A 115,109-nucleotide genomic window follows, 5' to 3' on the forward strand; every position below is an offset into this window, starting at 1 on the left:
AGGGCTCCGTCCGGCTCGAACTCGACCCGGGACGGGTCGGGGCGAACACCTTGCACCTCTGGGCCGACTCCGCTGACGGCGCCCCCTTCGACCTCCCCGAGGTCAAGATCGCCTTCACCCTTCCCGCCAAGGACATCGGCCCCCTGCCGCTCGTACCCGAGCAGGCGACCCCCGGACACTGGACCGCTTCCGGTGTCCAGCTGCCGCTCTCCGGTGAATGGCGCATCGACGTGACCGTCCGTACCTCCGACATCGACCAGACCACCGTCCAGAAGACCGTGAAGATCGGCTGACCAGCGTGACCGAGAGCAACCCCGACATCGAGATCTCCCGGCGCAGGCTGCTGGGTACCGTCGGCGCCGCAGGCGCCGTCGGGATCGCCCTCGGAGCCACCGGCGGCGCCCTGGCGCAGTCCGCTCTGGACGGCTCCGGGAGCGGCTCCGCTCCGGGAGCCGCTGGCAGTCTGGCCTCCCTGGGCGCCACCCAAGTGGCCTTCCACGGAGACCACCAGGCCGGCATCACCACCCCGCTGCAGGCCAAGGGGCACCTCATCGCCTTCGATCTCACCGCCGGGGCGGGCCGCGCGGAGGCCGCCGCGCTGCTGCGGCGCTGGTCCGACACCGCCCGGCGGCTGATGGCGGGCGAGCCGGCCTCGTCATCCGACAGCGGGATCGCCCTGGACGCCGGTCCGTCCTCCCTCACCGTCACCTTCGGCTTCGGTCACTCCTTCTTCGAGCGCACCGGCCTCACCGCCCGCCGCCCCGCTGCTCTCGACCCGCTGCCGGACTTCTCCTCGGACCGGCTGGACGCCCAGCTGAGCAACGGTGATCTGTGGATCCAGATCGGCGCCAACGACGGCCTCGTCGCCTTCCATGCCCTGCGTGCCCTGCACAAGGACGCCGGGGAGGCCGCCCGCGTCCGCTGGCAGATGAACGGCTTCAACCGGTCTCCAGGCGCCACCAGCAGCCCGATGACCGCCCGCAACCTGATGGGCCAGATCGACGGCACCGGCAACCCGAAGCCGGCGGAGCCCGACTTCGACAAGCGGATCTTCGTTCCCGGCTCGGGCCCCGGCCCCGCCGAGCACGCTTGGATGGCCGGGGGCTCGTACGCCGTCGTCCGGCGCATCCGCATGCTCCTCGACGACTGGGACAAGCAGTCCCTCGCCCAACAGGAGCAGGTCATCGGCCGCACGAAGGCCACCGGCGCCCCTCTTACCGGTGGCAGCGAGACCACCGAAATGGCGCTCGACAAGCTCGGCGCCGATGGGAAGCCCGTGATCCCGGCCAACGCCCACGCCCGGATCTCCGCCCCCGAACAGAACGGCGGGGCCGCCATGCTACGGCGTCCCTTCTCCTTCTACGACGGAATCGGCCCGGACGGCGCCCCCGACGCGGGGCTCCTCTTCGTCTGCTGGCAGGCTGATCCGCTGCGCGGATTCGTGCCCGTACAGCGCAAGCTCGACCGCGGCGACGCGCTGTCGACGTTCATCCGGCACGAGTCCAGCGGGCTGTACGCGGTTCCGCCCGGCCCCCGCAGCGGAGAGTACGTGGGGCAGCGGCTGCTCGAAGGATGAACAGCGACCCGGCGGTCGGCACCCCGGCATTAGGCTGATCGCATGTCAGCCACCCGCTTCACGTATCTCGGTCCCGAGGGCACCTTCACCGAGGCCGCCCTGCGCACCCTGCCGGAAGCCGCGACCCGGGAACTCGTCCCGATGGTGTCGGTCCCGGCCGCCCTGGACGCCGTGCGCAACGGTGAGGCGGCCGCTGCCCTCGTCCCGATCGAGAACTCGGTGGAGGGCGGGGTCACCGCCACCCTCGACGAGCTGGCCTCGGGCGAACCGCTGATGATCTACCGCGAGGTGCTGCTGCCCATCACCTTCGCGCTGCTCGTGCGGCCCGGGACGGCCCTGTCGGACGTCAAGACCGTCACCGGGCATCCGGTCGCCCAGCCGCAGGTACGCAACTGGCTGCGGGCGAACCTGCCCGACGCGGTGTGGGAGTCGGCCGCCTCGAACGCCGACGGCGCCCGGCTGGTCCAGGAGGGCCGCTTCGACGCCGCCTTCGCGGGCGAGTTCGCCGCCGCCACCTACGGGCTGGTCCCGCTGGTGACCGAGATCCACGATGCGGAGAACGCCGAGACCCGGTTCGTGCTGGTGGGACGCCCCGCCCGACCGGCCGCACCGACCGGCGCGGACAAGACCTCCGTCGTGCTGTGGCTCGGCGACGACCACCCCGGTGCGCTGCTGGAGCTCCTCCAGGAGTTCGCGGTCCGGGGGGTGAACCTGATGCTGATCCAGTCCCGTCCGACCGGACAGGGCATCGGCAACTACTGCTTCGCCGTCGACGCCGAGGGCCACATCTCCGACCGGCGGGTCAGCGAGGCGCTCATGGGCCTCAAGCGGACCTGCCCCCAGGTCCGCTTCCTCGGGTCTTACCCGCGGGCCGGTGTTGCTCAGAGTGATGTCCGGACTCCTCGGCCCGGGACTTCCGACGGTGACTTCACGGCTGCCTCCGACTGGCTGGGGCGTTGCCTCGACGGGCGGGCGTAGGACGTCGTCCACTATCCACAGAGTTATCCACAGGCGAAGATGGGGACCTGGGGACAAGTCGACAGAGTGGCATGACAAGGTCGACAAATCGCCCGGGAGACTCAGGTTTCGCTCTGGGGAGCGGGAGGTGAACGGTGTCACCCCCGCATCGCCGATCAACCCTTTGGGGCGAGTCATTCCCACCCGAATGAGTGTGTGAGGGTGGTTTGAACCCTGATTCACCCTGCCCATCCACCGATCAGGAATGATCTATTCCTGTGTCCACAGAGGCGGCACACAGCCTGTGGATAAGATGCAGGCGGCGGCAATTCCTGTGGACAAGAAGCCCCTCCAGTCCTGCTCAGAGCCAGCCCGACCGCCAACATTCCGCCCCATTTCGGGGAATGGGACCGCTTTTATTGACGCTCCGAGAAGCGCCACTTCCGGTCAGTCGCCAAGACTTATCCATTCGTTGCAATTGGGACATAGTGACACGCAGCGTGATATCGGTGTGATCCGAAGAAGCCCAGCCCGGTAGCCTGGAGGGGTGATTGACCTCCGGCTGCTCCGTGAAGACCCTGACCGTGTCCGCGCCTCGCAGCGCGCCCGTGGAGAGGACGTCGAACTCGTCGACGCGCTGCTCTCCGCCGACGAGCGCCGCAGGTCCTCCGGCATGCGCTTCGACGAACTGCGCAATGAGCAGAAGTCCCTCGGCAAGCTCGTCTCCAAAGCCTCTCCCGAAGAGCGGGCCGAGCTGCTGAAGAAGGCCGAGCAGCTCAAGCAGGACGTCAAGGCCGCCGAGGCCGAGCAGAACGAGGCCGACGAGGCCGCCAAGCAGCTCCTCCTCCAACTCGGCAACATCGTCCACGAGGACGTCCCGGTCGGCGGCGAAGAGGACTTCACCGTCCTGGAGACGCACGGCACCATCCGCGACTTCGCCACCGAGGGCTTCGAGCCCAAGGACCACCTGGAGCTCGGTGAACTGCTGGGCGCCATCGACGTCGAGCGCGGCGCCAAGGTCTCCGGCTCGCGCTTCTACTACCTGACCGGCGTGGGCGCCCTGCTGGAACTGGCGCTGGTCAACGCGGCCATCGCCCAGGCCACCGAGGCCGGCTTCATCCCGATGCTGACCCCGGCACTGGTCCGCCCGCGCGCCATGGAGGGCACCGGCTTCCTCGGCCAGGCCGCCGAGAACGTGTACCACCTGGAGAAGGACGACTTCTACCTGGTGGGTACCTCCGAGGTCCCCCTCGCCGCGTACCACATGGACGAAATCATCGACGCCGAGAAGCTGCCCCTGCGGTACGCCGGCTTCTCCCCGTGCTTCCGCCGCGAGGCCGGTACGTACGGCAAGGACACCCGCGGCATCTTCCGCGTCCACCAGTTCGACAAGGTCGAGATGTTCTCGTACGTCGCGCCGGAAGACGCCGAGGCCGAGCACCAGCGGCTCCTGGAGTGGGAGAAGCAGTGGCTGACCAGCCTGGAGCTGCCGTTCCAGGTGATCGATGTCGCCACCGGTGACCTGGGCGCCTCCGCCTCGCGCAAGTTCGACTGCGAGGCGTGGATCCCCACCCAGGGCAAGTACCGCGAGCTGACCTCCGCCTCGAACTGCGACAGCTTCCAGGCCCGCCGCCTGTCGATCCGCTACCGCGACGGCAAGAAGACCCAGCCGTTGTCGACGCTGAACGGCACGCTGTGCGCCGTACCGCGCACGATCGTCGCGATCCTCGAGAACCACCAGCAGGCCGACGGTTCGGTACGGGTGCCCCAGGCCCTCCGTCCCTACCTCGGCGGCCGCGAGGTCCTGGAGCCGATCGCCAAGTGAGCCCGGCCCCGTTCCCGTACAAGCTCGTCGCGACCGATCTCGACGGCACGCTGCTGCGTGGCGACGACTCGGTCTCGGAACGCACCCGTGAAGCGCTCGTCGCGGCCACCGCGGCGGGCGCGGCACACATCATCGTCACCGGTCGCGCCGTGCCCTGGACCCGGCACGTACTGGACGATCTCGGCTACAAGGGGATCGCGGTCTGCGGGCAGGGCGCACAGGTCTATGACGCGGGTGCGCACCGGCTGCTGACCTCGGTGACGCTGGACCGGCAGCTGGCCGGTCTGGCGCTCTCGAAGCTGGAGGCCGAGATCGGCCCGCTGGCGTTGGCGGCCAGCCGGGACGGGGTGGACGGCGAAGTACTGTTCGGGCCCGGGTACCAGGCACAGGAAGGGCTCCCGGCCCTCTACCTGGAGGACGCCAAGGCACTCTGGGCGGCTCCACTGAACAAGCTCTACATCCAGCATCCGGAGCTGGACGACGACGCGCTCGTCAAGGTGGCCCGGGAGACCGTGGGCAGCCTGGTCGACATCGTCATGGCGGGGCCCGGCATCGTCGAGATCCTGCCGCTGGGTCTGACCAAGGCCACGGGTCTGTCGCTGGCCGCGCGCCGGCTGAAAGTGAAGGCGGCGGACACGATCGCCTTTGGTGACATGCCCAACGACATCCCGATGTTCGGCTGGGCCGCGCACGGGGTGGCAATGGCCAATGCCCACGCCGAGCTCAAGGCCGTGGCCGACGAGGTGACGACCTCCAACGAGGAGGACGGCATCGCGGTGGTGCTGGAGCGTCTGCTGGGCGCCGCGTAGCGCGCATGACGTAGGAGAAGGTCCGGGACGGCCCGCGCCGCAAGGCGCGCTCGAAGTGGCTGCCCCGGACCTTTTGTTGCTCCCCGCACGACTCACTCTGCACCTGGCGCAGGTCCCTTACCAGCGAATTTTCGTGCATCAGCCGTGGATGCGGCGGCGGCGCCAGTAGGCGACGGTGAGGATGCCCAGCAGCGGGCCCCAGAGCAACAGCGGCGCGTAGGAGAGGTCGAAGATCCGGAGGGCGAGTCCGGTCGGCGCATCGGGATTCGCGGCGTTGGTCTCGCTCCAGGTCCAGGCACCAAGGACCGTGATGCCGGTGAGCGCGATCGCGCCCAGCGACGCGGGAACGACCGCCACCAGGGGGTGGATCCGGCCTCCGCCCAGCACGGGAATCCAGCCGGGCAGCTCCTCGCCCCAGCGCTGGACCATACCGAGGCTCAACAGGCCGAGGCACTCCTGCAGGACGCAGACGAAGACGAGGACCAGGGACGCGGTACCCGGGTAGTACGAGTGGTGCAGGTCGCTGCCCGGTCCCCAGCCCATGGGAATGCCGACCGCGATCGCCAGCCGCCACAGGCAGCTGGGAAGCACGGTCAGCGAGGTGAGCCGGGCGAGCAGGCGAAGCCGTGGGGAGACTCCGGGCACGGTGTGCGGGGCACGAACCACGGTGTGGGAAGTCATCTGACAAGTCCTTTTCAGGGGCTTCTGGTTGCTGACTCAAGCCTGGTCGGACGGGGCCTTCGGAACCATCCGCCGATCGGCAGGCCGGTGGGTCCTGTCATGTCCGTACTGCTCTGCCGATCGGCGGATGGCCGGTCCCGGGGCGCGATCGTAGGGTCGAGCCATGACCGCCAACCTCCGTACCGCGTACGCCCCGTTGCTGGCCCTTGCTGGCATCGGCGGCCTCCTCGCGGTGTTCCTGGGCGCGCCCCCGGCGTGGTTGCTCGTCTGGGTGGGGCTACTGCTGCCGCTGCTGGCCCTGGTGGCCCGCTGGTCCCCGGTGCGCTCGGGGGCCGTCGCGGCCTCGCTGGGCGTCACGGCCGTCGCGTTGTGGCCGGTACCGCTGATGTGGGGGACGGCGTCGTGGCTGGAGGCCTGTGGAGCTGCGGCGTTCTGGGCGGTGCCCGCTCTCGGGGCCCTGGCGGCCGGGGGATATCTGCGCCGTCAGGCGAGCCGGATGCGCCGGGCCGTCCGGGACGGCCGGCGTGACCAGCAACTGGAACTGGCGCGGGATCTGCACGACTTCGTGGCGCACGACGTAAGCGCCATCGTGGTGCAGGCCCAGGCGGCCAGGTTCGTGGCGGACAAGGACCCCGAGCAAGCGGTCCGCGCGCTGGAGCGGATCGAGGCGGCCGGGCTCGGCGCGCTCGCCTCTATGGACCGGACGGTGCACGCACTGCGGGAGGCGGCCGGTGCGCGTTCCGCCTCGGTCCCGGGGACCTCGGAACTACCTTCGCTGGTAGGACGGTTCGAGGGTGAGGTGCTGGAGGCCGATCCAGCAGCGGCCCGCGAGTTGTCACGAGAAGCGGACACCACCGCCTACCGGGTGGCCGTGGAGGCCTTGACGAACGTACGCCGGCACGCGCCCGGGGCGGCGGTCGTACGGGTGCGCCTGTACCGGGCCGCTGAGGGAATCGAGCTGAGCGTGGCCAACTCCGCGCCGGCCAGGGGCGCGGGCGGACTACGGGGACTGGGGCTGCGGCGGCGGGGTGGAACCGGGCTGGCCGGTCTGCGCGGCAGGGTGGAGGCGGCGGGCGGGACGCTGCGGGCCGGCCCGAGCGCCGACGGCGGGTGGCGGGTTTGCGCCGTCTTCCCGGCACAGGGACCCACCCTCGGGTGATCATGGCGGCGTGACCACACGCATCCTGATAGCCGACGACCAAGAGGACATCCGTAGCGGTTTCCGGCTGATCCTTGATTCACAGCCGGACATGACCGTGGTGGGGGAGGCCGCGGACGGGGAGAGCGCGGTGGCGCTGGCGAGGGAACTTCGGCCCGATGTGGTGCTGGCGGACATCCGAATGCCTCGGCTCGATGGGCTGGAGGTGACCCGGCTGCTGGCGCCGCAGACGCGCGTGGTGGTGGTGACCACCTTCGACTTGGACGAATACGTGCACACGGCGCTCCGCAACGGCGCCTGCGGCTTCTTGCTGAAGCGGTCCGGGCCGGCACTGCTGATCGAGGGGGTGCGGGCGGCGATGGCGGGGGACACGCTGATCAGTCCGCAGATCACGGTGCGGCTGCTGAGCCGGCTGACGCAGGAAGGTCCGGTCGCCCGGCCCTCGGCGCATCCGCTGACGGAGCGGGAGGTGGACATCGTGCGCCTGGTGGCGCGGGGGCTCACCAACGCCGAGATCGGCGCGGAACTGTTCATCAGCGCGGGGACGGCAAAGACCCACATCGCGAACGTCCAGGCCAAGCTGGGGGCCCGCAACCGGGTGGGAATCGCTGCCTGGGCCTGGGAGCACGGCATCGCCAAAGCGGAGCCGGAGGCTGAGGCCGACTAGATCCCCGTCATGTTTCACGTGAAACAACGTTGCGGGTGAGCGGCCAGGCGAGCAGGCCGACGGAGAGCGCGATGGCGTGGCCGAGGTCCGTGAAGGTGCCACCGGTGACCAACGGCATCCCGAAGAAAGCGAGCGCTCCGGCCAGGTAGAGCCATCTCCAGGGGCCGGGGAGCAGGTAGGTGAGGACGCCGATGGAGGCCGCGAGCCCATAGCTGACGCCGATGTCGACGACGTGGGTCATGCTGTGCGGGGCCCGGTGGTCCTGGATGGCCGTCAGGAGGATCTTCTGGCTGACCAGGGTGGCGACGACGTGGGCGGTCGCGACGATCAGGAGCCAGCGCAGGGTGCCGAGCCAGCGTTCGACGGGGGCGTGGAACAGCTCGAAGAGCACGGCGTAGAGGGCGAGGGAGGCCGGGTTCGCGATCCAGAAGGCACTGCTGACGAGTGCCCGGACCGGGTATTTGACGAGCTGGTTGATGTTGCTGCTGTTGCGGTGGAGGAGGACGCTGTCGACCTGGTCGGGTGCGATCGCGACGATGATGCTGGTGACGGCGATGATCAGCAGCCAAATGTGCGTTCCGGGCGAGGAGCGTATCCAGGACCGCAGTGGCCTGGACGGCTCCGGCTCGGTGTGCGCGACCATGCACCGATGATGCCGCGCGAACCTGTGCCCCGCCCGACCGGTGGGCCGGGCGGGGCACAGGTTCGCATGAGCTGTGACAGGACCTACTCCTCGCCCGCCAGGGTGAGGCGGCGGAGCTTCTGGCCCGCGTAGACGGTGGCGCCGATGGTGACCGCGCAGAGCAGGATCACGGCAGTGGGAAGGCCGACGGTGGCGTCGACGTACCCGTCCCCGGCGACCTTCTCGGCGACGGACAGGGCCCACTGCTGGACGCTGAGGGTCTTGGCTCCGGAGACCAGGCTGCCGAAGAGCGACTCCCAGATCAGGGCGTAGACCAGGCCGAAGACGACCGCGTGCCGGCTGACGGTGCCGAGCAGCAGGAACAGCGCGCTGTAGGCGATCGAGGCCACGAGGGCGGCGATCGTGTAGGCGACGGCGATCTGCTGTCCGTTGCCGTTGAGGATGAAGCCTGCGATCAGGGTGGGGATCGCGGAGAAGACCATCGTGACGGCGATCGCCACGATCAATTTGGTCATGATGATCTTCGGGCGCTTCACCGGCTTGGCGAGCAGGTAGACGATGGAGCCGTCGTCGATCTCCGGGCCGATGGCGCCGGTGCCGGCGATGACACCGATCAGCGGGACCATGGTGGCGAGGGCGAAGCCCCCGAGGAGGTCGGCCGCGACCTTGTCGTCCACGCCCACGAAGGCACGGACGACGAGGGCGATGACGATCAGCAGGGCGGGGAGCGCGAAGAGGATCAGCGCGCGGCGCCTGCCGAGCAGGGCCCGGTAGGTGAGCCGGGCAACGGTGGGGTCGTACACGTACATGGGTGCCAGCTCCTTTCAGGCCGTGACGAGGTAGGAGAAAACCGACTCGAGGGACTCGTCGGAGGGCGAGACCGTCAGCAGCCGGATGCCGTGCGCCCGGGCCACGCGGGGCAGCAGTTCGGTGAAGCGGCCGAAGTCGACGGCCTGGATGCGCAGCGCGCCTTCCTTGTGGTCGACCTCGATGCCGGCGGTGGAGGGATCGGCGATCAGGGCCGCGGCGAGCACCCGGTCGTCGGAGGAGCGGATGACGTAGCGGTGCGGGCGGTCCGTCATCAGGCGGCGGATCTTGCGGAAGTCGCCGGAAGCGGCGTGCCGACCGGCCACGACCACCTCGATGTGCGAGGCGAGCTGCTCGACCTCCTCCAGGATGTGGGAGGAGAACAGGACGGTGCGTCCCGCGTCACCCATCCGCCGCAGCAGGTCCATGAGCTGCATGCGCTGGCGCGGGTCCATGCCGTTGAACGGCTCGTCGAGGAGCAGGACGGCCGGGTCGTGGACGAGGGCCGAAGCCATCTTCACGCGCTGGCGCATGCCCTTGGAGTACGTGGAGATCTTGCGGTCCTGGGCGTACTCCATCTCGACGGTGGCGAGCGCCCGCTGGGCGGCCGCGTCGTCGAGGCCGTGGAGTTCAGCGTTGGCGACGACGAACTCCCGGCCGGTGAGGAAGTCGTACATGGCCTCGCGCTCCGGCACGACGCCGATCTGCTTGTAGACCTGCTCGTTCTGCCAGATCGGTGCGCCGTCGAGGGTGACGGTGCCCGTGGAGGGGGCGAGGAAGCCGCCCATCATGTTGATGAGGGTGGACTTTCCGGCGCCGTTGGGACCGAGGAGCCCGGTGACACCGGGTCCGATGTTCATGGTCACGTCGTTGACGGCGACGACGTTCCCGAACCAGCGGGAGGTGTGGTCGATGTGGATGGTGGTCACAGCCCGGCCTTCCGGTAGCGGGCCATCAGGGCGGCGTAGGAGCCGACGATGAGGCCGAGGGCGACGAGCAGGTAGACGACGCCGACACCGGCCGAGGGGCCCTCGCCGCCGGGGAAGGCGGAGGTGGCTCCCAGGAAGGCGGTCTGCACTCCGTCGATGAGGGTGATCGGGGAGAACAGGCCCATCCACTCGATGGCCTCGGTGTTGCCGGTGCTGTAGGAGATCCCCTGGACCGCGGTCACCGCGCCGAACGGGATCAGGAGCACCGCGATGATCGCGGCGACACCGAATCCGCGGCGCGGGGTGAGCGCGGCCATCACCAGGCCGAGGCCGGCGAAGAGCAGCGACAGCAGCAGAACCGACACGAGTCCCTGCCCGAATCCCTTGGTCTGGTGGGCGAAATCGAACTTCGCGAGGAGCGAGCCGATCCACATGATCAGCAGCGGGGTCGCGGTGAGGACGAAGAGGGCCGAAGCCATGGCCGCGTACTTGGCCACGACGTAGTCGACGCGCTCGATGGGCCGCGAGAAGTAGAGCGGCACCGTCTTGAATCGCAGGTCCCGCGAGACCGACTGCGGCGCCTGGGACGCGAGGAAGAGGCCGATGATCACCTGGGTGGTCAGGGCGTACGTCGTGTACTTGATCGGCAGGTCGGTGGAGCCGGGCACTGCGATGGCCACCGCGACGATGATCAGCGCGGGCACGCACATCACCGCGAACAGGAGCATCGGGAGGACCTTGGACTTGGCGGAGCGGCCGAGGCCGTAGGCGCCCCGCAGCGACTGCGAGAACAGCGACGTGCGGGCGTATGCGCGGCCGAGCCGGGGTCCGTCGTAGGACCGGTAGCCGATGTTGTGGATCTGGGTCGAGGTGTCAGGCGCCATCGGAACCGGCTCCCTTCTGCTGGACGGTGTACGAGGGCTGGTTGTTGTCGCGGAATACCTCCGCGATGTGGTGACGGCGCTGCTCCATGCGGACCAGGCCGATGCCCAGCTCTGCGACGGTGTCGCGGACGGTGTCGTACGTCTGCTCGCCGGTGGCCTCGACGAGGAGGATGTGGCCGGCTCCGGGCAGGCCCTGCTCCTCCCCGGCGTGCAGGGTGACACCGGCTTCTGTGAGCGCCTTGCGCAGGGCGGCGGTGCCGTCCGGGTGGGCGTCGGAGTCGGTGACCTCGACCGCGAGGGTCGTGGTGATCTGGGTGAAGTCGCTGGTGGAGCTGGAGCGCAGCAGCTTGCCACCGTCGACGACGACCACGTGGTCGCAGGTCCGCTCCAGCTCACCGAGGAGGTGGGAGGTGACCAGGACGGAGATGCCGAAGTCGGTGTAGATGCGGCGGATCAGGCCGAGCATCTCGTCGCGGCCGACCGGGTCCAGACCGTTGGTCGGCTCGTCGAGGAGGACCAGCTGGGGGTCGTGGACGAGGGCCTGGGCGAGCTTGACGCGCTGCTTCATGCCGGTGGAGTAGCCGCCGATGGGGCGGTAGCGCTCCTCGTACAGCCCGACGTGGCGCAGGGTGTCGGCGGTGCGCTCGCGGGCCGCGGTCGGCGGCAACCCGGACATGCGCGCCATGTGGACGACGAACTCGGTGGCCGAGACGTCGGGTGGCAGGCAGTCGTGCTCGGGCATGTAGCCGACGCGTTCACGGATGGCGCTGCCATGCGTGTGGACGTCGAGGCCGAGCACGGCGGCGCTGCCCTCGGTGGCGGGGGACAGTCCCAGCAAGATCTTGATCAGCGTGGACTTGCCGGCTCCATTGGCACCCACGAGGCCGGTCACACCAGGCCCGATGTCCAGGGAGAGCCGGTCGAGGGCGGTCACTCGGGGGTACCGCTTGCTCAGGCTTTCGGTCGCGATGACAGTCACGGGTTCGACGTTAGTGGGGCAGCTCTCGTGAAACGTCAGACCTGGAGCTGGATCCCGTCTCAGCCTTCAGGCGTACACGCCCGTACTGGAGGCTGATATGGACCCGACAACTTTGTCCACAGGTCCGTGCACGACCCTTGACGTGATCTCCGGTCATTGTCACATTCATCAGTGTCAACTTACGGGCGCGTACGGCTACACGGATGGACGGGCTGATATGGCTGGGGACACCAAGCAACGCACCGCGCGACTCTCCGGACGACGCTCCGCCGACCTGAGCGGCTTCAGAGAGGTGCAGCGCCTCTCGTACGAGTGCGCCGAGGCCGTCGCGGCCCAGCTGCGTCCCGGGGTGACCGAGCGCGAGGCCGCGCGGATGCAGCGCGAATGGCTAGGGGAGCGCGGGGTACGGGACTGGTTCCACCTGCCCTTCGCCTGGTTCGGGGACCGCACCGCCTTCGCGAACTTCCGGCTCCCGCTGCAGTTCTTCCCCACCAACCGGAAGCTGGAGCCGGGGATGGCGTTCATCCTCGACATGGCACCGGTCTACAAGGGGTACGCGGCGGACATCGGCTATTCGGGCAGCCTCGGGCTCAATCCCGTGCAAGACCGGCTCATGTCCGACCTCCAGGCGCACCGCGTACTGATCCTGGAGCAGGTGCGCGAGGGCCGCTCCCTGCGCGAGATCTACGAGGACGTCGAACGGCTGATGACCCGGCAGGGCTACGCCAACCGGCACCGGGCCTATCCCTTCGGCGTGATCGCGCACAAGATCGATCGCGTCAAGGAGCGGCGCTGGTCTCCGACCGCCTTCGGCTTCGGCACCCAGTCCCTCAAGGGACTGCTGAGTGACGCCCTGCACGGCCACCGTGAGGGCTGGTCCCCGCTGTGGAGCCCGTACCGCTTCTCCGACCATCCGCCGCAGCCCGGCCTGTGGGCGGTGGAACCCCACCTCGGATTCCGGGGTACCGGCGCGAAGTTCGAGGAGATCCTGGTCGTCACCGACTCCCGGGACCCCGAGGAGAGCGCGTTCTGGCTGGACGACGATCTGCCGCACGTGCGGCGCTGGGCCGAGGAGAAGGCAGCATGAGCGACATGGGCGGAGCGGGAGCGGTGGGCCTGGCGGGTGCGCGCGAGCGCCGGGTGAGCACCGGTGGGGTCGAGCTGTGCGTCGTCGAACTTGGTGAGACGGGCCGGCCGACGGTGCTGCTGGTGCACGGCTACCCGGACAGCAAGGAGGTCTGGTCGGAGGTCGCCGAGCGGCTCGCGACGCGCTTCCACGTGGTGCTCTACGACGTACGCGGCCACGGGCGCTCCACCGCACCGCAGCCGTTGCGCGGCGGCTTCACCCTGGAGAAGCTGACCGACGACTTCCTGGCGGTGGCGGACGCGGTCAGCCCGGACCGGCCCGTGCACCTGGTCGGCCATGACTGGGGCTCCGTACAGGGCTGGGAGTTCGCCACGATCGCCCGTACCGAGGGCAGGATCGCCTCCTTCACTTCGATGTCGGGTCCCTCCCTCGACCACTTCGGGCACTGGATCAAGAAGCGGATGGCGCGGCCCACCCCGCGGGCGGCGGCGCAGCTCCTCGGCCAGGGTGCCAAGTCCTGGTACGTCTACATGCTGCACACCCCCGTACTGCCGGAGCTCGCCTGGCGCGGGCCGCTCGGCAAGCGGTGGCCCGCCATGCTCCAGCGGCTCGAAGAGGTTCCGGCCGGCTCCTATCCGACGGCCTCACTGCCTTCGGACGCAGCACACGGAGCCTGGCTCTACCGCGACAACGTGCGGCCTCGAATGCGCCGGCCGCGCCCCGACGCGTACGCCCACGTACCGGTGCAGCTGATCACCCCGACCGGGGACGCCTTCCTGTCCGAGCGGCTCTACGACGGTCTGGAGCGGTGGGCTCCGGACCTGCTGCGGCGGACCCTGCCCGCCAGGCACTGGGTGCCTCGGACCCGGCCCGACCAGCTGGCCGCCTGGATCACCGAGTTCGTCACCGACCGGGAGGAGCCCGCGACGCGGGCACCGGAGCAGAAGGCCCCGGGCAAGTACGCCGACCGCTTCGCGGGCCAGCTGGTCCTGGTGACCGGCGCGGCCAGCGGCATCGGCCGGGCCACCGCCTTCGCCTTCGCCGAGGCCGGGGCCCGCGTGGTCGCCGTCGACCGCGACGCGGAAGGCGCGGCGCGCACGGCCGACATGGCCCGGCTCGTCGGCGCCGCCGAGGCGTGGGCCGAGTGCGTGGACGTCAGCGACGAACAGGCGATGGAGAAGCTCGCGGCGAAGGTCGCCGCCGAGTACGGAATCGTCGACGTCCTGGTCAACAACGCCGGGATCGGCCTGTCCGGCTCCTTCCTCGACACCACCGCCGAGGACTGGAAGAAGGTCCTGGACGTCAATCTGTGGGGGGTCATACACGGCTGCCGGATCTTCGGGAAGCAGATGGCCGAGCGCGGCCAGGGCGGGCACATCGTCAACACCGCCTCCGCCGCCGCCTACCTGCCGTCCAGGACCCTGCCCGCCTACAGCACTTCGAAGGCCGCGGTGCTGATGCTGTCGCAGTGCCTGCGCGCGGAACTGGCCTCGAAGTCGATCGGGGTCTCCGCGATCTGCCCGGGCATCGTCAACACCAACATCACCGCCACCTCGCGCTTCGCCGGGGTGGACGAGGCCGAGGAGAAGCGCCGCCAGGAACGCTCCTCGCGGCTGTACGGGCTGCGCAACTTCCCGCCGGAGAAGGTCGCCGACGCGATCCTGCGGGCGGTGGTGCGCAACGAGGCCGTCGTACCCGTGACTCCGGAGTCCAAGGGCGCTCTGTGGATGTCCCGCTTCGCCCCGCGTGCCCTGCAGCGCATCGCGCGGCTGGAGCCAAAGCTGTGAACGGGCCTGCGGACCCGATCGGCCGGCACCCGATCAGTCCGCGCCGGGTGGCCTTCGATTGGAAGACCACTCCTCTGCACTGGATACCGGACGAGCCCACCGCCACGCACGTCATCAACGTGCTCCACCTGCTGCTGCCCGCCGGGGAGCGGTGGTTCGTCAGGGTCCTCAAGGAGGGGCTTCCCCTGGTCACCGACCCCGCGCTGCGCAGTGACGTCAAGGGGTTCATGGGTCAGGAGGCCACGCACAGCGTGCAGCACTCCTCCGTGCTGGACCACCTCGCCGAACAACGGCTGCCGACGGAGGCGTACACGCGGCACGTGGACTTCCTCTTCGAGAAACTGCTCGGGGAGGCCCCGCCGTTCGGGGTGCCGGTCACGGCGCGGGAGTGGCTGCGCTTCCGGCTGGCCGTGGTCGCCGCGATCGAACAGTTCACGGCGGTCCTCGGGGACTGGGTGCTGCGGGCCGACGGGCTCGACCGGGCCGGGGCTGACGAGATCATGTTGGACCTGCTGCGCTGGCACGGCGCGGAGGAGGTGGAGCACCGTTCCGTCGCCTTCGACATGTACCAGCACTGCGGGGGAGCCGGTCTGCCCCGCTACGCGCGCCGCATCGAGGGGATGGTCGTGGTCGCGCCCGTACTGGCGTGGCTGTGGGTGTGGGGGACCTCGTACCTCATGCGCAACGACCCGGAGCTCGGCGGTCGGCTGCGCTACTCGCTCGGCGCGCACAACCGGGCGGTGGCCAAGGGCCTACTGCCTCCGTGGAGAGAGCTCGGCATGGCCATACCCCGCTACTTCCGGCGGTCGTACCATCCCTCGCAGGAGGGCTCGCTGCGCAGGGCGGTCGAGTACCTTGCGGCTTCACCTGCCGCCCGGGCCGCGGCGGGGGCGGTCGGCCGAGCCGCGATGTCGTAGGGAGCCGGGATTGTCCGATCAGGCGGTAGCCGAGTACCGGATCGAGGATCTGGCGCACCACAGTGGAGCAACGGTGCGCACGATCCGGGCGTACCAGGACCGTGGCCTGCTGCCGAAACCGGAGCGGCGGGGCCGTTCCAACGTCTACCGGGACACGCATCTGGCACGGCTGCGCCAGATCGCGGACCTGTTGGACCGCGGCTACACCCTGGCCTCCATCAAGGAACTGCTGGAGGCCTGGGACGCCGGGCGAGGTCTGGGCGGCGTACTCGGGCTGGTCGCCGAGGTGCACGGGCCGTGGACCGACGAGGAGGCGACCCGGATCAACCGGGAGGAGCTGGACGAGCGGTTCGGCGGCCGCCCGGACGACGACGCCGTGGACGAAGCGTGCGAACTCGGGGTGCTGGAGCGGATCCCGGGGCGCCCGGACCAGTTCCTGGTGCCCTCCCCGCAAGAGCTGGCGGTGGCCGCCGAGCTGCATGCGGCCGGGGTGCCGCTGTCGGCGATCACCGGGCACTTGCGGGAACTGCGGGGACAGGTGGAGCACATCGCCTCGCGGTTCCTGGAGTTCACCACCGAGCACGTCTTCGCGCGCTACCTCGGACAGGTGCCGCCCACGGACGCGGACGCGGCGGAGGCGGCGACCATGGTGCGGCGGCTGCGGCCGCTGGCCCAGCAGACCGTGGACGCGGAGCTGGCGCGGGCGATGCGGCTCTTCGCGACCCGACACCTCCAGCGGCACCTGGGGTCGGCCGGCGCACCGGGGCCGACGGGGCCCGCGCCGGTGGCGCTGCCGGCCGCGACGGTACGGGCCGTACAGGATCTGGTGGGTGCCGACCACGTCGCGGAGTTCGTCCGGGCCGCGACGGAGCGGGAGCTCCAGGCCCGGACGATGAATGATCTGGCGCGCCGACGGGAGCAGTAACAACGCCTGGGCGGGTGGTGACGACGAAAGGTTCGGTCGGGGCGGGTCGGGGCCGGTCCCCGGATTCCACAGGATCCCCGGATTCCACAGGGTCCACGGGGTCCACAGGGCGGATCACGCGTTTGTCGTCAAAACCCGCCCAAACGGCTGTGGACAAGCCCCCTTTTCCTGTGGGCAACTGAGCTTCCGTCTCACCCCACGGTCTCGTACGCCACCTTGGCTGGGCTCGCTCCGTCCACAGGCGCCGCCTTCGCACTCCGGCCGAACCCGAAGGTGTACCTGGCACCCGCCCCTGTCCCGGCACTCCTCCCGGTCCCGTACAGGAGGGCGGCCAGGGCCAGGCCGAGGATCGCGCCGACCAGCTGGGCGCCAACGAATCCGGGCAGCGACTGGGGGGCTATGCCGGTGAAGGAGTCACTGAAGCTGCGCCCGATGGTGCCCGCCGGATTGGCGAAGGACCCGGAGGAGGTGAACCAGATCGCGGCCGCGATGTACGCGGCGACCGCCACCGGGACGAGACCGGAGCGCCCGATCCGGCCGAGGCCCTGGATCAGGAGGACGAGACCGGCGGTGGCGACCACCTCGCCGATGAGCAGGTGACCGCCGTCGCGCACCTGGGTGGCGAAGGTGCCCGGGATCCGGCCGAACATGACGTCCGCGACCAGGGCGCCGCCGATGGCTCCGACGCTCTGGGCAACGGTGTAGACGAGGGCATCGCCGCCCCCCAGACCCTCGCCGCCGGTCCGCCGGGACCACCAGGAAGTGAGGGTGACGACCGGGTTGAGGTGGGCGCCGGACAGCGGCCCGAAGATCGTGATGATCAGCCCGAGGCCGATGGCCGAGGCGAACGAGTTGGCGATGAGGGCGACACCGGTGTCGCGGCTGAGCTCGGCGGCCTTGAGCCCGGAGCCGATCACGACCACGAGCAGGCCGGCGGTACCGACCAGCTCAGCAGCGGCGCGGCGTGACAGTGAGGGTGGGGCTGTCATGGTTTCTCCCTCTCAACAGAAGTGGCAGCGGAAAATATATTCCGCATCTTGGAAGAGCGATAGAGGGTGTCCACCACCTGTCACCACCGGCCGCCCCGGAAAATCCCTGCCGGGGGGCCGACCGACCGGGCACGCTGGGGCCATGGATGAAAGACGCACCGTGAAGGTGTCGAAGTACGTCTCGAAACACCTGCGACACCAGCCGGAACGGATCGGACTGGTGCTCGATCCCCATGGCTGGGTGGAGATCGACGACCTGCTGCGCGCGGCGGCCGCGCACGGCTTCCGTTTCAGCCGGGCCGAGCTCGACCACGTCGTCGCAGCCAACGACAAGCAGCGGTTCGCCGTCGACGGCACCCGGATCCGGGCCAACCAGGGGCACACCGTAGCCGTGGACCTGAACCTGCCGGAGGCCGAACCGCCCGCCTACCTCTACCACGGCACCGTCGCCGCCGCCTTGGAACCGATCCGCGCCGAGGGCCTGCGCCCGATGGCCCGCCACCACGTGCACCTGTCCCCCGACCGGGAGACCGCCACCCGGGTCGGCGCGCGACGCGGCCGGCCCGTCGTGCTCAGCGTGGACGCCGGGGCGATGCGAGCAGCCGGACACGTCTTCCGGATCAGCGCCAACGGGGTGTGGCTGGTGGATGCCGTACCGCCGCAGTTCCTGCGCTTCCAGTAATCCCGGGCCAGGCATCCGGGGCGCCGGAATTCACGCAGAGATTGTCCGACCATCCCCCTAATGTGTGAACCACTCCGGGATCTGTGAGGGGGGGACCTCGCGATCGCCGAACCATCCCTGCATGCACGCGAGGTGACGCCCCATGACGTCCACGTCCCCGTCCACGCCCACGTCCACACCGCCGTCGGCACCCCACAGCTTCCAGGTCGATCTGCGCGGCCTGGTCGACCTCCTCTCCCACCACCTCTACTCCAGCCCGCGCGTCTACGTCCGCGAGCTCCTGCAGAACGCGGTGGACGCGATCACCGCGCGGCACGCCCTCGACCCGGCGGCGCAGGTCCGCATCCGACTCTCGGCGTCCGGCGACCGCGTGACCATCGAGGACACCGGTATCGGCCTCACCGCCGCCGAGGCCCACTCCCTGCTCGCCACCATCGGCCGCAGCTCCAAGCGCGGCGGCGACGGCGATCTCAACGAGCAGGGCCTGGAAACGACCCGCCAGGAGTTCCTCGGCCAGTTCGGCATCGGCCTGCTCGCGTGCTTCGTCGTGGCCCGCCAGATCCGGGTAGTCACCCGCTCCGCCCGCGACCCGCAGGCCGCCCCCGTCGAATGGCTGGCCACGGACGATGGTTCGTACACCGTCCGCGAACTGCCCCACGAGGCACGGCCGGAACCCGGCACCACCGTCGTACTGGAAGCCCGCCCGGGCGCCGCGGAATGGGCCGTCCCGGCCAAGGTCGAAGAACTGGCCCGCGACTACGGCTCCCTGCTGCCGTACGAGATCACCTTCGACGACGGCCAGGGTGGCGAGCCGCGCCCCGTCACCGACCGGCCCGCCGTGTGGGACCGTCCCTTCCCCACCCCGGCCGCCCGTCGCGTCGCGCTCGCCGGGCACTGCGCGCAGCTCTTCGGTTTCACCCCGCTCGACAGCATCGACCTCGACCTGCCGGTCGCCGGCGTACGGGGGGTGGCGTACGTCCTTCCGGAACCGACCAGCCCCGCCCACCGGGCCGGACACCGCGTCCACCTCAAGGGCATGCTGCTCACCGACCGGGCCGACAACCTGCTGCCCGACTGGGCGTTCTTCGTCCGCGCCGTCCTCGACACGGACACCCTGCGCCCCACCGCCTCCCGCGAGAACCTGTACGACGACGAGACCCTCGCCGCCGTACGGGATGCCCTCGGCGCCCGTGTCCGCGGCTGGCTCGCCGAACTCGCGGCCAGCGATCCGGAGCGCCTGGCCGCCTTCCTGCAGGTCCACCACCTCGGCGTGAAGTCCATGGCCCGGCACGACCCCGAGCTGCTCGGGCTGATGCTGCCGTGGCTGCCGTTCGAGACCAGCGACGGCTCGATGAGCCTCCAGGAGTTCGCGGCCGCCCACACGGACATCCACTTCACCCGCACCGTCGAGGAGTTCCGGCAGATCGCACCGATCGCCGCGGCCCACGGGCTCGGCGTCATCAACGCCGGATACACCTACGATGCGGACCTACTGGCCCTGCTGCCCGCCGTACGGCCGGAACTCAAGGTCACCGAACTCGACGCCGGGGCCGTCACCGAGCGGCTGGACCCGGTGCCCACCGCGGCCGAACTGGCCCTCGCCCCCTTCCTGGCCACGGCGCGCGCCCGCCTGGAAGCCCAGGGTTGTGACGTGGTGCTGCGCGCATTCCAGCCCGTCGCCGTGCCGGCGCTGTACCTCGACGACCGGCAGGCCCGCCAGGAGCGCGACCGCACCGCCGCGCTGGAGAGCGCCGACTCCTTGTGGAGCGGCATCCTCGGCGCGCTGCGCGGCTCCGCGCCGCGCGCCCGTCTGGTGCTCAACCACAACAACCCGCTCGTCCGCCGGATCGCCGCGCTGCCCGACGAAGCACTGACCGGTACGGCCGTCGAATCGCTCTACGGGCAGGCCCTGCTGATGTCCCAGCGGCCGCTGCGCCCCGCCGACTCCACCCTGCTCAACCGGGCCTTCCTCGGGCTCCTGGAATGGGCGACCCACTCCACCGGTTCCCGCGACGCCCAGGAGGACCAGAAATGACGACGCTGACGCGCGGGGAGATCGTGCGGGGTCTGGCGGAGAACCGCGAATCGCCGAACGGCGCCGCACGCAACGCGCACGCCGAAGCCCTGGCCGGCGCGGCGGAGACGAGCGGTGACCGGGCCCTGTTCCGCGAGGCCCTGGACAACCTGATCAACGCCTACCTCTACAGCTCCGAGTCCTCCAAGATGCTGGTCCCCTTCGCCCGACTGCTCCAGGAGTACGACAAGGACCCGGGCGCCTTCTCCCATGGGGAGGCGCATGCGCTGTTCTGGCAGTTCAAGTGGGTGGCCACGGCGATCTCCGACTCTCCCGGGGTTCCGCTGGAGTCGGCCACCGGCTGGCTGGACGAGATGGAACGCCGCTACCGGATCGCCGGCTACAGCGAACGGCCCGTCCGCGAGGCCGAGATGTGGCTCGCCGACGCGATCGGCGAGGACGAACGCGCCGATCGGGCCTTCCGGCGCTGGCTGGCCGCGGAGCGCGACGGCATGAGCGACTGCCGGGCCTGCGAACTCAACGGGCAGGGCCAGTACGCCGCCCTGCACGGCGACGACGCCGAGGCCCTGGAGCTGTGGAAGCCGGTGCTCGACGGTGAACTGACCTGCGCCGAGGAGCCCCACCGGCTCCTCGCCACCTCGCTGCTGCCACTGCTGCGGCTCGGCCGAGCCGACGAGGCGCGCTCCCACCACCTGCGCGGCTACCGCATGGCACGCGGCAACGACAGCCTGCTGCCGTCGGTGGGCAAGCACATCGAGTTCTGCGCACTCACCGGCAACGAATCGCGCGGCCTGGAGATCCTGGCCGACCACGCCGCCCACGTGGCTCCGCTCGCCAACCTCGACGACCGGCTGGATTTCCACGGCGGCATCCTCGTGCTGCTGCGCCGCCTGCGGGAACTGGGGCACGGGCGCACCCCGGCCGTGCCCTACGAAGGAAGCCCCCGAACCGTCGACGAGCTGTACGAGGTGCTGTACGCGGGCTGCCTCGACATCGCCCGGCAGTTCGACGCGCGCAACGGCACGACCCGGGTCTCGGACCGGTTCCTCGCACAGATGGGCCGTGAGCCGCTGTTGGCCGAGCTGCCGCTGGGGGTCCGCAGCGCGGCGCTGCCGCACACCGCCTCGGCCCCCGCGCCCGCTCCACCCGGCCCCGGGCCGGACCGGACGGCCGCCGCCTTCACCGAGCTGGTGGAGCGGGCCCGCCGGGCCCGGGAACTGGGTCATCCGGGTACGGACGCACTGTGGGCCGAGGTGGCGGTCCGACTGGACGCGCACCCGGAGACCGATCCGCTGGTCCGCGTCGACCTCGCGGACCAGCAGGCTCTGGCTGCCGGGCGGAGCGGGACCACGGTGGCGCCGGAACTGCTGAGGTCGGTCCGGGACGACTACCGGGCGCTCGGGCTCGCCGAGCGGGCGGCACTCGCGGAGCTACGACTGGCCGGTGTGGCAGCACAGTCCGCAGCCGCGCCGACGGAGGTCCGGGAACTGCTGCGTGTCGCCCTGCGGTCCGCCGAGGCACTGGACGCCACCGAGCCGCTGCGGGCCCGGCGCATCGCGCTCGTGGAACTGTGGACGATCCGGATGGAGTCGTACCTGCGCTCGGTGGAGACGCCCGACACGGACGACCACCACGACCACCACGACCACCACGGGAAGCTGGCCACCGAGCTGACCGATTTCATCGCCGCCCACGAGGGCACCCTGGCGGATCTGGTGGCGGAGGCCGAGGAAATGCTGGGCCGGGTGGCCCTGACGCAGGGCGACCCGGAGCGGGCCTTGCCACTGCTCAAGGCGTCCGCCGCGCGGGCCGCCCTGGCCGGCCGGCCGTGGCAGGCCGTGGACCCGCTGGTGCTGCGGGCCGGGGTACTGCTGACGCTGGAGCGGCCCGAGGAAGCGGAGGCCGCGGCGCGCTCCGCGCTGGAGCACGTCGCCGAGGTGACCGACGCCGAGACGCAAGGCGTCGTACGGCTGACCCTCTCGGACATCCTGCTGCGACGGGGCGATGCGGCCGCGGAGAGCGCGGAGCACGCCTTGGCCGCAGCCCACTGGTTCGACCAGGCCGGACTCACGGCCGACGGCGGCGCGCATGCCAGGCTGCTGCTGGCCCGGGCGTACGCGGAGGACAACCGGAACGCAGAGGCGGCGGAGGTCCTGCAGTCGGCGCTAGCGGACCTGCTGGAGCACGGCGACCAGCAGGCGGTGTCCGTACGGGAGTTCCTGGGCGATCTGCTGCGCCGGCTGAACGAACCCCGGCCGGCAGCGGAGCAGTACCTGCTGGCGGCCGAGGTCACCAAGAGCTGGGAGGATCCGCGTCCGCAGGCGAGCCTCGCGCATTCGGCCGCCGACACCCTGAACGACGCGGGACTGGCCGTGGAGGCGGTCGCCGCGTACGAGCGGGCTCTGGAGTTGCACCGGCTGACCGGCGAGCTCCCGGTCGCCGAGGTGCGGATCCTGCGCTCCCTGGCCTGGCTGGGACTGCGTGAGGAGGTCACCGTCGCGGCGGTGGCGGAGGCCCGGAAGCGGATGGCGGAGGCTGTCGAGGTACTGGAGGCGGCCCTGGCGGCGGATCCCGGAGCTCCTGCGCTGCAGTCCGAACTCGCCCAGACCTGGCACCAGCTGGCACAAGTACTCGACCGGCACGTCAACATGAACGAGCAGGCCGACGAGGCCGCTGACGAGGAGGGCGAGGAGGGCGAGGACCAGGGCCTCCCCCGTGCCGGGGCGGAGCCGGCGGCCCGGCTGAGCCCCGCGGAGGTCGACGAGCTGCGCCTGGAGGAGATCGAGCTGTGGGACCGGGCCGCCCGGGTCTATGCCGAGCTCGGCCCCGACCATCTGCGGGACCGGTTCCAGTGCCTGAACAACGCGGCCTGGACCGAGCAGGAGCGGGGTGAGGCGGACGCGGGAGCCGCGCGCGTCTCCGCGCTGATCGACGAGGCGCGGGCGCTGCCCGATGACGACGTGCCGGACTGGCTCCTGCCGGCCGCGGAGCGCCTGCTCGCGCAGTTGAACGACCGCGACTAGTCATCGCCCTCCCGGTCGTCGTCGCCGCTGGTGCGAGCGGCGACGACGACCGGCGGATCACGGATCAGCTGTCGAGCTGGGCCAGGGCCTCTGTGGCGATCTTCTCGAACACGGCCTCGTCGGCGGCGAACTCGGAGTTCGGGATCGGGGCGTGGATCACCATCTCGGTGAACCCCAGATCGCGGTGCCGGCCGGCGAAGTCGACGAACGCGTCCACGGACTGCAGCACGGTGTTGGCCTCCGGCGTGAAGCCGGTCAGAAGGATCTTCTCCACGGGCTCCAGGTCCCGCCCGATCTCCAGGAAGGCCGTGCCGAGCCGTTCGAGCTGCCCGCGCAGGGCCTCGCGCGACTGCTCGGGCGTGCCCTCCTCGAAGAGCTTCGGGTCGCCCGTGGTCACCCAGGCCTGGCCGTGTCGAGCGGCGAGCCGCATGCCGCGCGGTCCGTTCGCGGCGACCGCGAACGGCAGCCGGGGCCGCTGCACACTGCCGGGGATGTTGCGGGCCTCCTCGGCGGAGTAGAAGGTCCCCTCGTGGCTGACCGAGCCCTCGGTCAGGAGCCGGTCCAGCAGCGGCACGAACTCGGCGAAGCGGTCGGCGCGCTCGCGCGGGGACCAGGCCTCCTGGCCCAGCGCGGTCGCGTCGAAGCCGTTGCCGCCCGCACCGATGCCGAGCGTGATGCGCCCGCCGGAGATGTCGTCCAGGCTCATGAGGTCCTTGGCGAGGGTCACCGGGTGACGGAAGTTCGGCGAGGTGACGAGCGTGCCCAGGCGCAGCCGCCCGGTAGCGGTGGCCGCTGCGGTCAGGGTGGGCACCGCGCCGAACCACGGGCCGTCGCGGAACGTCCGCCAGGACAGGTGGTCGTAGGTGTAGGCCGTGTGGAACCCGAGCTGCTCTGCCCGGAGCCACTGATCCCGTCCTCCCTCGTGCCATCGACGTACCGGAAGGATCACGGTGCTCAGACGCAGACTCATGCTTCGAGCCTACGGCGAGGCGATGTTTCACGTGAAACGGCGTCGTTTCACGTGAAACATCGCCCGAGGTGACAGTCCCCGCCCGTGGTCAGGACCTACTCGACCATGGGCGAAGATGGAGCCGTGACCTCGGCTCCCCAGTGCCCGGACGGGCCTACCCCCACGCCCCGGCTGATCGCCACCGACCTCGACGGCACCCTGCTGCGCGACGACAAGTCCGTCTCGCCGCGCACGGTCGCCGCGCTCGCCGCCGCCGAGGAGGCCGGGATCGAGGTCTTCTTCGTCACCGGCCGCCCGGCCCGCTGGATGGATGTGGTCAGCGACCATGTCCACGGCCACGGCCTGGCGATCTGCGCCAATGGCGCGGCGGTGGTCGACCTGCATGCCGGACGAGAGTTCGTACAGGTCAGAGCCCTTCCACGGATAGCCGCCCGCGCCGTCGTAGATGCCCTGCGGGCCGCGGCACCCGGCACCTCCTTCGCGGTCGAGTTGACCACCGGCATCAATTACGAGCCGGCGTACCCGCCCTTCTTCAAGGACCCGGGTGCCCGGGTCGCCACTGCCGAGAAGCTGCTGCACGAGGACACGGACGAAAGCTCCGAGCCCGTGCTGAAGCTGTTGGCGCACCACCCCGAGCTGGCCCCGGACGAGTTCCTGACACTGGCGCGGTCCGCCGCCGGTGGATACGCGTCGATCACCCGGTCCAGTCCCACCTCACTGCTGGAGATCAGCGGGCCGGGCGTGTCCAAGGCGAGCACCCTGGCACTGTGCTGCGCCGAGCGGGGCATCTCCCCCGCCGAGGTCGTCGCCTTCGGGGACATGCCGAACGACGTGGAGATGCTCAGCTGGGCGGGCACCTCGTACGCCATGGGCAACGCCCACCCCGATGTGATTGCGGCCGCGTCGGGTCGCACGGTCGCGAACAACGAGGATGGGGTCGCCCTCGTCATCGAGCGCATCCTGGCCGATCGGACCGCGGCACCGCAGGTCTAGGCTGCGGGTTGGAGCGGGGCCTCCCACACCACGGTGGTCCCACCGCCGCCCTCGCCGATGCCCGGCCCGTACGAGCTCGCGCCGCCCAGCGACTCGGCCCGTCGGCGCAGGTTGCGCAGCCCGCTGCGGCGGCCACCCTGCGGGATGCCCACCCCATCGTCGGCAACCTCCAGCCGGACCCCGGGCCGGCCGTCGGCGAGCGTGACGGTGGAGTCGATGACCACGTCGATCCGGGTCGCCTCGGCGTGACGGAAGGCGTTCGACAGGGCCTCGCGCAGCGCGGCGATCAGGTTCTTGCCCACCAGCTCACCGACGACCGTGTCGACGGGGCCGACGAAGCGGTGCGCGGGCTTGAAGCCCAGGGGCACCGCAGCCATGTTGATCTCCCGGAGCACTCGGGTGCGCAACCCGGACGGAGCCTCAGCCGGACCCTGTTGGAGGGCGAAGATCGCGGTGCGGATCTCCTGGATCGTCACGTCCAGTTCGTCCACGGCCTTGCCCACGCCGTCGCGCACTTCGGGGACGATGGACCGGCGCTGGGCGCCCTCCAGCATCAACCCGGTGGCGAAGAGCCGCTGGATGACCAGGTCGTGCAGGTCGCGGGCGATCCGGTCGCGGTCCTCGAACACCGCCAGCCGCTCGCGGTCGCGCTGTGCCTCGGCCATCATCAGTGCGAGTGCCGCCTGCGAGGCGAACTGGGTGGCCAGGGTCCGCTCGGCTTCGGTGAAGGGACGCCCGCCGCGGGCCCGGGGGGTGACCAGAGCGCCCAGCACCCGCCCGCCGCTCTGGAGCGGCAGCAGCATGCACGGGCCGTACCGGCTGGTGAGCTCGCTGGCCGTGCGGGGATCGGACGCAGCGTCGTCCACGAAGACCGGCTCGCCCTCCAGCAGCCGGTCCACCACCGGGCTCGCGGCCGGGATCACCACGCCGAGCGAGGTGGCCGGGTTCTCGGAGGAGACGGCGACGATCTCCATTCCGCCCTCCTCGGCCGGCAGCATGACGATCCCGGCGGCGGAGTCGGCCAACCGGCGGGCCTGTTCGGCGACCACCGCGAGCGCATCGTCCGCGTCCCCGCCGGACAGCAGAGCGGTGGTGACGGCCACCGAGCCGTCGATCCAGCGCTCGCGCTGGGTGGCGGCCTCGTACAGCCTGGCGTTGCCGATGGCGATGCCCGCTTCGGTGGCGAGTACCCGGACCATGTGGACGTCGTAGTCGTTGAACTCGCCGCCGCCGTTCTTCTCGGCGAGGTAGAGATTGCCGAAGATCTCTCCCTGCACCCGGATCGGCACTCCGAGGAAGGTCTTCATGGGCGGGTGGTGCGGGGGGAACCCCGCCGAGCGCGGGTCCTTCGTCAGATCGGCGAGCCGCACCGTGTCGAAGTGCGAGATCAGCGCTCCGAGCAGGCCTCGTTTCCCGTCGGGGCGATGTCCGATCTTCCGGGCCTGAGCGGGGCTGATCCCGTGGGTGACGAAGTCCGAGAGCCCGCGGCCCTCCGTGTCGACGACGCCGATCGCCGCGTAGCGGGCGTCCGCGAGCTCGGCCGCGGTCTCGCAGATGCGGTCCAGCGTCGAGTGCAGCTCCAGTCCGGTCCCGACCGACCTCATGGCCTCCAGCAGTTGCGGTACCCGGGCCGTGAGCTCGGTGGACAGTCCCTGCAGACTCCTGGTGGCCCGGGTGGTAGCCGCCAGCGGGTCCGAAGCTCCACCGGTTCCCGCAGTTCCCAGCGTTCCCGGCAACGGATCCGGCAGCGGATCCAGTGATGGACCTGGTGACGGATCCGGTGATTCCTGTGGCTGCTGCGCTGACATGGTCCTGAGCGTAGTTAGTCCCTATTGGCGGGGAAAATTGCCAAAGTCCCGTCCGTTGCCCTTTCGCGCTCCAGCAGCCGCTGCAGCGGTCCCTCGGCAGCGGCCAACTCCGTGTACGAGCCGCGCTGCACGACCTCGCCGCGGTCCAGCACGAGCACCTCGTCGACCGCCTCCAAGCCGGCCAGCCGGTGTGTGATCAGCACGGTGGTCCGGCCTTCGGTCGCGGCCAGCAGATCTGCCGTCAGGGCGTCCGCCGTGGCCAGATCCAGATGCTCGGCCGGCTCGTCCAGGACCAGTACGGGGAAGTCCGCGAGCAGCGCCCGGGCCAGGGCCAGCCGCTGGCGCTGACCACCCGAGATCCGCTCGCCGTGCTCGCCGACCAACGTGTCCAGCCCGTCCGGAAGGCCGTCGGCCCAGTCCAGCAGCCGGGCCGCGGCCAGCGCCTGCCGCAGCTGCTCCTCGCTCGCCCCGGTCCGGGCCAGACGAAGGTTCTCCCGCACCGAGCTGTCGAAGATGTGCGCGTCCTGGGCGCAGAGGCCCACGAGGGCCCGTACGCCGTCGCCGTCGAGCGTGCGCGCGTCGCTCCCGCCCAGGCTGTACGCGCCTTCGGCCGGGTCCAGGAACCGGAGGAGGACCTGGGCCAGGGTGGTCTTGCCGGACCCCGAGGGACCGACGACGGCGATGCGGCGGCCGGCCTCCAGGGTCAGGTCCACGTCCCGCAGCGCAGCCCGCTCCTGGCCGGGGTGACGGGCGGTGAGCCCCGCCAGCCGCAGCGGGAACGGCGAAGCGGGGGCCGCGGCGGGCTGCTCCGGCTCGGCGACCGGGACCGGCGCATCGATGACCTCGTAGACCCGCTCGGCGCTACGGCGCACCCGCTGGCGGTACTGGACGGCGAGCGGAAGGCCGTTCACCGCCTCGAAGGCGGCCAGCGGCATCAGGACCGCAACGGCCATGGCCACTCCGGACAGCCGTCCGTCCTGAACGGCGTTCGCGGCAACGGCCGCGGCGGCCACGACGGTGAGCCCGCACACCAGGGCCGAAAGGCCGCCACCCAGCCCGGCCGCGGCCGAGCCCCGCGCGGCGATGCGCGTCAGCAGGCCGTCGCTCTCGCGCGTCCGCCCCTTGCGGTCCTCCAGCGCACCGGCCACGGTCAGTTCGGCGGTCCCGGTGAGCAGATCGGCCACCCGGGTGGCGAGTTCGCCCCGGGCCGGCGCGAGCCTTTGCTCCGCACGGCGGGCGCAGGCGCCGCTGACCAGCGGTACCGCGATACCGGCGGCGAGCAGTCCGACGGCGAGTACGGCTCCGGCCTCCGGCAGCAGCCATGCGGTGAAGGCGACCGAACCCGATCCGACGAGCACGGCCGTACCCACGGGCAGCAGCCAGCGCAGCCAGTAGTCCTGCAGTGTGTCGGTGTCGGCCACCAGCCGGGCCAGCAGGTCCCCGCGCCGGTGCTCGCGCAGCCCGGCGGGCGCGATGCGCTCCAGCCGGCGGTACACGGAGACCCGCAGGTCGGCGAGCATCCGCAGCACGGCGTCGTGCGAAACGAGCCGCTCGGCGTACCGGAAAACGGCGCGGCCCATTCCGAACGCCCGGGTGGCCGTGACGGCCACCATCAGGTAGAGCACGGGCGGCTGTTCCGAGGCCCGCGAAATCAGCCAGCCCGACACGGCCATCAGGCCGACGCTGCATCCGACGGCCAGCGCCCCGAGCAACAGACCGAGCCTGAAACGTCCTTGCCACGCCCGAGCAACCGCCCGCACCCGGCGCAGCGGATCACCGGCCGCCCCCGAACCGGCCGCCCCCGAACCGGCCAGCCCCGAACCGACCGGTCCCGAACCGACCGGTCCCGAACCGGCGCCGGCGCCCGCCCGCTCGCGCGCCGCACCGAGGATCCACTCCCCGGCATCCGGGACGTGCTCGCCGCGGCCACCGGCCGCGCCGGAGGACAGCCGCTCGGCGCCGACCGGGGAAGCGGCGAGGCGGGGGAGTGTCTCCACGGCAAGCGGCCCCTCGGGGCCGTCGCCCGCCTCCATCGCCACCACCCGGTCCGCGACGGCGAGCAGCGCCGGCCGGTGCACCACCAACAGCACGGTCCGCCCGGCGGACAGCCGCCGGACCGCGTCCACGATCCCCGCCTCGGTCTCGCCGTCCAGCGCCGCCGTCGGCTCGTCCAGCAGCAGCACGGGCCGGTCCGCGAGGAACGCGCGTGCCAGGGCCAGCCGCTGCCGCTGACCGGCGGACAGTCCCACACCGCCCTCGCCCAGCGGGGTCTGCACCCCGCGCGGCAGCGCGGTCACGAATTCCCAGGCCCCGGCGTCCTTCAACGCCTCGGCCACATCCGCCTCGGAGGCCCCCGCGCGGGCCAACCGCACGTTCTCCGCGATCGTTCCTGCGAACAGGTGCGGCCTCTGCGGCACCCAGGCGATCTGCTGCCGCCACTGCGCCGGCGACAGGTCGGCCAGGTCCACGCCCGCGACCCGGACCCGCCCGGCCGTCGGCGTCACGAATCCCAGCAACACCTGGAGCAGGGTGGACTTCCCCGCTCCGCTCGGCCCGGTGAGGGCCACGCACTCCCCCGGCCCGACCGCGAGCGAGACCGGCCGGGGCGAGTCCTCACTGCGACCCTCGTAGCGGACGGCGATCCCCTCGATCTCGATCCGCAGGGGCGTCCCGCCCGGCAGCTCGGCGGCACCGGCCGTACCGGTGGTGGGGGTCTCCAGGACCTCGAAGATCTCCTCGGCGGCCGCCAGCCCTTCGGCGGCCGCGTGGTACTGGGCCCCCACCTGCCGCAGCGGTAGGTACGCCTCGGGCGCCAGGATCAGGATGACCAGCCCGGTGTAGAGGTCCAGTTCGCCGTGGACCAGCCGCATGCCGATGGTCACGGCCACCAGGGCCACCGACAGGGTCGCCAGCAGTTCCAGGGCGAAGGAGGAGAGGAAGGCGATGCGCAGGGTCCGCATCGTCGCGCGCCGGTAGTCATCGGTGATCTTGCGGATCGACTCGGCCTGAGCCTTGGCCCGGCCGAAGACCTTCAGGGTGGGAAGCCCGGCCACCACGTCGAGGAAGTGCCCGGAGAGCCGGGACAGCAACCGCCACTGGCGGTCCATCCGGGACTGGGTGGCCATGCCGATGAGGATCATGAACACGGGGATCAGGGGCAGCGTCACCACGATGATGGCCGCCGACACCCAGTCCTCGGTGACGACGCGGGCCAGCACGGCGACCGGCACGACCACCGCGAGCCCCAGCTGGGGCAGGTAGCGGGAGAAGTAGTCGTCGAGCGCGTCCACGCCCCGGGTGGCCAGTGACACCAGCGAGCCGGTCCGCTGCCCGGCCAGCCAGCCGGGCCCGAGCTCCGCGGCCCTGTCCAGCAGCCTTCCCCGCAGCTCCGACTTGACCGCCGCGCCCGCCCGGTGCGCGGCCAGCTCCGTGAGCCAGGCGATCAGCCCGCGCCCCAGCGCCACCGCCGCGAGCAGCAGCAGTGGCGTCCGGAGCGCCTGGCCGTCGAGCCCCCGCTCGAAGGCTCCGACCACGATCTCGGCGATCAGCATCGCCTGACCGACGACCAGCCCCGCCCCGGCAAGCCCCAGAGCCACCACCGCCCCCAGGAAGAGGCAGGTGGAACGGGCGTACCGCAGCAGGCGCGGGTCGATCGGTTTCACGTGAAACATCCCCTCGGGGAGGTCGTCAGCCGGACGGGCGGGTCATACGTCACGGGGACTCGGTTCAGGACTCAGTGCACGTCGACGATGTGCTGGGTCCCGATCCGCTTGCGGAACACCCAGTACGTCCAGCCCTGGTAGAGCAGGACGAGCGGGGTGGCCACGGCCGCACACCAGGTCATGATCTTCAGGGTGTACGCGCTGGACGAGGAATTGGTGACCGTGAGGTTCCAAGCCTCGTTCAGCGAGGACGGCATGACGTTCGGGAAGAGCGTGAGGAAGAGCATCGCGACGGCCGCCGCGATGGTGACCCCGGACAGTGCGAACGACCAGCCCTCGCGGCCGATCAGGTTGAGGCCGAGGGCCCCGACCAGCGCCAGCACCGCGACGATCATCGCAATCAGGCTCTGGCCGTCGCCACGCGAGACCTGGGTCCAGGTCAGGAAGACCAGGGCCAGCACCGCGGTGACCACGCCCAGCCGGGTCGCCAGCTTCCGCGAGCGGTCGCGGATGTCACCGACGGTCTTGAGCGAGGTGAAGACCGTGCCGTGGAAGGTGAACAGGGTGAGGGTGACCAGCCCGCCGAGGATCGAGTAGACGTTGAGCAGGTCGAGGAAGGTGCCGACGTACTCCTTGTTCTCGTCGATCTTGACGCCGCGCACGATGTTGGCGAAGGCGACGCCCCACAGGAACGCGGGGATCAGCGAGGTCCAGAAGATCGCGTGTTCCCAGTTGGTCTGCCACCGGTCCTCGGGGCGCTTGTGCCGGTACTCGAAGGCGACGCCACGGATGATGAGGCAGATCAAGATGAGCAGCAGCGGCAGGTAGAAGCCCGAGAAGAGGGTGGCGTACCAGTCGGGGAAGGCGGCGAAGGTGGCACCGCCCGCGGTGAGCAGCCAGACCTCGTTCCCGTCCCACACGGGTCCGATCGTGTTGATCAGGACCCGCTTCTCCGTGCGGTCACGGGCGAGCAACTTGGTCAGTACGCCGACTCCGAAGTCGAAGCCCTCCAGGAAGAAGTAGCCGGTCCACAGGACGGCGATGAGTACGAACCAGACATCGTGGAGTTGCATGGTGTGCGCTCCTCGGCCTCAGTACGAGAAGGCCATCGGCCGGTCGGGGTTCTTGTCGTCCCCACCGATCTTGGTGGGTGGGTTGAGGTCTGCCTCGGTGAGTTCGGGCGGGCCGGCCTTGACGTACTTGACGAGGAGTTTGACCTCGATCACGGCCAACACCGCGTACAGGAGCGTGAACCCGATCATCGAGGTGAGCACCTCGGCCTGTGACACGTTCGGCGAGACCGCGTCCCTGGTGCGCAGGACTCCGTAGACGACCCAGGGCTGGCGACCCATCTCGGTGAAGATCCAGCCCCAGGAGTTGGCTATGAGCGGGAAGCCCATCGTCCAGAGCGCGACGATCCAGTACAGGTTGGTGAACTTCGGGCTCAGCGGCTTCGTGAAGAGCACCAGGTGCGGGACCTCGTCCTCCCCGGTCCGCAGCTGCGTCGGCAGCATGAACCGCTTGCGGGTCAGCCACAGGCCCAGTGCTCCGATGCCGAACGAGGCCATGCCGAAGCCGATCATCCAGCGGAAGCCCCAGTAGGCGACGGGGATGTTGGGCCGGTAGTCGCCGGGGCCGTACTTCTCCTGCTCGGCCTTGTTGACGTCGTTGATGCCCGGGACGAAGGAGGTGAAGTCGTCGTTGGCCAGGAAGGACAGCAGGCCGGGGATCTCTATCGCGACCTTGTTGTGGCCCTTGTCGACGTCTCCGTAGGCGAAGACGGAGAAGGGCGCGGGCGCCTCCCCGTCCCAGAGCGCTTCCGCGGCGGCCATCTTCATGGGCTGCTGCTTGTACATCACCTTGCCGAGCAGGTCACCGCTGATCGCCGTGCCCATACCGGCGATGATCATGACGATCAGCCCGAGGCGCAGCGAGCTCCGCATCACGGGGACGTGCTTCTTGCGGGCCAGGTGGAAGGCGGAGATGCCGGCCATGAACGCGCCGCCGACCAGGAAGGCGGCCGTGATGGTGTGGAAGAACTGGGTGAGCGCGGTGTTCTGGGTCAGCACGAGCCAGAAGTCGGTGAGCTCGGCCCGTCCCCGCTCCTCGTTGATGCGGTACCCGACCGGGTGCTGCATCCAGGAATTGGCCGCCAGGATGAAATAGGCGGACAGGACGGTGCCCATGGACACCATCCAGATGCACGCCAGGTGGATCTTCTTCGGCAGCTTGTCCCAGCCGAAGATCCACAGACCGATGAAGGTCGACTCGAAGAAGAAGGCGATCAGCGCTTCGAAGGCCAGGGGGGCCCCGAAGATGTCGCCGACGAATCGCGAGTAGTCGGACCAGTTCATGCCGAACTGGAACTCCTGGACGATGCCGGTGACGACACCCATCGCGATATTGATCAAGAAGAGCTTCCCCCAGAACTTCGTGGCTCTGAGGTACTTCTCCTTCTCGGTGCGCACCCACGCCGTCTGCAGGCCCGCCGTCAGGGCGGCGAGCGAGATCGTCAGGGGTACGAAGAGGAAGTGGTAGACGGTCGTAATGCCGAACTGCCATCGCGCCAATGTCTCCGGCGCCAAAGCTAGGTCCACGTCGTCTTCTCCTTGTCGTCGCCGTGGTCACAGCCGCAGTCTGCCTGGCGGGTTCCTTCCATATCGGGAGGAAGCAGGACACGCTTGTGAACGCGTTCACATTCACAAGCATTATGTCGCACCACTCTCAGCCACTCTCGAGCGGGGTACCCCTCTAGCCAATTGATTCAACAGATTGTTGAATCCAGCTCATGCAGATACGGATCTCCTGGCCTGCGGGCCAACTCACCGCAACCCTCGACGAGACCCCGACCAGCAAGGCGCTGGCCGAGGCCCTTCCGATTTCCGCCTCCGCCAACACCTGGGGCGAGGAGGTCTACTTCGACACCGGGATCTCCGTCGCCCTGGAGGACGACGCCCAGCAGGTCGTCGCTCCGGGCACGGTCGCGTTCTGGACCGAGGGCGACGCCCTCGCACTCCCGTACGGCCCCACGCCCATCTCACGCGGGGGCGAGAGCCGCCTCGCGAGCCCGTGCAACGTGCTCGGCGCCTTCGACGGCGACCCCCGCCTGCTGTCCACCGTCCGCGACGGCGATCCCATCCGCGTGGAACTCGCCTGAGCCACCCCGAAACGCTCCGGCCGGCCGAGCATCTCCGCCGGGCGGGCGCCCCGGAACCGCCCGGGTGCGCTCACCGCCTCCGGCCCGCCAGCGCCCCCGGTGCCTCATCACCCCCGGCCGCTCGCCGCCCGGGGCTCCGTACCGCCTAGAGCTCCTTGAAGAACGCCTCGGCCGTGTGCAGGAAGAGGTCGTTCGCCTCGGTCTCACCGATCGTGACCCGCAGGCCCTCGCCCGCGAAGGGCCGGACCACCACACCGGCCTTCTCGCATGCACCCGCGAACTCGGCGGTCCGCTCACCCAGCCGCATCCACACGAAGTTCGCCTGCGTGTCCGGAACGGTCCAGCCCTGGGCGACCAGCGCCTCGTGCACCCGGGTGCGCTCGCTCACCAGCGCCCCGACGCGGCCCATCAGCTCGTCCTCGGCGCGCAGCGAAGCCACCGCCGCGTCCTGCGCGAGCTGGCTGACGCCGAAGGGCACCGCCGTCTTGCGCAGCGCCGCCGCAACCGGCTCGTGCGCGACTGCGAAGCCGACCCGCAGGCCGGCCAGACCGTACGCCTTGGAGAACGTACGCAACACGGCGACGTTCGGACGGTCGCGGTAGAGCTCGATGCCGTCCGGTACGTCCGCGTCCCGCACGAACTCGCGGTACGCCTCGTCCAGGACCACCAGGACGTCCGAGGGCACCTGGTCCAAGAAGCGCTCCAGCTCGGCGCGGCGCACGGCCGTGCCGGTGGGGTTGTTCGGGTTGCAAACGAAGATCAGCCGGGTCCGGTCGGTGATCGCCGCGGCCATCGCGTCCAGGTCGTGAACGTCGCCGTCGGTCAGCGGGACCCGCACCGAGGTCGCGCCCGAGATCTGCGTGATGATCGGGTACGCCTCGAAGGAGCGCCAGGCGTAGATCACCTCGTCGCCCGGGCCGGCGGTCGACTGGATCAGCGACTGGGCCACACCGACCGAGCCGGTGCCCGTGGCGATGTGCTCGACCGGCACGCCGAAGCGCTCGGCGAGCTCGTTCACGAGGCCGGTGCAGGCCATGTCGGGGTACCGGTTGAAGTTCCCGGCCGCGGCGACCGCCGTCTCCAGCACGCCCGACAACGGCGGGTACGGGTTCTCGTTCGAGGACAGCTTGTACGCGACAGGCCCTCCCGCGGCAGCCGGCTTGCCGGGCTTGTACGTCGGAATGCCGTCCAGCTCGGCGCGCAGCTTCGGGCTCTTCTCGCTCACCGCAGGTCCTCCTCGACCGTCCCGTACGACGTCGCCGTCGACTCAATACTGCTCACCTTATGAGGATTCCGCCGTTCCGAGAATGGGGGCGCCAGAAATGCGGGGGAGCGCACGCATATATGCGTGCGCCGGTGGCCTGCGCCGTGGCGCGCATCCCTCGTGCAGGTGAGTTGAGAACGACCAGAGATCACATCGTTTTGGCATGCCCGGACCCGACGACAAGCCCCACACTCACCCTCAGCGACCAAAAACCTTCATTTCCAAGGTCATTGTGGGTGGCGAACCATGCAGAAACGTGTCTGTCAACGCCTGCATATGCACCCAGACCACCCTCCCCACCGAGCCCTACTATCGGCTCGCCATGACAGCAGCAGGGAAGCATCAGGTGAGCCGGACCGAGACCACCCGGCGGGCCGCCGGCCGACAGGGCCGGGCCGGCATCAGGGACGTGGCCGCCGCGGCGGGCGTCTCCATCACGACCGTCTCCGACGCGCTCAATGGCAAGGGACGGCTGCCCGACGCCACCCGCCGCCACGTTCGCGAAGTGGCCGACCGGCTGGGCTACCGCCCGTCGGCCGCCGCCCGCACCCTCCGTACCGGCAAGTCCGGCCTCATCGGCCTGACCGTGACGACGTACGGGGATGAACCTTTCACCTTCACCGAATTCGCCTACTTCGCCGAGATGGCCAGGGCCGCCACCTCCGCCGCGCTCGCCCGCGGCTACGCCCTGGTCATCCTTCCCGCCACCTCCCGCCACGACGTGTGGTCCAACGTCGCCCTCGACGGCACCGTCGTCATCGACCCCTCCGACCACGATCCCGTCGTCACCGAACTGGTCCGCCAAGGCTTGCCCGTGGTCTCCGACGGCCGCCCCGCAGGCTCCCTCCCCGTCACCGCCTGGGTCGACAACGACCACGAGGCCGCCGTACTCGGCCTGCTGGACCACCTCGCCGCCGCCGGTGCCCGCCGGATCGGCCTGTTGACCGGGACCACCACCGACACCTACACCCGGCTCTCCACCACCGCCTACCTCAGCTGGTGCGAGCGCGTCGGCCAGGACCCCGTCTACGAGTCCTACCCCGCCCACGACCCGTGCGCGGGCGCCGTCGCCGCCGACCGGCTCCTCGCCCGCCCCGACCGGCCCGACGCGGTCTACGGGCTCTTCGACCCCAACGGCACCGATCTGCTCGCCGCCGCCCGCCGCTACGGCCTGCGCGTACCCGAGGACCTGCTGCTCGTGTGCTGCAGCGAGTCCACCGTCTACGCCAACACAGAGCCGCCCATCACCACCCTGTCCCTCAAACCCCGCCGCATCGGCACCGCCGTCGTACAGCTGCTCATCGACGCGATCGAGGGAGTGGACACCGGACGCCCCGTCGAACAGGTCGTCCCGACCGAACTCATCATCCGTACCTCTTCGCAGCGCAGGCAGCCCCGCACGACCGTCAGCCCGCCCCGTTCGCCGGCCCAGGACTGACCGACAGACCGTCCGGTCGGCCCGTCGAAGGGTCTCCCGCGGACGGTCCGCGGACCGTCCGCGGACCGTCCGAGGGCCATCCGACGACCGACCGAGCACCGACCAAGGACCGGCCGAGGATTTCCGCAACGCCGATATCGGGAGAAAACGGTAGGAACGATCGGCTCCGCAAAGGATTCACCACCCCTGGTGCGTCACAGAGCGCGAGCCGCATTCCTATGATGGGCGCACGACATCACGGACCCTCCTCACTGGAGGTCAGGAGGGTCCGCAGGTGTACGGCAGCGCGACGGTGGTGGAGGGGTCGATGACTCAGGGGGCCGGTCAGGGACCCGCGATGCGGACGGACACGCTGCGGGACTTCCGGGTTCCCGTCACCGAACCCGCCCTGTACGCCGTAACCACGTCCACCGGGCTGCCCGGAGAGCCCCCGGTGTACGGCGAGTACCCGGCGTACTACGAGGACGCCACGCCGAACGTGCCCCCGCAGCCCGGCTACCCGCCGCACGCGCCCACACCCCACCCGGCCGCACCGCAGGCGCCCGCACAGCAGCCTCCGTACCCCGACACGCGCATCCACGCGCGCCCCGATGCCGAACCGGCTCAGGCGACGCCCCGGGGGCCCGGCGAGGACGACCTGGAGGGCTACACCCCCACCTACCGGGACCTACCCGTCATCGGCCGCGGCGCACTCGGTGGCCCCGGCGACACCGTCCAGGTCCAGTACGTGCCCCAGGAACAGGCGGCGGGTCCCGGCCCCCTCTACGTGGTCGGCGACGTCCACGGCTACCTCGACGAGCTCGTCACCGAACTCCACGCCCAGGGTCTGATCGACGCGGAGCGCCGCTGGTCCGCCGGCAACGCCCGGCTCTGGTTCCTCGGCGACTTCACCGACCGCGGCCCCGACGGCATCGGCGTCATCGACCTCGTCATGAGACTGTCGGCCGAGGCCGCCGCCGCCGGCGGCTACTGCAAGGCCCTGATGGGCAATCACGAGCTCCTGCTCATCGGCGCCAAGCGGTTCGGCGACACCCCGGTCGTCTCCGGCGCCGGCACCGCCACCTTCCAGGCCGCCTGGCTCCTCAACGGCGGCCAGCGCACCGACATGGAACGCCTGCAGGACGTCCACCTGCAGTGGATGTCCCGCCTGGACGCAGCCGTCCTGGAGGAGGGCCACCTACTGCTGCACTCCGACACCACGGCCTACCTCGACTACGGCGACTCCATCGAGGACGTCAACGACACCATCCACGAGCTCCTCAACCGCGGTGACGCCGACATCACCTGGGACCTCTTCCGCAAGTTCACCAAGCGGTTCGCCTTCCGCGACGAGGAAACCGGCCCGACAGCCGTCCGCGAACTCCTCGACACCTACGGCGGCAGCCGCGTCGTCCACGGGCACAGCCCCATCCCGTACCTGCTCGGTGAAGTGGGCACCGAGGACGGCGACGAGTCACGCGGCCCCGAGGCCGTGGACGGCCCGCACGTGTATGCGGACGGGCTCGCCATCGCGATGGACGGCGGGGTGACGATGGCGGGCAAACTGCTCGTCGTACAACTTCCCCTGAGCGACTGAGAGCTTACGGAGAGGGGTATTTCCGGAAAGCCCCTGTCACGGCGTGGCGTGGGCGCTCTACCATCGCTCTATCCATAGCAGGCTCTCCTCCGTTTGTGCCGGTGCCCGGGTCTACGCGGGCATACCGGCTTCTACGGAGCATCGGGGGATGCACATGACCAGCGCTCCGCACCTGCTGACCGAAGACCGACCGGAGTTCGATCGGCTCGTCGACGAGGCGCTGCGCGCCGCGCACGAGCGGCCCGAACTCGCCACCCTCGGCGAACGGCTGAACGCCGAACAGCTGCGCACCATGGCACAGGGGGCCAGCGCCCTACTGGCGGCCGCGGCCGCCGCCGAGTACGACCACTACGTGAAGGTCCGCGAGGAACGACGCGACGGAGTACTGACCCCGCCCGGCATGACGGGGGACGAGGACGGCGCCCAGGACGGCGGGGGAGGTGCGGGCATCGGCGCCGTGGTCGCGGTCCTCGCGCCCGTACTGGCGGGCACCGCGATGCTGATCTTCCTGCTCGTGGGCTACATCCTGAAGATGATCGAGCCCGAACCGGCCTTCGCCGAAACCATGCTGACGGCGGGCTGGCTCTTCGGCGGGCTCACCGCGGCCGCTCTGCTCTTCGCCGTGATCGGGCTGCTGGTGACGGCCGTCCGCAACAGTGCGACCGAGGTGGCGGCGGACGAAACGGAGGCGATACCCGACGAGGTCGCCCGGGCCCGCGAGGCCTGGCGGCACGCCCTGCTGGAGCGCGGCATCATGCCCTTCCTGCGGGACGCACTGGCCGATCCGAGCGCCGGCCCCGGCTTTCCCACGCCCCGCACCCCGGCGGCCGGCCGCATCCCCAACCTGGGTTACAGCCGGCCCGACTTCACCAGCCCGGGATCCCCGTCGGAGAGCCCCCGGCCCGGCTACACGCCTCCGGACTTCACCAGCCCGGACTTCGGCGGCCCGGAACACGAACCGGAGTGATCGCGGCGCGGGGCGCCAGCGCCTCGCACCGGCCACCGACCGTAAGGAGGCGCCCCCGGAAACTCCGGTGAGGTGCCGGTGCACCGTGCATCGTCCCCACCGGTCCGGTCACCTGCCCCCCGGATATCGCAAGGCCGCCTCAGACTGTCCGGAAACCATCACTATGGTCCGTTCATCACTTGAGAGGGCCCCATCTCGTCCATATGGTCATTTACGACCGTAGCGGTGAACCACCACAGCAGGGGACTCAGATGGAAGACGGGCGGACGGCCGGGGCCGTCCTGGGGCTTGCGGGCTTCAACGCTGCACTGACCGTGGCAGCGACCGCCGCCACTTGGGATGACGGCCCCACTCCGTGGGCGGCCGCTGCCGCGACTTCCGCACTCGTCTTCCTCGTGCTCCTCCGCAAGCGCTGACGATCGCGATCCGGCCAGATCGTCGGCTGGAGCAACCGGAACGACCGCCCGGTGAGCACGGGGTGCCTCTGTGAGGGCGACCGACCGCAGACCGTCGAACCGGGCCGCCCCCGCCCCTCCGGCACCTGCGAGCCCAGGGGCCCTGGATGAGGGACCGACCGACGGCTCCCCCCACGGCGCCTTCAGGTCGCCGCCGTGCTCACGGCAATTGTCCTGCGAGATCTTCATCGGGGGAAGGAACTGTCCGCAGATCGGCCTGGTTCTCCCGCCTCAATCCGTAAAGGAAACCCCCTGGTCAGTAATCGGAAACGCCTGGCCCGGGGCTACGCCTGCCACTAGCGTCGGCGTCGAACTCTCATCCGCACCATCACCGGGGGGACTCATGCACGCCCGCACGACGCAACTGGCGGCCTCAGCCGTAGCAGCTGTCATCGGCCTGCTCCTCACGTCAGGGTGTGCCCCGGCGCAGGAGCCGAAGGCCGCCGCTGGGGTGTCGTCCGCCACTCCGCCGACCAAGGCCGCCGACACACCCCTAACGATGGCCCAGCTCAAGACCCTCGCCTTTAAGGACGGAGAAGTCCCGCAGGCCGACGAACCCATCGAGGTACGCGAACCGATGCCGGAAGGCAGCGGGCGCACCTTCCCGCCCATATCCGACCCCTCCTGCCAGCCGCTCATCGACGCCCGTTCGGGTTCGGGTTCATTCGCTCACGTCTTCCAGACCTTCAACTGGAAGACGAGCATCGATGGTGGCGGCTCAACACTCGCCTCCTACGAGAAGGGCAAAGCCGAGCAGCTCTTCGCACAGCTCAAGCAGGCCCTTGCCACCTGCCGGTCATACCGGGGCGAGGGCTACGCAGGGAAGTTCGAGGCGACGGTGAAGACGGAGGCACCGCCGCAGGTCGGCGACGAGGCAGTCGCCTTCCGGGAGATCATCCCCTTGGGGCCGGAGTACCCCGCAGACCGCAACGAGCAATTGATCGTGGTACGCACGGGAAACACCATCGCCACGTTCTCCGAGCTCAGCATGGGCAAGGAAATCCTGGCGTTCCCCGTTGAGCTGGTAAGTCGGCAGGTGGAACGGCTGCGGGACGCTCAACGAGCCTGATCAAGCGAACCGACCGACCGACGGCTCCCCCCACGGCGCCGTCGGACAGTCGCGTTCGCCCAGGTCAGTCGGCCAGCGGCAGGTAGACCCGGCTGCCCGAGGCCGCGAACTCGGCGGACTTCTCCGCCATGCCCGCCTGGATCTCCTCCGCCTTCAGGTCGCCGCCGTGCTCACGGCGGATGTCCTGCGAGATCTTCATCGAGCAGAACTTCGGACCGCACATGGAGCAGAAGTGCGCGGTCTTGGCCGGCTCCGCCGGGAGGGTCTCGTCGTGGAACTCGCGTGCCGTGTCCGGGTCGAGGGCCAGGTTGAACTGGTCCTCCCAGCGGAACTCGAACCGCGCGTCGGACAGGGCGTCGTCCCACTCCTGGGCGCCCGGGTGCCCCTTGGCCAGGTCCGCGGCGTGCGCCGCGATCTTGTACGTGATGACGCCGGTCTTGACGTCGTCGCGGTTGGGCAGGCCCAGGTGCTCCTTGGGCGTGACGTAGCAGAGCATCGCGGTGCCCCACCAGGCGATCATCGCGGCGCCGATGCCCGAGGTGATGTGGTCGTACGCGGGCGCGACGTCCGTGGTCAGCGGGCCGAGCGTGTAGAACGGCGCCTCCTCGCAGATCTCCTGCTGGAGGTCGATGTTCTCCTTGATCTTGTGCATCGGGACGTGGCCCGGGCCCTCGATCATCGTCTGGACGTTGTGGCGCTTGGCGATCGTGTTCAGCTCGCCCAGCGTCTTCAGCTCGGCGAACTGCGCCGCGTCGTTGGCATCCGCGATCGAACCGGGGCGCAGGCCGTCACCGAGGGAGTACGTGACGTCGTACGTCGCGAGGATCTCGCAGAGCTCCTCGAAGTTCGTGTAGAGGAAGTTCTCCTTGTGGTGCGCCAGGCACCACGCGGCCATGATCGAGCCACCGCGCGAGACGATGCCGGTCTTGCGGCGGGCGGTCAGCGGCACGTAGGGGAGGAGCACGCCGGCGTGGACCGTCATGTAGTCGACGCCCTGCTCGGCCTGTTCGATGACCGTGTCCTTGTAGATCTCCCAGGTCAGGTCCTCGGCGCGGCCGTCGACCTTCTCCAGCGCCTGGTAGAGCGGGACGGTGCCGATCGGAACGGGCGAGTTGCGCAGCACCCACTCGCGGGTGGTGTGGATGTTGCGGCCGGTCGAGAGGTCCATGACCGTGTCGGCGCCCCACTTGGTCGCCCAGGTCATCTTGTCGACCTCCTCCTCAATGGAGGAGGTGACCGCGGAATTGCCGATGTTGGCGTTGACCTTCACCAGGAACCGCTTGCCGATGATCATCGGCTCGATCTCGGGGTGGTTCACGTTCGCCGGAAGCACGGCGCGACCTGCGGCGATCTCCTCGCGGACGACCTCGGGGGAGACGTTCTCGCGGATCGCGACGTACTCCATCTCCGGGGTGATCTCGCCGCGGCGGGCATACGCGAGCTGCGTGACGGCGGCGCCGCCGCGACCGCGGCGGGGCTGGCGGGGGCGGCCCGGGAAGACCGCGTCGAGGTTCTTGAGGCCGCCGCGCGGCGAGGTGTGCTTGATGCCGTCGTCCTCGGGGCGCACGGGGCGACCCGCGTACTCCTCGGTGTCCCCGCGGCTGATAATCCAGTTCTCGCGCAGTGGCGCGAGGCCGCGGCGGACGTCGGTCTCGATCTGCGGGTCGGTGTACGGACCGGACGTGTCGTAGAGCGTCACGTCCTTGCCGTTGGTGAGGTGGACCTGGCGAACCGGCACCCGGAGGTCGGGGCGGGAGCCCGCCAGGTATCCCTTGTGCCAGCCGGGCTGGCGCTCGGTCTGGCCGTCGGCGTCCTGGCTGACGGCAGGCGTGCGTGCGTCCTGAATGGTCATGAGACCTGATCTCCCTACGCCGGCATTACCCGGTAACAGGTTCGGCGGTCGACGCAGCCTCTTCCCGTACGCATCGGTGATGCCCGTACGGTGATCAGCGTCCTCTCAGCCCGGTGCTCCGAGCTCCCGCGTTGTGCAAAGGTGCCCCCACGCTAGCGTCATCCATGGCGTGCTGAACAGTGGGCCCCCTCATCTCTTGCGATGATCTGCTGGTGACGCCCTCGCCGCAGCCCCCCATCGAGCACACTGAGCCCCATGGCCACAACGGCCACGCGCATGCGGGCCCCGGACCGTCCGACGGGCACTCCGACAGACACTCCGACGGGCACTCCGGCGGTGGCTCGGACGGGCAACCCCCGGGTCCACCCCACAACCACGGCCACGGCCACAGTCATGGCCACGGCCCGGCGGCCCCCGTCTCGAAGCACCTGCGCAAGGTCATCGCGGCCGTACTGATCCCCTTCGCCGTGGCCGTCTTCGTCGGCATGGTGGTGCTCTGGCCGGGCGGCGCCCCCGGCCACGAGCGCACGGGGGTGGGATTCGACCGGCAGACCCAGCAGGGCGTGGTCGTGTCGATCGAACAGGTCGACTGCAAGTCCGTGAACGCCGCGCAGGTACCGACGACCGGAACTCCCACTGCCCCCGGGGGCAGTGGGGCCCAGGCCGCGCCGACCGGTGAGTGCAAGAAGGCCACCGTCGAGGTCACCAGCGGCCCGGACAAGGGCCGCACCTTCGTGGAGGTCGTCCAGCCGGGCGCGCCGCGGCAGTTGGAGGACGGCCAGGAGGTGGTGGTGGCGTACGCACCGGACGCCCCCCGTGACCTGCAGTACTCGGTGATCGACGTGAACCGCAAGCTCCCGATGGCGCTGCTGGCCGGCATCTTCGCCGTCGCGGTCGTCGTCGTCGGGCGGATGCGCGGGCTGTTCGCGCTGATCGCGCTGGTGGTCAGCTTCGGCGTGCTGACCCTCTTCATCCTCCCGGCCATCCTGCAGGGTTCGAATCCGCTGGTCGTCGCGGTGGTCGGGGCGAGCGCCATCATGCTGATCGCGCTCTACATGTGCCACGGACTGACCGCCCGTACCTCGGTGGCCGTCCTCGGCACCCTGGTTTCGCTGCTCCTGATCGGGCTGCTCGGCTCGGGGTTCATCGACTGGGCGTTCCTCAGCGGCAACACCGACGACAACACCGGGCTGATCCACGGGCTGTACCCGGACATCGACATGAGCGGTTTGCTGCTCGCAGGCGTGATCATCGGATCGCTGGGCGTACTCGACGACGTGACGGTCACCCAGACGTCGGCGGTGTGGGAGCTGCACCACGCGGACCCCTCGATGGGGCCGCGCGCGCTCTACCGGGCGGCCATCAGGATCGGCCGCGACCACATCGCGTCGGTGGTCAACACCCTGGTGCTGGCCTACGCGGGTGCCGCGCTGCCGCTGCTCCTACTGTTCTCGATCGCGAACAGCAGCATGGGTTCGGTGGCCAATAGCGAGCTGGTGGCGGAAGAAATCGTACGGACCCTCGTGGGATCGATCGGCCTGGTGGCCTCGGTCCCCGTGACGACGGCGCTGGCCGCACTGGTGGTTTCTGCCGACCGACCGGGATCCACGGCGGGCACCCCGGCCGCGGGGACGGTCCGCGGCCGGGGCCGGCGGCGCAAGCGCTGAGCGGCCAAGGCGCCGGCCGGCCGTTCGGACCAGACCAGCGACCGGTCAGCCGGCGTTCTGTTCGTTCTGCTGCGATTCGGCAAGGATCTTGCCGAGGGCCTCGTCGAGGTTCTCCTCGAAGTCGCCCAGATTGCGCTCCTGTCCGAGCGGAACGATCCGGTCGGTCCGGTCGAGGAACGCGACGAGCGGCGCCGCGCTGGCACGGAACAGGGCCCGGTCGCCGCCGACCTGAAGGCGGATGTGGACGTCGGACAGGTCCTCCGGGTGGGTGGGGGCGATGTGCACATCGCCGTCACCGCACGGCTTGTTGATGCCGTCGAGGAGGAGCTCCCGGCCGAACGCCCAGGTCACGGGCGCATCTCCGGGAAGGTGAAAGGTCAGGCGGACTGCGTAGGGGTCGCGTGCGTCGTACCGGAGTTCCACCGGAATCCGGAACGAGAGCTCCTCGGAAACGAGGAAGCTCATCATGACCTCTGCCTGTACCGACTCGCGCATTGACTACCCCGCTGTAGTTGAAGTGGCCAGGAATGATCCCCCAGGACCCACTTGACAAGAGTGGTGGAAGCGGTAGCAGATCACAAGGAGTGAGTTTTCAGATACTGATAGAGAACGAGAGGGTGCTCAACAGCGCGCCTACTTCACTCCGTAGCCGATTGACTACATAGAGCAATCGTTCTTCTTGGTGGAGGGGTAGAGAAATGGCCATCGTCGCGACCGTGTCGCCGGCCGTCATGGGGATGGCTGCGCAGATCGTGCCGAGGGCATATTCCTGACGTTCGACCACCGGTTGCATTCGCCCGAGCGCCCCGATCCGGTTTTCCAGGGACCGGAGATCACGGACGGTATAGGGGGTGATGGCCTCGACCGGATGGCGGTCGTAGTAGTCCTTGCGCGCCTTCTCGTCGAGTTGCCCGAGCAGGCATTGCCCGATGGCGTGCGCATGGCCGGTCTCACGGAAGTCGGCCCACTCCTCGCAGGCCGGGCTGGCCGGAGTGTCCGAGACACCCACCACCTCGATCTCGCCCTCGCGGTAGACCGCGAAGTAGACGGGGGCCCCGACCGTGTCGCGGAAGTGCGCGAGCGAGTCGAGGATCATGCCGCGACGTTTCTGCTGGAGTCCCCCACGGGCGAGCCGCTCCGCGGCCTCCCCCAGTACGAACACGCCGCGCACTCTGCGCAGATAGCCCTCGTGCGTCAGTGTGCGCAGCAGGTGGTACGCGGTGGGAAGCGGGAGCCCGGCCTCGCGCGCCAGCTGTTTTGCCGGGGCTCCCCCGCTATGGGACCCCACCGCTTCGAGCAGCCTCAGCGCGCGCTGCACCGAACCGATCAGAGTCGGCACACCGGCGTTGTGAACCGGAGACAAAGCTCACCCCCAGGCGTGGCAGCGGGCCCTTGGGGAGGCCCGCCCTGCGGGGGCCGCCCCCGCGCCTGCCGTGGATCCTGGGGGTCGTACTCGGGCGGCTCGTTAGCGTCGCCGCAGGTCAGAGCGGCTGGTCGGAGCGGCGGTACCGGCTTTCGGTGCCCAGGGAACGGCATAGATTGCCACTCTATCCACCGATTCCGGGGATGTGAGCCGTTCAGCGCGTCATGTTCCCTCGCCTGGCTCAATCCCAGGTCCGCCCGAGCCGCTCCTGGCTACCACTTGTCGGAGGAGGCCTTCGAGCCGCCGCCGCTGAACTTCTTCACGACGAAGATCAGTCCGCCGACGAGGCCGACGAAGAGGAGCAGCTTGAAGACGAATCCGATCAGCGCGCCCAGGATGCTGGTGATCACGCCGCCGAAGACGAAGACGGCCAGCAGCGGAACCGCGACCCACTTAACCCACCAGGGCATGCCTGCGAATATCTTTCGGATGCCGTCCATGTCATCGACCTCTTCTTCGTCCGTGGCTGCGCCCGCTACTTCCTGCTCTCGATGCTAGGAGCCCGGGGCCCCGCATCGGGGCCCGCGAGCCCTCGGAGTCCCCTGATCCGCCCCTTAGGGGGATCAGGGCCGCAACCCTCATCCGGCGGGGCCGCTCAACCCTCCGGCGGTGAGAACACCACCATCACCTTGAGGTCCTCGGTGATGTGGTGGAACTTGTGCGCAACACCCGCCGGGACGTAGACGACGCTGCCGCGCGCCACGGTCGTTGTCTCCTCCCCGACCGTGATCGAAGCCCGGCCGCTGACGACGAAGTACACCTCGTCCTGGCGGTGCGGCAGCTGCGGATCGGTCTGTCCGGCGTCGAGCGCGTACAGCCCGACCGACATGTTCCGCTCGCGCAGGAACTGCAGATAGGCGCCGTCGTTCGCGGCCCGCTCCGCTTCGAGCTCGTCAAGCCGGAAGGCTTTCATCGTCGTTGTGCCCCTTGTACTCGATCGTTCCCTTGCATCCGCTGATCTGCGGATGTTCCACCGGGATCTTCTCTGCCACGATCAGACACATGACGAATTTCGTAGTCAAGACGCTCGCCAATGCGGCGGCCCTGGCCGTCGCCATCTGGCTGCTTTCCGGCATCACCCTCGACGACGGCAGCAGTACGGGCCGACGGGCGCTCACCCTGATCCTGGTCGCACTGGTCTTCGGCCTGGTCAACTTGCTCGTCAAGCCGTTGGTGAAGCTGCTCTCATTGCCGCTGTTCATCCTCACCCTCGGGCTGTTCACGCTCGTCGTGAACGCCCTGATGCTGCTGCTGACCTCGTGGCTGGCCTCGCAGCTCGACCTCAGCTTCCACGTCGACGGCTTCTGGACCGCCCTGCTCGGCGGCCTGATCATCTCCATCGTCTCCTGGGCCATGAACATGGTCCTGCCCGACAAGAACTGAACGGGCCTGCCATGTACCGCGTCTGCTTCGTCTGCACGGGCAACATATGCCGCTCCCCCATGGCCGAGTCGGTCTTCCGTGCCCACGTGGCGGCCGACGGCCTCGACACCCTGGTCGAGGTGGACAGCGCCGGCACCGGCGGTTGGCACGAGGGGGACGGGGCCGATCCGCGCACCATCGCCGTCCTGGAGGCGGCCGGCTACGAGCAGGACCACCGGGCCCGCCAGTTCCGCTCCTCCTGGTTCGCCCGCCTGGACCTCGTCATCGCGCTCGACGCCGGGCACCTACGGGACCTGCGGGCGCTCGCGCCCACTGCGCAGGACGCCGCCAAGGTGCGGCTGCTGCGGTCCTACGACCCGGCGGCGTCGGCCGCGGAGACCGACGTACCGGACCCTTACTACGGGCCGCGGGGCGGGTTCGAGGAGTGCCTGGAGCTGGTCGAGGCCGCGAGCCCCGGCCTGCTGGACGCCGTACGCGCCGCCGTGAAGGAGCACACCGCGTGAACGAATACGCCCCGCAACAGGCCGGAGCGGCCGCGCTCGGCGACGGCACCCGAGCCGTCCGGGCCGGACTGCCCGAGGCCGTCAAGAACGAACCTCCCCTGCCCGGCCCGGTCTTCGCCGCCCATTTCCACCTCCCCGGCGACGTCGAAGGCCCGTACGCCTACGGGCGCGACACCAACCCCACCTGGACGCTGCTGGAACGGGCGATCGGGGAACTGGAGGCCCCCGGCGAGGACGTGCACACCATCGTCTTCGCCTCCGGCATGGCGGCGGTCTCCGCCGTCCTCCTCTCCCAGGCGCACACCGGCGAGACCGTGGTCCTGCCCGACGACGGCTACCAGGCCCTCCCCCTGCTGCGCGAGCAGCTGGAGGCGTACGGGATCCACGTGCGCACCGCTCCGACCGCCGACGACGCCCAGCTCGCGGCCCTCGACGGGGCCCGGCTGCTGTGGATCGAGACCCCCTCCAACCCCGGGCTCGACGTGTGCGACGTACGCCGCCTCGTGGACGCGGCGCACGCCGGCCGGACCCTGGTCGCCGTCGACAACACCCTGGCCACCCCGCTCGGGCAGCGGCCCCTGGAGTTGGGGGCGGACTTCTCGGTGGCGAGCGGCACCAAGGGCCTCACCGGCCACGGCGACGTACTGCTCGGGTACGTCGTCTGCCGCGATCCGGAGCTCGCCGCCCGCGTCCGACGGTGGCGCAAGATCGTCGGTGCGATCCCCGGGCCCATGGAGGCCTGGCTCGCGCACCGCTCCCTCGCCACGATCCAACTGCGCGCGCACCGGCAGTGGACCAACGCACTGGCCGTCGCCGAGGCACTGACGCACCGGACGGACGTGCACGGACTGCGCTACCCGGGGCTTCCCACGGACCGCTCCCACAAGACGGCCGCCCGGCAGATGCGGGGCTTCGGGTCGGTGGTCTCCTTCACCCTGCCCGACCGCGCGCACGCGGAGCGGTTCATGGCCGCCCTGCACCTGGTCGAAGACGCCACGAGTTTCGGCGGGGTACGGTCCACCGCCGAGCGGCGCGGACGTTGGGGAGGCGACGCCGTGCCGGAGGGCTTCATCCGCTTCTCCGCCGGCGCCGAGGACACCGAGGACCTCGTCGCGGACGTGCTGCGCGCCCTCGACCACGCGGGCGCCAAGGGCTGAACCAGGGACGCCATCGCCGTGCGGAGCGGTCCGAGCCTCCCCCCTAGTGGCTCGGACCGCTCCGGGTTCTGCGCGCGAAGAACCACGTGACAAGGCTAATTGACTCTTCGTCAGAGTCCAATCACGGTAACGACAGGGAGCTATCTGCATATTTATAGTTGAAGGCCCCCACCGAGAGGTGCAGCGATGGACCTGACCCTGCTGCGCACCTTCGTCGCCGTCCACCGAGCCGGTTCCTTCACGCGCGCAGCCACCCTCCTCGGACTGTCCCAGCCCGCCGTGACCTCGCAGATCCGTACGTTGGAGCGCCAGTTGGGGCGCCCGCTCTTCCACCGCCGCGCCCGTGGCGTCACCCCGACCACCGTCGGCGACGAGCTGGCCCACAAGGCCGCCCCGCACCTCGACGCCCTGCTGCGGATCACCGAGGCCGAACGGGAGGCCGCCGGCGCGTTACGCACCCTCCACGTCGCCGGGCCTCCCGAGTTCCTGTGCCTGCGCGTGCTTCCCGCCCTCGCCCTCCTGGTCGGCCAGGGCCATACCCTGCGCGCCGCCCCGCAGACCGATGCCGAGGCCACCCTCGACGGGCTCGCCGCCGGCCACCACGACCTCGTCGTCACCACCGCCCACCCCAGGGGCGGGCTCTACACCACCACCGCACTGTGCGACGAGGAGCACGTCCTGGTCGCCGCGCCCTATTGGGCCGCCCTCGTCGACGTGGACCGGCTGCGCGAGGAGGGCTCCTCCGCGCTGGACGGCATCCCGCTGGTCGAGGTCCACGAGAGCCTGCCGCTCATCACCCGCTACTGGGCCGCCGTATTCGACGCCCTGCCCGATGCCGGGCCCCTGGCCGCCACCGTGGTCGTACCCGACCTCCGGGCCGTACTGGAGTGTGTCCAGGCCGGCGCCGGGTTGGCCGTCCTGCCGCGCTACCTGTGTCAGGACGCCCTGGACAGCGGTCGGATCGTGGCGCTGACGGAGCCCGCCGTGCCGCCGCTGCGCACCTGGTTCCTGGTCGTGCGGACCGGGAGCCTGGCCCTCGCCCACCTCGCCCGGGCGCACGACCGGCTGCTGGCCGCCGCAGTGCACTGGTGAGCCCGCTCTTTGCCGGCACGTGGCGCGTTTCAGAAGCGGAGTGGCGGGCCACTCTTCTCCCATGACCGAACGTCCCGTGGTCAAACGCACCGCCCGCGCGATCCTGCTCGACGGTGACGACCTGATCCTCATCAAACGCACCCGGCCCGGCGTCGACCCGTACTGGCTCACCCCCGGCGGAGGAGTGGAGCCCTCGGACTCCACCGTCGTCGACGCCCTCCACCGCGAGGTCCACGAAGAACTCGGCGCGAAGATCACCGATGTGGTGCCCTGCTTCGTCGACACCGTCGAGCACATCGCCGACAGGGGGGTGACCGGCGTGAAGGTGCAGCACTTCTTCGTCTGCCGCCTCGAATCGATGGACCCGAACCTCCGGCACGGCCCCGAGGTCGACGAGCCCGAAGGCGAATACGAGATCGTCCGCGTGCCCTTCAGTCGGGTGGGCATCGCTGCCGTCCATCTCGTCCCGCTGTCCCTGCGGCACTATCTCGACGGCAATATCGAGGGTGTCCGCGCCATGCACGCTCCCGACCTGGGCTGATGCCGAGCTGAGACCGGCGGGCTGCCTCCGGTCTCAGCCGGCGATGCCGGCCAGCTCCTCCACCGCATCGTGCCGGATCCGCTCACAGGGGATGCCGATCCGCAGGAGCTCGTCCACTCCGTTGCGGATCATCGCGGGCGGGCCGGAGATGAACGCGTCGTACGAGCTCCACGGCCCGTGCTCACTCACCGCGTGCGGCAGCTGTCCGGCCAGCCCGTCGCCGATCACGGGGCGCACCGACAGCCACGGGTGCGAGCGCTGGAGCCCCAGCAGCGTGTCCTTGTCGTAGAGGTCGCTGTCACTGCGGGCCCCGAAGAACACCTCTACCGGCCGTCGCTCGCCGTGTTCGGCGACGTCCTCGATCAGCGCCTTGATCGGAGCGATCCCGGTGCCCCCGCCCAGGCACAGCATGCCGTTGTCCGTGGTGTGGTCCACCACCATCGAACCGGCCGGCGGTCCCAGGCGCAGGACGTCTCCCGGGCGTGCGTGGCGCACCAGCGCGTTGGAGACCCAGCCCGCAGGGACGGCCTTGACGTGGAAGGACAGCAGCCCGTCGGCGCGCGGGGCCGAGGCGAAGGAGTAGTGCCGCCACACCCGCGGCCACCACGGGGTCTCCAGGCTCGCGTACTGGCCCGCGAGGAAGGCGTAGGGCTGGTCGGGGCGGACCGTCAGTACCGCGATGTCCGGGGTGCGTAGATCATGGGAGACCACCTCGGCGTGCCACCACGCGGGGGCCTTCGCCTCTTCCTCCGCCGCCGCGTCGATCATGATCTGGGAGATCGCGGTGTACGCCCGCACCCAGGCGGCCTGCGTCTCGGGGCCCCAGCTGTCCCGCGAGTACCGGGACAGTGCCCCGACGAGGGCCTCGCCCACCGCCGGGTAATGCCCGGCCATCGTGCCGTACTTGCGATGCCCGGCGCCCAGTCGGCGCAGATAGGGGACGAGGACGGCGGGATCGTCGATGTGCTCGGCGGCGGTCAGCAATGCCTTCAGGAGCCGGTCCCGCTGTACGTCCATGGCGGCGGGGAACATACCGCGCACTTCCGGGTGCCCGGTGAACACCAGTGCGTAGAAGTACGAGGTCACCTTGTCGGCGACGGGGGCGATCTCCGCGAGGGTCCGGCGGATGAGTACGGCATCCGGTGAGGGCTCGATCGCACCGCCCTCGCCGGATATCCGGGCCGATTCGCGTCTGTCCGATCTGGTGGGCGGAGCGTCCATGCGGTGCCTCGCTTCGAGCATCTCGGTCGGTCTGCACACGCCACGGCCAGTGAATCCGTGGTTCCGGGCTTCACAGCGTGCCAGCCGACCCTGAGGCCTGCGGGGAAATGCAGAAAATCCGCGATTCGAACCCACTTTCCTCCTAAGATGCGTCAACTCCCGGGCGCGTCAACCCTACGAGCTGGTATGCCTCCCGGAGATCCCGACCCTCATAGACATGGGTCGCGCGTTCGGCGAGATAAGGCCTCGCATTTACCGCGACCGAGACCGGCACCGCCTCGAAGAGCATCGCGTCGGTCACCGAATCCCCGTAGGCGACACAGTCGGCCCGGCTCACACCGAACTGCGCGCAGAGCCGGTCCGCCACCGTGACTTTGCCCTCGGGCGTCAGGATCCCGGACTCCTCCACCGGACGGGTGAACGGCACCTCCGGGAAGACCGAGCCGTGCGCAGCATGCGCACCCCACTCCAGCAGCAGCTCCACGAAGAACGACGGCGATAGCGAAATCACCGCGCAGTAGTCCCCGCGTTCCCTGATCTCCTGCCACACGTCCCGGATCCCCGCGAGCCAGGGAGCCCCGTCGAACGCCGCCCGGACGTGCGCGGGCGTCAGATCGGCCCAGAGGGCGTGGGCGGCCACGGAGAACTGGTGCGGGCCCATCTTCTGCGCTCCGAAGGCCCGTTCCAGCTCGGCGATCTCGGCGCTCAATCCGAGTTGGCGGGAGATCTCGACCGGCGCCGCCGAACCGTACATCAGCGTTCCGTCGAGGTCGAAGAGGTGCAGGAGGGTCATGGCCAACGAGGCTAGTCGGTCCGTTTCACGTGAAACACCGTGTTTCACGTGAAACACCGTCCGACGGCCCGCGCGGCGGCACCTGGCGTTTCACGTGAAACATCCGACCCCAAATCCTCTGGACGACCCCCAGTCCATGATCCAGTCTGGGCCAGGTGACACCACCACACCTCACCGATCTACCGATCCGGGCGCTCACCGTGGATGATCTCCACCGCTGCGCCGACCTGTCCGAAGATCGCGGCTGGCTCCGCGAGGAACACAAGTGGCGTTTGCTCCTCGCCGCCGGAAACGGCTACGGCGTCGACGCCCCGGACGGCCGGGGACTCGCGGCGGCCTGCGTCGTCACCCGCTACGGCGACGCCCCTGCCGGACCGGAGCTCGCCGCGATCGGGATGGTTCTCGTGGCCGACCGCTTCGCCCGCCAGGGCCTGGGTCGCCGCCTCATGGCCCACGTCTGTGACGACGCACTCAAGGGCGTCCCCCTCACCCTGCACGCCACTCCCTACGGGCGCCCCCTCTACGAAGAACTGGGCTTCGAAACCACCGGCCGCACCGAGATGCTGATGGGCGCCTTCCGGCACGAGGGCACCCCCGGCACGTACGGCACCTCCCGGGTCCGGCCCGCGACCGCCGAGGACCTCCCCCGCATCCTGCGTCTGGACGCCGAGGTCTTCGGCACCGACCGCACGCACATGATCACCCGGCTGCCCTCCTTCGCCGACCAGCTGGTCGTCGCCGAGGACCGCTCCGGAGACGGCACGCTCACCGGCTACGCCGCAGCCTGGCCCAACATGAACACCCAGGTCATCGGCCCGCTGATCGCGCATGACACCGCAACCGCCCAGTCACTGGTCACCGCGCTCGCGATCGACACCGACCGAGTGCTGCGCACCGATGTCGACGTACGACACGAGGAACTCCTCGTCTGGCTCAAGGAGCGGGGCCTGGCCTCCGTGGCCTTCAACGCCGTCATGACCCGGGGCATCCCCGGCCTGCCCGGAGACTGGACCCGCCGGTGGGCACCGCTCACCGTGGCCGCGGGCTGAGAGGAGAACGCATCATGACCGACACTCCCGAACTGACGATCCGTCCGGCCACCGAGGCCGATGTGCCCGCCATCGTCGCCATGCTGGCCGACGACCCGCTCGGCGCCACCCGCGAGTCCCCGGACGACCTCACCCCGTACCTCGCAGCCCTGCAGCGCCTCACCGGCGACCCGAACCAACACTTGGTCGTCGCCGTCCGCGCCGACCGTGTCGTGGGCACCCTCCAGCTGACCATCGTGCCGGGACTCTCCCGCAGGGGAGCCACCCGTTCCATCATCGAGGGCGTCCGCGTACACGCCGACGAGCGCGGCGGCGGCCTGGGCACCCGGTTCATCGAATGGGCCGTCGAAAAGTCCCGTGCCGAGAACTGCGCGCTGGTGCAGCTGACTTCGGACGTGACCCGGACCGATGCCCACCGCTTCTACGAACGGCTCGGGTTCACCGCCTCGCACGTCGGGTTCAAGCTCCAGCTCTGATCGACGTTCCGGCAAGCCGGGCCGCCGTGTCGGCGGCCCGGCCTACGATCGGGAGGATGAGCCTCCCTCTCGTCACCACCGCCGAGCGACGCCACCGGCTCGGCCGGCGCCACCGTCTGGCACCGTCGGCCCGCGCCGCGAGCGTCGTGGAGGCGGCGGACTCCGTCGTCGCCCTGCACGCGACCGATGCCGCGACCGTCTTCCTCTCGGCCCGCGCGCGGCTCGCCGAAGGCGGCCCGGACGAGATCGAGCGGGCGCTCTACGAGGACGTCAGCCTCGTGCGCCTGCTCAGCATGCGCAACACGCTCTTCGCGGTCTCCGCCGAACTCGCCCCGCACGTCGACGCTTCCACGGCCCGCGCGATCGCCGCTAAGGAACGCCGCACCCTCCTCAAGCACCTCGATGAAGACGGACAGGGACTCGACGCCGCTTGGCTCGCCGGCGCGGAGGCCGCCGCGCTCGACGCCCTCGACGCCCACGGCCCCTCCACCGGCAGCCAGCTGTCCGCAGCGGTACCCGCGCTGCGCCAGAAGATCACCATCAGCCGCGGCAAGAAGTACGAGACCGAGCAGGGCGTCGCCACCAGGGTCATCCGCCTGCTCGCCGCCGACGGCCGTATCCGGCGTGCCCGACCGCGCGGCTCCTGGACCTCCAGCCAATACCGCTGGGTCCCCACGGAGCCCTGGCCCGCCGCACCCGCCGCCGAGGCCCGCACGGAGATCGTCCGCCGGTGGCTGCGCGCGTACGGTCCCGCCACCGAGGCCGACCTCAAGTGGTGGACCGGATGGACCCTCACGGACGTCCGCAGGGCCCTCGCCGCCGTAGGGCCCGACCAGGTCCGCCTGGAGGACGGCAGCACCGCCCTGGTCAGCCCCGGGGACACCGGGCCCGAACCGGCGTCGGAGCCCTGGGCGGCCCTGCTGCCCGGCCTCGACCCCACCGCCATGGGCTGGGCCGACCGGAGTTTCCACCTCGACCCCGCCCACAGGAGTGCCCTGTTCGACTACGCCGGCAACATCGGTCCCACCGTGTGGTGGAACGGCGAGATCGTCGGCGGCTGGGCGCAGCGCTCCGACGGTGAGATCGTCTGGCGGCTGTTGGGCAGGCCCGGCCGAACCGCCGAGCAAGTGATCACCACCGAGGCCGCGCGGCTCGCCGCATGGGTGGGGGAGGCACGGATCACCCCGCGCTTCCGTACTCCGCTGGAGCGTGAACTCGTCGCCTGATCCGGCCCGGGGCCGGGCCCGGGCGGTCAGCCGATGCCCCGCCAGCCCTGCGGGTCCACCCCGCCGGGCACCGGGGCGTCGGCGTCGTACGGCTCCCGGGTGAACACGAAGGACGCCAGGTCGAGATGGCTCACCGAGCCGTCCGCACGGCGCACCGCCCGCAGCGTCTCACCGGCGTAGTAGCCGAAGAGCCCGGTCCAGCTACCGTCCGGCTCCGCCCGGAAACGGGCCGTGCGCCCGCTCGCGCCCACCGGCCCCAGTTCCAGGAGTCCGTCCGAGGTCAGGCGCACCACCTGGGCCGAAGTCCCCCAGTACCAGGGGCCGCACAGTTCGAGCGGCACGTGGTCCGACTCGAGGAACGGCCGCCACGGTCGCGGGAAGCGCGGTTCGGCGTCCGCCACGATCCCCACGAGGTCCACGGCCACGGTCGAGGCCGGAAGGCCCGAGGTGCAGTTCGCCAGCACCACCGCCGCCACGTCGTCCGCCTCGCTCAACCACAGCCCCGCGACGAAGCCCGGCAGCGATCCGCTGTGCCCCGCGAGCCTACGTGCGCCGACCCCCATCAGCTGCATGCCCAGCCCGCAGCCCAGCTCGGCGAGACCGGGCTCCGGCGGCGCGGCCGCCGTGCGCATCTCCCGCACGGACTCGGCGCACAGGACGCGCTCGTCACCGCGCAGCAGGAAGTCTGCGAAGCGCGCCAGGTCCCGGGTCGTGGACCACAGCCGGCCGGCCGCGGCCATCAGCCCCAGGTCTTCCAGCGGTTCGGGCATCATCACGTCCGCCCAGGGATGCACCGCCCAGCCGCCGGCGTGCGGAGCCTGCGGCTCTCCGCCCGTGCGCTTCAGCCCCAGCGGCTCCAACACCTCGATCCGCAGGGCCTCTTCCCAGGACCTTCCGCGTACCGCCTCCACCAGCGAACCCAGCAGGGTGTAACCGGGGTTGGAGTAGTGGTGCCTGGTTCCCGGTGCCAGTTTGAACGGCTCCTCCCCCAGCACGTCGCCGAGCTCGGGCCGCTGCTCCCCGGGGGTGCGCTCCCACCACTCGCCGGGCGTCTCCGCCGCCAACCCGCCGGTGTGGGAGAGCAATTGGGCGATGGTCACCTGACCGGCTCCGGTCCCCGGCAGGTGCTTCTCCAGTGGATCGGTGAGGGAGATCAGACCCTCGTCCCGCAGCCGCATCACGAGAACCGCCGTGAACGTCTTGGTGATCGAACCGATCCGGTACTGCACGTCGCCGTCAGGACCGTGTCCCTCGACCGAGGTCCGGGAGCCCTCCCAGACCACCTCCCCGCCCCGCAGGACGGCCGCCACCACGGACGGCGCGCGCCCTTCGCTCTGCGCGACGGCGATCCGGTGCCTCAGCGCGCGCCTGGTGGCAGGGAGAAGTTCCAGGTCCTCAGCAAGCTCATCCATGAGCGGATGCTACGTGTTGGCCATGTCCACGAAGCGCGAGTAGTGGCCCTGGAAGGCCACCGTGATCGTGGCCGTCGGGCCGTTACGGTGCTTCGCCACGATCAGGTCCGCCTCACCCGCGCGGGGGGACTCCTTCTCGTACGCGTCCTCGCGGTGCAGCAGGATCACCATGTCCGCGTCCTGCTCGATGGAACCCGACTCACGCAGGTCGGAGACCATCGGCTTCTTGTCGGTGCGCTGTTCCGGACCACGGTTCAGCTGGGAGAGCGCGATCACGGGCACCTCCAGCTCCTTCGCCAGCAGCTTGAGGTTTCGTGACATGTCCGAAACCTCCTGCTGACGGCTCTCGGGACGGCGCGAGCCGCCCGACTGCATCAGCTGGAGGTAGTCGATGACCACGAGCGAGAGGTCGTTGCGCTGCTTGAGCCGGCGACATTTGGCCCGGATCTCCATCATCGACAGGTTGGGGGAGTCGTCGATGTAGAGCGGGGCCGCGGAAACGTCCGGCATGCGGCGGGCGAGCCGGGTCCAGTCGTCGTCCGTCATCGTGCCCGAGCGCATGTGGTGGAGCGCGACCCGGGCCTCCGCCGAAAGCAAGCGCATGGCGATCTCGTTGCGCCCCATTTCGAGGGAGAAGATCACGCTGGGCAGGTTGCTCTTGATGGAGCATGCCCGGGCGAAGTCCAGGGCGAGCGTGGACTTGCCCATGGCGGGACGGGCGGCGATGACGATCATCTGGCCCGGGTGCAGGCCGTTGGTCAGCGAGTCCAGGTCCGTGAAGCCGGTGGGAACGCCCGACATCTGGCCGCTGCGGGAGCCGATCGCCTCGATCTCGTCGAGTGCACCCTCCATGATGTCGCCGAGCGGCAGATAGTCCTCGGAGGTCCGCTGCTCGGTGACGGCGTAGATCTCGGCCTGGGCGCTGTTGACGATCTCGTCGACGTCTCCGTCGGCCGCGTAACCCATCTGCGTGATCTTCGTACCGGCAGCGACCAGGCGGCGCAGGACGGCCCGCTCGTGGACGATCTCCGCGTAGTACTCGGCATTCGCCGCGGTCGGCACGGACTGGACCAGGGTGTGCAGGTACGAGGCCCCGCCCACCTTGCTGATCTCACCGCGCCGGGTCAGCTCGGCACCGATGGTGATCGGGTCGGCCGGCTCGCCCTTGGCGTACAGGTCGAGGATGGCCTGGTAGATCGTCTCGTGCGAGGGCCGGTAGAAGTCGTGGCCCTTGAGGACCTCGACGACATCTGCGATGGCGTCCTTGGAGAGCAGCATGCCGCCCAGCACGGACTGCTCGGCGTCGAGGTCCTGGGGAGGGACGCGCTCGAAGCCGCCGCCACCGTCGGAGTCCCAGGAGCCGCCCTCGCGGCCCCGGTCGTGCTGCTCCTCCCCGCGGCCACGGCCTTCGCCCTTACGGCGCGGACGGGCGGGCAGACGGTCACCCGGACCGCTGTCGGCCCAGGGGTCGTCCATGGGCTCGGGCATGCTCACCGGGCCGCCTCCTCCCGTCCGCAACGCGGACCTCGCCGTGTCACTCTTTCTACGACACGGCTCTGACATTTGGGGCACCCGAATCCGCTGTCGGCGAGTCGGGCAACGAACCACGGTAGGCCCGAGAGCGGCGTCAGCCAATCTTGTTATCCACAGGCTGTGTGGATGACATGTGGATGACGGCGCCAATGCTGTGGGTAACTCGCCGGAAGCTGTGTACGGACCGGGGGATGACGCTGTGGACAAAATCACCCGCGCCACCCTGTTACCCCATCTGACCTGGGCTTTCCTCCCCCAGGGGCGGCGGTGGAGAAAATTCTTGGACGCTGCCTCAAGATCGCCTCCAACGAGGTGTGAGGAACGCCCAAGTCAACGCATCAGTAAGGATCCAAAGGTAGTTGCATCCATTACCTGTGGAAGATTAGATTGAGCGCATGACACAGGCTGTCGCAGCACCCAAGGCAGGGCCGGGACGGCACGACCGAGAGATCTTCGCACTCGCTCTCCCTGCCTTCGGCGCACTCGTCGCCGAGCCCCTCTTCGTGATGGCCGACAGCGCCATCGTGGGACACCTCGGAACCCCCCAACTGGCCGGTCTCGGCATCGCCGCCGCGGTACTCACCACCGCCGTGAGCGTCTTCGTCTTCCTCGCCTACGCCACCACCGCGGCCGTCTCCCGCCTCGTCGGCGCAGGAGACCTCCAGGCAGCCATCCGACAGGGGATCGACGGCATCTGGCTCGCCCTCCTACTGGGCGCGGCCGTCGTCGCCGTCGTGCTTCCCGCGACCCCCTCACTGGTCTCGCTCTTCGGGGCCTCCGACGCGGTCGCCCCGTACGCGATCACCTATCTGCGGATCTCCGCCCTCGGCATCCCGGCCATGCTCATGGTCCTGGCCGCCACCGGGGTCATCCGCGGCCTCCAGGACACCCGTACGCCGCTCTACGTCGCCATCGGCGGCTTCACCCTCAACGCGGGCCTGAACGTCGCCCTGGTCTACGGTGCGGGGCTCGGCATCGCCGGCTCCGCCTGGGGCACGGTCATCGCCCAGTGCGCCATGGCCGCCGCCTACCTCGTCGTGGTCGTCCGCGGCGCCCGGCGCCACGGAGCCTCGCTGCGCCCCGACCCCTCGGGCATCCGGGCCTGCGCCCAGGCGGGTGCTCCACTGCTGGTCCGCACCCTGTCGCTGCGCGCGATCCTGATGATCGCCACCGCCGTGGCCGCCCGGCTCGGCGACGCCGACATCGCCGCCCACCAGATCCTGCTCTCCCTGTGGAGCCTGCTCGCCTTCGCCCTGGACGCCATAGCGATCGCCGGGCAGGCGATCATCGGCCGCTACCTGGGCGCGGGCGACACCGACGGCGCCAAGGCCGTCTGCCGCCGCATGGTGCAGTGGGGGATCGTCTCGGGCGTCGCACTCGGCCTGCTCGTCGTCCTGGCCCGCCCGGTGTTCATCCCGCTGTTCACCAGCGATCCGGCCGTCGAGGCCGCCCTGCTGCCGGCCCTCCTGGTCGTGGCCCTCTCCCAGCCCGTCTCCGGCATCGTCTTCGTACTCGACGGGGTCCTGATGGGCGCCGGTGACGGCCGCTACCTGGCCCGGGCCATGCTCCTGACGTTGGCCGCCTTCGCCCCGGCCGCACTGCTCGTGCCGATCCTCGGAGGCGGCGTCACAGCGCTCTGGTGGGCCATGACGCTGATGATGGTGGTCCGAATGATCACCCTCCGGCTGCGCGCCGGATCGGGACGGTGGCTGGTCTCGGGAGCCACCCGCTAGCACGCCGCCGGACCCCGTGGTGTTTCACGTGAAACACCACGGGCCGGCACCAGCGCGTTTCACGTGAAACACCGCCGAACAACGACGAAGGGCCGCACCCCCATGGGGTGCGGCCCTTCGAGCGCAGCCCTTAGGCGGCGACGACCTCGATGCCCACGTTCGCGGCCACGTCGGCGTGCAGACGCACGGAGACCTGGTACGAACCGAGGGTCTTGATCGGGGAGCCGAGCTCCACGCGGCGCTTGTCGACCTTCGGGCCACCCGAGGACTCGATCGCCGTGGCGATGTCGGCCGGGGTCACGGAACCGAAGAGACGACCGGCGTCACCCGCGCGGGTGGCCAGACGGACCTTCACACCCTCGAGCTTGGCCTTGACCTCGTTGGCCTGCTCGATGGTCGCGATCTCGTGGATCTTGCGGGCGCGGCGGATCTGCGCCACGTCCTTCTCGCCACCCTTGGTCCAGCGGATCGCGAAACCACGCGGGACCAGGTAGTTGCGAGCGTAACCGTCCTTGACGTCGACGACATCGCCGGCGGCACCGAGGCCAGAAACCTCGTGGGTCAGGATGATCTTCATTAGTCGGTCACCCTTTCCTTATCGCGCGGTGGACGTGTAGGGCAGCAGCGCCATCTCACGGCTGTTCTTGACGGCCGTGGCGACGTCACGCTGGTGCTGCGTGCAGTTGCCGGTAACGCGGCGGGCACGGATCTTGCCACGGTCGGAAATGAACTTCCGCAGCATGTTCGTGTCCTTGTAGTCCACGTACGCGGTCTTGTCCTTGCAGAATGCGCAGACCTTCTTCTTAGGCTTGCGCACAGGCGGCTTCGCCATTGTGTCTCTCCTGTGTGATCAAGAAGTGGGGATGCGAGCTGCCCTAGAAGGGCGGCTCGTCCGAGTAGCCACCGCCGGAGCCGCCAGAGCTTCCGCCCCAACCGCCCCCGCCGCCGCCCTGCTGCTGCTGGCCACCGGCCGGCGCGCTGGACGCCCACGGGTCGTCGGAGGGAGCTCCGCCGCCCTGCTGCTGGCCACCGGGGGCTCCGCCCCAGTTGCCACCGCCGCCGCCCTGCTGCTGACCGCCGCCGTACCCACCCTGGCCACCGCGACCGGTGGTCTTGGCGACCTTGGCCGTGGCGTTCTTCAGGCTGGGGCCGACTTCCTCGACGTCCAGCTCGTAGACCGTGCGCTTGACACCCTCACGGTCCTCGTACGACCGCTGCCTCAGCCGGCCCTGCACGATGACGCGCATGCCTCGCTGAAGGGACTCGGCGACGTTCTCCGCCGCCTGCCGCCACACCGAGCAGGTCAGGAACAGGCTCTCGCCGTCCTTCCACTCATTGGTCTGACGGTCGAAGGTGCGGGGGGTGGACGCGACACGGAACTTCGCGACCGCCGCACCCGAGGGGGTGAAGCGCAGCTCGGGGTCGTCGACGAGATTGCCGACGACCGTGATGACGGTCTCGCCTGCCATGGATGAACCTCTCGGCGGGGATTGCTGCTGGGCTGCTGTGCTACTCGATCCCGATTACCGCTGAACCGAAGTTCAGTGGGTCTCGGGGCGAAGGACCTTGGTCCGGAGAACCGACTCGTTCAGGTTCATCTGTCGGTCAAGCTCCTTGACGACCGCAGGCTCGGCCTGGAGGTCGATGACCGAGTAGATGCCCTCGGGCTTCTTCTTGATCTCGTAAGCGAGACGACGACGGCCCCAGGTGTCGACCTTCTCGACCTTTCCGTTGCCCTCACGGACGACGGAGAGGAAGTTCTCGATCAGCGGGGAGACAGCGCGCTCCTCGAGATCGGGGTCGAGGATGACCATCACTTCGTAGTGACGCATGTGGAACCCACCTCCTTTGGACTCAGCGGCCACGGTCGTTCCGTGGCAGGAGGGTCGTGATGCGTGAGCACGGCGTCCGCAGAGCAGACACCGCGCAGCTGTACAGACTACCTGCTCGCGTCCTTCCGGTTGAAATCCGGCGGGAGAGGGCCACAATCTGTATCCATCGGGTGTGCTCGGTGCTATGCCCTCGGCCCCTTGCCGGAGGCAGCCCGCAGCACCGCCAGCTTCAGCCAGGAGGTGCCCTTCCGATGGCACAGGCAATGCGGCCCCCTCAGATCTCGCTGCTCTCCACCGACGGCAAGCCCCATCCGCTGCAGGACACCCTGATGGCGGTCACTCTGACCCTCGGCGCCGTGGCGTTCGTCACGGCCTTCTTCCACAACCTTCACCTGATCAGCTCGTGGGCCGGGCTGATCGGAATCCTCACCGGCGCGTACGGACAGTTCGTCTCCGTCACGACACGCGAGCGCTTCGCGCTGATCATCGGCCTTGGCGCGTCTGCCATCGGCTTCTACCTCGGCATGTTCCACGGCGGCCTCTTCGGCGGATGACCGGGCTGACCGGGACACCTCCTCGGCAGGGCGCCGGCCACGCACCGGTCCGGGCCCACGGCCCGTCCCCCAGAAGGGTGGCGCCCCTGTCGCAGTAGGCTTCGCGCCATAGCAGCGAAGCCGCCGGAGGAGACGCCCCGCATGAGCCTGTCCCTGAGGACCATCAGCCGAGAGCAGCATCTGGGTTACCTCCAGAGCCTGCCCTCGGCGAGCCACTGCCAGGTCCCGGCGTGGGCCGACGTGAAGAACGAGTGGCGTTCCGAGAACCTCGGATGGTTCAACGAGTCCGACGAACTCGTCGGAGCGGCCCTCGTGTTGTACCGCCAGCTGCCCAAGGTGAAGCGCTACCTCGCGTACCTCCCCGAGGGGCCGGTCATCAACTGGTACGCCCCGAACTTGGAGGAATGGCTCCAGCCGATGCTGGCCCACCTCAAGCAGCAGGGCGCCTTCACCGTGAAGATGGGTCCGCCCGTCGTCATCCGCCGCTGGAACTCGACCGCCATCAAGGCCGGTATCCAGGACCCGAACGTGAAGCGCCTGCGCGACGTGGAGGCCTCGGTCATCGAGCCCCGCGCCTTCGAGGTGTCGGACAAGCTGCGCCGCATGGGCTGGCAGCAGGCCGAGGACGGCGGCGCCGGCTTCGGCGACGTCCAGCCGCGCTACGTCTTCCAGGTACCGCTTGCCAACCGCTCGCTGGACGACGTCCTCAAGGGCTTCAACCAGCTGTGGCGCCGCAACATCAAGAAGGCCGAGAAGGCCGGTGTCGAGGTCGTCCAGGGCGGCTACGACGACCTGTCGACCTGGCAGCACCTGTACGAGATCACGGCCGAGCGCGACAAGTTCCGCCCGCGCCCCCTCAGCTACTTCCAGCGCCAGTGGACGGCCCTCAACTCCGAGGACCCCAACCGGATGCGCCTGTACATCGCCACGCACGAGGGAGAGCCGCTGGCCGCCGCCACGATGCTCACCGTCGGCCAGCACGTCTGGTACTCGTACGGCGCCTCCGCCAACCACAAGCGCGAGGTCCGCCCCTCGAACGCGATGCAGTGGCGCATGCTGCGCGACTCGTACGCGCTCGGCGCAAGCGTGTATGACCTGCGCGGCATTTCTGACACGCTGGACGAGAACGATCACCTGTTCGGTCTGATCCAGTTCAAGGTCGGTACCGGCGGCGAGGCCGTGGAGTACGTCGGCGAGTGGGACTTCCCGCTCAACAAGATGCTGCACAAGGCCCTCGACATCTACATGTCGCGCCGCTGACCGGCTCCACCCCGCCCCACACGTACACACAGCACCGCTGCACCACGCAGCTTCTCAGGAGAGGTTCCGGACGGGCATGGCGCTCACGCTCTACGTCGACACCGCGCGCTGGCGTGCGCACCAGAAGCAGATCCAGGACCAGTTCCCCGGGCTGGTCCCGGTCTGCAAGGGCAACGGCTACGGCTTCGGCCACGAGCGGCTCTGCGAGGAGGCGACCCGCATGGGCGCCGACATCCTGGCCGTGGGTACGACGTACGAGGCCTCCAGCATCAAGGACTGGTTCGGCGGCGACCTGCTCGTCCTCACCCCGTTCCGGCGGGGCGAGGACCCGGTGCCGCTGCCCGACCGGGTCATCCGATCGGTCGCGTCGCTCGACGGGGTGCGCGGTCTGGTGGGGGCCAGGGTGGTCATCGAGTGCATGAGCTCGATGCGCCGCCACGGCATCTCCGAGCAGGACCTCGGCCAGCTGCACGCCGCCATCGAGGACGTCCGGCTGGAGGGCTTCGCCCTGCACCTGCCCCTGGACCGCCCGGACGGCTCGGACGCCGTCGAGGAGGTCATCGGCTGGATGGACCGGCTGCGCGCGGCCCGCCTGCCGCTGCACACCATGTTCGTCAGCCACCTGCGGGCCGCGGAGCTCGCACGGCTGCAGCAGCAGTTCCCGCAGACCCGTTTCCGGGCACGGATCGGCACCCGGCTGTGGCTGGGCGACCACGAGGCCACCGAGTACCGCGGCGCGGTCCTCGACGTCACGCGCGTGGCCAAGGGCGACCGGTTCGGCTACCGGCAGCAGAAGGCGGCGTCCGACGGCTGGCTGGTCGTGGTCGCCGGCGGTACCTCGCACGGGGTGGGCCTGGAGGCCCCGAAGGCGCTCCACGGCGTGATGCCGCGCGCCAAGGGCGTCGCCCGGGCGGGTCTGGCCACGGTCAACCGGAACCTTTCGCCCTTCGTCTGGGCGGGCAAGCAGCGCTGGTTCGCGGAGCCGCCGCACATGCAGGTGTCGATCCTGTTCGTGCCCTCGGACGCGACCGAGCCGAAGGTCGGCGACGAGCTGGTGGCGCACCTGCGCCACACCACCACGCAGTTCGACCGGGTGCTCGACGCCTGAGTCCGACCGGTCAGTCCCGGGCGCTCGCGCCCCAGGCGACCCGCTGTCCATCCGAGGGCGTCGCGTACTGCGGCGCCCTCGCCGCGTCTGACAGCACGAACACGTCCTCCGCGCCGTCCAGGACGCCACCGGAGGGGTCGTCCGAGCCGTCCAGGCGCACCATGTCCCGCTCGGGCATCAGGATGTCCCGGACGATGACCGCGCACAGGTACAGGGTGGTCAGCACGTGGGCGGTGATCGCCAGCTGGTAGCCCTCCACGGGCAGGCCCTGGTGCTTGTCACCGCTGGCCGTGTAGGCGAGGTAGAACCAGATCCCGAGGAAGTACACGACCTCGCCGGCCTGCCAGATCAGGAAGTCCCGCCAGCGCGGTCGGGCCAGTGCGGCGAGCGGGATGAGCCATAGCACGTACTGCGGCGAGTAGACCTTGTTGCACAGGATGAAGGCGGCGACGACGAGGAAGGCCAGCTGTGCGAAGCGGGGCCGGCGCGGGGCGGTCAGGGTGAGCAGTCCGACGGCCCCGCACAGCAGGAGCGTCAACCCGGTCGCGTAGGTGTTGGCGCCCTCCAGCGAGTTGCCCGTGCGCTGGGAGATCAACAGCCACACCGACCCGTAGTCGATGGGCCGTTCCTGGCTGAAGGTGTAGAACTTCTTCCAGCCGTCCCACGCGAAGAGCATGACCGGCAGGTTGACCATCAGCCAGGCTCCGGCCGCTCCGAGTGCGGCGGCGGCGAAGGCACGCCACTTCCCGGCCCGCCAGCAGAGCACGAACAGCGCCCCGAGCAGCAGTACGGGGTAGAGCTTGGCGGCGGTGGCCAGGCCGATGAGGACACCGAAGAGGACCGTCCGGCCGCGGGACCACATGAGCATCCCGGCGGCGGTCAGGGCGATGGCCAGCAGGTCCCAGTTGATCGTCGCCGTCAGAGCGAAGGCGGGCGCCAGGGCGAAGAGCAGGGCGTCCCAGGGGCGGCGACGGTGGGTGCGGGCGACGCACACGGCGATGACGGCCGCGCAGGCCATCAGCATGCCCGCGTTGACCATCCAGTACATCTGTTCACGGTGCTGCATGGAGCCGTTGCTGGGGGTCAGCCAGGAGGCGACCTCCATGAAGAGCCCGGTGAGCACCGGGTACTCCAGGTACTCCATGTCGCCGGGGAGCCGGTCGAAGTAAGGCGTCAGGTTGTCGGAGAAGCCCCGTACCGCGTACAGGTGCGGGATGTCGGAGTAGCAGGCGTGGGTGTACTGCGAGCCCGCCCCCCGGAACCACGCCCAGTCGTAGCAGGGCAGCTTCTGGACCATGCCGAGCGCGAACATGCCGATGGCGATGAGCGCCACGACCCGGACCGGCCCCAGCCAGTGCCCGCCGAGCCGGGCGTAGCGGCCGAGCGGGCCGCCGATGAGCTCACTACCGGCTGCGGCGACCTCGTCCTGCTGCGTCGGCAGTACGGGGCTGTCCTCGTGCACCTTGGTCATGGGCTCATCCTGCCGTACCGGACCGAACATGGGGGAAGGCCGTCGCACCGGGGGTGCGACGGCCTTCCTCGACTCACGGAGCGGCGGTACGGGTCACTCGGGGACGGAGTCGTTGACCCCGCCGGTGATGCCGCCCGGGCGTCCCGGTTTGCCGGTCGGCGTCGGGGACGGTGATCCGGTGGACCCGCCGATCACGCCGGTGCTGGTGCCGGACGTGTTGCCGGAGTTGGTGCCGGTGCCGGTGCTGGTGCCGCTGTTGGCGCCTCCGTTGGTGGTCCCCCGCGTGGTGTCCGGGTCGCAGTACAGCTTCCACGGCGGGCAGGTCGGCCGACCGCCCTTGGACGGGGAGGGCGACGCCGGCGGGGAGCTCGGCGGCTGCGTCGACGGGGAGGGGGACGCCGGGGCGACGACCGAGGGCGTGGGGGAGGGGGCGCCTGCGGAGTCGGCGGTCACGCCGATGTCCTCGGCCTCCGGGAACTGCTTGACCGGGAGACCCTTGAGCGCTTCGCCCATGTACTCGGTCCAGATCTCGGCCGGGATGTCACCACCGTGGAGGGAGGGGATGTCGCCCACGCCCCTCATGGAGATCAACTTCTTGTCCGGCGAGTTGGGGTCGGTGCGGAAGAGGACCACCGAGGTGGACAGCTCCGGGGTGTAGCCGACGAACCAAGCCGACTTGTTCTCGTCCGTGGTACCGGTCTTGCCCGCGGCGGGCCGGCCCAGCTTCTGGACCTTCTTGCCGGTGCCGTTCTCGACGACGTTCTCCAGCACCTTGGTGATGTTGTCGGCCACGGCGCTGTCCATGGCCCGCTGGTCCTTGGGGGCCTCGAAGCCCGACAGCTTCTCGCCGTCCTTCTCGACCTCGGTCACCGAGAACGGCTCGCGGTGCGTGCCGGAGGCGGCGAAGGTCGCGTACGAGTCGGCCATGCGGATGGCGCTCGGGGTGGAGGTACCGAGGGCGAAGGAGGCGTCGTTGTTCGGGTTGACCGACTCCTCCAGGATGCCCGTGGACTTGGCCACGGCCCTGACCTTGTCGTGGCCGACATCGAAGACGAGCTGGGCGAACGGGACGTTGATGGACTTCTCCATCGCCTCGTTGAGGGTCACGTACCCGAAGGAGGTGGGGCTCTCGTTCTTCTGCTTGAACGGCGCGCCCGACGCGTCGCGCAGGGGCTTGCCCTCACGGTTGTTGATCACGGTGAGGTCATTGGCCATGTACTTGCTGTCGGCCGAGATGCCCTTGCCCTTGGAGTTCTGGGTGCCGTACTCCATCGCCGCCGCCAGCACGTACGGCTTCCAGGTCGAGCCGACCGGGACACCGCTGGAGTTGGCGTTGTTGCTGAAGTACTTGTGGTCCCAGCCCGGGCCGCCGTACAGGGCGACGAGGGCCCCGGTCTTCACGTCCACCGAGGCCGCGCCGAACTGTACGAAGGTGTCCGTCTCGGGGCGGCCCTTCTCGTCGATGAACCCGTTGCGGGTGTCCTCGACCGCCTTGACCATGGCGTCCACCCTCGGCTTCTGGAAGGTGGTCTTGATCCGGTAGCCGCCCATGGCCATCTGCTCGGGGGTGATGCCCTTGGTCTTCATCACGTAGGCCTTGGCCGTGTCGACCAGGTAGCCGATCTGGCCGGTCATGCCGCGGGCCTGCTCCGACTCGACCCGCGGGGGGAAGTCCGCGTCCGTGAACTTCGCCCGCTCGGCCTTGTCCATCCGGCCGACCTCGACCTCACGGTCCAGCACCCAGCTCCAGCGCTCCCGGGCCCGCTTCTCGTTGAGGGCGGGGGTGGCCGCGGCGCCAATGCCGCCGTCCGGGTTGTAGAGGTTGGGACCCTTCAGCACGGCGGCCAGGAAGGCGCACTCGGAGGGGTTCAGGTCCTGGCTGTCCTTGCCGAAGTAGGCGCGGGCCGCGGCCTGGATGCCGTAGGCGTCCCGCCCGTAGTAGGCGGTGTTCAGGTAGCCGGCGAGGACCTTGTCCTTCTCCTCGGTGACACCCAGCCTTATCGCGATGAAGAGCTCGGTGGCCTTCCGCTTGAGCGTCTGGTCGGAGTCCAGGTACGTGTTCTTCACGTACTGCTGGGTGATCGTCGAGCCGCCCTGGGTCGAGCCGCCCGTGGCCATGTTCCACACGGCGCGGCCGACACCCATCGGGTCCACGCCCTTGTCCGTCTCGAAGGACTCGTTCTCCGCCGAGATCACGGCGTCCCTCATCGACCGGGGGATGCTGGAGATGGGCACGATCTGCCGGTTCATCGAACCGCCCGTCGCCACCATCTGGCTGCCGTCGGCCCAGTAGAAGACGTTGTTCTGCGCCTGGGCTGCCTTGTTCGGGTCCGGGTTGCTCACCATGGCGATACCGATGCCGGTGCCGGCCGTGATGACCGCGAAGAAGCCCAGGGCCGAGCCGGCGACGAACTTCCAGGACGGCACGAAGCGCTTCCAGCCGTCTCTGTCGGACCGCGGGTAGTTGATGAGCCGCTTGTCGCGCGTGGCGGCGCCGGCTCCTCTCCCGCGGCCGCTGCCTCTCTGGGCGGCTCGGCGGGCATCGGCACGGCTGCCCTGGGAGGGCTGCGGTGCGTACGGGCCGCTGTACGACGCCGTAGGGACGTCACGTCCGGCCGCGCCCCTTCCGGGGCGCGGCTGGGCGGCGCGGCGGGCTGAGGCGCGCCCACCGCCTTCGGGCTGCGGCAGTTTGCGACGGTGCTCGCTCATCGAACGACTACTCCTCGGGCAGGCGAGTGGCCTGGAAGCGGCAGATTAGTTCCGGTACCCCCCGGTGTCATGGCGCACAGACTACGCACGCTCAAAACGCGCTCAGTGCCGAAGTTCACCCCAAATCAGGCAACCTGCCTGGTGCGAATTGGTGATGTGACACCGGTCACCATGTCTCCCCTTGTCGATCAGAGCGCCCCGTTCTATCGTCTGGATGTATCGAGTCGATACATCAGCTCGACATAAAGACTCAGGGGCGGAGGAGGGGCAGGCGGATGAGCAGACGCTCAGGCATCCTCGAGTTCGCCGTCCTCGGCCTGCTTCGCGAATCCCCCATGCACGGTTACGAGCTGCGCAAGCGGCTCAACACCTCGCTGGGGGTGTTCAGAGCCTTCAGCTACGGGACGCTCTACCCCTGCCTCAAAACGCTGGTCGCCAACGGCTGGTTGATCGAAGAGCCGGGCAACGCCCCGGAGGACGCTCTCGCCGCTTCACTCGCAGGGCGCCGCGCCAAGATCGTCTACCGGTTGACGGCCGCGGGTAAGGAGCACTTCGAGGAGCTGCTCTCCCACACGGGCCCCGACACCTGGGAGGACGAGTCCTTCGCCGCCCGCTTCGCCTTCTTCGGCCAGACCGAACGAGACGTCCGCATGCGGGTACTGGAGGGCCGCCGCAGCCGGCTGGAGGAGCGTCTGGAGAAGATGCGTGCCTCGATCGCCCGGACGCGGGAGCGTCTCGACGACTACACGCTCGAGCTGCAGCGGCACGGCATGGAGTCCGTGGAGCGCGAAGTGCGCTGGCTGAACGAGCTCATCGAGAGTGAGCGGGCGGGACGGGATCGGAGACGATCCGGTCCGTCCAACGAAACTGAAAAATGAGGCCTGCACCTCGCAGGCCTCGTCCGAGAACAAACAGGGAGCAACCGGAATGGGTTCGGTTCGCGTAGCCATCGTCGGCGTAGGCAACTGCGCCGCCTCGCTGGTGCAGGGCGTCGAGTACTACAAGGACGCCGACCCGGCGGCCAAGGTCCCCGGTCTGATGCACGTCCAGTTCGGCGACTACCACGTGCGTGACATCGAGTTCGTCGCCGCGTTCGACGTCGACGCGAAGAAGGTCGGCCTCGATCTTTCGGACGCCATCGGCGCCAGCGAGAACAACACCATCAAGATCTGCGACGTCCCGAACGCCGGTGTGACCGTCCAGCGCGGCCACACCTACGACGGCCTGGGCAAGTACTACCGCATGACGATCGAGGAGTCCGCCGAGGCTCCGGTCGACGTGGTCCAGGTCCTCAAGGACCGCGAGGTCGACGTCCTGATCTGCTACCTGCCCGTCGGTTCCGAGGACGCGGCGAAGTTCTACGCCCAGTGCGCCATCGACGCCAAGGTCGCCTTCGTCAACGCCCTCCCGGTCTTCATCGCCGGCACCAAGGAGTGGGCGGACAAGTTCACCGAGGCCGGTGTCCCGATCGTCGGCGACGACATCAAGTCGCAGGTCGGCGCCACCATCACGCACCGCGTGATGGCGAAGCTGTTCGAGGACCGCGGTGTCCGTCTTGAGCGCACCATGCAGCTCAACGTCGGCGGCAACATGGACTTCAAGAACATGCTCGAGCGCGACCGCCTCGAGTCGAAGAAGATCTCCAAGACCCAGGCCGTCACCTCGCAGATCCCCGACCGTGAGCTCGGCGAGAAGAACGTCCACATCGGCCCGTCCGACTACGTCGCGTGGCTCGACGACCGCAAGTGGGCCTACGTCCGCCTGGAAGGTCGCGCCTTCGGCGACGTCCCGCTGAACCTCGAGTACAAGCTCGAGGTGTGGGACTCCCCGAACTCGGCCGGTGTCATCATCGACGCCCTGCGCGCCGCGAAGATCGCCAAGGACCGCGGCATCGGCGGCCCGATCCTGTCGGCGTCCAGCTACTTCATGAAGTCCCCGCCGGTGCAGTACTTCGACGACGAGGCCCTGGCCAACGTCGAGAAGTTCATCAAGGGCGAGGTCGAGCGCTAACCGAACCCACGGGTCTTCACGACACCTGGACTTCGGCAGTTCTTCCGCGGAGGGTCCCCGGGCAATGTGCCCGGGGACCCTCCGCGTATGTGACCCTTGCCCTCATGCCTGTCGTACGTGATCTGCGCGTACTCCTGCGCCTGAGGGACTTCCGCAACCTGCTCGCCGTACGACTGCTCTCCCAAGCGGCGGACGGCGTCTACCAGGTCGCACTCGCCACCTACGTGATCTTCTCTCCGGAGAAGCAGACCTCACCGGCGGCCATCGCCTCCGCCATGGCGGTACTGCTGCTGCCGTATTCGGCGATCGGCCCCTTCGCCGGGGTGCTGCTCGACCGCTGGCGGCGCCGCCAGGTCTTCCTCTACGGCAATCTCCTGAGGGCCTTCCTCGCCTGCGTCACCGGAATGCTGATCGTCGCGCAGGTGCCCGACTGGCTGTTCTACGCCTCGGCCCTGTCCGTGACCGCCGTCAACCGCTTCGTGCTGTCCGGGCTCGCCGCCTCGCTGCCGCACGTCGTCGGACCCGACCAGCTGGTCACCGCGAACGCGCTCTCCCCCACCGCCGGAACCCTCGCGGCGGTGGCGGGCGGAGGGCTGGCCTTCCTGGTCCGGCTGCTGGCCTCCGACTCCAACGCCCTGGTCGTGCTCCTGGGCGCCGGACTCTACCTGTGCGCGGCCCTGGTCTCCCTGCAACTGGCCATCGGCCTCCTCGGGCCGGACCACCCCGCCGGCCGGGCCCATCCCTCGGTCGCCGAGGGGGTCGCCCTCACGGTGCGGGGAATGGCCGAGGGCTTGCGCCACCTCGCCTCCCGGCGCGAGGCGGCCCGGGCACTCACCGCGATGACCATGATGCGGTTCTGCTACGGGACCCTGTTCGTGATGCTGCTGATGCTCTGCCGCTACGCCTGGTCGGACAACGAGTCCGACGGGCTGGCGCTGCTGGGCATCGCCGTCGGCGCCTCCGGGGCCGGGTTCTTCGCCGCCGCCGTGGTGACCCCCTGGCTGGTGGGCCGGCTGGGCCCGCTCGGCTGGATCACCGCATGCTCGGCCGGCGCCGCCGTCCTGGTGCCGGCCCTCGGCCTGTTCTTCGCCCCCGGGCCGATGCTGGCCGCTGCTTTTGTACTCGGCCTCGCCACCCAGGGCGCCAAGATCTCCACCGACACCGAACTGCAGTCCCAGGTGGACGACGACTACCGCGGCCGCGTCTTCTCCGTCTACGACGTCTTGTTCAACGTCGCGTTCGTCGGCGCGGCGGCGGTGGCCTCCCTCATGCTCCCCGCCGACGGACGCTCCGTGGCCCTGGTCCTCATCGTGTCAGCGCTCTACGCCGCGACCGCCGTGTTCCTGGCCCGGGGCGAGCGACGTTTCACGTGAAACATCAGCTCTGAAGAACGACGGGGGCCGATGTTTCACGTGAAACATCGGCCCCCGTCGTCCGTAGGTCAGGCCTGTGCGGCCCACCACTCCTTCAGCGCGACGACGGCGGCGTCACGGCCCATCGGGCCGTTCTCCAGCCGCAGCTCCAGCAGGAAGGCGTAGGCCTTGCCGATCACCGGGCCGGGGCGCACGTCGAGCACCTGCATGATCTCGTTGCCGTCCAGGTCGGGCCGGATCGCGTCCAGCTCCTCCTGCTCCTGCAGCTGCGCGATACGGTCCTCCAGCCCGTCATAGGTCCGGGAGAGGGCATTGGCCTTGCGCTTGTTGCGCGTGGTGCAGTCGGACCGAGTCAGCTTGTGCAGACGCTCCAGCAGCGGACCGGCGTCGCGGACGTAGCGCCGGACCGCGGAGTCGGTCCACTCCCCGTCGCCGTAGCCGTGGAAGCGCAGGTGCAGCTCCACGAGCCGGGACACGTCCTTGATCATGTCGTTCGAGTACTTCAGGGCGGTGAGCCGCTTCTTGGTCATCTTCGCGCCCACCACCTCGTGGTGGTGGAAGGAGACCCGACCGTCGCTCTCGAACCGGCGGGTGCGGGGCTTGCCGATGTCGTGCAGCAGCGCCGCGAGCCGCAGGACCAGGTCCGGGCCGTCCTCCTCCAGCGCGATCGCCTGCTCCAGCACGATCAGCGAGTGGTCGTAGACGTCCTTGTGCCGGTGGTGCTCATCACTCTCCAGCCGCAGTGCGGGCAGCTCGGGAAGCACCCGGTCGGCCAGCCCGGTATCCACCAGCAGTCCCAGACCCTTGCGCGGGTGGGCGGAAAGGATCAGCTTGTTCAGCTCGCCCTGGACCCGCTCCGCGGAAACGATCTCGATCCGCTCGGACATCGCCTTCATGGCCACGACGACCTCCGGGGCGACCTCGAAGTCCAGCTGCGCGGCGAACCGCGCCGCCCGCAGCATCCGCAGCGGGTCGTCGGAGAAGGACTCCTCCGGGGTTCCGGGCGTGCGCAGCACGCCGGCGGCCAGATCCTGCAGACCGCCGTGCGGATCGATGAACTCCTGCTCGGGCAGGGCCAGGGCCATGGCATTGACCGTGAAGTCACGCCGGACCAGGTCCTCGTCGATCGAGTCGCCGTAGGAGACCTCGGGCTTGCGCGACGTACGGTCGTACGCTTCCGAGCGGTACGTCGTCACCTCGATCTGGAAGTTCCGCACGGTGTCCCCGACGCGGGCGCTCTTCTGAGCCCCGACGGTGCCGAAGGCGATACCGACGTCCCACACCGAATCCGCCCACGGCCGGACGATCTTCAGAACGTCCTCGGGGCGGGCATCGGTGGTGAAGTCGAGATCGTTGCCGAGACGCCCCAGCAGCGCGTCGCGGACGGACCCACCGACCAGGGCGAGACGGAAGCCCGCCTCCTGGAAACGGCGGCCGAGCTCGTCGGCGACAGGAGCGACCCGCAGCAGTTCACTGACCGCGCGGCGCTGCACCTGACTCAGGGCACTGGGATTGTCTTCGTTGGCGTTCGGCACAACAGAAAAGGGTACGTGCCCGGCTCCCCAGGGGCCGCCCCGTTTTGCGGCCACCCCGGTACGCCGCCCCCGGGGTCCTGAGCCGATCATGTGGAGCAAGGCGCGGCACTCGCACACAGCGGGCCTCGTTACCATGCGTGGACGCACAAAAGACGACCACTGACACTTCGAGGGACGGGCTAGCGCGTGGCCGAGGCGGCTGACAACCAGGGGGCGTCCCCCGCTCCTGCCCGGCGCCGGTGGCTGCGGCGGGCGATCGTCCTGCTCGCCGGGACGCCCGTACTGGCTGCGCTGATCTACTCTCCCGCCCCCCGGGCCGAGGCCGCGCAGGCCTCGGCCGTGGACGTCCAGCTGACCTCCATGACCCCCTCGGCACCGGTGAAGAACGACACCCTCACCATCCGGGGCACCGTGCTCAACACCGGTGCCGAGACCATCACCGACGCACATGTCGGTCTGCGGGTCGGGCCCGCGCTCGCGGACCGCTCGTCCATCGACGAGGCGGCCGAGCGGACCGGTTTCCGGGCCGGCACCGACCCGGGTGAGATCGACTCGGCCTTCGCGGTGAAGATCGCTTCCCTGCCGTCGAAGATCAGCCAGGAGTTCACGCTCACCATCCCGGTGAACAAGCTGGAGCTGGACAAGGACGGCGTCTACCAGCTCGGCGTCTCCCTGTCTGGGGTGACCAACAGCAGGCCGTCCGAGCAGGTGATGGGCATCAAGCGGACCTTCCTGCCCTGGCAGCCCGAGGCCGCTGCCAAGCGCTCGCAGCTCACCTACGCCTGGCCGCTGATCTCCACCACGCGCGTGACGGCGGAGACCGGCTCCGACGAGCTCCAGACCCCCGTCTTCCTCGACGACTCCCTCGCCGACGAGATCAAGCCGGGCGGGCGCCTGGAGCAGATGGTCACCCTTGGCAAGGACCTCCCGATCACCTGGGTCATCGACCCCGACCTCCTCTACGCGGTCGACGCGATGACCAAGGGCTACCGGGTCCGCAGCCCCGGTGGCAAGCCCGTCCAGGGCAAGAACAAGGCCGTCGCCGAGCAGTGGCTGAGCTCCCTGGAGGCGGCCGTCCAGGGCAAGAAGGTCGTCGCCCTGCCGTTCGCCGATCCCGACCTCGCCTCCCTCGCCCACCAGGGCAAGGACGTCTCGGGCACCCTGGGCCAGCTGCGCCCCGCCACCGACAAGGCGAAGCAGGCCGTCGAGACGGTCCTGCACGTTCCCGCGTCCACGGACTTCTCCTGGCCCGTGGACGGCGCCATCGATCCCTCGATCGTCAATGTCGCCACCTCGGCCGGCGCCCACAACGTCCTCACCCGCAGCGACAGCCTCGTGGAAAGCGGCGCCCTCGGCTACACGCCCTCGGCCGCCCGGCCCATCGGCGCCGGCACCACCGCCGTCGTCGCCGACGCCGACCTGTCCACCGCCTTCGAGGGCGACATGCTGGACGCCGGAACCTCCACGCTCGCCGTGCAGCGGTTCCTCGCCCACAGCCTCGCCCTGAACCTGCAGAAGACCGACGAGCCGCGCAGCTTCGTCGTCGCCCCACAGCGGATGCCCAGCGTCAGCCAGGTCCAGTCGATGGCCGAAGCCGTACGCGGCCTCCAGGCGGGCCGCTGGACCCAGCCCGGGGACCTCGAGGCCGCGGCCGCCGCCAAGCCCGACCCCGGAGCCACCACCCAGGTGCCGGGCGCCGGCCAGTACCCCGAGTCCCTGCGCAAGCAGGAGCTGCCTGTGTCGGCCTTCGAGAAGATCCGCGCCACGCAGAACACCCTCGACCGCTTCAAGGTGATCCTCGCCGCGCCCGACCGCGTGGAGATCCCCTTCGGCAACACCACCAACCGCGAGATGTCCACCTCCTGGCGCGGGCGTCCCGAGGAGGCCCGCCTCTACCGGGACCAGGCCCAGGACTACCTGATCGGTCTCACCGAGAAGGTCAAGGTCATCCCCAAGTCCGACGCCACCTTGTCCGGGCACAGCGCCACCATCCCGGTCAGCGTCCAGAACAGCCTGGTCCAGGACGTCCACGACCTCGTGCTGCGCGTGAAGTCCGCCAATCCGACCCGCCTGATGTTCGGCAAGAGCGGGCAGGCCGAGCAGCAGGTCACCGTCCAGGGCGACCACACCCAGACGGTCAAGTTCACCGCCAACGCCACGGCGAGCGGCCCCGTCGAGGTCACGGCGCAGCTGTTCACCAAGGACGGCGTCCCCTACGGCAAGGAACGCAAGTTCACCGTCGAAGCCACCGAGATCACGCCCACCGTGATGCTCGTCATCGCCGGCGGTGTGCTCCTCCTGGTCCTGGCAGGCATCAAGATGTACGCCAGTCGCAAGCGCGTCGCAGCACGCGCGGCCGCCGAGGAGAGCACGCAGCCGAGTGACGAGTCCCCTGACACCGGAGCGCAAAGCACCGAGGGGTCCGGCGCGAGTGAGACAGTGGACCGTTGATTGACGCCGTGGCCGGTCGGCCTGGGGACGATGAGGTGGGGTTTCGATGAACGCGCCGTACGACGGTGACCGCGCGCAGGGCACTGGTGGGCCTGCGCCCTCCCAGGGCGCTGCCCCGGGCACCCCGGTGCCCGGGCAGGTTTCCGCGCCTGCGCCCGCGCCGGAACGTGACCCGTATGTCCAGGACGCCTACGACCACGACCCGTACCGGTCCCACGACCTGTCGGCCCAGGACCCGGTCGCCGAGGTGCTCTACGACCGCGCCTCGCACCCGCCGCCGCCGCCCGGCACCTACCAGGAGCCCGGCCCGCTCTACGCCGCGCCGACCGCGCCCTCGTACTCCCCCGACCCGCGCGTCTGGGCCCAGACCCCGCCGCCCGAGCCGGACGGTCCCTCGCGCCACCTGCCGTACGGTGACCACGCCACCACCACCCAGTTCGTCGGCGTGGACTCCCTCGTCACCGGTGCCTCGGACGAGCAGCCCGAACCGGATGCCTTCGCGCACCTGTACCGGGACCAGGAGGCGGCGCCCCGCACCGCCGTCGAGGAAGCCCCCGTCGCCGCACCGGCACCGAGCAAGCCCGCCGGACGGGCAGCGAACCTGCTCAAGTCCAGCGCGCTCATGGCCGCGGGCACGATCGTCTCCCGCCTCACCGGCTTCCTGAAGACCCTGGCGATCGCGGGTGCCATCGGCGTCGGCACCTTCAACGACACGTACCAGATCGCCAACACGCTGCCCACGATGATCTACGTGCTGGTCGGCGGCGGCGCCCTGAACGCCGTCTTCATCCCGCAGCTGGTCCGGGCCATGAAGAACGACAGTGACGGCGGGCAGGCGTACGCCAACCGGCTGCTGACCCTCGTCGTCGTGCTGCTGGCCGCCGTCACCACCATCTGTGTCCTGGCCGCACCGGTGTTCATCACGATGATGTCGCCGAAGATCGCCTCCGACCCCGAGCAGATGGACGTCGCGGTCGCCTTCGCCCGCTACTGCCTGCCCACCATGTTCTTCATGGGCGTGCACGTGGTCCTGGGTCAGATCCTCAATGCCCGCGGCCGCTTCGGCGCGATGATGTGGACCCCGGTCCTCAACAACATCGTGGTCATCGCCACCTTCGGCGCCTTCATCTGGGCCTTCGGCGGCTTCACCACTTCCGGCGTCAACGCCAGCACGGTCACCCCCGAGGGCGTCCGCCTGCTGGGCCTGGGCACCCTGCTCGGCCTCACCGTCCAGGCCCTCGCGATGCTGCCGTACCTGCGCGACGCGGGCTTCAAGCCGCGCCTGCGCTTCGACTGGCGGGGCCACGGCCTCGGCAAGGCCGCGGGCCTGGCCAAGTGGACGTTCTTCTTCGTCCTCGCCAACCAGGCCGGCCTCGTGGTCGTCACCCAGCTCGCCACCTGGGCCGGCTCGGTCGCCGAGAAGCAGGGCCACCCGGGCACCGGTTTCACCGGCTACCAATACGCGCTGCTGCTGTGGCAGATGCCGCAGGCGATCATCACCGTCTCCGTCATGACGGCCGTCCTGCCCCGCATCTCCCGCTCCGCGCACGACGGTGACGCCGCCGCGGTCCGGGACGACATCTCCTACGGGCTGCGCACCTCGGCCGTCGCGATCGTGCCCTGCGCCTTCGCCTTCCTCGCCCTCGGTGTCCCGATGGCCACCCTGCTCTACGCCGGCTCGGGTTCGGGCGCCCAGAACATCGGCTACATCCTGATGGCGTTCGGCCTCGGCCTGATCCCGTACTCCATCCAGTACGTGGTCCTGCGCGGCTTCTACGCCTACGAGGACACCCGGACGCCCTTCTACAACACCGTCATCGTCGCCGCGGTCAACGCGGCGGGCTCGGCGATCTCCTTCTTCGTCCTCCCCGCCCGGTGGGCGGTGGTCGGCATGGCCGCCGCCTACGGGCTCGGCTACGCCGTAGGCGTCGGCGTCGCCTGGCGGCGCCTGCGCACCCGGCTCGGTGGCGACCTCGACGGGGCGCACGTCATGCGCACCTACACCCGTCTCATCGGCGCCTGCGTCCCGGCCGCCGCCGTGGGTGGCGCGGCCGCTTTCGGGGTCACGCAGTGGCTGGGCAGCGGAGTCGCCGGCTCCGTCACCGCCCTCCTCGCCGGCGGCATCGCCCTTGCCGTGGTGTTCCTGATCGCCGCCAAGCGGATGCGGATCGAAGAGCTCAACGCGATGGTCGGAATGGTCCGCGGACGTTTGGGGCGCTGATGCGCACAACCGTCGCCCCCTTTCGTGTGTCGTGCTTAGCGTCGGACTGTGGGCACAATTGGCATGGCTTCGCAGACTGGCTGACAGCGCGCAACGGATGGGGAGGCAGGAACGACGGTGGCGGAACGTAGCACGGCTGCCGTCGACGTGGCCGACAACAGCGGCGATGAGCCGCTGACCGCTCAGGCGGCACAGGCCACGTCCGACGGGGTGGACACCCAGAACGGACGAGCCGCGGACGGACCCATGCCCGACAAGGACGGCGAACGCACCAACGCGGCCCCTGCGGCTGCACCCGAACTGCACAGCGGACACAAGCTCGCCAGACGCTATCGGCTGGAAGAGTGCGTCACCCGTGTGGACGGATTCAGCAGTTGGCGCGCGATGGACGAGAAGCTGCGCCGTGCCGTGGGCGTGCACCTGATGCCCGCCGACCACGCGCGCGCCCGCTCCGTCCTGGCCGCCGCCCGGTCCTCGGCCCTGCTCGGCGACCCACGGTTCGTCCAGGTCCTGGACGCCGTGGAGGAGAACGACGTCGTCTACGTCGTCCACGAGTGGCTGCCCGATGCCACCGAGCTCACCGCGCTCCTCGCCGCGGGCCCGCTGGAGGCCCACGAGGCCTACCAGCTCGTCAGCCAGGTCTCCCAGGCCATGGCCGCCGCGCACCGCGAGGGGCTCGCCCATCTGCGGCTGACGCCCAGCGCCATACTGCGCACCTCCACGGGCCAGTACCGCATCCGCGGCCTCGCCGTGAACGCCGCCCTGCGCGGCATCACCAGCGAGACCCCGCAGCGGGCCGACACCGAAGCCATCGGCGCGCTCCTGTACGCCGCCCTCACCCAGCGCTGGCCGTACGAGAGCGACGCGTACGGCCTCACCGGCCTGCCCAAGGGCGTTGGGCTGATCGCCCCCGACCAGGTGCGTGCCGGCGTCCACCGGGGACTGGGCGAACTCGCCATGCGCGCGCTCGCCAACGACGGGGCCACCGCCTCCCGTCAGGAACCCGCCTGCACCACCCCTGACGAGCTGGCCAAGGCCGTGGCCGCGATGCCCCGCATCCGGCCGCCGGAGCCCGTCTTCACGGCTCCGCCGGAGTACCAGCACACCACCTACCAGCAGGGCAGCTACGGACGCCCCACGCCTCCCGGTCTGAACACCGTCCAGAGTCGTCCCGTCGTCCCGCCGCCGGCCCCGCTGGAGAGCCGTACCGGCCGGGCCTTGAAGTGGGGCGTCGCCGCCCTGCTCATCGCCGCCCTCGGCCTGGGCAGCTGGCAGCTGGCCGACACCCTCCTGGGCCGCACCAGCCAGCAAGGGAACAGCGGCACCAGCAACAACACCAAGCCCGGGCCCGAAGACAACCCGAAGGCGCCGGAGCGGACCGAGCTGGCCATCAAGGGGGCGGCGGAGTACTACCCGGACGACAAGCCCCAGGATCTCGACGGGGTCTCCAAGGCCTACGACAACGACGCGACCTCGTTCTGGCGGACCTACCGGTACGACGACGGCCCTGACATGGGGGCCTTCAAAGAGGGGCTCGGCCTCGTCTTCGACCTCGGCGAAGAACAGGAGGTGAGTGCGGCCTCGATAGCGTTCCGGTTCCCCGGAGACCACACCACCGCGACGCTCTATGCCGCGCCGAGCCTGTCGTCGTCGACCCCGATCAAGAGCATGAAGCAGATCGCCACGGGGACGACGAAGGAGAAGCAGCTGGAGCTCGCCACCGAGACTCCGGTCAAGACGCGCTACGTGGTGCTGTGGCTCACGGCCATGCCCATGGCCGGCCCTTCGGAGTTCAGCACGGCCGGGTACAAGCAGGGCATCACGAACGTCGTCTTCTCCCGGATCTCCTAGCGCTGCCCGCGCTGTGTGCGGCCCGGTCCGGTCCGGGCAAGAGGTCTGCGGGAAGGATCTTCCCGCAGACCTCCCGGGGTATCCGGCCGCGCGGGTCCGCTCCGGGACGAACCCGGATCGACATGTGCTCGGCTTCCAACAGGAGGGGAATCATGAGGCCTGCGCCTGACGGCCCCGCCCCCGCCTCGGACCAGGAGCTCCTGGCCCGGCACGTCGCCGGGGATCCCGAGGCCTTCGGGGAGATCGTGCGGCGGCACCGGGACCGACTGTGGGCCGTGGCGTTGCGGACCCTCGGGGACCGCGAGGAGGCCGCCGACGCCGTGCAGGACGCGCTGGTGTCCGCCTACCGGGCCGCGCACACCTTCCGCGGGGAATCCGCCGTCACCACCTGGCTGCACCGCATCACCGTCAATGCCTGCCTGGACCGCGCCCGCAAGGCCGCCTCCCGCCGGACCGCCCCCCTCGACGATACGGACCGCCTGGAGCGCCTCCTGGAGCCCCATGAGTCCGCGGAGGCCCCTGCGGAGCGCCAGGACCTCCATCGCCAGCTCCTGGCCGCTCTGAGCACGCTCCCGGCTGACCAGCGAGCCGCGCTGGTCCTCGTCGACATGCAGGGGTACCCCGTCGCCGAGGCCGCCCGGATCCTCGACGTCCCCACCGGCACCGTGAAGAGCCGCTGTGCGCGCGGCCGGGCGAAACTCTTGCCGCTCCTCACTCATCTGCGCACGAATGCCGGGGATAACACCGCCACCGAGCGGGGAAGGAACCGGACGCCGGGCCCACCCGTCCCACCAGCGGCAGAACCCAGGCATCCAGACCCAGACGCTGTGAAGGGCGGAGGTGGACGACCGTGACCCCGCCCACTGGCATGTCCGGCACGACCGGCACGATCCGGCACCCGGACGTCTCGGAGATCTCCGACCTGACCGAAGGTCTCCTCTCCCCGTCCCGTACCGCCGAAATCCGCCGCCATCTCGGCGACTGCACCCTGTGCGCCGATGTCCGCACCTCCTTGGAGGAGATCCGCTCCCTCCTCGGCACCCTGCCGGGGCCGGCCCGGATGCCCGCAGACATCGCCGGCCGCATCGACGCGGCCCTCGCCGCGGAGGCCCTCCTCGACGCCACCCAGCCACAGGCCGAGGCCGTACCGGCCGACCGGCCCCGCACGCCGGACCGCGATGTTTCACGTGGAACGCCCCCAGCTACCGCTGGGAGGTACCCCCGGCCCGCCGGTCACCCGACCGGCCCAACCGGCCCCGGGCGACGCCGTGCGCGGCGCCGGATCGCCGTCCTCGCCGGTCTCACCGGAGCCGCCGCCTGCGCCCTGGGCATCTTCCTGTTCGGCGACTTCTCGGGCACGCCCACCCACGGAACCGCCGCCAGTGGCGAGGCATCCGACTCCGCAGCGCGGCCGTCCGCCGCCACGGGCGAAGGCAGCTACACCGCTCAGGGGCTCCAGAACAGTGTCAGGCAGCTCATCGGGGCCGATCAGGGCGCAAAGAACGTTCCCGCGGAGCAGAACAACACCCTCGGACTGGAGAACACCGCACCCGGAGACAAGCGGGCAGCGCCTTCCGTCCCTTCCTGTGTCCAGCAGGCCACCGGTCGCCCTGACACCCCGCTCGCCGCCGAACGCGGCAGCTACCAGGGCACCCCCGTCTACCTCCTCGTCCTGCCGCACCCGGCCGACTCCGCCCGTGTTGACGCCTACCTCGTCGACACGGCGTGCGAGCGAACCGGTTCGGCAGACCCCGGGAAGGTCCTTCTGACGAGCACCTATCCGCGGTAGCCGAGGCGCTCGGGGCCGTGGTGGGGCGGGTGGGGAATGCATGCGCCGTAGGATCCGTTGGGTGGGGTGAGAGTCCGCACCGGCCCCCGGTTGGCAGTACGCAGTCCGCAGAGACGAGGAAGAAACCCGTGAGCGACGTCCGAAACGTGATCATCATCGGCTCCGGGCCGGCCGGTTACACCGCCGCCCTGTACACCGCACGCGCTTCGCTCAAGCCGCTGGTCTTCGAAGGTGCCGTCACCGCGGGTGGCGCCCTGATGAACACCACCGAGGTGGAGAACTTCCCGGGCTTCCAGGACGGCATCATGGGCCCCGACCTCATGGACAACATGCGTGCTCAGGCCGAGCGCTTCGGCGCCGAGCTGATCGCGGACGACGTCGTGGCCGTGGACCTGAGCGGTGAAATCAAGACCGTCACCGACACCGCCGGCACCGTGCACCGCGCCAAGGCCGTCATCGTCACCACCGGTTCCCAGCACCGCAAGCTCGGCCTGCCCAACGAGGACGCCCTCTCCGGCCGCGGTGTCTCCTGGTGCGCCACCTGCGACGGGTTCTTCTTCAAGGACCACGACATCGCCGTCGTCGGCGGCGGCGACACCGCGATCGAGGAGGCCACCTTCCTCTCGCGCTTCGCCAAGTCCGTCACGATCGTCCACCGCCGTGACAGCCTGCGCGCCTCGAAGGCCATGCAGGACCGCGCCTTCGCCGACCCGAAGATCAAGTTCGCCTGGGACAGCGAGGTCGCCGAGATCCGCGGCGATCAGAAGCTCTCCGGCCTCACCCTGCGCAACACCAAGACCGGTGAGACCTCCGAGCTTCCCGTGACCGGCCTCTTCATCGCCGTGGGCCACGACCCCCGCACCGAGCTCTTCAAGGGCCAGCTCGACCTCGACGAGGAGGGCTACCTCAAGGTCGAGGCCCCGTCCACCCGGACCAGCGCCACCGGCGTGTTCGGCGCCGGCGACGTCGTCGACCACACCTACCGTCAGGCCATCACCGCCGCGGGCACCGGCTGCTCCGCCGCCCTCGACGCCGAGCGCTTCCTCGCTGCGCTCGCGGACGCCGAGAAGGTCCACGCAGCGGTCTGACCGGTCTGACCCCCACACCGCCCCACCCCACACCCCGCAGGAAAGAAGAAGGAGGCCGCTGTGGCCGGCACCCTCAAGAACGTGACCGACGCTGACTTCGACGAGCAGGTCCTCAGGAGCGACAAGCCCGTACTGGTGGACTTCTGGGCCGCCTGGTGCGGACCGTGCCGCCAGATCGCGCCGTCCCTCGAGGCCATCGCTGCCGAGTACGGCGACCAGATCGAGATCGTCAAGCTCAACATCGACGAGAACCCGGCCACGGCAGCGAAGTACGGCGTCATGTCCATCCCGACGCTGAACGTCTACCAGAGCGGCGAGGTCGCCAAGACCATCGTCGGCGCGAAGCCGAAGGCCGCCATCCTGCGCGACCTCTCCGAGTTCGTCGAGGTCAAGACCGCCTGACGCGATCGATGTTTCACGTGAAACGGGGCCGCCCCTCCAGGGGCGGCCCCGTTCCGCGTCTCGCGCTCACAGCGGCCGGAGCGCCGGCTCCTTGCGCGCCGCACCCAGCAGCCGGTCCAGTGCCAGCTCCACGTCTTCCTTCCACGACAGCGTCGAGCGGAGTTCCAGCCGCAGCCGCGGATGCACCGGGTGCGGGCGGACCGTCTTGAAGCCCACCGCGAGCAGGTGGTCGGCCGGCAGCAGGCACGCCGGGCCCTCCCAGTGCGCGTCCCCGAACGCCTCGATCGCCCGGAAGCCCCGCCGCAGCAGGTCCTTGGCCACCGTCTGGACCATGACCCGCCCCAGCCCCTGGCCCTGGTACCCCGGCATGATCCATGCAGTGATCAGCTGGACGGCATCGGGCGAGACCGGGCTGGTCGGAAAGGCGGTGGCCCGCGGCACGTACGCCGGCGGCGCATAGAGGACGAAGCCCACCGGGACCTCGTCCACATAGACCACTCGGCCGCAGGATCCCCACTCCAACAGGACGGCGGAGATCCACGCCTCCTTCTCCTGGGTGGGAGTACCCGCCTTCACCGCGGCCTCACCACTGACCGGGTCCAACTCCCAAAACACACAGGACCGGCAACGACGGGGCAGGTCCTGGAGGTTGTCCAGCGTGAGCGGTACCAGCCGACGACCCATGACCGCATCGTATCCACTGGTCCATCGTTCTTCGACAGCAAAGCGAAGGGGCGGACCGCACCGGTTCACACCGTTGCGGTCCGCCCCTGGGCGGCCCCGGGATCACTCCCCGGCGAGACCCTGATCCAGCACCCGACCCTCGCCCGGTGCCAGCGTCCCCAAAATCCGCTCCAGATCCTCCATCGAGGCGAACTCAACGGTGATCTTGCCCTTCTTCTGGCCCAGATCCACCTTCACCCGCGTCTCGAACCGGTCCGACAGCCGCGTCGCCAGCTCGCTGAGCGCCGGGGCCACCCGGGCACCCGCACGCGGGCCCCTCGGCTTCACCGCACTCGACGGCTCCGAGGCCATCAGCGTCACGATCTCCTCGACCGCACGCACCGACAGCCCCTCGGCCACGATCCGGTGCGCCAGCTTGTCCTGCTCCTCAGAGTCCTCCACCGAGAGCAGCGCACGCGCGTGTCCGGCCGACAGCACTCCCGCGGCGACCCGACGCTGTACCGAAGGGGACAGCTTGAGCAGTCGCAGCGTGTTCGACACCTGGGGACGCGAGCGCCCGATCCGGTCGGCCAACTGGTCGTGCGTGCAGTTGAAGTCCTTGAGCAGCTGGTCGTAGGCCGCCGCTTCTTCCAACGGGTTCAGCTGAGCCCGATGCAGGTTCTCCAGCAGCGCGTCCAGCAGCAGCTTCTCGTCGTCCGTCGCCCGAATGATCGCCGGAATGGCCTCCAGCCCGGCCTCGCGGCAGGCACGCCAGCGCCGCTCACCCATGATCAGCTCATAGCGACCGGGGGCCGACTGCCGCACCACCACCGGCTGGAGCAGGCCCACCTCCTGGATGGAGGTCACCAGCTCGGCAAGCGCGTCCTCGTCGAACACCTCGCGCGGCTGGCGCGGGTTCGGCGTGATCGCGTCCATCGGGAGCTCGGCGAACGTCGCCCCCGCCACCACATCGCTCTCCGGCTCGGACTGGGGCTCGGGTTCGGCCACCGGCACAACCGCAAGCGATGTTTCACGTGAAACATCGGCCTGTACGAGCGCAGCGAGCTTCGCCGCCGCCACCCCACGCTCCGAAGCCATCGTCGGCACCGCCGACGGGGACGTCGTCGCGGCGCTGATCACCGGCGGCGTCTTCTCCTGCGGAGCCGCGGGGATCAGCGCACCGAGCCCCCGCCCCAGACCCCTACGTCGCTCACTCACTGGATCCCCTCCGCCACACTGTGCGTGCTGTTGCTGCCCGGGCCCAGATGGGCGTGCCGAGCGTCGTAATGAATGCCGACCCCTCGATACGCGATCTCTCGCGCTGCCTCCAGGTAGGAGAGGGAACCACTGGAACCCGGGTCGTACGTGAGCACCGTCTGCCCATAGCTCGGCGCCTCGGAAATGCGCACCGACCGAGGGATGCTCGTCCGCAGCACCTCCTTGCCGAAGTGGCTGCGCACCTCCTCCGCCACCTGCGAGGCCAGCCGTGTCCTGCCGTCGTACATCGTCAGCAGGATGGTGGACACGTGGAGCGTCGGGTTGAGATGGGCCCGCACCAGATCGACATTGCGCAGCAGCTGACCCAGACCCTCCAGCGCGTAGTACTCGCACTGGATCGGGATCAGCACCTCCGCGCCGGCCACCAGTGCGTTCACCGTCAGCAAGCCGAGCGAGGGCGGGCAGTCGATCAGGATGTAGTCGAGGGGCTGGTCGTACGCCTGGATCGCCCGCTGGAGGCGGCTCTCCCTCGCCACCAGCGACACCAGCTCGATCTCCGCACCCGCCAGATCGATCGTGGCGGGAGCGCAGAAGAGCCCCTCTACGTCCACCACCGGCTGGACGACCTCCAGCAGCGGCCGGCTGTCCACGAGCACGTCGTAGATGGACGGCACGTCGGCGTGGTGGTCGATGCCCAGCGCCGTGGACGCATTGCCCTGCGGGTCGAGGTCGACCACCAAGACCCGTGCACCGTGCAGCGCGAGCGACGCCGCCAGGTTCACGGTCGTCGTGGTCTTGCCCACGCCGCCCTTCTGGTTGGCGACCACGATGACCCGGGTCTGATTCGGCCGGGGAAGCCTCTCACCGGTGCGCCCCAGGGCGTCGACCGCCTGCTGAGCGGCTCGGCCGATGGGGGTGTCGTTGTCTACAAGAGGCGGAGGCAATGTTTCACGTGAAACATCCTCACCCGCCGGTTCAGAGCGGGGACCGGGGACCGGATCGGCCATCGGCCCCGCGAGGTTGGCGTCGGACCGCACGGTGTCACTCTCCTCGACATCAGGCTCGCGATGAACAGAGCCTCCCATGTCACCCGGGTCGCGAACCAGCGGGGCCCGTACTCCTGTGGATGAATCCACCGATGTGGACAACTCTGTCCCCCTTGCGTCCTTGCGCTCGCGGGAGGAGGAAGCCGCACGACCGCGGCTGATGATTCCGTGCAGCAGAGAGCGACGTTTCACGTGAAACACGATGCCCGGAGGGAGTCTCCCGGCCGCTACGACACTCCGAAATCCATACCTATAGGGCCCAACACGGATGAAATCTCCCGTGTGGGCCCCGGCTGCCAGCAAATCAGCGGAGAACTACCGGCGCCGGCGGGTACGCCCCACCCGGGCCGCCTTAGCCCGCTTGGCCGCGAACCTCACCCCTCCAGGGCTCTCGCCGACCTCAACCCGCACCACCGTCGACAACGGGTCCACCAGACCCTCGCCCACCTGCAGCACCGAGGTCTTCACCACACCCAGCTTCGCCAGCGCCGTCTTCGCCGACACCAGCTCCTCGTCCGCGGTGTCGCCCTTCAGCGCCAGCATCTCGCCGTACGGCCGCAGCAGGGGCACTCCCCAGCCAGCCAGCCGGTCCAGCGGAGCCACCGCCCGCGCCGTCACCACGTGCACCGGCTGCAGCTTGCCCAGGACCTCCTCGGCCCGCCCGCGCATCACCGTGACGTGGTCCAGGCCGAGCAGCTCCACGGCCTCCTGGAGGAAGGTCGTACGCCGCAGCAGCGGTTCGAGCAGCGTGATCTTGAGATCCCGTCGCACCAGAGCGAGCGGGATACCGGGCAGACCCGCACCCGAGCCCACGTCGCACACGGTGACGCCCTGGGGCACCACCTCCGACAGCACAGCGCAGTTCAGCAGGTGCCGCTCCCACAGGCGCGGCACCTCACGCGGCCCGATCAGGCCCCGCTTGACTCCCGCGTCCGCCAGCAGCTCCGCGTACCGCACAGCTTCCGGGAAAAACTCACCGAACACCGCGCGCGCCTCTTCAGGCGCCGGGGGAAGCTCAGCTGCCTCCGTCACGGGGACCGTCCTTCCGTACCGCATGGTTTTTGAAAACCACGTCTTCAAGTGAGGCGTCGTTCACCTGTCAGGCCAGGCTGACAAACATCGGCCCCGTCTGCGACACAGACGGGGCCGAACAACTCGCGTCGACGATCAGGCCGGGAGCACGACGACGAAGCGCTGCGGCTCCTCGCCCTCGGACTCGCTCCGCAGACCGGCGGCCGCCACCGCATCGTGGACGACCTTGCGCTCGAACGGGGTCATCGGAGCCAGCTTCAGCGGCTCGCCCGACGCCTTTACGTCCGCCGCGGCCTGAGCGCCCAGGGCCGCCAGCTCCTCGCGCTTCTTCGCGCGAAACCCGGCGATGTCCAGCATCAGCCGGCTGCGGTCCCCGGTCTCCCGGTGCACGGCGAGGCGGGTGAGCTCCTGGAGCGCCTCCAGAACCTCACCGTCGCGGCCCACGAGCTTCTGCAGATCACGGCTGGCCGAGTCACTGACGATCGACACCGCGGCCCGGTCGGCCTCGACGTCCATGTCGATGTCGCCGTCCAGGTCAGCGATGTCCAGCAGACCCTCGAGGTAGTCGGCCGCGATCTCACCCTCCTGCTCGAGGCGGGTCAGGGTGTCGCCACTCTCAGCGGCGGCGGTGGTGGTGCCTTCCGTCACGGGAGAGACTCCTTCTTACTTCTTGGGAGCGGGCTTGCTGGGGGTCTGACGCTGCGCCTTCGACTGGCGCTTCGGCTGCTGCCGCTTCGCGGCACCGCCGCTCGCCGCATCCGAGTCCGCCGTGGCTTCGACACTCTTGATCACCGAGCCGTCGGGCTGCGCGGCCATGCCCTGCTTGGTGAGGGCGGCGATGAACTTGCGCTCGTTGTCGTTGCGGTCCGGGCCCTTGGCGACGATCGCCGCGACGACCCGCTTCCTGCCCCGGCCCTTGAGCTCACCGTGCGAGGTGATCTGCTTCAGCAGGCGGGTCAGGTACTGGTCCTGCGCCTTGCTGCCCGGCGTCGGGTTCTGGTTGATCACGTACATCTGCTGACCCATGGTCCACACGTTCGTGGTCAGCCAGTAGACGAGGACACCGACGGGGAAGTTGATGCCCATGACCGCGAAGATCACCGGGAAGATGTACATCAGCATCTTCTGCTGCTGCATGAACGGCGTCTTGACCGAGAGGTCGACGTTCTTCTGCATCAGCTGACGCTGAGTGTAGAACTGCGACAGCGACATCATGATGATCATGACGGCGGTCACGATCCGGACGTCCGTCAGCGTCGCACCGAGGGCGGCGACCTTCTCCGGGCTGTCCATGAACTTCGCGGCGATCGGCGCGCCGAAGATCTTGGCCGCACGGGCGCTGTCGACCAGCTGCTGGTCCATCGCGCCGACCGCCTTGCCATCGGCGATGTTCGACAGCACGTGGTACAGGGCGAAGAAGAACGGGGACTGCGCCAAGATGGGCAGGCACGAGGAGAGCGGGTTGGTGCCCGTCTCCTTGTACAGCTTCATCATCTCTTCGGACTGACGCTGCTTGTCGTTCTTGTAGCGCTCCTGGATCGCCTTCATCTTCGGCTGGAGCGCCTGCATGCCCCGCGTCGCCTTGATCTGCTTCACGAAGAGCGGGATCAGGCAGATACGGATCAAGATCACTAGGGACACGATGGACAGGCCCCAGGCCCACCCACTCGACTCACCGAAGATCGCCCCGTACATCGAGTGGAACTGGACGATGATCCACGAGACGGGGTAAGTGATAAAGCTGAACAGACTGGCAATCGTGTCCACTAATCAGGCTCCTTGAGCATTGCGAGATCTACGCAACGCACTGCGCAGCTGCTCGTGCCAACGCGGGCGTTTACGGGGTGGGACGTGGTCCACGCCACCTGGGGACCACGGATTGCACCGCAGGATCCGCCAGGCGGTCAGGGCCGTCCCCTTGACCGCACCATGCCGGTCGATGGCCGTGTACCCGTAGTGCGAACACGACGGGTAGTAGCGGCACACCGGCCCGAGCAGCGGACTGATCGTCCACTGGTACAGCTTGATCAAAGCGAGCAGCGGGTACTTCATCGAGCCACGCCTCCCAGGAGCCGCACCAGAGCGGCATCCAGGTCCCGGGCCAGCTCGTCGGGGCCGGCATCACCCGCTCCGGGCAACGCGCGTACCACCACCAGGCTACCGGCGGGCAGCTGGGACAGCCGCTCGCGGACCAGATGGCGCAGACGGCGCTTGACCCGGTTACGTATGACGGCGTTGCCGACAGCCTTGCTGACGACGAAACCCGCACGCGTCGAGGGATCGATCTCCCCCGGCTCGTGCGGGTCCGTTGCACCGCTTGTACGTAGATGGACGACGAGGAGCGGGCGACCGGCCCGGCGACCTCGGCGTACCGCGCTCGCGAAGTCCTCGCGCCGCCTCAGCCGATTATCGGGAGACAGCACGACGTCACGACCTGCGTGTTGTTACGCGGAAAGGGCGGCGCGGCCCTTGCCACGACGGTTCGCGAGGATCGCGCGACCGGCACGGGTACGCATCCGCAGGCGGAAGCCGTGGGTCTTGGCGCGACGGCGGTTGTTCGGCTGGAAGGTGCGCTTGCTCACTCGGGGGCTCCAGAGAATGAATCGTTGTGGCGGGACATCGCCTGGCTGTCACCGTGCGCCCACGAGGAAACTCGCGTGTTCGCCCGAGTGGCACCGCTAAATGATCACTATCAGTGACCTTCGCCCATCGGTAGGCAGGCGGCAGCAGCCATCGACAACTCGACCTGGTTACGGTACGCGCGGCTACGCCATCCGGTCAAACCGAGCCGACCTGGCCCCACACTGTGCACAGGCTGTGGACAACGACTTGAACCCTACCCGCTGGCCTGACTACCGTTGCCTGACCCCGGATTTTTTGTCCCGACCGTCCCAAAGAACCACACATTCGTGGGACCCCTGTGAGAGAGCGTGCTCTGTGGCTGACGTACCTGCCGATCTTGCCGCAGTGTGGCCAAGGGTGCTCGAAAAGCTCCTCGGGGAGGGACAGCCGGGGATCGAGCCCAAGGACAAGCAATGGGTCGAGCGGTGTCAGCCCCTGGCACTCGTCGCCGACACCGCGCTGCTGGCCGTCCCCAACGAATGGGGCAAGCGCGTCCTCGAAGGCCGCCTCGCCCCGCTGATCAGCGACGCGCTCAGCCGTGAATGCGGCCGCCCGATCCGGATCGCCATCACCGTGGACGACTCCGCCGGCGAGCCCGCGCCCCCCGCTCCGCCCGTCCAGCAGCAGGGCGGGTACGAGCCGTACGGCGGCCAGCGCCCCGGCGACGACCAGCTCCCCACCGCCCGCCCGGCCTACCCGGACTACCAGCAGCAGCGCCCCGAGCCCGGCGCCTGGCCCCGCGGCGGCCAACAGGACGACTACGGCTGGCAGCAGCCGCGCCTCGGCGGTTTCCCCGAACGCGACCCGTACGCCTCCCCGCAGCCCGGATACCTCCAGCAGTCCGAGCCCTCCGGCTACGACCAGGGCTCCTACGAGCAGCAGAAGTACGAGCCGTCCCCGTACGAGGCCCAGCAGCACCAGTCCCATTCGTACGAGCAGCAGCCGTACGAGCCCCAGCAGTACGAGCAGCCGGCACCGCGCCAGGCCCCCGGCCGACCCGCGGCGCCGCCGTCCCCGTCCGGCGGCTCCACCTCGGGCCCGCTGGAGCCGACCGCCCGGCTGAACCCCAAGTACCTCTTCGACACCTTCGTCATCGGCGCCTCCAACCGCTTCGCGCACGCCGCCGCGGTGGCCGTCGCCGAGGCACCCGCGAAGGCCTACAACCCCCTCTTCGTCTACGGGGAGTCGGGCCTCGGCAAGACGCACCTGCTGCACGCCATCGGGCACTACGCGCGGAGCCTCTACCCCGGCACCCGGGTGCGGTACGTGAGCTCCGAGGAGTTCACCAACGAGTTCATCAACTCCATCCGCGACGGCAAGGGCGACGCGTTCCGCAAGCGCTACCGCGAGATGGACATCCTGCTCGTCGACGACATCCAGTTCCTCGCGAGCAAGGAGTCGACGCAGGAGGAGTTCTTCCACACCTTCAACACGCTCCACAACGCCAACAAGCAGATCGTGCTCTCCTCCGACCGGCCGCCCAAGCAGCTCGTCACCCTGGAGGACCGGCTCCGCAACCGCTTCGAGTGGGGCCTGATCACCGACGTCCAGCCGCCCGAGCTGGAGACCCGCATCGCGATCCTGCGCAAGAAGGCCGTACAGGAGCAGCTCAACGCCCCGCCGGAGGTACTGGAGTTCATCGCCTCCCGCATCTCGCGCAACATCCGCGAGCTGGAGGGGGCGCTGATCCGGGTCACGGCCTTCGCGAGCCTCAACCGGCAGCCGGTCGACCTGGGCCTCACCGAGGACGTCCTGAAGAACCTGATCCCGGGCGGCGAGGACAGCGCGCCGGAGATCACGGCCACCGACATCATGGCGGCCACCGCGGACTACTTCGGCCTGACCGTGGACGACCTGTGCGGCTCCTCGCGCAGCCGGGTCCTGGTCACCGCCCGGCAGATCGCCATGTACCTGTGCCGTGAGCTCACCGACCTCTCCCTGCCCAAGATCGGGGCCCAGTTCGGCGGCCGCGACCACACGACCGTCATGCACGCGGACCGCAAGATCCGCGCCCTGATGGCCGAGCGGCGCTCCATCTACAACCAGGTCACCGAGCTCACCAACCGCATCAAGAACGCCTGAGCGCGGCCCCCGACACCCGGTTCGGGGCCGCTCCAGGGCCCCTTCACACGCATTTAGAGGGCGCTCCCGGTCCATAACGGGGGCGCCCTTCTTCGTGCGCGCGCCCCTGACCTGTTCGAATACGCCCCCTGTGGAGCAACTCATCCACAGATTGGGAGACTTTCTTCCGTCCACACCCTGGGGACGGGGCGCGTCACCCACAATCTGTCCACAGGCGTGCGGGGTGAGGCTCCATCAGGGCTGGTCAGGCCCCTGTGGAATTGTGCACAAACGTCATCCACAGGCTGTGGACAAATATTTCGTCCACAGCCCTGTCCACGGCGTTGTCCACCGTCGACCCACAGATTTCCACGTCCTGTGCACAGGATGCGCGGGCTTCTCCACACCCTTGTCCACTGTTCGGCAACGCACCACCCCCTCTCACCGCCCGGAGTGAAAGCCGTCACACCGATGTAGACGTTTGGGTTGTGGAGTACCGGGGGAAAGCTGGGGACGCACCTGTGGAGTAATCGGGGTCACCTGGGGACAGCCTGTGCAGAACTTTTCGTTCTCCACAGAGACACGGGGTTGTCCACCGGTGTCACCCACAGGGTCGGTGGATAAAAAACGGGGTTTGACCTGCGAGAACGGGCTTATCCACCGTTTCCACAGGCCCTACTACTACCCCCATAGAGAGTTAGGCCGGTTTCGGTTTTCAAGCGGGTCCTGTGCACAACTCGTCGATCGCCCGCCCCGACGCCTCGCTCCCGACTTGACCGCCAGCCGCACCGAGTGTCGGCGCCGTAGGTCAGACTGGTCCCCGGCATCGGTCGAGGCATCGACGGGCCGACGACGAAGGTCGGCAGACGAGCGAGCAACAGCAGGAGGCGGTTCCGGTGAAGATCCGGGTGGAGCGCGACGTACTGGCGGAGGCGGTGGCTTGGGCCGCCCGTAGCCTCCCGGCCCGGCCGCCGGTGCCCGTTCTCGCGGGCCTGCTGCTGAAGGCCGAGGAGGGCACCTTGAGCCTCTCCGGCTTCGACTACGAGGTCTCGGCCCGGGTCTCCGTCGAGGCGGACGTCGAGGAGGACGGCACCGTCCTGGTTTCCGGCCGACTGCTCGCCGACATCTGCCGCGCCCTCCCCAACCGCCCGGTGGAGATTTCCACAGACGGTGTACGGGCGACCGTGGTCTGCGGCTCCTCGCGGTTCACCCTCCACACCCTGCCCGTGGAGGAGTACCCGGCACTGCCGCAGATGCCGACCGCGACCGGCACCGTTGCCGGTGAGGTCTTCGCCTCCGCCGCCAAGCAGGTGGCCACTGCCGCCGGCCGTGACGACACGCTGCCGGTGCTGACCGGTGTCCGCATCGAGATCGAGGGCGACCGGGTCACCCTGGCCTCCACCGACCGCTACCGCTTCGCGGTCCGCGAGTTCCTGTGGAAGCCGGAGAACCCGGATGCGTCGGCCGTGGCCCTGGTGCCCGCCAAGACGCTCCAGGAGATCGCCAACTCGCTCACCAGCGGTGACACGGTCACCCTGGCGCTGTCGGGCTCCGGCGCGGGCGAGGGCCTGATCGGTTTCGAGGGCGCCGGCCGCCGCACCACCACCCGGCTGCTCGAGGGCGACCTGCCCAAGTACCGGACGCTCTTCCCGACCGAGTTCAACTCCGTCGCCGTGATCGAGACCGCCCCGTTCGTCGAGGCCGTCAAGCGCGTGGCCCTGGTGGCCGAGCGCAACACCCCGGTCCGCCTCAGCTTCGAGCAGGGCGTGCTGATCCTGGAGGCCGGCTCCTCCGACGACGCACAGGCTGTGGAAAGGGTCGACGCCCAGCTGGACGGCGACGACATCTCGATCGCCTTCAACCCGACCTTCCTGCTGGACGGCCTGAGCGCGATCGCTTCCCCGGTGGCCCAGCTCAGCTTCACCACGTCGACCAAGCCCGCGCTGCTCAGCGGCCGCCCGGCGATCGACGCGGAGGCCGACGAGGCCTACAAGTACCTGATCATGCCGGTGCGCCTGTCCGGCTGACGCCCACCTATCGACGTCGGGCCCGGTCTCGCACGCAGCGGGACCGGGCCCGACGTCGTCCACAGGCTGGGGAGGGCGGCGGGAAAACCGGGAAAGCCGGACGGGCCGCCATGGAGCGCCCGCAAGGCCCGCCGCCACGGCCCGGCGTAGGCTCGGATCCGGTGGGCGACCCCCTGCGCGTCCGGCGAGGACACGGCCGGGGAAGCCCCGGCAAAGACGGCCACAACGCTTAAGGAACCACCTGATGGAGCTTGGTCTCGTCGGTCTCGGCAAGATGGGCGGCAACATGCGCGAGCGCATCCGCCGCGCAGGCCACACCGTCATCGGATACGACCGCAACCCGGACCTCGCGGATGTCCACAGCCTGCAGGAGCTTGTGGACAGCCTGCAGGCCCCCCGCGTCGTGTGGGTCATGGTCCCGGCCGGTGCGGCCACCCAGTCCACGGTCGACGAGCTCGCCGAGCTGCTGTCGCCCGGTGACGTCGTCGTCGACGGCGGGAACTCCCGCTGGACCGACGACGAGAAGCACGCCGAGGAGCTGAAGGCCAAGGGCATCGGCTTCGTCGACTGCGGTGTCTCCGGCGGCGTGTGGGGCCTGGAGAACGGCTACGCGCTCATGTACGGCGGCGCCGCCGAGGACGTGGCCCGCGTACAGCCGGTCTTCGACGCCCTCAAGCCCGAGGGCGAGTTCGGCGCCGTGCACGCGGGCAAGGTCGGCGCGGGTCACTTCGCGAAGATGGTCCACAACGGCATCGAGTACGCCATGATGCAGGCCTACGCCGAGGGCTGGGAGCTCCTGGAGAAGGTGGACTCGGTCACCGACGTCCGCGAGGTCTTCCGCTCCTGGCAGGAGGGCACCGTCATCCGCTCCTGGCTGCTGGACCTGGCCGTGAACGCCCTCGACGAGGACGAGCACCTGGAGCAGCTGCGCGGCTTCGCCCAGGACTCCGGCGAGGGACGCTGGACGGTGGAGGCGGCGATCGACAACGCCGTGCCGCTGCCCGCGATCACCGCGTCGCTCTTCGCGCGCTTCGCCTCGCGGCAGGACGACTCCCCGCAGATGAAGATGATCGCCGCGCTGCGCAACCAGTTCGGCGGCCACGCGGTCGAGAAGAAGTAGCGCTTCGCACCACAGCGGTAACCACAGCACCACAGCGGTACAGCACCACAGCGAGTAGTTGGAAGCCGGGGGAGGTCGGCGCCGTATGCACGTTTCGCATCTCTCATTGGCCGACTTCCGCTCGTACGCCCGGGCCGAGGTTCCCCTCGACCCGGGCGTCACCGCTTTCGTGGGCCCCAACGGCCAGGGGAAGACCAACCTCGTCGAGGCGATCGGCTACCTCGCGACCCTCGGCAGCCACCGGGTCTCCTCGGACGCCCCGCTCGTGCGGATGGGCGCGGACCGGGCGATCATCCGCGCGGCCGTCACCCAGGGCGAGCGGCAGCAGCTGGTGGAACTGGAGCTCAACCCCGGCCGGGCGAACCGGGCCCGGATCAACCGGTCCTCGCAGGTCAGGCCGCGGGACGTGCTGGGGATCATACGAACGGTGCTGTTCGCGCCGGAGGACCTGGCCCTGGTCAAGGGCGACCCGGGCGAGCGGCGGCGGTTCCTGGACGAGCTGGTCACGGCGCGCTCGCCGCGGATGGCCGCGGTCCGCTCCGACTACGAGCGGGTGCTCAAGCAGCGCAACACCTTGCTGAAGTCGGCGGCGATGGCCCGCCGGCACGGCGGCCGCTCCCTGGACCTCTCCACCCTCGACGTGTGGGACCAGCACCTCGCCCGCGCGGGTGCGGAGCTGCTAGCGCAGCGGCTGGATCTGATCGCGACCCTGCTGCCCCTGGCGGACAAGGCCTACGAGCAGCTCGCGCCCGGCGGCGGCCCGCTCGGGCTGACCTACAAGTCCTCGGCCGGCGAGCCGGTGGACAGCGGCGCGGCGCGCACCCGCGAGGCCCTCTACGAGGTGCTGCTGGCCGCGCTGGCCGAAGTGCGCAAGCAGGAGATCGAGCGCGGCGTCACCCTGGTCGGCCCGCACCGCGACGACGTGGTGCTGCGGCTCGGGGAGCTGCCCGCGAAGGGGTACGCGAGCCACGGGGAGTCGTGGTCGTACGCGCTCGCGCTGCGGCTGGCCTCCTACGAGCTGCTGCGCTCGGAGGGCAGCGAGCCGGTGCTGATCCTCGACGACGTCTTCGCCGAGCTGGACGCGCGGCGCCGGGAGCGACTGGCGGAGCTGGTGGCCCCGGGCGAGCAGGTCCTGGTGACGGCGGCGGTCGACGACGACGTCCCGGGGGTGCTGGTGGGGACGCGGTTCGGGGTGTCCGGCGGTGAGGTGACCCGGCTGTGAACGAGCACGCCAAGGACCCGCAGGAGGGTCGCAGGACCCCGGAGCCCTCCGGGGTGGACCTCGCGCGCCAGGCCCTCGCGGCGGCGCGCGAGCAGGCGCGGGCCCGGGGCAACGCGGCCGGCGGGAAGAAGCGCCAGCAGCCGGGGCTGCGCTCGGGAGCCCGTGCGGACGGCCGGGACCCGATGCCGCTCATGGCGGCGCTGGACCGGCTGCGCACCGAACGCGGCTGGGAGATGCCGATGGCGGTGGCGGGCGTGATGGAGCGCTGGCCGGAGATCGTCGGCCCGGAGATCGCGGCCCACTGTGAACCGGAACGCTACGAGGACCGTGAGCTTGTCGTGCGGTGCGATTCCTCGGCGTGGGCGGCTCAGCTGAAGCTGCTGGCTCCGCAGCTGGTCGCGCGGCTGAACGCGGATCTGGGGCAGGGCACCGTACGCCTGATCAAGGTCCAGGGGCCCGGCGGACGGCCGAAGGGCTACGGGCCGTGGCGGGCGCCGGGCAGCAAGGGACCGGGCGACACCTACGGGTGAGTAGCCGGTCCGGCGGGTGGTGTCCCTCACGGTAGTCGGAGGTTGACAGCCCGAAGGGCTGGATGCCCGTGTGAGCCTCTTTGAGCCCCTCCCCGGATGTGGGGAGTCGGAGAGAGGAGGTTCAGGGCGGCACATGCGGACTCAGGTACCGGCAAACCCCCATTCATGTCCGTGGTACCGGTAGACTGAAGCGAATCCCGCCCGTTCGCGGGATCACGCAGACAACGCAGATCGACGCGGCCGCTCCCGCTGGCGCACTTGCTGGTCCGGGATACGGGCTGTGCTGTGCCAGAAAGGGCGCTTCGTGGCCGATTCCGGCGACTCCAACGAGAAGAATTACGACGCCAGTGCGATCCAGGTCCTCGAGGGCCTGGACGCGGTCCGCAAGCGGCCGGGTATGTACATCGGCTCGACGGGTGAGCGTGGTCTGCACCACCTCGTCTACGAGGTCGTCGACAACTCGGTCGACGAGGCGCTGGCCGGGCACGCGGACACCATCGACGTGACGATCCTCGCCGACGGTGGGGTGCGCGTGATCGACAACGGTCGCGGCATCCCGGTCGGCATCGTTCCGTCCGAGGGCAAGCCGGCCGTCGAGGTCGTCCTGACGGTCCTGCACGCGGGCGGCAAGTTCGGTGGCGGCGGCTACGCCGTCTCCGGTGGTCTGCACGGCGTCGGCGTGTCCGTCGTGAACGCCCTGTCGACCAAGGTCGCGGTCGAGGTCAAGACGGACGGCCACCGCTGGACGCAGGACTACAAGCTGGGCGTGCCGACGGCCCCGCTGGCCAAGAACGAGGAGACGGAGAAGACCGGCACCTCGGTCACCTTCTGGGCCGACGGCGACATCTTCGAGACGACCGAGTACTCCTTCGAGACGCTGTCGCGGCGCTTCCAGGAGATGGCCTTCCTCAACAAGGGCCTGACCCTGTCGCTGACCGATGAGCGCGAGTCGGCGAAGGCCACCGCGGGCGCCGACGACCCGGACGCGGACGCGGCCGAGCCCCAGGCGCGCACGGTGAAGTACTACTACGAGGGCGGCATCGTCGACTTCGTGAAGTACCTCAACTCGCGCAAGGGCGAGCTCATCCACCCGACCGTCATCGACGTCGAGGCCGAGGACAAGGAGCGGATGCTCTCGGTCGAGATCGCGATGCAGTGGAACTCGCAGTACACGGAGGGCGTCTACTCCTTCGCGAACACGATCCACACGCACGAGGGCGGTACGCACGAGGAGGGCTTCCGGGCCGCGCTGACGGGTCTGGTGAACCGTTACGCGCGCGACAAGAAGCTGCTGCGCGAGAAGGACGACAACCTCGCCGGCGAGGACATCCGCGAGGGTCTGACGGCGATCATCTCGGTCAAGCTGGGCGAGCCCCAGTTCGAGGGCCAGACGAAGACCAAGCTGGGCAACACCGAGGCCAAGACCTTCGTGCAGAAGGTCGTCCACGAGCACCTCAACGACTGGTTCGACCGCAACCCGGTCGAGGCCGCGGACATCATCCGCAAGTCGATCCAGGCGGCCACGGCGCGCGTCGCGGCCCGCAAGGCCCGTGACCTCACCCGTCGCAAGGGTCTGCTGGAGAGCGCCTCGCTGCCGGGCAAGCTGTCCGACTGCCAGTCGAACGACCCGACCAAGTGCGAGATCTTCATCGTCGAGGGCGACTCGGCCGGTGGCTCCGCGAAGTCCGGCCGCAACCCGATGTACCAGGCCATCCTGCCCATCCGCGGCAAGATCCTGAACGTCGAGAAGGCCCGTATCGACAAGATCCTGCAGAACACCGAGGTCCAGGCGCTGATCAGCGCCTTCGGCACCGGTGTGCACGAGGACTTCGACATCGAGAAGCTCCGCTATCACAAGATCATCTTGATGGCGGACGCCGACGTCGACGGTCAGCACATCAACACCCTGCTGCTGACCTTCCTCTTCCGCTTCATGCGGCCGCTGGTCGAGGCCGGTCACGTGTACCTGTCGCGCCCGCCCCTCTACAAGATCAAGTGGGGCCGGGACGACTTCGAGTACGCGTACTCGGACCGCGAGCGCGATGCGCTGGTGGAGCTCGGCAAGCAGAACGGCAAGCGGATCAAGGAAGACTCGATCCAGCGCTTCAAGGGTCTGGGCGAGATGAACGCCGAGGAGCTGCGGGTCACCACCATGGACGTGGACCACCGCGTCCTCGGCCAGGTCACCCTCGACGACGCGGCGCAGGCCGACGACCTGTTCTCGGTGCTGATGGGTGAGGACGTCGAGGCGCGGCGCTCCTTCATCCAGCGCAACGCCAAGGACGTCCGCTTCCTCGACATCTGAGTCGGCTCCGCTGACCGCCGCCTGAAAGGATTTCTGACCAGCAATGGCCGACGAAACCACCCCCACCGCAGAGAACGCCGAGAACACTGCGGAGGAGCAGCCCGTGCTGCGCATCGAGCCCGTCGGGCTCGAGACGGAGATGCAGCGCTCCTACCTCGACTACGCGATGTCCGTCATCGTCTCGCGCGCCCTGCCGGACGTGCGCGACGGCCTCAAGCCGGTGCACCGCCGCGTGCTGTACGCGATGTACGACGGCGGCTACCGGCCCGAGAAGGGCTTCTACAAGTGCGCCCGCGTCGTCGGCGACGTCATGGGCACCTACCACCCGCACGGTGACAGCTCGATCTACGACGCCCTGGTCCGCCTGGCCCAGCCGTGGTCGATGCGCATGCCGCTCGTGGACTCCAACGGCAACTTCGGCTCCCCGGGCAACGACCCGGCGGCCGCGATGCGCTACACCGAGTGCAAGCTCATGCCGCTGGCCATGGAGATGCTCCGGGACATCGACGAGGAGACCGTCGACTTCCAGGACAACTACGACGGCCGCAACCAGGAGCCCACCGTCCTGCCGGCGCGCTTCCCGAACCTGCTGGTCAACGGCAGCGCCGGCATCGCGGTCGGCATGGCCACCAACATTCCGCCGCACAACCTCCGCGAGGTCGCGGCCGGTGCCCAGTGGGCGCTGGAGCACCCGGAGGCCACGCACGAGGAGCTCCAGGACGCGCTGATCGAGCGGATCAAGGGCCCGGACTTCCCGTCGGGCGCCCTGGTCGTGGGCCGCAAGGGCATCGAGGAGGCGTACCGGACCGGTCGCGGCTCCATCACGATGCGCGCGGTGGTGGAGGTCGAGGAGATCCAGAACCGCCAGTGCCTGGTGGTCACGGAGCTCCCGTACCAGACCAACCCCGACAACCTCGCGCAGAAGATCGCGGACCTGGTGAAGGACGGCAAGGTCGGCGGCATCGCCGACGTCCGTGACGAGACCTCGTCGCGGACCGGCCAGCGCCTGGTGATCGTGCTCAAGCGCGACGCCGTCGCCAAGGTCGTGCTGAACAACCTCTACAAGCACACCGAGCTGCAGACGAACTTCGGCGCGAACATGCTGGCGCTGGTGGACGGCGTGCCGCGCACGCTGTCGATCGACGCGTTCATCCGTCACTGGGTGACGCACCAGATCGAGGTCATCGTCCGGCGCACGAAGTTCCGCCTGCGCAAGGCGGAGGAGCGCGCCCACATCCTGCGCGGTCTGCTCAAGGCGCTGGACGCGATCGACGAGGTCATCGCCCTCATCCGGCGCAGCAACACGGTCGAGATCGCGCGCGAGGGCCTGATGGGCCTCCTGGAGATCGACGAGATCCAGGCGAACGCGATCCTGGAGATGCAGCTCCGCCGCCTGGCGGCCCTGGAGCGGCAGAAGATCGTCGCCGAGCACGACGAGCTCCAGGCCAAGATCAACGAGTACAACGCCATCCTGGCCTCGGAGGAGCGCCAGCGCTCCATCGTCAGCGAGGAACTGGCGGCGATCGTCGAGAAGTTCGGCGACGACCGGCGTTCCAAGCTGGTGCCCTTCGACGGTGACATGTCCATCGAGGACCTGATCGCCGAAGAGGACATCGTCGTCACGATCACGCACGGCGGCTACGTCAAGCGCACCAAGACCGAGGACTACCGCTCGCAGAAGCGCGGCGGCAAGGGCGTGCGCGGCACCAAGCTGAAGCAGGACGACCTGGTCGACCACTTCTTCGTGTCCACCACGCACCACTGGCTGCTGTTCTTCACGAACAAGGGCCGCGTCTACCGGTCCAAGGCGTACGAGCTGCCGGACGCCGGCCGTGACGCCCGCGGGCAGCACGTCGCGAACCTGCTGGCCTTCCAGCCGGACGAGAAGATCGCCCAGATCCTCGCGATCCGCGACTACGAGGCGGCGCCCTACCTGATCCTGGCCACCAAGGGCGGCCTCGTGAAGAAGACGGCGCTCAAGGACTACGACTCGCCCCGCTCGGGCGGCGTCATCGCCATCAACCTCCGGGAGACCGGCGCCGACGGTGCCGAGGGCACTGCTGACGAGCTGATCGGTGCGGAGCTGGTGTCCGCCGAGGACGACCTGCTGCTGATCAGCAAGAAGGCGCAGTCGATCCGCTTCACGGCGACCGACGACGCGCTGCGCCCGATGGGCCGCGCCACCTCGGGCGTGAAGGGCATGAGTTTCCGTGAAGGTGACGAACTGCTGTCCATGAACGTGGTGAGGCCGGGTACGTTCGTCTTCACCGCGACCGACGGCGGCTACGCCAAGCGGACGCCGGTCGACGAGTACCGCGTCCAGGGCCGTGGCGGTCTGGGCATCAAGGCCGCCAAGATCGTGGAGGACCGCGGCTCGCTCGTCGGAGCGCTCGTGGTCGACGAGAGCGACGAGATTCTCGCCATCACGCTCGGCGGTGGTGTGATTCGCACGCGCGTCAACGAAGTCAGGGAGACCGGCCGTGACACCATGGGCGTCCAGCTGATCAACCTGGGCAAGCGCGATGCCGTGGTCGGCATCGCCCGCAACGCCGAGGCCGGTCAGGAAGCTGACGAGGTCGAGGCCGACGAGAACGACACCGAGGTGGCCGACGGACAGGTCGCCGAGGCAGCCGAGGGCACGCAGCCCTCGGCCGGGGAGCACGAGGAGTAAGTCGTGAGTGGAGCCACGGGCGCCGGACCGGCCAAGACTGGAGCGAACGGTGCCCGTGGCCCTGCCGCGGACTCCCAGGGGGGAACCGTGACGGACACTCGAGGTCCGAAGTCGTCGGTCGGCGCGGACGCCGGCCAGGACAAGCCCGCACAGCCGTACCACCCGCCGCAGGCCTACCCGGCGCCCTCGGGCCCCGGGACGGCGCAGGGCGGCGCGGGGGCGGGCGCGCAGCGCAAGCCGCGTGCGGGGGTCCGTACGGCCCCCCGCACCCGCAAGGCGCGGCTGCGGGTGGCCAAGGCCGACCCGTGGTCGGTCATGAAGGTCAGCTTCCTGCTGTCGATCGCGCTCGGCATCTGCACGATCGTGGCGGCGGCCGTGCTGTGGATGGTCATGGACGCGATGGGCGTCTTCTCGACCGTCGGCGGCACGATCAGCGAGGCGACCGGTTCGAACGAGGGCAACGGCTTCGACCTCCAGTCGTTCCTGTCGCTGCCGCGCGTTCTGATCTTCACGTCGGTCATCGCGGTGATCGACGTGGTGCTGGCGACGGCACTGGCGACGCTGGGCGCGTTCATCTACAACCTGTCGGCGGGCTTCGTCGGCGGTGTGGAGCTCACCCTCGCCGAGGACGAGTAGGCCCTGTGCCGGGCGCCCGTGACGGGTCGGATGACCTGCGCAGACGCCCCCGCACAACGGATTTTGGCCTGACCGGGTCTGTGCGCTAACCTTCAGGAGTCAGCGCGCAGCGCGGATGGGGCTATAGCTCAGTTGGTTAGAGCGCATCCCTGATAAGGATGAGGCCACAGGTTCAAATCCTGTTAGCCCCACAGTGTCGAAGACCCCCAGGCCAAGGCCTGGGGGTCTTCGTCGTTGGGCCAGTTGGTGGACCGCCAGGTCACCGATCGGTATCGGTCGGTGTGTATTGTTGGGCGCCAGAAGTCCCCTACGTCAACGAAAGACGAGGTCGCGCGGTGAAGAAGCTGCTCCTGGTCGCACTGGCCGCCATCGGCGGGCTCCTCGTGTACCGCCAGATCCAGGCGGACCGCGCCGAGCAGGACCTGTGGACGGAGGCAACTGACTCCGTGCCCTCTGGTTCCGGTGTGTGAGACCCAAGGCTGATCCCATGAAGCCCCGGCTGCCGCTGCTGCCGGGGCTTTGTGCTGCTCTGTGACGAAAACTTCCGTTATGTAAAGATTTGACTTGCGCAAGCAAACTCGGGGTGGGCGTGATGGTTCGGGGACGGACGACGGCGTGGGCGGCGGCCCTGAGCATGGTCGCGGGAGCGCCGGGGGTCGCGTACGCCGACGGGGCCGCGCCGGGACCGCTGCCGACCTACCGGGCCGCGGACGGTGCCAAGTCGATCGAGGGCAAGCCCTCCACGGCCGACGCCCCGAAGATCGAGGCCGGGAACGTCTACCGGGACACGCTCGGGCCGGGGGAACGCGTGTACCGGCTCGTCCTCGACCAGGACGGGTCCGACGTCTACGTCTCCGCCGTGGTCCGTCCCGCGGCGGGCGCGAAGGTCTCCGGCGGCGACGGCATCGACGTGGAGATCATGACCACCGCCGGGCGTTCCTGCCCCCGGAGCGGCGGCCGGGCGAACTTCGGCTACGACCCCTACCCGATCGGCGCCGCCGGTGTCCGCCGGGGCGCCGAGGACGAGGACTGCGCGCCCGCGGGCGTGTACTACGCCAAGGTCACGCGGACCTCGGCCAAGGGCTACGACCAGAGCCCCTGGCCGCTGGAGATCAAGGTCCAGCGGGAGCCCGGCCGTGGCCCGGGCGCCCCCACGGCCGCGCCCAGCGGCTGGCCCTCGGGCGCCCCCGTGCTGCCCGGTACCGAGGCGGTGCCCCGCAGTGGCGGCACCGGCTTCAACGACGCCCGCGCCCTCGGCGCCGGCGTGTGGCGCGACGAGATGCGGCCCGGGCAGACCCGCTTCTACCGGGTCCCCCTGGACTGGGGGCAGCAGCTCGGCCTCGGCGCCGAGCTGGCTGCCGCCAAGATGACGAAGAACTACGGATCGGCGTCGGGCGGACTCACCGTCGCCCTCTACAGCCCCTACCGGGGCCTGATCTCCGACAAGGACACCTCGTACGACGGCAAGCAGGCCGGGATCACCCTGGAGAAGACCCCGCCCGTCACGTACGAGAACCGTTTCGCGGGCGCATCGAGCGTGCAGCCCGTCTCCGTCGCGGGCTGGTACTACGTGGCGGTGACCATGGGCGCGAAGGTCGCCGACTTCACCGAGGACGCGGCGCCCGTGCCGCTGACCCTGCGGCTGGACGTCACCGGTACGCCGGCCAAGGCACCCGCGTACACGGAGGGTCCGGCCGCGGAAGGCTTCGGGGTGGGCGACGAGGACCGGGCCGCGGCCAAGGAGGGACTCACCGCACCGGAAGCCGCCGAGGCCGCCGAGCGGCACTCCGCGATGCGGATCGTGGCGGGGGCCGGATTCGGCACCGGGACGGTCCTGCTGCTGGTGCTGGGCGGTTGGACGCTGCTCGGGCGGCGGCGCGGTGCTACAGCTGCGTGAGGGCCCAGACGCCCACGGCGAAGCAGAGCAGCGCCGCGGCGAGCAGGGAGGCCACCGCTTTCGCCGGGGGCGGGGCGATCCCGCCGCCCGCCCGGACCGGCGCCCCGGCGGGGGCCGAGGGGGCCGGCGCAGCCGGCGGCGGCAGGTGGAAGCTGCCCGTCTCCGAGGGGCCGTACGAGGGCACCTGGGACGGGACGGCGGGGGAGGCCGGGACGGCGGCAGCGGCCGGATACGGGGCCGGCGGCGCGGGCCGGGCCGCCGGAGCGGTCCGCGCCGTGGTGCGCGGGTCGGTCCGGACCGGCTCCGCGGGCACGGTCACGGAGGCGGCAGCCGCAGGTGCCGGGGCCTCGGCGGCGGGGGCCTGCGGGGTCCCGGGTGCCGTGTCCGGCGGCCCCTGCGGGCCGAATCCGGGCGGCAGCGGGCCCAGTTGGTCGAACACCTCCACCGGTTCCTCGTCCGGGGCGGGCGGGGGCATCAGCTCCACGGCCTCGGCAAGGGCCTTGCGCGCCCCTGTGGCCGTCCGGAACCGGCTCTGGGGGTCCGGCTGCAGGAGACCGGCGATGACGTCCCAGAGCGGTGCGGGAACGCCTTCGGGGGCGCCCGGGGTGCCCTGCGCGAAGAAGTGCTCCACCAGTGCCCGGGAGTCGGGCTTGCGGCCCTGGAGGAGGTACAGGGCGACCAGCCCCACGGCGAAGAGGTCGGCGGGGAAGTCGGGCTCGGCGCCCAGGAGTTGTTCGGGGGCGAAATAGCCCGGCGTGCCGACCACGAGGTCGGTCTCGGTCAGCCTGGGCTCGCCCTTGCGCATGGAGATGCCGAAGTCGGACAGCCGCAGGTGCGGCCGCCCGGTTCCGGTGGCCTCCATCAAGATGTTGGCCGGTTTGATGTCGCGGTGCACCACGCCTTCGGCGTGCACCGCCGCGAGCCCCGACAGCAGTTGGTCGAGCAGGGCGCACACGAACCGGGGCGGCAGGGGCCCGTAGTCCCCGATCACATGGCCGAGCGAGCCGCCGCCGACCAGGTCCATGGTGAACAGGACCTTGTCGTCGTCGGCCGCCCAGCTGGCCGGAGCCAGTACGTGCGGATGGTCGATCCGCAGCGCCTGCTCCCGTACGAACCGCAGGAGCGTGTGGGCGTCGCTCTGCAGGAGGACCTTCGCGGCCACGTAGCGTCGGCGGCGGTGGTCCCAGGCCCGCCACACGGCACCCGCGCCACCGCGTCCGATCGGATCGATCAGCTCGTACCGACCGGCGAAGACCTCACCCATCGCTGCGCCCGTCCCCCGTCACCCGTCGTTCGTCGTACGCCCCGTGCGTGTCAGTTCTGGTGGGCCTCGTAGTGGGCGACCGCGTCGGCGGTGCGGCCCGCGCCGTACACCCGGAGGAACTCTGCCAGTTCCGGGTGGCTGGGGGCGAGGGTGTTCGCCGCGTCGATGATGTCGCCGGCCGCGGAGACCGAGCGCAGCAGCGACTGGATCTCGCGGACGACCCGCTTGACCGTGGGCGCGCCGGAACTGGTGGTGGTCTGACCGCTGTTGCTGAGGACGGAGCCCCCCTGGGTCCTCTTGATCTCGTCCATCCGGTCGGTGGCCTCCCCCGCGCTGACGCTTCCGTCGGCCACCTGGCCGGCGAGATCCTGGAGGGCCTGGACGCGCTGGACCACGGCCGGGTTCCCGATCTTGGCGCGCTGGCCGCTCATCAGCTGGGACAGCATGGGCGCCGACAGTCCGAGGACGGCAGCGAGGCGGGCCTGGTTCAAGCCGAGGTCATCTATGAGCCGGCGGAAGAGCGCTCCCAGCGGCTCCCCGTACCAACTGCGCTGAAGCTCTCTGGCTCTGGCCGTGGCCTCTTGTTGTACTGCGTCCACTCTTACCTCTCCCCTTCGCTGGTGCGAACCTCGCCAGCATCTTACGGAGAGTGGTCGCACGGCGGGAGTCCCTATCATTTTGCGAGATGAGGGGGTACACCCGGTACTCTGTTCTGCGGAACGACCACACCTCCCGGACGGGACGGGTGCGTCCACTTCCATGGGGCCTTAGCTCAGTTGGTAGAGCGCTGCCTTTGCAAGGCAGATGTCAGGAGTTCGAATCTCCTAGGCTCCACCTCGTAAATGCCCTCCGACCTGCGGAAACGCGGCCTCGGAGGGCATTTTTCATGCCCGTCGATGGGGGTCAGACGACGGCCGGCCGGCAGCTGAGGCAGCCCCGGAACCCGGCGGCGGACGCCTCGTCGGCCGAGGTGAAGGGCACCTCGTGGCGGGTGGTGATGCGGCGCGCGTGCGCGCACGTCGGGTAGCAGAAGATCCGTGTGGTGCCGCTGCCCAGGAACCGGGCGCCGGCCCGCACGAACCGTTCCACCCGCTCGGCGTCCACCCCCTCCCACTCGCGCAGCCGCCGTTCGAACCCGGCCGGCAGCCCGCAGTCCGCCGGGAGCCCGTCGTCCGTGCACAGCCGGTGCGCGGGCACGAGCACGGGGACGGGATTGGCCCGGACGGCCGCCACGACCGTCTCGGGTGCGAGACCCGGCATTCCGGCTTCGCGGGCCAGCCAGGCCGCCGGACGGAGCTGCCCGAACGGGATGGCCCGGGTGGCTTGCAGGACGGCGCGCTGTTCGTCGGCGAGCGGCCCGAACGCGTAGCGCAGGGTCCGGTCCCGGCCGCGCAGGGCCCGTGCCAGACCCGGCGGGGGCTTGATCCCGGAGAGCACCGACCGCCCGGTCCGGGCCCGGTAGGAGTCCTCGAACGCCCGGTCGTCGTCGTACCAGTCGGTGGCGGCGGCGCCGGTCACCGCGCCCCGCCCGTGGGCGACGTAGAGGGGGCCGACCGGGGAGTCGGCCCGCACGTAGCAGTCGTAGCGATGTGCCGGAACGCCCACGCGGTCCAGCACGCGCGCCGCGAACCCCGCGGGTGCCGCCTCGCGCAACGTGTCCAACTCGTCCGGCAGTCTCATTCCGTCGCCTCCTTCCTTTCCTTCCGGGCCGGTTCGTGTGCCGTCTTCGCCGTCGTTCCCCCGGCCGGCGCCCCGGCCGCTTCGTACGTCGCGAGGTCGGCGGCCAGGCCGGGCTCCGCGCGCAGGGCGGCCAGGCCCCGCGACACCTGGGCCTTCACCGTGCCGACCGGGCAGTCCAGGATCCCGGCCACCTCCTGGTAGCTCAGCTCGCCGATGTGCCGCAGGACCACGGGCAGTCGGTGGTGGTCCGGGAGGCCGGACAGAGCGGCCACCAGCCGGGCCCGGCGGGCCCCGTCGAGCGCGAGCTGTTCCGGCCCGGGGGAGCCGTCCGGGAGTTCGACGGCCGTGACTTCGATGCCGTCGGCGACGCCGGGCCGCCGGCTCAGGGTGCGGACGTGGTTGCGCCACACGTTCGCGGCGATGGTCAACAGCCAGGCGCGCGGCTGGAGCTGCCCGCGGCGCTCGGGCGGGTAGTCGCGCAGGGCGGAGTAGGCGCGCAGGAACGTTTCCTGGCCCAGGTCGTCGGCGTCCCGCGCGGAGCCGGACAGACGCAGCAGGACGGCGCGCACGGTACTGGCCTGGGTGCGTACGAGTTCGGTGAACCCGTCGTCCAGGTCGGTCGCGAGCAGTTCCGTCAGTGGCAGAGTCGTCTCGTCCATCCCCCTTGTGAACACCGGCCCGCTTGAGAACGTTGCACCTCACGCGAGAATCCTTTTGCTTTGCCCGCCATTCGTATTCGGCGTGATATCCAGTTCCCTTTATGTCATCCGCATATCGGACGCTCCGGATTGATCTTCCCGGGTCCGTCGGAGATCACACTCCCGTGGACCATGAGGGGATCGGCTATTTCCCGCCAGCTGGCCGATATTCGCGGGGTTGCGAAAGCCGGAGGTAACAAGGGGTGCGATGCGGTCGCTGCGGAACAAAGGGGGCTGAGCCCCTTGACCAGTGGTCGCACCGCGAAGCTAGAGTTGCGGACGAGCTGTGGCGCTCGGCTGGGTCGCTCACGGTTCTTAGCTCAAGATCCGGCGAGGTCTCGGGGGAGGCGTGGTGGCGACCGTTCTGCCCACGGCAATGGAAAAACGATTCACAAGACGTTTACTTCCTGTATTCCTTTCGGCCGTACCCGCATTCCGGACATGATGGGGAACCCCGTCCGCGGCACCCCGACCGCGGACGAAGACTTAGGCGGCGGCAGCTGGTCGTTCGGCGAACGACTGCTCTCGTTCCGGGGACGGGAGGGACTGACACAGCGCGAGCTGGCGGAACGCGCCGGGGTGAGCGTGCGGGTCCTGCGGGACATCGAGCACGGCCGGGTGCACCGGCCCCAGACGCGGACCGTGCGGCTGCTGGCCCGCGTGCTGGGTCTCGACGCGGACACCGCACGGCAGTTGGCGCCGCCCGCGCGTGAGGTCGTACGCCCGGGGAGCCAGCGGCTCCACATCGGCATCCTCGGCCCGCTGTCCGTCCGCTACCGCGGTGTCGAGGCCCACATCCACGCGGCCAAGGTGCGGCGCCTGCTGGCCCTGCTCGCCCTGCGGTACCCCGAGGCGGCCGGACTGGGGGAGATCACGCACGCGCTGTGGCCGAAGGACCCGCCGCGTTCGTACCAGAACCTCGTGCACACCTACGTCAGCCAGGCACGCCGGGTGCTGTTGCTCCCCGGTGCCCAGGCGGGGACACCGGCCCCCTCGTTCCTGGCGCGCACGCACACGGGCTACGTGCTGGAACTGGAGCGCGACCAGGTCGACCTGACCCAGTTTCAGGACCTGTGGGCACGGGCGCGGCAGGCGCACGGGGCCGGGGACGCGGAAGCCGCCCACGAGCTGGCCGAACGCGCCTACGGCTGCTGGCGCGGCCCGCTGCTGGCCGGCGAGCCGCTGCTGCCGCACCATCCCGCCGCCATGGCGGCCGCCCGGCAGCGGGTCGAGAGCCTGCTGCTCTACACGGACCTCTCCCTGCAGGTGCGGCGGCCCGAGCGGGTGCTGGGGGCCCTGCGCGGTGCCACGGAGGAGGAACCGCTGCACGAAGGACTCCAGGCCCGGCTGATGCTGGTGCTGGCCAGCTGCGGGGAGCAGCGGGAGGCCTTGAAGACCTACTCCGAGGTGGCCCGCGGGCTCGACCGGGAGCTCGGCGTCCAGCCGGGTGACGAACTGCGCCGCGCTCACCTGCGGATCCTGCACCAGCAGCTGCCGTGGCCGCGGACGGGACCGGCGGCCGCGTGGGCCGCGTTCGACGTGCCGGCCGCGCCCCCGGCCCGGCCGGTCGGGCCCCCGCCGAGGCCCCGGCCGTCGCAGACGCCGGCGGCGAGCACGGGCTTCGTCGGCCGCGCCGCCGAGTTGAAACGGCTGGACCGGCTGCTCCTGCCCACCGGCGAGCGGGTCGGGCAGGTTCCGGCCGTGCTGGTCACGGGTTTTCCCGGGGTGGGCAAGACGGCACTGGCCGTGCGCTGGGCGCACCGGGTGCGCGAACGCTTTCCCGACGGGCAGCTGTACGTGGACCTGCACGGGTACGCCGACCGGCGGGCGCTGCACCCGCAGGAGGCCCTCGCCTCGTTCCTGCGCGCCCTGGGCGTCCCCGACGCGGAGCTCCCCCGGTCCCTCGACGAAGCCGCGAACCTGTACCGCACCCTGCTGTCGGACCGGCGGATGCTGATCGTGTTGGACAACGCCCGCGAGGAGAGCCAGATCCGGCCGCTCGTTCCGGGCGCGGCCGGCTGTGCGGTCCTCGTCACCAGCCGCGACACCCTGCCGGGACTGGTGGCCCGGGACGGTGTGCTGCGGCTCGACCTCGACGTGCTCGGCGAGGACGAGGCGCTCACCCTGCTGTCCCGGCTGCTGCGCAGCGGGCGGGTGGACGCCGAACCGCTGGCCGCGCGGGCGCTGAACCGGCGGTGCGGAGGTCTGCCACTGGCGATCCGGCTGCTCGCGGCCCGTCTGGAGGAGCATCCCCGGGTCGGGGTCGCCCAGCTCTGCGTGGAGTTGCAGGAGGCCGGGGCGTTCCGGGAGCTGCCGGTCGAGACGGACGACCTGTTCACCGCGGTCAACGCGGCGTTCGAACTCTCCTACGCGGCCCTGCCGGAGCCCCTGCGCCGGTGGTTCCGGCTGTTCGCGCGGACCGAGGGACGGCTCGTCAGCAGCTACGCCATGGCGGACCTGGCGGGCACGACCACGCTGGAGGCGACGCGCGCACTGCGCCGGCTCGTCGGCGTGAGCCTGCTCCGGGAGTGCGCGCCCCACCGGTTCTCCCTCCCCGCTCCGTTGCTGCGCTACGCGCGCGGACTGGCGCTGCGGGAGGACGCGCAGTGCCCGCTGCGGTCGGTGTGACCGCAGCGGGGCACGGGCGGGCGGCCGGGTCACCCGCCGAGTGCCAGCCGGACGGCGAAGAGCCCGAACACGACGGCGGTGAGGCCGTCGGTGATCCGTAGCACCCGCGGGGACCGCAGGTGCGGGGCGAGCCGGTGGACCAGCCTCATCCAGATGAGGAGCCAGAGCAGCCCCAGGGCCAGGTAGCAGGCGGCCAGCAGCGGGACGCCGATCTCGGGGGCGGTGCCCGCGGGCACGAACTGGGGCAGGAAGGCCATCAGGAAGATGCCCACCTTGGGATTGGACCCGGTGCACAGCAGGCCCTGCCCGAAGGCCTGGCGCACCGAGGGGCCGGCGTTGCCGGCTGCCCTTCCGGGTACAGGGGGGCCGGCGGGCGGTTGACCCGTCGCGTGCGCGGGGACCGCGACCGTGGCCTTCGGCGGCGGCGCCGGGGCGCCGGTGCCGGCTCGGCCGGTGGCCCGCCGCAGGGCGAGCACGGCCCAGCCGAGCAGTACGACCGCGCCGGCCCAGCGGAAGGCGGCGAAGAGCCCCGGGCTCGCCGCGAGGAGCGCGGCCAGCCCGGCCGCGCCGAGCCCGGCCTGGACGGCCCCCGCGGTGATCATGCCGAGCGCGGCGGCGGTGGCCACCCGCAGGGAGCCGTTCAGCACCAGGTTGGTGATCATGACGAGATCGGGCCCGGGCGTCATGATCACCACCAGGGAACTGATCAGGAAGGCGGCGGTGTTGATCGCTGCTCCTCGATGGAAAGCAGGCGCTCCGCGGCCCGGACGGCCTCGTAGTCCCGCTGGATCTGCTCGGCGTCGGGGTGGGCGAGGATCACGAATCCGAAGTTGAGGCTGTCGACCAGGTCCCGGGTGGCGGGGACGTGATCGCCGTCGGCCAGGTTCTGGATCGAGAAGTGGTGGCTGGGCAGGTCGCGGACGACGTCGAGGGCGGCCGTGCCGCGGACGGTTCCGGAGCGGGGCGCGATGTGGAAGACGCACATCTGGTGGACGAGCAGCTCGTAGCCCTGCGGGAGTTCGCCCCCGGTCAGCCAGCGCACGGTCCGGTCGATCTGGCTGTCGCCGGTGGCGTTGCGGTTGAACCGCGGCTGGCCGCCGCCGTGCGGCCGGGCACCGAGCTCGATGAGCAGCGGTCCCTCCGCGGTGCCCATCACTTCGACATGGGCCGAGCCGAAGCGCAGACCCACCGCGTCCAGGACGCCGAAGACGTACTCCGTGAGGCCGGGCAGGGCCGGATCGTCCGGGGGGAGCCAGCGCATGGTGTCGTAGACGGCCATGTGCGGACCGTTGTCGACCTTGCGGTAGGCGCACACGTCGACCACGGCGTGCTTGCCGTCGTGGCTGAAGGTGTCGATCACGTATTCGGTGCCGGTGACGAACTTCTGGACCAGGAGCCGGTCGTCGACCTCGCCGAACTGGTTGACCCGGCCGAGCTGGCGCGCGAACACGCTCCGCCAGTCCTCTCCGCCGGTCAGCTTGATCACGCCGTCCGTGCTGGCGCTCTTGGGCGGTTTGACGACCAGGTCCGCCCCGGCCAGGCCCTCGCGCTCCAGCCAGGCCGCCACCTCGTCGGCGTCGGCGGTGCAGATCTGCGGGATGACCGGCAGGCCCGCCGCCAGGGCGGCGGCCGCCATGGCGCTCTTGTCCCTGCGGGCATCGGCGAGTTCGGGTACGTTGCACCGCTCGGGCGTCACGAGCGGTGCGAGCCGTTCGGCCAGTTCCACCCCGGACTCGCAGCCCGCCACGACACAGCGCGGGTCCAGCGCCCGCAGCCGCTGCGCGACGGCCTCCAGGTCGCCCTCGTAGACGATGATCTCGGGGAAGTCCTGCGGCTGGTAGGAGGAGGCGTAGGCCTCCGGCGGCCGGGGGCCGGTGACCACCGCCACCACCGGGACGCCGTGGTCGGCGAGCGTCTGTGCGAACAGCGCCCCCGAGGAGTACGGGTCGACGATCACGCAGGGGCCCTGCGGTGCGTCCGGGGTCCGCTCAGCGCTCGTCACGGCCGGCCGCCTCTCCGGCCGCCAGGGCGGCTACGGCGTCGCAGTAGCGGGCGAAGAACTCCCCGGCCGGCGCACTGATCCGGCGGGCGCGCACCGGGGCGTGCACCATCCCCTCCTCCATCACGTACGTCACCGGTGTGCCGTTCTGTTGCAGCCGGGTGGTGTACTTCTCGGCGTCCACGCGCAGCGAGTCCATTTCGCAGCCCACGACGTAGGCCGGCGGCAGGTCGTGGAAGGTGCCGGTGAGCAGCGGCGAGACGTACGGGAGTTCCGCCTGCCCGGGCTCCGGGCAGTAGCAGGCGGTGTAGAACTCCATCTCCCCGCCGGAGAGCAGGGGCGCGTCCTCGCCGCCGTGCCGCCACCGGGTGAAGTCGAGCACCGGGCTGATCACCGCCTGGCCGCGCAGCCGGGGGCCGCCCCGGTCGCGGGCGATCATCGAGAGGACGACGGCCATGTTGGCTCCGGAGCTCTCGCCGCAGAGCACCGCGCCCTCGGGGTCGATGCCGTCGAGCCCGAGGGCGGGCAGGTCGGCCAGGGTGCCGCACAGTCCGGCGTAACAGTCCTCCAGCGGGCCGGGGTGCGGGTTCTCCGGGGCCATGCCGAAGTCGAGGGCAATCGCCACCAGGCCGGTGCGGTGCGCGAGTTCGGCGACCAGGCTGTGGTGGCTGTGGAGGGAGCCGATGACGAAGCCGCCGCCGCGTATGTAGAACAGCACGGCGTCGCCCGTGCGCCGGGCCGGCTGGTAGATGCGGATGCGGGCGGTCCGCCCGCCGTGGGTGACGCTCGCGTCCCGGTGGCTGACGCCCTCGGGCACGGGGATCGGGAGGACCTCGGTCAGCCCGTCGTACAGGGCGCGCTGTCGTTCGACGGGGTAGGTGTAGAAGTCCGGCGGCAGGGCGCCGTCGACCGTCTTCACGAAATTCTCGATGCCGTCTGCGTAGGCCATGGGCAGCTTCGCTCACTTCCGGATCACGGCGTGCCGGGCAACCGCGGCACGGGGGAGGGGGCTCAGGGTGTTTCGGCGGGTGCCGGGGCGGCCGCCGGATCGGCGTCCGCGGTACGCCGCTTCCCGTCGGCGGAGGGTTCGGCCATGCCGATCAGGGTGACGACGACGGCGACGGCGGTCAGCACTCCGCACAGCCACCACACGGAGGCGGCCGAGGCCTGCCAGGCCGCGATGCCGATCACCGGGCCCACGGCGTAGCCGATCTGCATCGGGAAGGCGGAGGCCGCGATGTAGCGGCCCCGCAGGTGTGCGGGGGCGACCTTGCCGGGCCAGGCGGAGGCGGTCGGGGTGCCGATCATCTCGCCGACCGTCCACACCACCGTCGCGATCACGAACACGGCCATGCCGGGACCGGCCACGTACAGGTTCATGCCGACGCCGACCAGGCCGACGCCCAGCGCGACGGCGAACCGACCCGGCAGGTGCTGCACGTACTTGGTGAACAGCAGTTCCAGGCAGATGACCATGGCCGCGTTCAGCGAGAGCAGGGTGGAGTAGAAGGTCGGTCCGTGGCCGTCCGCCTTGAGCTGGAGCGGCAGCGCGGAGGTGTGCTGGATGTAGACGACGGCGTTGAGGAACAGCGCCAGGAGGAACAGCAGGTAGCGCCGGTCGCGGAGCACGGCCAGGTACGAAGCGCCGTCGGCCTGCTGGTCCCGGGCGCCGGGAGCGGTGGCCTGGCCGGTCTTCACCAGGACCAGGGCGAAGAGGGCGAAGCCGACCGACGTCACCGCGTCGATGTAGAACATCAGGTTGTATGAGTAGCTGATGAGCAGGGCGCCGAGCAGCGGGCCCGCGGTGGTGCCGAGGTTGAACGCCATGCGGTAGACCGCGAACACCATCACGTGGTGTTCCTCGGGGGTGGCCTCCACCAGCAGCGCCGAGGAGGCGGGCCGGTAGGCCTGGGCGGCGATGCCGATCACCGCGGCCACCGTGATCACCATGGGCAGGCTGTCGAGGAAGACCAGACTCAGGGTGAGCAGACCGGCGAGGGCCATGGAGCCGACGATGGTCCACGCGTAGCCGACCCGGTCCGAGATCGAGCCGCCCGCCAGGACGCCGACGACCGAGCCCACCCCGTACGCACCGAGGGCGAAGGCGGCCGCGGAGGTGCTGAAGCCCTTGTCGGTCAGGTAGAGCACCAGGTAGATCTGGAGGAAATTGCCCAGCCGGTTGATCAGCATGCCGGCCAGGACCAGCCAGATCGGTCCCGGGATCCCGCGCAGGGTCTGTACGACGGACGGCCGGGCGGCCTTGCGGCCGTCCGGAGAGTCGTGTCCGGTGTTCGTCACGGAGCGGGTACCTCCGCCGGGCGGGAGTCGAGCTCCACGATCTCGGGGGCGCTCAAC

Annotated in this window: 100 protein-coding genes, 2 tRNA genes, 1 pseudogene and 1 riboswitch (2 of these 104 only partly in view); of the genes and pseudogenes, 56 read left to right on the forward strand and 47 right to left on the reverse strand. The window is 70.0% G+C overall.

Features of this window, described 5'->3' with window-relative positions; all coding sequences use genetic code 11:
- The 5 genes from ACIQK6_RS11305 to ACIQK6_RS11325 form a co-directional block, all read left to right on the forward strand.
- Positions 1-293, forward strand: the final stretch of a protein-coding gene (locus ACIQK6_RS11305) for a copper resistance protein CopC (protein ID WP_329100258.1). The gene continues 1,762 nt to the left of window position 1, outside the view; 293 of the gene's 2,055 nt are visible here — the last part of the coding sequence; the start codon falls outside the window, past its left edge; the stop codon is at positions 291-293.
- The gene (gene efeB / locus ACIQK6_RS11310; protein ID WP_402694711.1) at positions 218-1,576 is read left to right on the forward strand and encodes an iron uptake transporter deferrochelatase/peroxidase subunit; all 1,359 of its coding nucleotides are present in this window, start codon (positions 218-220) and stop codon (positions 1,574-1,576) included. The genes ACIQK6_RS11305 and efeB overlap by 76 nt, the downstream gene beginning before the upstream one ends.
- Before the next feature lie 42 nt (positions 1,577-1,618).
- Positions 1,619-2,554: a prephenate dehydratase gene (gene pheA / locus ACIQK6_RS11315; RefSeq protein ID WP_329100256.1), complete on the forward strand. Its 936-nt coding sequence runs from the start codon at positions 1,619-1,621 to the stop codon at positions 2,552-2,554.
- A gap of 526 nt (positions 2,555-3,080) precedes the next feature.
- A complete protein-coding gene (serS, locus tag ACIQK6_RS11320) occupies positions 3,081-4,358 on the forward strand; it encodes a serine--tRNA ligase (RefSeq protein WP_329100255.1) in 1,278 nt (425 codons plus the stop codon).
- A complete protein-coding gene (locus ACIQK6_RS11325) occupies positions 4,355-5,167 on the forward strand; it encodes an HAD family hydrolase (protein ID WP_329100254.1) in 813 nt (270 codons plus the stop codon). The genes serS and ACIQK6_RS11325 overlap by 4 nt, the downstream gene beginning before the upstream one ends.
- Before the next feature lie 138 nt (positions 5,168-5,305).
- Here the strand turns inward: ACIQK6_RS11325 and ACIQK6_RS11330 are convergent, their stop codons facing one another.
- Complete coding sequence (locus ACIQK6_RS11330; RefSeq protein WP_329100253.1) at positions 5,306-5,848, reverse strand: hypothetical protein; 543 nt, start codon at positions 5,846-5,848, stop codon at positions 5,306-5,308.
- 163 nt (positions 5,849-6,011) lie between these two features.
- On the opposite strand from ACIQK6_RS11330, the gene ACIQK6_RS11335 reads away from it, so the two are divergent.
- Positions 6,012-7,007, forward strand: coding sequence for a sensor histidine kinase (locus ACIQK6_RS11335; RefSeq protein WP_402694712.1), 996 nt, complete (start codon positions 6,012-6,014; stop codon positions 7,005-7,007).
- Positions 7,008-7,017: 10 nt separating this feature from the next.
- Positions 7,018-7,674, forward strand: a complete 657-nt coding sequence (locus ACIQK6_RS11340; RefSeq protein WP_329100251.1) for a response regulator transcription factor — start codon at positions 7,018-7,020, stop codon at positions 7,672-7,674.
- 7 nt (positions 7,675-7,681) lie between these two features.
- On the opposite strand, the gene ACIQK6_RS11345 is transcribed toward ACIQK6_RS11340, so the two are convergent.
- The 5 genes from ACIQK6_RS11345 to ACIQK6_RS11365 form a co-directional block, all read right to left on the reverse strand.
- The gene (locus tag ACIQK6_RS11345; RefSeq protein ID WP_329100250.1) at positions 7,682-8,317 is read right to left on the reverse strand and encodes a rhomboid-like protein; all 636 of its coding nucleotides are present in this window, start codon (positions 8,315-8,317) and stop codon (positions 7,682-7,684) included.
- Positions 8,318-8,400: 83 nt separating this feature from the next.
- Positions 8,401-9,120 carry an ABC transporter permease subunit gene (locus ACIQK6_RS11350; protein ID WP_329107785.1) on the reverse strand — a complete coding sequence of 240 codons (720 nt, stop codon included), beginning with the start codon at positions 9,118-9,120 and terminating at the stop codon, positions 8,401-8,403.
- Positions 9,121-9,141: 21 nt separating this feature from the next.
- Entirely contained in the window at positions 9,142-10,053 is a 912-nt protein-coding gene (locus ACIQK6_RS11355; RefSeq protein WP_329100249.1) for an ABC transporter ATP-binding protein, read from the reverse strand.
- On the reverse strand, positions 10,050-10,937 hold the full coding sequence (locus tag ACIQK6_RS11360; protein ID WP_329100248.1) for an ABC transporter permease: 888 nt from the start codon (positions 10,935-10,937) through the stop codon (positions 10,050-10,052). The genes ACIQK6_RS11355 and ACIQK6_RS11360 overlap by 4 nt, the downstream gene beginning before the upstream one ends.
- Positions 10,927-11,916, reverse strand: coding sequence for an ABC transporter ATP-binding protein (locus tag ACIQK6_RS11365; protein ID WP_329100247.1), 990 nt, complete (start codon positions 11,914-11,916; stop codon positions 10,927-10,929). Before ACIQK6_RS11365 ends, ACIQK6_RS11360 begins: the two co-directional genes overlap by 11 nt.
- A 217-nt stretch (positions 11,917-12,133) precedes the next feature.
- Between ACIQK6_RS11365 and ACIQK6_RS11370 the strand changes: the two genes are divergently transcribed.
- Genes ACIQK6_RS11370 through ACIQK6_RS11385 form a run of 4 tightly spaced genes read left to right on the forward strand, consistent with a single transcriptional unit; the run spans position 12,134 to position 16,632 of the window.
- Positions 12,134-13,003, forward strand: a complete 870-nt coding sequence (locus tag ACIQK6_RS11370) for a M24 family metallopeptidase (RefSeq protein ID WP_329100246.1) — start codon at positions 12,134-12,136, stop codon at positions 13,001-13,003.
- Entirely contained in the window at positions 13,000-14,790 is a 1,791-nt protein-coding gene (locus ACIQK6_RS11375) for an SDR family oxidoreductase (RefSeq protein ID WP_329100245.1), read from the forward strand. The genes ACIQK6_RS11370 and ACIQK6_RS11375 overlap by 4 nt, the downstream gene beginning before the upstream one ends.
- Positions 14,787-15,707 carry a metal-dependent hydrolase gene (locus tag ACIQK6_RS11380; protein WP_329100244.1) on the forward strand — a complete coding sequence of 307 codons (921 nt, stop codon included), beginning with the start codon at positions 14,787-14,789 and terminating at the stop codon, positions 15,705-15,707. The genes ACIQK6_RS11375 and ACIQK6_RS11380 overlap by 4 nt, the downstream gene beginning before the upstream one ends.
- A gap of 10 nt (positions 15,708-15,717) precedes the next feature.
- Positions 15,718-16,632, forward strand: a complete 915-nt coding sequence (locus ACIQK6_RS11385; RefSeq protein WP_329100243.1) for a MerR family transcriptional regulator — start codon at positions 15,718-15,720, stop codon at positions 16,630-16,632.
- Between the two features lie 191 nt (positions 16,633-16,823).
- Here ACIQK6_RS11385 and ACIQK6_RS11390 read toward each other — a convergent pair whose 3' ends face one another.
- Complete coding sequence (locus ACIQK6_RS11390) at positions 16,824-17,621, reverse strand: aquaporin (RefSeq protein ID WP_329100242.1); 798 nt, start codon at positions 17,619-17,621, stop codon at positions 16,824-16,826.
- A gap of 142 nt (positions 17,622-17,763) precedes the next feature.
- Here ACIQK6_RS11390 and ACIQK6_RS11395 point away from each other — a divergent pair, with 142 nt between their 5' ends.
- From ACIQK6_RS11395 to ACIQK6_RS11405, 3 genes are all read left to right on the forward strand, one after another.
- On the forward strand, positions 17,764-18,303 hold the full coding sequence (locus ACIQK6_RS11395) for an RNA 2'-phosphotransferase (RefSeq protein ID WP_329100241.1): 540 nt from the start codon (positions 17,764-17,766) through the stop codon (positions 18,301-18,303).
- A 142-nt stretch (positions 18,304-18,445) separates the two neighbouring features.
- Positions 18,446-20,338: an HSP90 family protein gene (locus tag ACIQK6_RS11400; protein WP_329100240.1), complete on the forward strand. Its 1,893-nt coding sequence runs from the start codon at positions 18,446-18,448 to the stop codon at positions 20,336-20,338.
- A complete protein-coding gene (locus tag ACIQK6_RS11405; RefSeq protein WP_329100239.1) occupies positions 20,335-23,361 on the forward strand; it encodes a tetratricopeptide repeat protein in 3,027 nt (1,008 codons plus the stop codon). The genes ACIQK6_RS11400 and ACIQK6_RS11405 overlap by 4 nt, the downstream gene beginning before the upstream one ends.
- Positions 23,362-23,425: 64 nt before the next feature.
- On the opposite strand, the gene ACIQK6_RS11410 is transcribed toward ACIQK6_RS11405, so the two are convergent.
- Positions 23,426-24,331 (reverse strand): LLM class flavin-dependent oxidoreductase, encoded by a 906-nt coding sequence (locus ACIQK6_RS11410; RefSeq protein WP_329100238.1) that lies wholly within the window; start codon positions 24,329-24,331, stop codon positions 23,426-23,428.
- A 105-nt stretch (positions 24,332-24,436) separates the two neighbouring features.
- Here ACIQK6_RS11410 and ACIQK6_RS11415 point away from each other — a divergent pair, with 105 nt between their 5' ends.
- Positions 24,437-25,324, forward strand: coding sequence for a Cof-type HAD-IIB family hydrolase (locus tag ACIQK6_RS11415; RefSeq protein WP_402694713.1), 888 nt, complete (start codon positions 24,437-24,439; stop codon positions 25,322-25,324).
- Here the strand turns inward: ACIQK6_RS11415 and ACIQK6_RS11420 are convergent.
- The 4 genes from ACIQK6_RS11420 to ACIQK6_RS11435 form a co-directional block, all read right to left on the reverse strand.
- The gene (locus tag ACIQK6_RS11420; RefSeq protein WP_329100236.1) at positions 25,321-27,132 is read right to left on the reverse strand and encodes a GAF domain-containing protein; all 1,812 of its coding nucleotides are present in this window, start codon (positions 27,130-27,132) and stop codon (positions 25,321-25,323) included. The two genes, ACIQK6_RS11415 and ACIQK6_RS11420, sit on opposite strands and share 4 nt — an antisense overlap.
- 14 nt (positions 27,133-27,146) lie before the next feature.
- Complete coding sequence (cydD, locus tag ACIQK6_RS11425; protein ID WP_329100235.1) at positions 27,147-30,794, reverse strand: thiol reductant ABC exporter subunit CydD; 3,648 nt, start codon at positions 30,792-30,794, stop codon at positions 27,147-27,149.
- A 71-nt stretch (positions 30,795-30,865) separates the two neighbouring features.
- Entirely contained in the window at positions 30,866-31,867 is a 1,002-nt protein-coding gene (gene cydB, locus ACIQK6_RS11430; protein WP_329100234.1) for a cytochrome d ubiquinol oxidase subunit II, read from the reverse strand.
- 18 nt (positions 31,868-31,885) lie between these two features.
- Positions 31,886-33,391 (reverse strand): cytochrome ubiquinol oxidase subunit I, encoded by a 1,506-nt coding sequence (locus ACIQK6_RS11435; RefSeq protein ID WP_329100233.1) that lies wholly within the window; start codon positions 33,389-33,391, stop codon positions 31,886-31,888.
- Between the two features lie 191 nt (positions 33,392-33,582).
- Here ACIQK6_RS11435 and ACIQK6_RS11440 point away from each other — a divergent pair, with 191 nt between their 5' ends.
- The gene (locus ACIQK6_RS11440) at positions 33,583-33,951 is read left to right on the forward strand and encodes a cyclophilin-like fold protein (protein ID WP_329100232.1); all 369 of its coding nucleotides are present in this window, start codon (positions 33,583-33,585) and stop codon (positions 33,949-33,951) included.
- 145 nt (positions 33,952-34,096) lie between these two features.
- On the opposite strand, the gene hisC is transcribed toward ACIQK6_RS11440, so the two are convergent.
- A complete protein-coding gene (gene hisC / locus ACIQK6_RS11445; protein WP_402694714.1) occupies positions 34,097-35,176 on the reverse strand; it encodes a histidinol-phosphate transaminase in 1,080 nt (359 codons plus the stop codon).
- Between the two features lie 361 nt (positions 35,177-35,537).
- Between hisC and ACIQK6_RS11450 the strand changes: the two genes are divergently transcribed.
- The 4 genes from ACIQK6_RS11450 to ACIQK6_RS11465 all read left to right on the forward strand — a co-directional run bounded on the left by ACIQK6_RS11450 (position 35,538) and on the right by ACIQK6_RS11465 (position 40,720).
- A complete protein-coding gene (locus ACIQK6_RS11450) occupies positions 35,538-36,653 on the forward strand; it encodes a LacI family DNA-binding transcriptional regulator (protein WP_215013179.1) in 1,116 nt (371 codons plus the stop codon).
- A 292-nt stretch (positions 36,654-36,945) separates the two neighbouring features.
- The gene (locus ACIQK6_RS11455; RefSeq protein ID WP_329107783.1) at positions 36,946-38,229 is read left to right on the forward strand and encodes a metallophosphoesterase; all 1,284 of its coding nucleotides are present in this window, start codon (positions 36,946-36,948) and stop codon (positions 38,227-38,229) included.
- A gap of 148 nt (positions 38,230-38,377) precedes the next feature.
- Complete coding sequence (locus ACIQK6_RS11460; RefSeq protein ID WP_329100230.1) at positions 38,378-39,196, forward strand: hypothetical protein; 819 nt, start codon at positions 38,378-38,380, stop codon at positions 39,194-39,196.
- A 954-nt stretch (positions 39,197-40,150) separates the two neighbouring features.
- The gene (locus ACIQK6_RS11465) at positions 40,151-40,720 is read left to right on the forward strand and encodes a hypothetical protein (protein WP_329100229.1); all 570 of its coding nucleotides are present in this window, start codon (positions 40,151-40,153) and stop codon (positions 40,718-40,720) included.
- Positions 40,721-40,784: 64 nt separating this feature from the next.
- On the opposite strand, the gene thiC is transcribed toward ACIQK6_RS11465, so the two are convergent.
- Positions 40,785-42,572: a phosphomethylpyrimidine synthase ThiC gene (thiC, locus tag ACIQK6_RS11470; RefSeq protein WP_266594783.1), complete on the reverse strand. Its 1,788-nt coding sequence runs from the start codon at positions 42,570-42,572 to the stop codon at positions 40,785-40,787.
- Positions 42,567-42,712, reverse strand: a riboswitch (TPP riboswitch). Its footprint overlaps the gene before it by 6 nt.
- A gap of 72 nt (positions 42,713-42,784) precedes the next feature.
- Between thiC and ACIQK6_RS11475 the strand changes: the two genes are divergently transcribed.
- Positions 42,785-44,239, forward strand: a complete 1,455-nt coding sequence (locus ACIQK6_RS11475; RefSeq protein ID WP_329100228.1) for a YibE/F family protein — start codon at positions 42,785-42,787, stop codon at positions 44,237-44,239.
- A 45-nt stretch (positions 44,240-44,284) separates the two neighbouring features.
- On the opposite strand, the gene ACIQK6_RS11480 is transcribed toward ACIQK6_RS11475, so the two are convergent.
- The 4 genes from ACIQK6_RS11480 to ACIQK6_RS11495 form a co-directional block, all read right to left on the reverse strand.
- Positions 44,285-44,734 carry an SsgA family sporulation/cell division regulator gene (locus ACIQK6_RS11480; RefSeq protein WP_030008369.1) on the reverse strand — a complete coding sequence of 150 codons (450 nt, stop codon included), beginning with the start codon at positions 44,732-44,734 and terminating at the stop codon, positions 44,285-44,287.
- Positions 44,735-44,831: 97 nt separating this feature from the next.
- Positions 44,832-45,578: a helix-turn-helix domain-containing protein gene (locus ACIQK6_RS11485; protein WP_329100227.1), complete on the reverse strand. Its 747-nt coding sequence runs from the start codon at positions 45,576-45,578 to the stop codon at positions 44,832-44,834.
- Between the two features lie 296 nt (positions 45,579-45,874).
- On the reverse strand, positions 45,875-46,102 hold the full coding sequence (locus ACIQK6_RS11490; RefSeq protein WP_329100226.1) for a DUF5326 family protein: 228 nt from the start codon (positions 46,100-46,102) through the stop codon (positions 45,875-45,877).
- Between the two features lie 155 nt (positions 46,103-46,257).
- Entirely contained in the window at positions 46,258-46,575 is a 318-nt protein-coding gene (locus tag ACIQK6_RS11495) for a cupin domain-containing protein (RefSeq protein WP_150258223.1), read from the reverse strand.
- 89 nt (positions 46,576-46,664) lie between these two features.
- On the opposite strand from ACIQK6_RS11495, the gene ACIQK6_RS11500 reads away from it, so the two are divergent.
- The 5 genes from ACIQK6_RS11500 to ACIQK6_RS11520 all read left to right on the forward strand — a co-directional run bounded on the left by ACIQK6_RS11500 (position 46,665) and on the right by ACIQK6_RS11520 (position 50,338).
- Positions 46,665-47,045 carry a phage holin family protein gene (locus ACIQK6_RS11500; protein ID WP_327384372.1) on the forward strand — a complete coding sequence of 127 codons (381 nt, stop codon included), beginning with the start codon at positions 46,665-46,667 and terminating at the stop codon, positions 47,043-47,045.
- Between the two features lie 11 nt (positions 47,046-47,056).
- The gene (locus tag ACIQK6_RS11505) at positions 47,057-47,548 is read left to right on the forward strand and encodes a low molecular weight protein-tyrosine-phosphatase (RefSeq protein ID WP_329100225.1); all 492 of its coding nucleotides are present in this window, start codon (positions 47,057-47,059) and stop codon (positions 47,546-47,548) included.
- Positions 47,545-48,705 (forward strand): cystathionine gamma-lyase, encoded by a 1,161-nt coding sequence (locus ACIQK6_RS11510; protein WP_329100224.1) that lies wholly within the window; start codon positions 47,545-47,547, stop codon positions 48,703-48,705. The genes ACIQK6_RS11505 and ACIQK6_RS11510 overlap by 4 nt, the downstream gene beginning before the upstream one ends.
- A 186-nt stretch (positions 48,706-48,891) precedes the next feature.
- Positions 48,892-49,797 carry a LysR family transcriptional regulator gene (locus ACIQK6_RS11515; RefSeq protein WP_329100223.1) on the forward strand — a complete coding sequence of 302 codons (906 nt, stop codon included), beginning with the start codon at positions 48,892-48,894 and terminating at the stop codon, positions 49,795-49,797.
- Between the two features lie 61 nt (positions 49,798-49,858).
- The gene (locus ACIQK6_RS11520) at positions 49,859-50,338 is read left to right on the forward strand and encodes an NUDIX domain-containing protein (protein ID WP_030008377.1); all 480 of its coding nucleotides are present in this window, start codon (positions 49,859-49,861) and stop codon (positions 50,336-50,338) included.
- A 33-nt stretch (positions 50,339-50,371) separates the two neighbouring features.
- On the opposite strand, the gene ACIQK6_RS11525 is transcribed toward ACIQK6_RS11520, so the two are convergent.
- Positions 50,372-51,715 (reverse strand): globin domain-containing protein, encoded by a 1,344-nt coding sequence (locus tag ACIQK6_RS11525; RefSeq protein ID WP_329100222.1) that lies wholly within the window; start codon positions 51,713-51,715, stop codon positions 50,372-50,374.
- Positions 51,702-52,352 carry an HAD family hydrolase gene (locus ACIQK6_RS11530; protein ID WP_402694715.1) on the reverse strand — a complete coding sequence of 217 codons (651 nt, stop codon included), beginning with the start codon at positions 52,350-52,352 and terminating at the stop codon, positions 51,702-51,704. The genes ACIQK6_RS11525 and ACIQK6_RS11530 overlap by 14 nt, the downstream gene beginning before the upstream one ends.
- 155 nt (positions 52,353-52,507) lie before the next feature.
- Here ACIQK6_RS11530 and ACIQK6_RS11535 point away from each other — a divergent pair, with 155 nt between their 5' ends.
- From ACIQK6_RS11535 to ACIQK6_RS11545, 3 genes are read left to right on the forward strand one after another with little or no spacing between them, the layout of a single operon-like run.
- Complete coding sequence (locus tag ACIQK6_RS11535; protein ID WP_329100220.1) at positions 52,508-53,401, forward strand: GNAT family N-acetyltransferase; 894 nt, start codon at positions 52,508-52,510, stop codon at positions 53,399-53,401.
- Positions 53,402-53,415: 14 nt separating this feature from the next.
- Positions 53,416-53,877: a GNAT family N-acetyltransferase gene (locus ACIQK6_RS11540; RefSeq protein WP_329100219.1), complete on the forward strand. Its 462-nt coding sequence runs from the start codon at positions 53,416-53,418 to the stop codon at positions 53,875-53,877.
- A gap of 56 nt (positions 53,878-53,933) precedes the next feature.
- On the forward strand, positions 53,934-55,103 hold the full coding sequence (locus tag ACIQK6_RS11545) for a winged helix DNA-binding domain-containing protein (protein WP_402694716.1): 1,170 nt from the start codon (positions 53,934-53,936) through the stop codon (positions 55,101-55,103).
- A 26-nt stretch (positions 55,104-55,129) separates the two neighbouring features.
- Here the strand turns inward: ACIQK6_RS11545 and ACIQK6_RS11550 are convergent, their stop codons facing one another.
- Together ACIQK6_RS11550 and dnaB are read right to left on the reverse strand one after the other, a co-directional pair.
- Entirely contained in the window at positions 55,130-56,515 is a 1,386-nt protein-coding gene (locus ACIQK6_RS11550; RefSeq protein ID WP_402694717.1) for a serine hydrolase domain-containing protein, read from the reverse strand.
- 9 nt (positions 56,516-56,524) lie between these two features.
- Entirely contained in the window at positions 56,525-57,991 is a 1,467-nt protein-coding gene (gene dnaB, locus ACIQK6_RS11555) for a replicative DNA helicase (RefSeq protein WP_329107781.1), read from the reverse strand.
- Positions 57,992-58,443: 452 nt separating this feature from the next.
- Here dnaB and ACIQK6_RS11560 point away from each other — a divergent pair, with 452 nt between their 5' ends.
- Positions 58,444-59,781 carry an MATE family efflux transporter gene (locus ACIQK6_RS11560; protein WP_402694718.1) on the forward strand — a complete coding sequence of 446 codons (1,338 nt, stop codon included), beginning with the start codon at positions 58,444-58,446 and terminating at the stop codon, positions 59,779-59,781.
- A 130-nt stretch (positions 59,782-59,911) separates the two neighbouring features.
- Here ACIQK6_RS11560 and rplI read toward each other — a convergent pair whose 3' ends face one another.
- The 4 genes from rplI to rpsF form a co-directional block, all read right to left on the reverse strand.
- Positions 59,912-60,358 (reverse strand): 50S ribosomal protein L9, encoded by a 447-nt coding sequence (gene rplI / locus ACIQK6_RS11565; RefSeq protein WP_030008386.1) that lies wholly within the window; start codon positions 60,356-60,358, stop codon positions 59,912-59,914.
- 18 nt (positions 60,359-60,376) lie between these two features.
- The gene (gene rpsR, locus ACIQK6_RS11570) at positions 60,377-60,613 is read right to left on the reverse strand and encodes a 30S ribosomal protein S18 (protein WP_005315025.1); all 237 of its coding nucleotides are present in this window, start codon (positions 60,611-60,613) and stop codon (positions 60,377-60,379) included.
- Between the two features lie 43 nt (positions 60,614-60,656).
- Positions 60,657-61,250, reverse strand: coding sequence for a single-stranded DNA-binding protein (locus ACIQK6_RS11575; protein WP_329100215.1), 594 nt, complete (start codon positions 61,248-61,250; stop codon positions 60,657-60,659).
- Between the two features lie 72 nt (positions 61,251-61,322).
- Complete coding sequence (gene rpsF / locus ACIQK6_RS11580) at positions 61,323-61,613, reverse strand: 30S ribosomal protein S6 (RefSeq protein WP_004950685.1); 291 nt, start codon at positions 61,611-61,613, stop codon at positions 61,323-61,325.
- 251 nt (positions 61,614-61,864) lie between these two features.
- Here rpsF and ACIQK6_RS11585 point away from each other — a divergent pair, with 251 nt between their 5' ends.
- From ACIQK6_RS11585 to ACIQK6_RS11595, 3 genes are all read left to right on the forward strand, one after another.
- Positions 61,865-62,167: a hypothetical protein gene (locus tag ACIQK6_RS11585; protein WP_030008388.1), complete on the forward strand. Its 303-nt coding sequence runs from the start codon at positions 61,865-61,867 to the stop codon at positions 62,165-62,167.
- 141 nt (positions 62,168-62,308) lie between these two features.
- Entirely contained in the window at positions 62,309-63,427 is a 1,119-nt protein-coding gene (locus tag ACIQK6_RS11590) for a lipid II:glycine glycyltransferase FemX (RefSeq protein ID WP_402694719.1), read from the forward strand.
- Between the two features lie 76 nt (positions 63,428-63,503).
- Positions 63,504-64,535: an alanine racemase gene (locus tag ACIQK6_RS11595; RefSeq protein ID WP_329100213.1), complete on the forward strand. Its 1,032-nt coding sequence runs from the start codon at positions 63,504-63,506 to the stop codon at positions 64,533-64,535.
- Between the two features lie 10 nt (positions 64,536-64,545).
- On the opposite strand, the gene ACIQK6_RS11600 is transcribed toward ACIQK6_RS11595, so the two are convergent.
- Complete coding sequence (locus tag ACIQK6_RS11600; RefSeq protein WP_329100212.1) at positions 64,546-66,006, reverse strand: glycosyltransferase 87 family protein; 1,461 nt, start codon at positions 66,004-66,006, stop codon at positions 64,546-64,548.
- Between the two features lie 93 nt (positions 66,007-66,099).
- Positions 66,100-68,715 (reverse strand): transglycosylase domain-containing protein, encoded by a 2,616-nt coding sequence (locus ACIQK6_RS11605; RefSeq protein WP_329100211.1) that lies wholly within the window; start codon positions 68,713-68,715, stop codon positions 66,100-66,102.
- 275 nt (positions 68,716-68,990) lie between these two features.
- On the opposite strand from ACIQK6_RS11605, the pseudogene ACIQK6_RS11610 reads away from it, so the two are divergent.
- From ACIQK6_RS11610 to ACIQK6_RS11620, 3 genes and pseudogenes are all read left to right on the forward strand, one after another.
- Positions 68,991-69,590: pseudogene (locus ACIQK6_RS11610) on the forward strand (helix-turn-helix transcriptional regulator); the annotation flags it as partial.
- 52 nt (positions 69,591-69,642) lie between these two features.
- A complete protein-coding gene (locus ACIQK6_RS11615) occupies positions 69,643-70,725 on the forward strand; it encodes an inositol-3-phosphate synthase (protein WP_189737960.1) in 1,083 nt (360 codons plus the stop codon).
- Positions 70,726-70,829: 104 nt separating this feature from the next.
- Entirely contained in the window at positions 70,830-72,098 is a 1,269-nt protein-coding gene (locus tag ACIQK6_RS11620; protein ID WP_329100209.1) for an MFS transporter, read from the forward strand.
- A 68-nt stretch (positions 72,099-72,166) separates the two neighbouring features.
- Here ACIQK6_RS11620 and ACIQK6_RS11625 read toward each other — a convergent pair whose 3' ends face one another.
- On the reverse strand, positions 72,167-73,633 hold the full coding sequence (locus ACIQK6_RS11625) for a CCA tRNA nucleotidyltransferase (RefSeq protein WP_402694720.1): 1,467 nt from the start codon (positions 73,631-73,633) through the stop codon (positions 72,167-72,169).
- Positions 73,634-73,819: 186 nt separating this feature from the next.
- Here ACIQK6_RS11625 and ACIQK6_RS11630 point away from each other — a divergent pair, with 186 nt between their 5' ends.
- From ACIQK6_RS11630 to trxA, 7 genes are all read left to right on the forward strand, one after another.
- The gene (locus ACIQK6_RS11630; protein WP_402694721.1) at positions 73,820-76,084 is read left to right on the forward strand and encodes a DUF6049 family protein; all 2,265 of its coding nucleotides are present in this window, start codon (positions 73,820-73,822) and stop codon (positions 76,082-76,084) included.
- A 46-nt stretch (positions 76,085-76,130) separates the two neighbouring features.
- Positions 76,131-78,305 carry a murein biosynthesis integral membrane protein MurJ gene (gene murJ / locus ACIQK6_RS11635; RefSeq protein ID WP_329100206.1) on the forward strand — a complete coding sequence of 725 codons (2,175 nt, stop codon included), beginning with the start codon at positions 76,131-76,133 and terminating at the stop codon, positions 78,303-78,305.
- Between the two features lie 117 nt (positions 78,306-78,422).
- On the forward strand, positions 78,423-80,156 hold the full coding sequence (locus ACIQK6_RS11640; protein ID WP_329100205.1) for a protein kinase family protein: 1,734 nt from the start codon (positions 78,423-78,425) through the stop codon (positions 80,154-80,156).
- Between the two features lie 152 nt (positions 80,157-80,308).
- Complete coding sequence (gene sigM / locus ACIQK6_RS11645; protein ID WP_329100204.1) at positions 80,309-81,010, forward strand: RNA polymerase sigma factor SigM; 702 nt, start codon at positions 80,309-80,311, stop codon at positions 81,008-81,010.
- Positions 81,007-81,945, forward strand: a complete 939-nt coding sequence (locus ACIQK6_RS11650) for a hypothetical protein (protein WP_329100203.1) — start codon at positions 81,007-81,009, stop codon at positions 81,943-81,945. The genes sigM and ACIQK6_RS11650 overlap by 4 nt, the downstream gene beginning before the upstream one ends.
- A 128-nt stretch (positions 81,946-82,073) precedes the next feature.
- The gene (gene trxB / locus ACIQK6_RS11655; protein WP_109779288.1) at positions 82,074-83,033 is read left to right on the forward strand and encodes a thioredoxin-disulfide reductase; all 960 of its coding nucleotides are present in this window, start codon (positions 82,074-82,076) and stop codon (positions 83,031-83,033) included.
- A gap of 60 nt (positions 83,034-83,093) precedes the next feature.
- Positions 83,094-83,435 (forward strand): thioredoxin, encoded by a 342-nt coding sequence (trxA, locus tag ACIQK6_RS11660; RefSeq protein ID WP_030008403.1) that lies wholly within the window; start codon positions 83,094-83,096, stop codon positions 83,433-83,435.
- A gap of 66 nt (positions 83,436-83,501) precedes the next feature.
- Here trxA and ACIQK6_RS11665 read toward each other — a convergent pair whose 3' ends face one another.
- From ACIQK6_RS11665 to rpmH, 9 genes are all read right to left on the reverse strand, one after another.
- A complete protein-coding gene (locus tag ACIQK6_RS11665) occupies positions 83,502-84,119 on the reverse strand; it encodes a GNAT family N-acetyltransferase (RefSeq protein WP_329100202.1) in 618 nt (205 codons plus the stop codon).
- A gap of 102 nt (positions 84,120-84,221) precedes the next feature.
- Positions 84,222-85,316: a ParB/RepB/Spo0J family partition protein gene (locus ACIQK6_RS11670; protein ID WP_329100201.1), complete on the reverse strand. Its 1,095-nt coding sequence runs from the start codon at positions 85,314-85,316 to the stop codon at positions 84,222-84,224.
- A complete protein-coding gene (locus ACIQK6_RS11675; protein ID WP_329100200.1) occupies positions 85,313-86,401 on the reverse strand; it encodes a ParA family protein in 1,089 nt (362 codons plus the stop codon). Before ACIQK6_RS11675 ends, ACIQK6_RS11670 begins: the two co-directional genes overlap by 4 nt.
- Positions 86,402-86,677: 276 nt before the next feature.
- A complete protein-coding gene (rsmG, locus tag ACIQK6_RS11680; RefSeq protein ID WP_329100199.1) occupies positions 86,678-87,394 on the reverse strand; it encodes a 16S rRNA (guanine(527)-N(7))-methyltransferase RsmG in 717 nt (238 codons plus the stop codon).
- Between the two features lie 135 nt (positions 87,395-87,529).
- Positions 87,530-88,042 (reverse strand): R3H domain-containing nucleic acid-binding protein, encoded by a 513-nt coding sequence (locus ACIQK6_RS11685; RefSeq protein WP_030008408.1) that lies wholly within the window; start codon positions 88,040-88,042, stop codon positions 87,530-87,532.
- A 15-nt stretch (positions 88,043-88,057) separates the two neighbouring features.
- Positions 88,058-89,161 carry a membrane protein insertase YidC gene (gene yidC, locus ACIQK6_RS11690; protein WP_329100198.1) on the reverse strand — a complete coding sequence of 368 codons (1,104 nt, stop codon included), beginning with the start codon at positions 89,159-89,161 and terminating at the stop codon, positions 88,058-88,060.
- Positions 89,162-89,164: 3 nt separating this feature from the next.
- Entirely contained in the window at positions 89,165-89,446 is a 282-nt protein-coding gene (gene yidD, locus ACIQK6_RS11695; protein WP_076043740.1) for a membrane protein insertion efficiency factor YidD, read from the reverse strand.
- Positions 89,443-89,817 carry a ribonuclease P protein component gene (gene rnpA / locus ACIQK6_RS11700; protein WP_329100197.1) on the reverse strand — a complete coding sequence of 125 codons (375 nt, stop codon included), beginning with the start codon at positions 89,815-89,817 and terminating at the stop codon, positions 89,443-89,445. Before rnpA ends, yidD begins: the two co-directional genes overlap by 4 nt.
- Before the next feature lie 21 nt (positions 89,818-89,838).
- Positions 89,839-89,976 carry a 50S ribosomal protein L34 gene (gene rpmH, locus ACIQK6_RS11705; RefSeq protein ID WP_008741645.1) on the reverse strand — a complete coding sequence of 46 codons (138 nt, stop codon included), beginning with the start codon at positions 89,974-89,976 and terminating at the stop codon, positions 89,839-89,841.
- 355 nt (positions 89,977-90,331) lie between these two features.
- Here rpmH and dnaA point away from each other — a divergent pair, with 355 nt between their 5' ends.
- The 11 genes from dnaA (at position 90,332) to ACIQK6_RS11760 (ending at position 104,485) form a co-directional block, all read left to right on the forward strand.
- Positions 90,332-92,098 (forward strand): chromosomal replication initiator protein DnaA, encoded by a 1,767-nt coding sequence (gene dnaA, locus ACIQK6_RS11710; RefSeq protein ID WP_402694722.1) that lies wholly within the window; start codon positions 90,332-90,334, stop codon positions 92,096-92,098.
- Between the two features lie 875 nt (positions 92,099-92,973).
- Positions 92,974-94,104 (forward strand): DNA polymerase III subunit beta, encoded by a 1,131-nt coding sequence (dnaN, locus tag ACIQK6_RS11715; RefSeq protein WP_329100195.1) that lies wholly within the window; start codon positions 92,974-92,976, stop codon positions 94,102-94,104.
- Between the two features lie 244 nt (positions 94,105-94,348).
- Positions 94,349-95,224: a phosphogluconate dehydrogenase (NAD(+)-dependent, decarboxylating) gene (gene gnd / locus ACIQK6_RS11720; RefSeq protein ID WP_109779282.1), complete on the forward strand. Its 876-nt coding sequence runs from the start codon at positions 94,349-94,351 to the stop codon at positions 95,222-95,224.
- A gap of 85 nt (positions 95,225-95,309) precedes the next feature.
- Positions 95,310-96,446, forward strand: a complete 1,137-nt coding sequence (gene recF, locus ACIQK6_RS11725) for a DNA replication/repair protein RecF (RefSeq protein ID WP_402694723.1) — start codon at positions 95,310-95,312, stop codon at positions 96,444-96,446.
- Positions 96,443-96,976, forward strand: coding sequence for a DUF721 domain-containing protein (locus ACIQK6_RS11730; RefSeq protein WP_329100192.1), 534 nt, complete (start codon positions 96,443-96,445; stop codon positions 96,974-96,976). The genes recF and ACIQK6_RS11730 overlap by 4 nt, the downstream gene beginning before the upstream one ends.
- Before the next feature lie 280 nt (positions 96,977-97,256).
- A complete protein-coding gene (gyrB, locus tag ACIQK6_RS11735; RefSeq protein WP_328789648.1) occupies positions 97,257-99,281 on the forward strand; it encodes a DNA topoisomerase (ATP-hydrolyzing) subunit B in 2,025 nt (674 codons plus the stop codon).
- A gap of 43 nt (positions 99,282-99,324) precedes the next feature.
- Positions 99,325-101,952: a DNA gyrase subunit A gene (gyrA, locus tag ACIQK6_RS11740; RefSeq protein ID WP_402694724.1), complete on the forward strand. Its 2,628-nt coding sequence runs from the start codon at positions 99,325-99,327 to the stop codon at positions 101,950-101,952.
- A gap of 3 nt (positions 101,953-101,955) precedes the next feature.
- Complete coding sequence (locus ACIQK6_RS11745; protein WP_329100190.1) at positions 101,956-102,588, forward strand: DUF3566 domain-containing protein; 633 nt, start codon at positions 101,956-101,958, stop codon at positions 102,586-102,588.
- A gap of 117 nt (positions 102,589-102,705) precedes the next feature.
- Positions 102,706-102,779, forward strand: a tRNA-Ile gene (locus tag ACIQK6_RS11750).
- Positions 102,780-102,923: 144 nt separating this feature from the next.
- A complete protein-coding gene (locus ACIQK6_RS11755) occupies positions 102,924-103,058 on the forward strand; it encodes a DLW-39 family protein (protein WP_208809277.1) in 135 nt (44 codons plus the stop codon).
- 122 nt (positions 103,059-103,180) lie between these two features.
- Positions 103,181-104,485: a hypothetical protein gene (locus tag ACIQK6_RS11760; protein WP_329100189.1), complete on the forward strand. Its 1,305-nt coding sequence runs from the start codon at positions 103,181-103,183 to the stop codon at positions 104,483-104,485.
- On the opposite strand, the gene ACIQK6_RS11765 is transcribed toward ACIQK6_RS11760, so the two are convergent.
- Complete coding sequence (locus ACIQK6_RS11765; RefSeq protein WP_329100188.1) at positions 104,472-105,749, reverse strand: serine/threonine-protein kinase; 1,278 nt, start codon at positions 105,747-105,749, stop codon at positions 104,472-104,474. The genes ACIQK6_RS11760 and ACIQK6_RS11765 overlap by 14 nt on opposite strands.
- 50 nt (positions 105,750-105,799) lie before the next feature.
- Positions 105,800-106,348 carry a DNA-binding protein gene (locus tag ACIQK6_RS11770; protein ID WP_329100187.1) on the reverse strand — a complete coding sequence of 183 codons (549 nt, stop codon included), beginning with the start codon at positions 106,346-106,348 and terminating at the stop codon, positions 105,800-105,802.
- A 162-nt stretch (positions 106,349-106,510) separates the two neighbouring features.
- On the opposite strand from ACIQK6_RS11770, the gene ACIQK6_RS11775 reads away from it, so the two are divergent.
- Positions 106,511-106,583 (forward strand) — tRNA-Ala (locus tag ACIQK6_RS11775).
- 69 nt (positions 106,584-106,652) lie between these two features.
- On the opposite strand, the gene ACIQK6_RS11780 is transcribed toward ACIQK6_RS11775, so the two are convergent.
- Together ACIQK6_RS11780 and ACIQK6_RS11785 are read right to left on the reverse strand one after the other, a co-directional pair.
- On the reverse strand, positions 106,653-107,429 hold the full coding sequence (locus ACIQK6_RS11780) for an MGMT family protein (protein WP_402694725.1): 777 nt from the start codon (positions 107,427-107,429) through the stop codon (positions 106,653-106,655).
- A complete protein-coding gene (locus tag ACIQK6_RS11785) occupies positions 107,426-108,088 on the reverse strand; it encodes an RNA polymerase sigma factor (protein WP_329100185.1) in 663 nt (220 codons plus the stop codon). Before ACIQK6_RS11785 ends, ACIQK6_RS11780 begins: the two co-directional genes overlap by 4 nt.
- 480 nt (positions 108,089-108,568) lie before the next feature.
- On the opposite strand from ACIQK6_RS11785, the gene ACIQK6_RS11790 reads away from it, so the two are divergent.
- Entirely contained in the window at positions 108,569-110,755 is a 2,187-nt protein-coding gene (locus tag ACIQK6_RS11790) for a BTAD domain-containing putative transcriptional regulator (RefSeq protein ID WP_402694726.1), read from the forward strand.
- A gap of 29 nt (positions 110,756-110,784) precedes the next feature.
- Here ACIQK6_RS11790 and ACIQK6_RS11795 read toward each other — a convergent pair whose 3' ends face one another.
- From ACIQK6_RS11795 to ACIQK6_RS11815, 5 genes are all read right to left on the reverse strand, one after another.
- The gene (locus ACIQK6_RS11795) at positions 110,785-111,441 is read right to left on the reverse strand and encodes a LysE family transporter (RefSeq protein ID WP_329100183.1); all 657 of its coding nucleotides are present in this window, start codon (positions 111,439-111,441) and stop codon (positions 110,785-110,787) included.
- Positions 111,442-111,461: 20 nt separating this feature from the next.
- Positions 111,462-112,757, reverse strand: coding sequence for an ATP-grasp domain-containing protein (locus tag ACIQK6_RS11800; protein WP_329100182.1), 1,296 nt, complete (start codon positions 112,755-112,757; stop codon positions 111,462-111,464).
- On the reverse strand, positions 112,744-113,703 hold the full coding sequence (locus ACIQK6_RS11805; RefSeq protein ID WP_329100181.1) for an alpha/beta hydrolase: 960 nt from the start codon (positions 113,701-113,703) through the stop codon (positions 112,744-112,746). Before ACIQK6_RS11805 ends, ACIQK6_RS11800 begins: the two co-directional genes overlap by 14 nt.
- Positions 113,704-113,765: 62 nt before the next feature.
- Positions 113,766-115,052 carry an MFS transporter gene (locus ACIQK6_RS11810; protein ID WP_329100180.1) on the reverse strand — a complete coding sequence of 429 codons (1,287 nt, stop codon included), beginning with the start codon at positions 115,050-115,052 and terminating at the stop codon, positions 113,766-113,768.
- On the reverse strand, positions 115,049-115,109 hold the 3' portion of the coding sequence (locus ACIQK6_RS11815; protein ID WP_329100179.1) for an ATP-grasp domain-containing protein. The gene runs 1,109 nt beyond the window's last position; 61 of the gene's 1,170 nt are visible here — the last part of the coding sequence; its start codon lies off the right edge, out of view; its stop codon occupies positions 115,049-115,051. The genes ACIQK6_RS11810 and ACIQK6_RS11815 overlap by 4 nt, the downstream gene beginning before the upstream one ends.

Source organism: Streptomyces sp. NPDC091682 (assembly GCF_044756625.1).
In the GTDB taxonomy this organism is placed as follows: Bacteria; Actinomycetota; Actinomycetes; order Streptomycetales; family Streptomycetaceae; genus Streptomyces.

What these genes read in the sequence shown, in the direction of transcription:
- ACIQK6_RS11760 (WP_329100189.1), top strand. Translation starts at nt 103,181, where the DNA reads ATGGTTCGGGGACGGACGACGGCGTGGGCGGCGGCCCTGAGCATGGTC.
- ACIQK6_RS11530 (WP_402694715.1), bottom strand. Translation starts at nt 52,352, where the DNA reads ATGACCCTCCTGCACCTCTTCGACCTCGACGGAACGCTGATGTACGGT.
- ACIQK6_RS11410 (WP_329100238.1), bottom strand. Translation starts at nt 24,331, where the DNA reads ATGAGTCTGCGTCTGAGCACCGTGATCCTTCCGGTACGTCGATGGCAC.
- ACIQK6_RS11450 (WP_215013179.1), top strand. Translation starts at nt 35,538, where the DNA reads ATGACAGCAGCAGGGAAGCATCAGGTGAGCCGGACCGAGACCACCCGG.
- gnd (WP_109779282.1), top strand. Translation starts at nt 94,349, where the DNA reads ATGGAGCTTGGTCTCGTCGGTCTCGGCAAGATGGGCGGCAACATGCGC.
- ACIQK6_RS11520 (WP_030008377.1), top strand. Translation starts at nt 49,859, where the DNA reads ATGACCGAACGTCCCGTGGTCAAACGCACCGCCCGCGCGATCCTGCTC.
- rpsR (WP_005315025.1), bottom strand. Translation starts at nt 60,613, where the DNA reads ATGGCGAAGCCGCCTGTGCGCAAGCCTAAGAAGAAGGTCTGCGCATTC.
- ACIQK6_RS11595 (WP_329100213.1), top strand. Translation starts at nt 63,504, where the DNA reads ATGGCGCTCACGCTCTACGTCGACACCGCGCGCTGGCGTGCGCACCAG.
- ACIQK6_RS11675 (WP_329100200.1), bottom strand. Translation starts at nt 86,401, where the DNA reads ATGGGAGGCTCTGTTCATCGCGAGCCTGATGTCGAGGAGAGTGACACC.
- ACIQK6_RS11540 (WP_329100219.1), top strand. Translation starts at nt 53,416, where the DNA reads ATGACCGACACTCCCGAACTGACGATCCGTCCGGCCACCGAGGCCGAT.
- ACIQK6_RS11620 (WP_329100209.1), top strand. Translation starts at nt 70,830, where the DNA reads ATGCCTGTCGTACGTGATCTGCGCGTACTCCTGCGCCTGAGGGACTTC.
- ACIQK6_RS11550 (WP_402694717.1), bottom strand. Translation starts at nt 56,515, where the DNA reads ATGGATGAGCTTGCTGAGGACCTGGAACTTCTCCCTGCCACCAGGCGC.
- ACIQK6_RS11600 (WP_329100212.1), bottom strand. Translation starts at nt 66,006, where the DNA reads ATGACCAAGGTGCACGAGGACAGCCCCGTACTGCCGACGCAGCAGGAC.
- ACIQK6_RS11415 (WP_402694713.1), top strand. Translation starts at nt 24,437, where the DNA reads ATGGGCGAAGATGGAGCCGTGACCTCGGCTCCCCAGTGCCCGGACGGG.
- ACIQK6_RS11360 (WP_329100248.1), bottom strand. Translation starts at nt 10,937, where the DNA reads ATGGCGCCTGACACCTCGACCCAGATCCACAACATCGGCTACCGGTCC.
- ACIQK6_RS11420 (WP_329100236.1), bottom strand. Translation starts at nt 27,132, where the DNA reads ATGTCAGCGCAGCAGCCACAGGAATCACCGGATCCGTCACCAGGTCCA.
- ACIQK6_RS11375 (WP_329100245.1), top strand. Translation starts at nt 13,000, where the DNA reads ATGAGCGACATGGGCGGAGCGGGAGCGGTGGGCCTGGCGGGTGCGCGC.
- ACIQK6_RS11795 (WP_329100183.1), bottom strand. Translation starts at nt 111,441, where the DNA reads ATGACGCCCGGGCCCGATCTCGTCATGATCACCAACCTGGTGCTGAAC.
- recF (WP_402694723.1), top strand. Translation starts at nt 95,310, where the DNA reads ATGCACGTTTCGCATCTCTCATTGGCCGACTTCCGCTCGTACGCCCGG.
- ACIQK6_RS11575 (WP_329100215.1), bottom strand. Translation starts at nt 61,250, where the DNA reads ATGGCAGGCGAGACCGTCATCACGGTCGTCGGCAATCTCGTCGACGAC.
- ACIQK6_RS11615 (WP_189737960.1), top strand. Translation starts at nt 69,643, where the DNA reads ATGGGTTCGGTTCGCGTAGCCATCGTCGGCGTAGGCAACTGCGCCGCC.
- ACIQK6_RS11790 (WP_402694726.1), top strand. Translation starts at nt 108,569, where the DNA reads ATGATGGGGAACCCCGTCCGCGGCACCCCGACCGCGGACGAAGACTTA.
- ACIQK6_RS11490 (WP_329100226.1), bottom strand. Translation starts at nt 46,102, where the DNA reads ATGGACGGCATCCGAAAGATATTCGCAGGCATGCCCTGGTGGGTTAAG.
- dnaB (WP_329107781.1), bottom strand. Translation starts at nt 57,991, where the DNA reads ATGGACGACCCCTGGGCCGACAGCGGTCCGGGTGACCGTCTGCCCGCC.
- rpsF (WP_004950685.1), bottom strand. Translation starts at nt 61,613, where the DNA reads ATGCGTCACTACGAAGTGATGGTCATCCTCGACCCCGATCTCGAGGAG.
- ACIQK6_RS11515 (WP_329100223.1), top strand. Translation starts at nt 48,892, where the DNA reads ATGGACCTGACCCTGCTGCGCACCTTCGTCGCCGTCCACCGAGCCGGT.
- ACIQK6_RS11405 (WP_329100239.1), top strand. Translation starts at nt 20,335, where the DNA reads ATGACGACGCTGACGCGCGGGGAGATCGTGCGGGGTCTGGCGGAGAAC.
- ACIQK6_RS11780 (WP_402694725.1), bottom strand. Translation starts at nt 107,429, where the DNA reads ATGAGACTGCCGGACGAGTTGGACACGTTGCGCGAGGCGGCACCCGCG.
- ACIQK6_RS11765 (WP_329100188.1), bottom strand. Translation starts at nt 105,749, where the DNA reads ATGGGTGAGGTCTTCGCCGGTCGGTACGAGCTGATCGATCCGATCGGA.
- ACIQK6_RS11545 (WP_402694716.1), top strand. Translation starts at nt 53,934, where the DNA reads ATGAGCCTCCCTCTCGTCACCACCGCCGAGCGACGCCACCGGCTCGGC.
- ACIQK6_RS11495 (WP_150258223.1), bottom strand. Translation starts at nt 46,575, where the DNA reads ATGAAAGCCTTCCGGCTTGACGAGCTCGAAGCGGAGCGGGCCGCGAAC.
- ACIQK6_RS11335 (WP_402694712.1), top strand. Translation starts at nt 6,012, where the DNA reads ATGACCGCCAACCTCCGTACCGCGTACGCCCCGTTGCTGGCCCTTGCT.
- ACIQK6_RS11505 (WP_329100225.1), top strand. Translation starts at nt 47,057, where the DNA reads ATGTACCGCGTCTGCTTCGTCTGCACGGGCAACATATGCCGCTCCCCC.
- ACIQK6_RS11400 (WP_329100240.1), top strand. Translation starts at nt 18,446, where the DNA reads ATGACGTCCACGTCCCCGTCCACGCCCACGTCCACACCGCCGTCGGCA.
- ACIQK6_RS11605 (WP_329100211.1), bottom strand. Translation starts at nt 68,715, where the DNA reads ATGAGCGAGCACCGTCGCAAACTGCCGCAGCCCGAAGGCGGTGGGCGC.
- ACIQK6_RS11585 (WP_030008388.1), top strand. Translation starts at nt 61,865, where the DNA reads ATGGCACAGGCAATGCGGCCCCCTCAGATCTCGCTGCTCTCCACCGAC.
- ACIQK6_RS11440 (WP_329100232.1), top strand. Translation starts at nt 33,583, where the DNA reads ATGCAGATACGGATCTCCTGGCCTGCGGGCCAACTCACCGCAACCCTC.
- ACIQK6_RS11370 (WP_329100246.1), top strand. Translation starts at nt 12,134, where the DNA reads ATGGCTGGGGACACCAAGCAACGCACCGCGCGACTCTCCGGACGACGC.
- ACIQK6_RS11330 (WP_329100253.1), bottom strand. Translation starts at nt 5,848, where the DNA reads ATGACTTCCCACACCGTGGTTCGTGCCCCGCACACCGTGCCCGGAGTC.
- ACIQK6_RS11805 (WP_329100181.1), bottom strand. Translation starts at nt 113,703, where the DNA reads ATGGCCTACGCAGACGGCATCGAGAATTTCGTGAAGACGGTCGACGGC.
- ACIQK6_RS11560 (WP_402694718.1), top strand. Translation starts at nt 58,444, where the DNA reads ATGACACAGGCTGTCGCAGCACCCAAGGCAGGGCCGGGACGGCACGAC.
- murJ (WP_329100206.1), top strand. Translation starts at nt 76,131, where the DNA reads ATGAACGCGCCGTACGACGGTGACCGCGCGCAGGGCACTGGTGGGCCT.
- sigM (WP_329100204.1), top strand. Translation starts at nt 80,309, where the DNA reads ATGAGGCCTGCGCCTGACGGCCCCGCCCCCGCCTCGGACCAGGAGCTC.
- ACIQK6_RS11665 (WP_329100202.1), bottom strand. Translation starts at nt 84,119, where the DNA reads ATGGGTCGTCGGCTGGTACCGCTCACGCTGGACAACCTCCAGGACCTG.
- ACIQK6_RS11395 (WP_329100241.1), top strand. Translation starts at nt 17,764, where the DNA reads ATGGATGAAAGACGCACCGTGAAGGTGTCGAAGTACGTCTCGAAACAC.
- ACIQK6_RS11345 (WP_329100250.1), bottom strand. Translation starts at nt 8,317, where the DNA reads ATGGTCGCGCACACCGAGCCGGAGCCGTCCAGGCCACTGCGGTCCTGG.
- yidD (WP_076043740.1), bottom strand. Translation starts at nt 89,446, where the DNA reads ATGAAGTACCCGCTGCTCGCTTTGATCAAGCTGTACCAGTGGACGATC.
- ACIQK6_RS11460 (WP_329100230.1), top strand. Translation starts at nt 38,378, where the DNA reads ATGCACATGACCAGCGCTCCGCACCTGCTGACCGAAGACCGACCGGAG.
- ACIQK6_RS11465 (WP_329100229.1), top strand. Translation starts at nt 40,151, where the DNA reads ATGGCCCAGCTCAAGACCCTCGCCTTTAAGGACGGAGAAGTCCCGCAG.
- thiC (WP_266594783.1), bottom strand. Translation starts at nt 42,572, where the DNA reads ATGACCATTCAGGACGCACGCACGCCTGCCGTCAGCCAGGACGCCGAC.
- ACIQK6_RS11390 (WP_329100242.1), bottom strand. Translation starts at nt 17,621, where the DNA reads ATGACAGCCCCACCCTCACTGTCACGCCGCGCCGCTGCTGAGCTGGTC.
- ACIQK6_RS11480 (WP_030008369.1), bottom strand. Translation starts at nt 44,734, where the DNA reads ATGCGCGAGTCGGTACAGGCAGAGGTCATGATGAGCTTCCTCGTTTCC.
- ACIQK6_RS11785 (WP_329100185.1), bottom strand. Translation starts at nt 108,088, where the DNA reads ATGGACGAGACGACTCTGCCACTGACGGAACTGCTCGCGACCGACCTG.
- rplI (WP_030008386.1), bottom strand. Translation starts at nt 60,358, where the DNA reads ATGAAGATCATCCTGACCCACGAGGTTTCTGGCCTCGGTGCCGCCGGC.
- pheA (WP_329100256.1), top strand. Translation starts at nt 1,619, where the DNA reads ATGTCAGCCACCCGCTTCACGTATCTCGGTCCCGAGGGCACCTTCACC.
- ACIQK6_RS11500 (WP_327384372.1), top strand. Translation starts at nt 46,665, where the DNA reads ATGACGAATTTCGTAGTCAAGACGCTCGCCAATGCGGCGGCCCTGGCC.
- ACIQK6_RS11590 (WP_402694719.1), top strand. Translation starts at nt 62,309, where the DNA reads ATGAGCCTGTCCCTGAGGACCATCAGCCGAGAGCAGCATCTGGGTTAC.
- gyrA (WP_402694724.1), top strand. Translation starts at nt 99,325, where the DNA reads ATGGCCGACGAAACCACCCCCACCGCAGAGAACGCCGAGAACACTGCG.
- cydB (WP_329100234.1), bottom strand. Translation starts at nt 31,867, where the DNA reads ATGCAACTCCACGATGTCTGGTTCGTACTCATCGCCGTCCTGTGGACC.
- efeB (WP_402694711.1), top strand. Translation starts at nt 218, where the DNA reads ATGGCGCATCGACGTGACCGTCCGTACCTCCGACATCGACCAGACCAC.